Raw genomic sequence first — 111,112 nt, 5'->3', positions numbered from 1 at the left:
TCACGCAGGATGACGCGGTCCATGTGCGCGCGCGCCTCCTCGTAGCCCTCGGTGAGTTCGACCGCGTAGGCCTCGGCCCGGAACCCGGCCAGGTATTCCGGCTGATACGGCTCGAGGGCAGAAAGGTCCCAGGGCTCCAGCGCATCGGTATAGCGTTTGGGCAAAGAGCGCGATGCCAGCACCAGCACATCGTCGAAGAAGCGCGCGACCTGTCCCGACGCCGGACGCCAGCGCACCTTGGCGACACGGATGGTTTCTGTCTTGCCGTTGCGCACGACGCGTCGGTTTTCGTGATAGACGGTCCCTTGCTCGCCCCGATAGGAGGACCGGGTATCCGCGTCGAACGTCCAATAGGGCACATAGATGCCAGTCATCTTGCGGCCCTTGCGCGTATAGTCCTGCAACCCGTTGGGCGCGAACCAGAGCCGCCCCAACCAATCGGTCATCGCCTTGCGCGCGTCCTTCTCGTCAAGAGCGAAGGGCAGCAAACCCTTGGGCTTGATATGGCGATTGGCCCCGGTGTCGGCCACAACCGGCGTTGCACAGAATGGGCATTCTGCGGCGTGCACACCTGGGTCGAATTCCACCTGGGCTGCGCAGTTCGGACATTTGGAGACGCGGGTCTCTTCCATGTCCTGTGACGGCAATTGGTCCGCGATCGCGACCTGAAAGTCGATTTCGCGGATGGCCCCACCGGCCCATGGCCCGGTGCCGGCAATATCATGGGTCGCGCCGCAGTGATCGCAAAGCATCTGGCTGCTCTCCGGATCGAACCGCAGATCGGCGCCGCATTGATCGCAAGGAAAACGGTGATGTGCTTCGGTCATGCCATATTGTCTCAGTGCCTAAATCGACGGCGGCCGAGGTCGTTCAAGGGGCGTACGTCAGACAACAAGGATTTATCATGACTAACGCAGACCTCTACTCGAAATTGACCGATGCCATCGGAGCCCATGGTGCATGGAAGCTCCGCCTTCGGATGGCCGCCATGAAGGGCGAACATTCGGATGTGATTGAAAAGGCCGGCGATTGTCATGTCTGCGATTTCGGGCGTTGGCTTGACGGCCTTCCGGCCGCTGTCCGCGATCTTCCGCAGGCGCGCGAGACCATCGAACTGCATGCCTCGTTCCACAAATGCGCCGGCCGCATCGCCGACATGGTGGCGCAAGGCCAGCAAAACGCGGCGCTGGAGATGCTCGACACCGAATTCAATTCGGCTTCGAACGCGCTGAAGAGTGCCGTTGCCAACTGGAAGCTGTCTGCAGCCTGACAGGTCCCGCACCGCAACTCTCATGGTTCGGATCGAGGAGCACGCACCGTGCTCCGGTCCGAACCAAAGACACCCTGCCCGCGCGGTCGGGTGGTGTGCTCCCCTCTCCGCATCGGATTACGCGCCCGGCGGGGGTGGCGGCAGAACGGTGAAGAGCTGGGCCAGTTCCATCACGTCTTCTGCCCTTTTCCAGCCGTCCTGCCCGGCCGTCCAGACATAGCTCTCGCGCGTCAGCGCCCCTTCACGGGCCATTCGGCCCATGGCCGCCTTCGAAAAGGGGCCCTTGGTTTCACCATTTTCGGCCACGTGCCAGACATGCTCCACCGGTGGCGGCGGCGGCATCTGCCGAGCCGGGGGAACAGCCGCGCTTTGCACTTGCGGAGCAGCACCCCACGGGCCGGCCTGTGCGGCGGCCTGTCCGATCTGCATGCCCAAACCGGCACCCAGTCCCGCCTGAATGGCAGCGGCCCCTGCCCCATCCTTGCCCAGCGCTTCGGCCGCCTGAAACTGCATGTACTGATTCAAGTTCCCGATCACGCCCATGGAAGAGCGCTTGTCCAGCACGTCTTCCACCGCCGGCGGGAGCGAGATGTTCTCGATATAAAGCTCGGGCAGTTCCAGCCCGTAATCCGCGAGGGTCGGCGCGATTTCCTTGGCCAGCAACGTGCCCAGTTCGCGGGTGTTCGCGGCCATGTCGAGCACCGGAATCCCGGCCCGTGCAATGGTGCGCGAAAATTCCTGAACGATGACATTGCGGATCTGGTAGCTGATCTCATCCATCGTGAACTCACCATCGGTGCCCACGATCTCGACAAGAAACCGCGCGGGATCGGTGACGCGCACGGAATAGGTGCCGAAGGCGCGCAGGCGCACCGGTCCGAATTCCGGATCACGGCAGATGATCGGGTTCTTGGTGCCCCATTTGAGGTCCTGAAACCGGGTGGTGTTGACGAAATAGACCTCGGACTTAAAGGGCGACCGGAAGCCGTGATCCCAGTGCTGCAAGGTCGTCAGGATCGGCATGTTGTTGGTCTCGAGCATGTAGAGCCCGGGCGTGAACACGTCCGCGAGCTGTCCCTCATGCACGAAGACGGCTGCCTGCCCTTCCCGCACGGTCAGCTTGGCGCCGTACTTGATCTCGTGGCCTTCGCGCTCGAACCGCCAGACCATCGTATCGCGGGTGTCATCGGTCCAGTGGATGACGTCGATGAATTGGCCACTCAGGAAATCGAAAATTGGCATCGGGGTCTCCGTTCAGTCAGCTTGGGCCGCCTTCGACCAGCTCTTGTGCAAGGCTCCACACGATCGGGCGGGCCTCTTCGGCAGACATGCCGGGTCGCAGGCGGGGGTCATAGAGAATTTTCAAAAGCAGTTCGTCATGAGAGGTGAGCAGCGCGAATTCCTCGTCATCGTTGAAGATCGAGGGGCGCGCGTTCTGATCGTCATTGGCAAGGCCAAGGCCCTGCGCCAGTTCCTCGTGGATGCAGGCCCGGCGGGTCAGTTGCGGATGCTCCGTACGGACCAAAGCCACCGCCTGGCGATAGGCGCTGCTTGCGGCGTTGTCGGCAAAAGCGACGACAAGGCAATGGATCGAGCGCGGCAGGTTGAGGAAAATGGCGCGACTCGACGCTTCCATCCCCGGCGCGATGCGATCCAGCGTGTCGCGCAGCTGATCCTTGTCATCTTCGCCCATGATGAGAACGTGGAAATTCGGTTGCGAGGAAACAAGAGAGATCGGATGTCCGGACACGCGCGCAAGCCGGCGCGTGTAACGCGACAGTTCTTCGCGATCCCTGGCCTGATCGGCGGCGGGAAGGCTTTCGCCGAAGGTCACACCGACCCGGACCGGGATGGTCCATTTCTTGATTTCGCTGAGCGCGCCATTCGACGGCTGCAAACCCGCACCACGGGTATATTCCTCGGCCAGCGCGATCCGTTCGAAATTGCGCGCCAGCATCTGGTCGGTGAACGGCGTATCCACGCCACCGCCATCGACCCGCAGAAGCCCCTGCGCCAGCAGGTCTTCCTGAACGCGGGCATAGTACCGACGCAAGTCCATCGCCTCTGGCGATGGCGTTCTTGCATCGGGCAGAGCCACCTGAACCGGGCGCTCGGGACGCGCCTGCGGCTTGGTGTCGGTCCGCACAGGGGCCGTGCTGAACGGATCGCAGGCGGACAGGGCCGCGAGGGCGGCGCAGGACCACAGAAGATGAGACCAACGCCGCCGCACCGGGTTACTGGTCCGGCATGGACGCGGCGGTTGTATCGCCGATCCCGTCCTTGCGTGCCTTGGCCGATGCAAGCGTGTCTCGCAATTCGGCTTCCATCTTCTTGAGCTCGGCCTCGGCGGCTGCGCGCTTGGCCTTGCCCTCGTCTGCGATCTGCAGGCTTTCCTGGATGGTGCCGATCAGATCGGCATTCGCCTGTTTCACGGCTTCGATGTCGAAGACACCGCGTTCCATTTCCTCGCGGATCATCTTGTTGCTCTCACGCAGGTTCTTTGCGTTGGCGGTCAAGAGCTCGTTGGTCAGGTCGTTGGCATCCCGCACCGCCGCCGCCGCTTCGGCCGAGCGCTGGATCGTCACGGCCTGCGCCAGTTGTGTTTCCCAAAGCGGAACGGTGTTGACGAGGGTCGAATTGATCTTCGTGACAAGGGACTTGTCGTTTTCCTGAACAAGGCGGATCGACGGGAGCGACTGCATCGTGACCTGGCGCGTCAGCTTGAGGTCATGCACCCGACGCTCCAGATCGTCACGCGCCGCGCGCAGGTCGCGCAGCTCTTGCGCCTTCATCACCTGGTCGTTTTCGGGCGCGGCCTGCACCTCGGCTTCTTTGGCCGGGATGTCGCGGCTGTCGAGCTCCTGCAGCTTTTCCTCGCCCGCAGCGATATAAAGCGCCAGTTCGTCGTAGAACTGCAGGGTCTTGTCGTAGAGCAGGTCAAGCGACTTGATGTCCTTGAGCAGCGTGTGTTCATGCTTGAGCAGGTCGTCGGTGATCTTGTCGATCTGCCCCTGCACCTTTTCGAAACGCGCGGTGAATTTGGCAAAGGGCGCGGCCCGGCCCAGCAGCTTTTCCCACCAGCTGCGCTCGCGGCGGACATCCAGTTCGGACACCGAAAATCCGCGAATCGTGCTGACGATGCCGCGCAGGCTGTCGCCCGCCGGGCCCACGTCCTTGTTGCGCACATCGGCCAGCATCGCCTGCGAGATTTCCTGCAATTCGGCCTGTGCGTTCGAACCGAAGGACACGATGGACTGGGTGTCGCTCATGTCGATTTCGGCCATGCGAGAGCGGATTTCCTCGCTGATGACCGGATCGGCCTCGGCCAGTGGCACGATCGCTTCGGGCGCCTTGGGCTCCGGCAGGATCACGGCGTTCACTTCTTCCACCAGGGCCAGCGTGTCCTGGGCTTTGGCACGGATTGTTTCAGACATCAGGTTTCCCTCTGCAATACTCGTTCAAGTCTATGTCACGTCCCGATCAATTCGGACGCCTTCCCGCTTCAGACGATCGCGCAGGACGTCAATCTCGACCGTAAGATCAGATCGGTCGTCCATCAGCATCTTCCGGGTGCGGGCCGAAAAATTCAGTTCCAGATCATCCAGTAACGCTTCGAAATCGGTACGTGCCTGCGTGTCGCCGGTCCGGGCATAGACATCGGCGAACTTGATCGTCGCATCGCGGGCCCCCATCAGGTAGACGCTCAGGTACTTGCGCGCAGCAGTCAGGTCGCGCGGGTCTTCCTCGACCGTGCGGAACAGGTCCTTTGCCGTCAGTTCGAACTTTTCGACACGGGCGATCATCTGACGGTCGCCGGACCGTTTGATGGCGTCCCGCATTGCAGCCAGATGCGCCTCGGCCTCGTCGATGGCACGGGCCACGCGATCTTGCTGGAAAGTGTCCACCCCCTCCATGCCCTTGTCGCGCATCGGATCGATGCCGAACGCGCCCAGATGCAGGACCGTCGCCGCCGTGCCATAGATGATGGGCGCGATCAGACCCGGCTCATTCGCAAAGGCGGCGATCCCCGTACCAATGCCGGCCAGCACGGCGGCCCCGATCTTGCGCGGAAACGCGGGACGGCGCGACACCTTGCGGGCGTTATAGGCCGCCTCTGCCGTCAAGCCACCGCGCAGCAGCCACGCGCCAAGCAACAGGGCCCCGGCGCCAATAAGCCCGAGCCCCAACCCCAAGGCCCCGTCATTGATCGACGTGAACGCCAGAATGATCGGAGGAATGAAAAGGATGTTCGACCGCGCGCCCACCGGATCAACCGTGGCGCGCTGGAAGGAACCCGATGCGCGGTCTTTTGCCGTCGATGACCCTTTTGCGTCGGGGCTGTACTTGCCGCCATAGCGTTGGGCCATGGCTACAGTCCCCCGAGCCAGCCGCTGGCGACCCCGAACAAGACGACAAGCAGCAAGGCGTAGCTGACTTTTTTCAGGCCGGCACCCGTCATGAGATCCCCTTTCCCAAGTCCTGAACGCAACTTAGGGGATGTGCCTATGGCTTGCTAGGGGGAAGTCGGCGCAGTTCCGCTCATGCCGCGTGGTAGCGGTTCATCCGGTTGAACAGAAGATCGGTCTGGAGCTCGAAATTGTCACGCCCCTCGCCGATCCCACGCTGCCGGGCGCGGGTTTCGAACGTATCCACAAGCGTCTGGATCTTGATGAGAAACTTGCGCCGCTGGAACGGCGTCAGCTTGCCATCCGGGGCTTCGCTCAGGGCGTTCACCTCGACCTGCATCTTGTCGATCAGCTTGGTCACGGAGGGCGCAATGCGTTGCAGCGTCGGTGTTGCCACGTCGATGGTGCCCAGAAGACCCATGATCGTGTTCACCGCAACCCGTGTGCGTTCGTAAAGGTCATCCTCGTGAAGACGCGCCAGAGCAAGCAGCAGTTCTTCGCAGCGGTCATCGAACTCCTGATAGAGATGTGTGTTGATGATCCTCAGGCGCGTGATCGGATTGTCCATCCCCTTGTCCCGCATCGGATCGAGACCGAAAGAGATGAGACAGAGGATGAAGGTCGAGAGCGCAATCACCAATGGCACTGCAGGGACCGCGATCTTCGTGGTGGCCAGAAGGCCCACGACCATGGCAACGATGCTGCTGCCGATCAGCTTGAAGGGAATCTTGGGGCGCGGCGCGACTTCGGCCAGATCGTAGGCGATATGCGCCTTTTGCCCGACTGAGAGACACAGCAGTCCCACACCGAACAGCGCGATGATCAGGATGGCCGAGGCAAACCCCGCCACCGTACCGTCCAGCAACCAGAGAATCAGCGGACATGTGGCCAGCACCATGAAGCCAACCGGCACGTCCTCGGCCGGAGCCACCTGGCCCAGCGCCGCGTTGCGCTGATGGTCGATCAAGCTCTGGATCCGGGACCGCATCACAACAGCCCCAAGGCAAAAATGGTCAGCCAGAGGATCGCAAACGCCACCCATGAGGCCATTGCACCGGTTGTGCGCAGGCGCTGCACCGCACCGCGGAGCGCCTTGGACGTGTCATCGGCGACCGTCCCCAAGTTCGACAGAACCAGCAGAACGGAAACCACAAGCACGGCAGAGGTGATGAACGTGATCAACATGACCCGTATTTCGCGAGGAAAACGGGCGGAAAATGGGCGTTAAAAGGGAAAGATCAGGGAGTCTTGCCCGACGGTTTCGGGCGCGGCTTGCGCTTGACCGCATTTCCCTTGGTTTTCAGAGGCTTGCCTGATTCTTCAGCATTGGGCAGATCAAGACCCAGCTGATCGCGGACCACCTTGCGGCGCAGCTCGTCGACGGCCCCCGATTTGAGCTGTCCCAACTGGAAGGGACCGTAGGAAATCCGGATCAGGCGGTTCACCGTCAGACCGATATCCGCCATCGCGCGCCGGATCTCGCGGTTCTTGCCCTCGCGCAGGCCAACGGTCAACCAGGCATTGGCGCCCTGCTGCCGGTCCAGCGACACGATCATCGGCTGAAAACGCTCTCCGTCGATGACCATGCCTTTGCGCAACGGCTCGAGCATGGCATCGCTTGGCTGCCCCTTGACGCGGACACGGTACTTGCGCAGCCAGCCGGTCGACGGCAGTTCGAGTTTGCGCTTGATTCCGCCGTCATTGGTCAGAAGAAGCAGACCTTCGGAGTTGAGGTCCAGACGTCCGACGCTCATGACCCTCGGCATGTCCTCGGGCAGGTTGTCGAAGATCGTCGGTCGGCCCTGCTCGTCCTTGGTTGTGGTCACAAGGCCCACAGGCTTGTGATAGAGCCACATACGCGGCTCGTCCGGTGTCCCGATCACCTTGCCGTTGACCACCACCTTGTCCGACGCGGTCACGTTCAGCGCTGGGCTGGTGATGACCTTGCCATTCACGGACACGCGGCCCTGCAGGATCAGTTGCTCGGCTTCGCGGCGGCTGGCGATCCCGGCGCGGGCAATGACTTTGGCGATGCGATCACCGGGGGGCGGGTTCTGGGTCATGCCTTGCGGCTTAGTCCAATTCAGGCCCTTGGGAAAGCCGATTGCGCGGTCTATGTGGGAGGGATGATGTTCCGATCCAACATGTCGCTGGCGCTGGACCAGGCGCGCGAGGCTGCCGACCGGGGGGAAGTGCCCGTGGGCGCCGTCGTCGTTGCCGGTGACGGCACGGTGATTTCCGCGGCGGGAAATCGCACACGCGAATTGAACGACCCTACCGCCCATGCCGAGATGCTGGCGATCCGCGATGCCTGCGCCCTTCTGGGGGTGGAGCGGCTTACCGATCACGATCTCTACGTGACGCTGGAGCCTTGCCCGATGTGCGCGGGTGCTATCGCGAATGCCCGGATCAGGCGGCTCTATTATGGGGCGCAGGACACCAAATCCGGCGGCGTGGCGCATGGGGCGCGGGTATTTTCGCATCCGCAGTGCCACCATGTGCCCGACATATATGATGGAGTGAGCGCATCCGAAGCCGAAACACTCCTTGTCGATTTCTTTGCCGCCAAACGCGGAGCGGGCTCATGACTCGTGTGATCCTGTTCAACAAGCCCTTCGATGTGCTGTCGCAGTTCACCGACAAAGGCACCGAAGGCACGGCGCGGCGCACCCTGTCGGAGTTCATCACAGTGCCCGGCGTCTATCCCGCAGGACGGCTGGACCGCGACAGCGAAGGGCTTATGGTGCTGACCGACAATGGGAAATTGCAGGCCAAAATCAGCAATCCCAAGTTCCGGTCACCCAAGACCTACCTCGCGCAGGTCGAAGGCACACCGACCGAGGGCCAGCTTGAGCAGTTGCGCGCAGGCGTTGTTCTCAAGGATGGCCCAACCCGACCGGCACAGGTTGAGCTGATCGCGCCGCCAGACCTGTGGGAACGAGACCCGCCCGTCCGCTACCGCAAGACCGTGCCGGATGCGTGGCTGAGGCTGACCATCACCGAAGGCCGCAACCGGCAGGTGCGCCGGATGACGGCGCATGTCGGACTGCCCTGCCTGCGGCTGGTGCGGTGGTCCGTTGGCGAATGGTCACTGGACGGCATCGCGCCGGGGACATGGCGCGACGCCTGATCCTCAGACCCACTTCGCCAGCGGCGGGAGGCTCATCAGAACGGCGTTTGCGTCGTGCCCGGTTTCAAGCCCGAATTTCGTGCCCCTATCGTAGACGAGATTGTATTCGGCATAGAGCCCGCGATGCACAAGCTGGGCATCCTTGTCCGCGTCAGACCAATCCTGCACGCGGCGCTTTTCCACAAGCGGCACAAAGGCGGGCAGGAAGGCGCGGCCGATGTCCTGCGTCAGGGAGAAGTCTTGTTCCCAATCGCCGGTGTTGTGGTCGTCCATGAAGATCCCGCCAACGCCGCGCGCCCGGCCGCGATGCGGCACGTAGAAATACTCGTCCGCCCATTCCTTGAGGCGCGGATAATGCGCCTTTCCGTGCGGATCGAGATGCTGTTTCTGCGTGTCGTGGAAATGCTGCGTGTCCTCGGCATATTCGATGCAGGGGTTGAGGTCGGAACCGCCGCCGAACCACCAGGCATGGGGCGTCCAGAACATCCGCGTATTCATATGTACGGCAGGGCAATGGGGGTTCTGCATATGGGCAACGAGGCTGATGCCCGAGGCCCAGAAGCGCGGATCGTCCTTCATCCCGGGAATGCCCTTGCGCGCCGCCATCGCGTGCTGCGCCCGTTCGCCCAGAGTGCCATAGACGGTGGAGACATTGACTCCGATCTTCTCGAACACCCGACCGCCGCGCATCACGCTCATCAAACCGCCGCCGGCATCAGAACCGTCATCCGATGTACGCTTTGTCTCGGTCACGTCAAAGCGCCCCGGAGCCGCATCGCTCAGCGGTCCGGTGTCGTGGCTGTCTTCAAGCCCTTCGAACGCTGCCACGATCTGGTCGCGCAACTCCCGGAACCAGGCAGCTGCGCGCGCTTTTTCGGTGTCAAAATTTTCCGTCATATCACTGTCCCATATTTCTGACAGGACAGTACAGCGCCATACGAGAAGCACAAGCCACTCGACCTTTGTGTCGGTGCGGCGAAATCGGTCAGTGCGCCGGGGCGCCCACCGGGTCGATCAGGGTGCGTCCGCCATCCACGGTCATGATTTGACCGGTGATGAAGCCCGCGCTCTCAGACGCTAGAAACTGTACCGCCTGAGTGAGCTCTGCCGGGCTTGCGATACGGGCAAGCGGCGTGTGGCCTTCGATCTCCTTGCGGTAGTCGTCATGTTCCTTGAGCGCCTGCGAAAGGCTTGCCGACATGACTGACCCAAGAGCGACCGAATTGACCCGAATGCGGTGTTCGGCCAGCGAGACGGCCAGCGAGCGCGTGAGTTGATCCAACGCCGCCATCGACACCGAGAAGCCCAGCAATTCGGGCTGCGTGCGTCGGGACGCAATCGAGGACAGGTTCACGATGGCGCCTGCCTGTCCGTCTTGCTTGTCGGCGGCCTGTTTGATCATCCGCTTGGCCACCATCTGCGACAGGCGGAATGTGTTGGTGACGTTCTGCATCATCAACGCTTCCAGTGTACCATCGTCCAGATCGAGCGGATCGGAGGGCAACACCTGCCGGCTGCCATTCACGAGGATGTCGACGCGATCGAAGGCGTCGATCGTGGCGGACAGCAGGTTCGCCAGCGTCAGCCGTTCTCGCAGATCGCCTGCGAAATAGCGAATGTTGCCGTCTTCCTCGACGATGGCACCGCATTCATGCGACAGTCGGGCCTCGTCCATATCGGCGAACATGACATTCGCCCCCTGATCGACGAAATGGCGGGCAATGGCCAGTCCGACCCCGTTGGCGGCACCGGTGACGATGGCTGTCTTGCCTTCGATGGAGAATGACATTCCGGGTCTCCCTCAGCGTCGTTTCACGCGGGTCTTTTTGTCAGAGGTGATCGGCGCGTCTGCCTGAAGTACCTTGAAGCGGGTGTCGCCGTCCAGTTCCTGCACCTGCTGAAACGCGCTGGCCAGCGTGGTTTCGTAAGGCAAGTGCCGGTTCGCGACCATCACCAGCGAGCCCTTTGGCCTGAGCAGACGCGCGGCAGACCGGATGAAGTCCTGCCCCAGCGACGCGTCAGGTGTCCGGCTTGTGTGGAAGGGCGGGTTCATCACAACCCAGTCGAGGCTGGCCGGGGTGCCCCAGGTCGTTGCATCCGCCCAATGAAGGCTGACGCGGTCTTCGCCGAGGTTCAGCCGCGCGCAGGTCAGCGCGCGCCTGTCCGCCTCGACCAGATCGACATGGGTGACGCCGGACAGGTCCCGCAGATGACGGGTGAGATACCCCCAGCCGCCGCCCAGATCCGCGCCGCGCCCCTTGAGCGTTTTCGGCAGAACGGCCACAAGCGCCTCGGACCCTGCATCCGGACCATCGGCCGAGAACACACCCGGCTGCGTGATCCAGCCATCCAACACAGGAGCCGGAACGGGCAAGGCACAGTCCCGAAAGGCATCTGCTGCAGAGAACCAGAAAATCTTGCCATGCGCCTTGGACATCTGGCCTTCGATGGCGACGCGGCTCTTCGCGAATTTCAGGATCGCGTCGATCCCGTCGGTCTTGGCGCCATCGACGATCACGAGGCCCCCTTCCGCCAGCCGCTCGGCCTGCGCGATGAGACCACGCGCCAGTTCTCTGCTGCGGGGCAGGGTCACATGAACGACATCCGCAGCCCCTGTCGCCTCGGTCGTGACGGTCAGGCCAAGAGACTCGAAATGATCGAATGCGGGTTTGAAGGTCTGCTGGACGGTGATGTCCCGGACCGGAAGCATACCCGGGTCGGCATCGGGATTCGGTTCGAGACACACCAGACGCAGATCGTCCGGCAAGGTCAGGGCGCCGGTCTCGACCGCGTGGGCTAATCTGGCAAATGTCATGGGCGATCCGGGGGCGAACCCCGGCTATTCCTTTTCCATGGTGCATTGCAGCGGATGCTGATGGCGGCGGGCGAAATCCATCACCTGCCCTACCTTGGTTTCCGCGATCTCGTGGCTGAACACACCCACAACCGCGACACCTTTCTTGTGCACGGTCAACATGATTTCAAAGGCTTGGGCATGGGTCATGCCAAAGAAACGCTCGAGCACATGCACGACGAATTCCATCGGCGTGTAATCGTCGTTGAGCAGCATGACCTTGTAGAGCGGCGGGCGTTTCGTCTTGGCACGCGTCTGGACGACGACACCGGTCTCGTTGTCCTCGTTCGACGGCGGTCCGGCCATGGGGCGGGACGACTGGTTGCTGGACGAAAGTTGTCTCATGCGTGGGTCTGGACCTCGGGTTCCATATCCTTGATGGCTCTATATAACCTGTCCTGACTGCGAGAAAAGAGGCGCATGTGCCGCGATGACACGAAAGCTGCAAACAATTGGTTTCGATGCGGACGACACGCTGTGGCACAACGAGCGCTTTTTCCGGCTGACACAGGACCGGTTCGAAGCACTTCTGGCCGATCACACCGACGCGGCGCACCTGCATGAACGGCTGATCGCGGCAGAGCGGCGGAACATCGGGCACTACGGGTTCGGCGTGAAAGGCTTTGTGCTGTCGATGATCGAGACCGCCGTCGAGGTGACGGACGGGGCGGTTCCCGGGCATGTCATCCGCGACATTCTTGAAGCCGGGCAGGACATGCTGGCGCACCCGGTGGAATTGCTGCCGCATGTTCAGTCCACCGTCGAGACCTTGGCACAGACCCATCGCCTTGTCCTGATCACCAAGGGCGACCTTCTCCACCAGGAGCGCAAGCTGGCTCAATCCGGTCTGGGCGAACTGTTCGATGATGTCGCCATCGTGTCGGACAAGTCGGCAGACACCTATCGCGATGTGTTTGGTCGGCAGGCCGGAGGTGTCGAGGCGGCGATGATGGTGGGCAATTCGATGAAGTCCGATGTGGTTCCGGCGGTTGCTGCCGGAAGCTGGGGCGTGTTCGTGCCGCATGACCTCGAATGGGACCTGGAGAAGGCCGATCCGCCGGACAACCCCCGGTTTCACCGGATCGACGATCTGAGTGATTTGCCCCCGCTTGTGGCGGAAATCGGCTGACACCGTTTGCCACAATCTTGCCACAATGGCTGACCTAGTCGTCCAATCCGAAATGCCCCCAACATCTTGGGGCCTCGCCTGACCAATCAGGGAAAAAAGATATAAAAATAAGGCCTTTATCGGCCAATTCGCATGTGGTACTGTCGTAGACAATAATGATGCCGACCGGAAAAATCCGGCGGTTTGAGGCAGATAAGGCGGATATCGTGACAGGACGGCGGAGAAAGCCGGGCCGTATTGGCCTGTATGTGATCACAGCAATCTGGTTGGCGGTTCTCGTGCCCATCAGCGCTATGGCAGCACCCTACGCCGCTATGGTGATGGACGCGCGAAATGGCGAAGTGATCCATTCCGAAAACGCCGACACTCCGCTGCATCCCGCCTCTCTTACCAAGATGATGACGCTTTATGTCGTGTTCGAGGCGGTGCAGAACGGCGAGATCAGCATGGACACCCCCGTCCGCATCTCCTCCAAAGCCGCGTCGGAACCGCCCTCGAAGCTGGGGCTGCGATCCGGATCGACGATCCAGCTGCGCTACCTCGTGCGCGCCGCTGCCGTGAAATCCGCAAATGACGCCGCAACGGCGTTGGGCGAGGCAATCGCCGGGTCCGAAGCTGCCTTTGCACGGCGGATGAACCGCACGGCCAAGGCGCTCGGCATGACCCGAACGAATTTCAAGAACGCGCATGGTCTGACGGAATCCGGGCACATGTCCACCGCGCGGGACATGACAATCCTCGGGCGTCACCTGCTTTACGATTATCCGCAATACTACAACCTCTTCTCGCGCCGCAGCACCGATGCCGGGATCAAGGCCGTTGCGAACACCAACCGGCGCTTCCTTGACGCCTACAAGGGCGCCGACGGGATCAAGACGGGCTACACCCGCGCAGCCGGTTTCAACCTTGTCGCCTCTGCCGAACGTGGAAGCGAGCGGATCATCGTCACCGTGTTCGGCGGCAATTCCACGGCGTCGCGCAACGCGCAGGTGGCCAAGCTCATGGACCTCGGCTTCAGCAAGGCACCCAGCCGGATGGCGCTGCGCACACCGCGCAAGCCGCCTTATCTCGGCCCCATCACCGGGGCCACGGAAGAGGTTGTCATAGCGCGCAGCCAGACGCCGTCGACCAACACGCGCGCCAAGTCCATTCGCGTCGTGGCCGCATCGGTCAAGACCAGCCTGCGCCCGGTTGCGCGGCCGGTGGCAGAGCCGGTACTACCGGATGCGCTGGTGGCTGAGCTGAAGCAGGACATCCAATCGGTCCTTGAGGAAGTGCAGACCGCAGAAGTGCGCGAGGTGACAGCGACCTCGGCCCAAGTGGCCATGGCGGCACCGGTGTCCGCAGCCACGGTAGAGGCGGCCATCTCCGATCAGGAAGCTGCGCCCGCCGCATCCGTCAAACCCGTCGTCCGCCCACGCACGCTGGTTCTTGCGTCGGCCACTGCACAACAAGCGGCACAGGCCCAACCGGTCGAGCCGCGTGAAGCCGAGGTGGTCACCCGCATCTCTACATCGGGGGGGCGTCATTGGGGCATCAATGTCGGTCGCTACCCAAGCCGCTATGCTGCCGAAAAAGCCCTGCTGACAACGGCTTTGGCGGAAATGGCGACGCTGGATGGATCGCTGCGCAAGGTGGTGAACGGCGCGCGCGGCTTTGATGCGAATTTCATGGGCCTGACCCGCGAAGCCGCCGACCTCGCCTGCCGCAGGCTGCAGGCGCGTCAGGTCACATGCTTCATGATCGGGCCAAGCTGAGCCCGGTCTTCAGGGCTTGGGGTGATCGTCGTAATCGTCCGACAGGATACGCTGCGCCGCGCCATCCGGGTCTTCGTATTGCTTTGACCGGACCGTGAACACAAATGCCACGAGTCCGATCCCGCCAAGGATCAGCGAGACCGGGATCAGGTAGGCAAGCACATTCATCGTCAGCTCCGGTTCATTTGAGGCGCAACGCGTTCAGCGACACCGTAATCGAAGACGTGGACATCGCCAATGCGGCGATCAGCGGTGAGCACAGGCCCGCCACAGCAAGCGGAACCGCGATGATGTTGTACCATGTCGCGATGCTGAAGTTCTGACGGATGCGTTTGATCGCAACACGCGACGTGGACAGCGCATCCGCAATCGGATCGAGCGATTTGCCCAGCAGCACCACGTCCGACGCAACCCGCGCTGCATCGAGCGCAGAGGCCGGCGAGATCGACGCATGAGCGCCAGCCAGCGCGGCGGTGTCGTTCAGGCCGTCTCCGACCATCAACACGTGCTTGCCGCTTTGCGTCAGCTGGTCAATGCGCGCCGCCTTATCCTGCGGCAGAGCCTCCGCGATCCATTTGTCGATACCGATCCGCGCAGCGAATGCCTCGACCGCCGGGGTCGTGTCACCGGACATCAGGATCACCTCGTAGCCTTTCTCCTTGAGCTGGCTGACAAGGGCCTCTGCCCCATCGCGAATCTGGTCGGCAAAGCGGAACGGATCAGCCACCGTCTCTCCGACGCGCAGCCAGGCACAGGTTTCCGGACTGTCGCCACCACCCACCCAGGCCGAGCGGCCCAGACGCACGGTCTGGCCCATCCATGTGCCTTCGGTGCCGTGGCCGGGAATTTCAGTCAGGCCCGTCACCTTGGCCGGTGCGATGCCCGCCGCCTGAATGGCTTTGGCCAGAGATTGCGACAACGGGTGCGATGACCCTTCCGCCAGTGCCAGCGCGATGCCCAGGTCGCGGCGCGAGTGATCGCCTAGATTGACCACTTCGGGTGTGCCGGCGGTCAAGGTGCCGGTCTTGTCGAAGACCACGGTGTCGACTTGCGCCATACGCTCCAGCGCAGTTGCGTCCTTGATCAGCAACCCCTTGCGGAACAGACGGCCCGATGCCGCCGTGGTCACGGCTGGCACGGCAAGGCCCAGCGCACAAGGGCACGTGATGATGAGCACCGCCGCCGCGATGTTAAGCGCGGTGCGCAGATCGAAGGTGTAAATGTACCAGCCCGCAAAGGCGAGCGCCGACAGGATATGCACCCCCGGCGCGTAAAGCTTGGCGGCCTTGTCGGCGAGCGACGTATAGCGCGAGCGACCGGATTCCGCGATGGCGACCAGATCGGCCATGCGATGCAGCGAAGTATCGCGTCCCACGGCGCTGGCCCGGATCGTCAGGGGGCCGGTCAGGTTGACCTCGCCCGCGCTGACGGTCGAACCTACCCCGGCATAGATGGGACGGGTTTCGCCGGTCAAAAGCGAGCGATCCAGTTCCGACTGACCCTCGACGATCTCTCCGTCCACAGGCATGCGCCCGCCGGGGCGCACGCGGATCAGGTCGCCGACCAGAAGCTCGGCCATCGGGACTTGCTCTTCGCCAGCCTCCGTCACGCGCCAGACGCGCGGCACTTCCAGAGCGGCCAGTTCCTCGGCCGCAGATCGCGCGGCGGCGCGGGTGCGGTGATCCAGATACCGACCTGCCAAAAGGAAAAAGGTCAGCGTGATCGCGGCGTCGAAATAGGCGTGTTCGCCCGACAGCGAGGTTTCCCAAAGCGAGGTGGCCACCGCCAGCGCAATCGCCAGCGAAATCGGCACATCCATGTTGAGCCGCCCTGCCCTAAGCGCGGTCCATGCGTGTTTGAAAAACGGCTGCGCGGAAAACGCGATGGTCGGCAGCGCGATGGCTGCGGAAATCCAGTGGAACATGTCCCGTGTTGGGCCATCGGCGCCAGACCAGACTGCCACGGACAAGAGCATGATGTTCATCGCTGCAAAGCCGGACACGGCCAGACGCATCAGAAGATCGCGCCCCGCCTTGTCCGTGTCCGTCGCGCGCAAGGCCGTGCTGTCCAGCTCATGCGCCTCGTAACCGGCACGCTCCAACACCCCGATCAGATCGTCCGCCGTGACGTCGGAGGCCGCCTCGATCTGCGCCCGTTTGAGGGTTAGGTTTACGCGCGCGCCCGTGACACCTTCGGTCGCGCCAAGAATCCGCTCCACCCCGGAAATGCAGGCGGCGCAATGGATCGACGGCAGGGACAGGACGATGTTCACGTCCTTGGGAAGGGCCGCGTCTGCCAGCGCCTCGGCCGCAGGGGCGGCGGAACAGGCAGGACAGGCCGAAGCGGGAGGGCGCATCGCGAGGGTCATGGCTCAGCTTTCGACGTGCAGGACAACGCGCTGTTCGAAGGGAACGCCGTCCAGCGATGTGGCTTTCATGCGGATGTTCCAGTTGCCCGGTGCCAGCGTTTCGCGCGCGACATAGGCATGTCCGTCAAACGCGAATTCCGGTGTGCGGTCATCCTGAACATGGGTCGCACGACCCAGAATGGCGTCCAGAGTGCCCGCCTGCACCGGCTTGCCGTCGCTGTCCGTGATGCTGAGGATCAGCAGCCCGCCCTTCGCTTCGGCATAGACGCTCCACCCCAAGGCTTCTTGTTCCGTGCGCCGGATGTCGAATTCCTGCGACGCGACATAGGAGTTCTTCACCTCGAGTCCCGGAAAGGTCTTAATGGCCGAAAAGGCAAGGACAAGGTTGACCGAGATGATGACGGCAAAACAACCGCCAAAGATCGCCAGCGCATGCCAGCCGGTGAGTTTGCGTTCCTTGACCATCAGTTGCTTCTCCCATTGAAGATCGTGTCGGTATAGGCGCGGTCGCCATTGGTCAGGTCTTCGACCCAGAACCGGATGTCGCTGCGTTCCGCTTCGGCCGGGTCAGACCCCGGAGCCGCCACGACATAGACGCGCTGCAGGTAGGTTTCATTGGCGGGCACATCGACGGTCTCGTAGGGCGTGCCCTCAAGCTGAACGCGCAGCGACGGATGGCCGGTGACAGACACCCGGAACGGACGGTCCTCGCCATGTTTGTTGAGCAGACGCACGTCATAGGTGTTGCGGATCGAGCCATCGGACAGCGTGACGAAGGTCGGGTTCCGGACAGGGGCCACGGTCATGTCGATCTCGGGCCGGATAAACAGCGCGAAGACCAGTCCTATGCCCACCAGCGCCCAGAGCGTGGTGTACATCATCGTACGGATACGGAAAATGTGGTACCAGGCCGAGCGCGGCTTTTCTCCGGCCCGTTCGCGTGGTTCGTCCGACAGCGCCAGATAGTCGATGAGACCCCGCGGTTTGCCGATCTTTTCCATGATGTCATCACAGGCGTCGATGCACAGCCCGCAGGTGATGCATTCCATCTGCTGACCGTTGCGGATGTCGATCCCCATGGGGCAGACGTTCACGCAGGCCATGCAGTCGATGCAGTCGCCCAGTTGTTCCGCGCCATCCCCCTTGCGATGCTTGCCGCGCGGCTCTCCCCGCCATTCGCGGTAGCCGATGGTGAGCGTGTCCTCGTCCATCATCGCGGCCTGAATGCGCGGCCATGGGCAGGCATAGATGCAGATTTGCTCGCGCGCGAAGCCACCAAAGAAGAACGTGGTCGCGGTCAGGATCAGCATCGTGGTGTAGGCGACAGGATGCGCCTGCCCCGTTACCAGATCGCGCAGCAGCGTCGGTGCGTCGGCAAAATAGAACACCCATGCGCCACCCGTGGCGAGGCCGATGAAGAACCACGAGACCCATTTGGTCAGGCGCAACCGCGCTTTGCGGAAGTCCATTTTTTCCTGACGGTGCAGGCGCAGACGCGCGTTCCGGTCGCCTTCGATCCAGCGTTCCACAAGGATGAAGAGGTCCGTCCAGACGGTCTGTGGGCAGGCATAGCCGCACCAGACCCGGCCCAGAGCGGATGTGAACAGGAACAGGCCCAAGCCTGCCATGATCAGCAACCCCGCGACGAAGTAGAACTCATGCGGCCAAATCTCGATCCAGAAGAAGAAGAACCGCCGATTGGCGAGGTCGATCAGAACCGCCTGATCGGGCAGTTGCGGCCCACGGTCCCAGCGAATCCACGGCGTGACATAATAAATGCCCAGCGTGACAATCATGATGATCCATTTGAAGCTGCGGAAGTTCCCCTTCACACGCTTCGGAAAGATCGGTTCACGCGCAGCGTAAAGGTTCGGCGGCGTTTGGTTTTCTGCTTGAGACACGAGAGAATTGGCTCCCAAAGACGGATTGGCTTGATCGTCTTTTCTCAGGGTGCGCTGCGCCAGACTTTGACTTGCATCAAATACTGTATCTTTAATTCAGGTTTTTGCCGCCTGCCTGCGGATCCAGCGCAGAAACGCCCTGAGCGGGGCACGCTGAACGCCCGGTCGGGTCACGATGTTGTACCCCGCATCCAGCCGGTCTTCGAAAACGGCGATCAGGCGTCCGGCGGCAAGGTCTTCGGCCACCGCGATTCGCGTGGACACAGCGACACCCTGCCCGTTCCGAGCACCATCGAGCATCAGGTTGCCCGGCACATGGGTACGCGACAGCACCTTGGCATGGGCCAGCCCGTGCTGCGTGAGCCAGGCCGAGGATTCCGTCGTGCCCAACTCCTCGAGCCAGGGATAGTCGATCAGGTCGCGCGGTTCCGTGGGCGGTCGTCCTCTGAACAGCGATGGCGCGCCGATGACCACCAGTGGTGAGTCGAGCAGTCGTTCGCAGTCCAACCCGGCCCAGCCGCCCGTTCCATAGCGGATGGCCACGTCAATGCCACCGGGGGACGGGTCCGTCAGAACCGGGCTGGGGGTGACGATCATGTCGATGCCGGGGTGTTCCATCTGGAAACTGCCAAGACGCGGCATCAGCCACGCGCTGGCAAAGGTCGGCGTGCAGCCCACATTCAAGGCGCGCTGCGAATCCGCCTGTGCCAGCGCCTCGACACCGGACGCGATGCGCCCGAACCCGTCTTCGAGGGCCCGTGCCAGATCGCGCCCGTCGTCCGTCAGCTCCAGCGCCCGGCTTGTCCTGTCGAAAAGAGGTGTCCCGAGATGGGTCTCAAGACTGCGCAATTGTTGGGAAATCGCGGCATGACTGACATTCAGCGCGGCCCCGGCATCGGTCACCGATCCGGTTTGTACAAACGCGCAAAAGGCACGCAGGGCCGAGAGCGAGGGCAGCCGGGACCAATCAATCATGTAATCTCACCTTACACATTGAATTTATCCCTGAGTCGCATCTGACACGCAGAAACGCAAGTATGAGCACAGGACCACAGCGATCAGAGGAGACCGACATGTTCGCTACATTTGCAAAAACGTTCTTCCGGGCAAGCGGCGTATCCGGGACCACGTCGCAGGATGCCGCGACACGCACGTGGTATCGCGACGAGCTGAGCGACCAGCCCGCACCCAAGCGTTGGGAGGATTGGAGATGATCGACCCCGTGATCTATCTGCCGCCCCGGATTTGGCAGGACCCGCCAAACAAAGACCGCGCCCGGCAGTGGCCGTGGCGCGGTGGCAGGTGGCAATAAACCATCCGTAGAAAAAGCGCCGGTGCCTCGAAACGCGCGAACAGAAAGAGGAACCGGCGCTGTCCCCTCGGGCCCGAAGGCCCGGGGGTATTGGTGTTATTCGACCGAGGCTTCGCCCCCGCCCAATCCGTGCACATAGGTGGCCACAGCGCGGATTTCGGCTTCGCTCAGACGGTCCGACCACGGCGGCATCACGCCAAAGCGCGAATAGGTCACTGTCTCGGTCAAGGTCGCGTAGTCGCCACCGTAGAGCCAGATCGCATCCGTCAGGTTCGGCGCACCCTGGAAGCGGTCACCAGTGCCGTCGTCCATGTGGCAGGCCGCGCAGTTGTCGAGGAACACGGTCTCACCGGCAGCCACCATTGAGGCGTCCTGCGGCTCACCTGAGAGCGACATCACGTAGTTGACAACCTGGCTGATCTCTTCCTCGGCCAGCATGTCACCAAAGGCCGGCATCTGCGACCAGCGCGCATCCGGGTCTTCCTCGTTGCGGATCCCGTGGGTGATCGTGGTGTGGATGGCCTCGATGTCACCGCCCCAGAGCCAGTCGTCGTCCAGCAGGTTCGGATAGCCCTTGGCACCGGCCGCGCCCGATCCGTGACACTGGGCACACCATGTGCGGAACACCGCGGCACCCGCGTTCTGCGCGTACTGGTTGAGATCTGCGTCCTGCGCGATCTCGGTCAGTTCGACAGAGGCCAGCTGGGCGTTGATGCCGGAGTTGGCGTCTTCGAACCGCGCGATCTCTTCAGCCACCTGCGCCCGCGTCGAGAACCCGAGGATGCCCGGTGTGGCTTCCTTGATGCCCGGCCATGCGGGGTAAGCGATCGTGTAGAGCACACCCCAGACGATGGTTGCGTAGAAGGTCCACAGCCACCAGCGCGGCAGGGGCTTGTTGTATTCCTTGATCCCGTCCCACTCGTGACCGGTGGTTTCGTAATCAAGATCGTCGTCTTGCTTCTTGCTCATGTCCTCGCCTCCTTGGATGCGGCGGGTTTGTCTTCATTGCGAAACGGGATGTTGGCTGTGTCGCGATGCGTCTTGTTGCTGCCGGGGCGGATGGCCCAAAGGATCACCCCGACAAAGAACAGGAACAGGACCAGCAGCATCCAGCTGTCTGCGAATTCCCGGAGAAGTGAATAGGTTTCCATGTCACTCCTCCTCAGCGGCTTGCGTCCGGGGTGAAGGTCGAGAAGTCGACCATCGTCCCCAGCACCTGCAGATAGGCAATCAACGCATCTGCCTCCGAAACGCCTGGCTGGCCGTCAAAGTTGCGGACATTGACGTTCTCGCCGTAGCGCTCAAGCAATCCGTCGAAATCGCTGTCCGGGTCGGCCTGCGCCCGGAAGTCTTCGCGCGCGGCTTCGATCATGTCGCTGGTGTAAGGCACACCGACGAAGGCGTTGGTCGACATGATGTCGCCGATATGTTCGCCCTCCAGCAGCGTCGCTTCGAGGAAGCCGTATTTCGGCATCACCGATTCCGGAACAACGGACTGCGGGTCACGAAGGTGATCCACATGCCAGTCGTCCGAGTAGCGGCCTCCGACGCGGGCAAGGTCCGGCCCTGTCCGCTTGGAGCCCCACTGGAACGGGTGGTCGTACATCGACTCTGCCGCAAGGCTGTAGTGGCCATAGCGTTCGACCTCGTCGCGCATCGGACGGATCATCTGGCTGTGGCAGACATAGCAGCCCTCGCGCAGATAAACGTTCCGCCCCGCCAATTCGAGAGGTGTGTAGGGACGCATGCCCTCGACCTCTTCGATGGTATTTTCGAGATAGAAGAGCGGCACGATCTGCACCAGACCGCCGATGGTCACGACGAGGAAGCTGCAGACCAGCAAGAGCGTCGCGTTGGTTTCAAGTACCTTATGCTTGTCAAGAATACCCATTGTCCAAGCCTCCTTATTCGGCCGCGACAGCTGCGGGCGAGACCGCGGCATCTTTGGCCGGGCTGCGCTTCACAGTCATCCACAGGTTGTAGCACATGATCAGCGCCCCGGTGACGTACATCACCCCACCCAGCGCACGTACGACGTACATCGGGAATTTCGCGCTCACGGTGTCGGCAAAGCTGTTCACGAGGAACCCGTTTGCGTCGACTTCACGCCACATCAGGCCTTCCATGATCCCGGTAACCCACATCGAGGCCGCGTAGAGAATGATGCCGATGGTGGCGAGCCAGAAGTGCCAGCTGACCATGCTCAGGCTGTAGAGCCGCTGACGGTTCCAGAGCTTGGGCACGAGGAAGTACAGAGCACCGAAGGTGATCATACCGTTCCAGCCAAGCGCACCCGAGTGCACGTGACCAATGGTCCAGTCGGTGTAGTGCGACAGCGAGTTGACCGCGCGGATCGACATCATCGGACCTTCGAAGGTCGACATGCCGTAGAAGCCAAGCGAGATCACCATCATCCGGATGACCGGGTCGGTGCGCAGCTTGTCCCATGCGCCGCTCAGTGTCATCAGGCCGTTGATCATGCCGCCCCATGAGGGCATCCACAGAACGATCGAGAACACCATGCCGAGGGTCGAGGCCCAGTCCGGCAGAGCGGTGTAGTGCAGGTGGTGCGGACCGGCCCAGATATACAGGAAGATCAGCGCCCAGAAGTGGATGATCGACAGTTTGTAGCTGAAGACCGGACGTTCCGCCTGCTTCGGCACGAAGTAGTACATCATGCCCAGGAAGCCTGCGGTCAGGAAGAAGCCCACGGCGTTGTGGCCATACCACCACTGAACCATGGCGTCCTGAACGCCCGCGAAGACCTGAACCGACTTGGAGCCGAAGATCGAGACCGGAATGCTGAGGTTGTTGAACACATGCAGCATCGCGACCGTGACGATGAAGGACAGAAAGAACCAGTTGGCCACATAGATGTGGGGCTCTTTGCGCTTGATGATCGTGCCGAGGAAGACCGCCAGATACGCAAGCCAGACGATGGTCAGCCACAGGTCGACATACCATTCGGGCTCGGCATATTCCTTGGACTGGGTCGCGCCCAGCAGGTAGCCGGTTGCCGCCAGCACGATGAAGAAGTTGTACCCCCAGAACACGAACCAGCCGAGATTGCCGCCCCAAAGGCGTGCCGCGCTTGTGCGCTGCACCACGTAGAACGATGTCGCGATCAGCGCGTTACCGCCGAATGCAAAGATCACCGCCGAGGTGTGCAACGGACGCAGACGCCCGAAATTCATGTACCCTTGGGCCCAATCGAAATTCAGAGCCGGGAAGGCCAGCTGGAACGCGATGAAGGTTCCGACCAGGAACCCGACGACGCCCCAGAAGGCCGTTGCGATCACGCCGTAGCGGATCACCCCGTCCATATAACTTGTTTCCAGAACGGACGCCGGCACCGGTTCATCGGTGTTGCGCAGCGTCCAGAGAAAGAGCCCTGCAGATACCGCCATGACGAGAATGGCGTGAACCTGATAGGCCAAATCGCGCGCATAGCTTGCTGCGATCATCGCGAAAAGCGTGATCAAGCCAAGCACGATCAGCTTGATATAGTTCAACATTTTTTGTCCCTTCGTCTTACCTGCACGATTCGGCTGCCGCACAGGCGGTTTTCAGACTGGGCCCTTAATGCGAGACTTGGCGAAACCTATCCTTGATCTGCATCAATAGAATTGCGGGACTTGTTTGATGGGTGTCAAAGCGCCACCACGTGACTTCGTCCGATGGTGGCGATAGAGGGAAATTCACCTAAGGGAGCCCGACATGTCTTATAAAACGATCCTGGCCGCCGTTACCGATCCGGCCCATCTGACCGAGACACTTGCGCAGGCCATCTCCATGGCCGGTGCGCTGGATGCCCATCTCGACGTGCTGTGCATCGGCGTCGATCGCACGCAAACCGGGTACTACTACGCAGGCATGAACGCCGCCGTGCTTCAGGAAACGCTGCATCAGGCGCGCGAGGACGCATCCGAACTGGCCACCGCCGCCAAGGCGCAGATGGACACGTCCGGCCTTCGCTGGGGCGTGACGGAAGCGGTCTGCCAATTGGCCGACGTGGCGCGATTCGTCGCGTCGCACGCGCGGTTCGCCGATCTTGCGATCGTGCCCCGCCCCTATGGCGAGGACCGCGGAATCGAACTTGAACCGGTGGTCGAAGGGGCCTTGTTCGAGGGACAATCCCCCGTGATCGTCCTGCCCGATACCGGACCGGAGTTGAAGCAGCCGCAGAAGGTGGCCATCGGCTGGAACGAAAGCGCCGAAGCGCTTCGCGCCGTGCGCAGTGCCCTGCCCTTCCTGAGTGCGGCGCAATCCGTCCATATCGTCGTCATCGACCCGCCGAAACATGGGCCGACCCGGTCCGATCCCGGCGGACAGCTGTCGCAGTTTCTCGCCCGTCATGGGGTAAAGGTCGAAATCGACGTTCTGTCCAAGACGATGCCGCGCGTGTCCGACGTGATGCGACGTCACGTCACCGACATCAGCGCCGACATGGTGGTCATGGGCGCCTACGGCCATTCCCGCTTCCGCGAAGCGATCCTGGGTGGCGCGACACGCAACATGCTGGAAACCTGCGAAGTGCCGGTGTTCATGGCGCACTAAGCGCCGGATCACCCGGTCAGCAGGCGCAGCCCTTGCGTGACATCTGACCGGACGGCCAGACGAAGGCCGGGTTCGTCCCCGGCCTTCAATGCTGCCACGATCAGACGGTGGTATTGCGGCGCCTCGGTGCGGCGCAACCGTCCGTAAAGCGCGCGCATTGTCGGCCCAAGCTGCAGCCAGACCTGTTCGGCCATGGCCAGCATCGCCGGAGCCTGCGCCCGCAGATAGAGCGTCCGGTGGAAATCGAGATTGGTGCGGATATATCCCGATGCATCCCGGTTCGAGATCGCATCCGAAATCGTGCCGTTGATCACCTGCAGGCGGTCGATCAGCGCAAGGTGCGCACGCGGCAGCGCGCGGCTCGCCAGTTCGACTTCGAGCAGTGCGCGCAGGGCGGCCAATTCCTCGATCCGGTCGTTCGACAGTTCGGGCGTGGACACCCGCCCCGAGGCCGACATCGACAGCGCACCTTCGGCAACCAGCCTCTGGAACGCCTCACGCGCGGGGGTCATGGAGACGTCAAAGTCCCGCGCCACGCCGCGCAGCGTCAATTGTTCGCCCGGCGACATCTGCCCGAACATGATGCGGTTCCGCAAACCGCGGTAGACGCGGTCATGCGCGGACAGGGTGGGTTCGGTGGGACGGTTCAGGACGCTCATGCCGGAATGTGATCACAGCGGCGGAACGGGTCAAGCACCAAACCGATAGCGATGCAGGCCCGGGCCGTCTTGCCGCAGCCAGTCGCGCGCCTCCTGATGCGGACCGTAAAGGTCGTGGACAACCTGCCAGAACGAAGCGGAGTGATTCATTTCCTGCAGATGCGCCACTTCATGCGCCGCCACGTAATCGAGCACGTGCCGGGGCGCGAGGATCAGCCGCCACGAGAACATCAGCGCCCCTGCCGACGAACACGAGCCCCAGCGGGACCGCGTGTCGCGCAGCGTCAGACGGGTATAACGGCGGCCAAGTTGGCCCGAATACCGGTCACAGGCGCGGGTCAGTTCCGCGCGGGCCTGTTCCTTGAGCCAGGCCAGCAAGTGGACGCGCCCGCGCTCGACAGGCTGCGACAGAAGAATTCGATTGCCGTCGACCCTCAGCCGCGCTCCGCTTCCCTCTTCGATGGAAAACAACTGCTCGGCAACGCTCAGGGACTGTCCCGGCCCGACCTGTTCGGGAACCGATTGCTTGGACAGGTGCCCGATCACCCAGTCCTGCTTTTCAGCCGCAAACGCCAACGCCTCGCGTTCAGACACGCCGCGCGGCACCGTCAGCGTCACCGCACCATCGACCCGGGAGATCCGCAGCGTCATGCGGCGAGCCTGTGCGTTCTTGCGCAGTTTCAACGGAATCCCGGGGTTGCCGGGAAAGGTTCTGACGCCCATATGCCGCTCGATGTGATCCGTGCCGCAAAGCCTTTGACACCGCTCCGGTGTTATGGCAGTTGGCGCAGATTGTCGATATGACCACGCAATAAAGGGGATCTCCCATGCCCAAGGAAGAATGGGGCGTCAAACGCGTTTGCCCGACGACGGGAAAGCGTTTTTATGACCTGAACCAGACTCCGATCATCAGCCCGTATACCGGCGAGGTGGTCGAGATTGACACCGGCAAGACCCGCATGATCGCGGCGGATGCCGAAGACCGTCAGAACAAGATGAAGATGGATGTCGACGATGATGTCGATGTTCTGGAAGATGATGATGTCGATGTCGAACTCGAAGACGATGATGTTCTCGAGGATGATGATGACGACAACGTCTCGCTGGACGACATCGCGGATGTCGCAGGCAACGACGACGATTAATTTCTGCCAAAGGGGCGGAATCACGCTTGATCCCGCCCCCGGCATTGCGTAATGGAACGCGCACAAACGGGGCCTTAGCTCAGCTGGGAGAGCGCTTGCATGGCATGCAAGAGGTCAGGGGTTCGATCCCCCTAGGCTCCACCAAATTCCCTGCATCCTGAAACAAACCGCTCGGCTAGACTGTTGTCTGTAGCGCTCTGTCGGCAAAGCTGGTGCAGTCGGATTCAGACGATTGGTCCCGGTCTGCAGGCCATATGACCGTGTATCCAATCACACAGCGCCGATGATTTGCTCCGACGGAGTCGAATCAGCCATTTGCCAAAACGAATCACTGTGTCAGACTCACTGCAAAAAACACAACATGTGGCAGGCGGGCATGTTTCAGGCACAGCAGCAATGGAACTATCGGTATGGTCCTTTCCAGAACCGGTTCCGGTATCAGTACGTCATTTCACGCGCGGACGAGGCGCTTGACGGTTTCACCGCGCGCCGGTTGGGCCGTCTCAACCTGTATTGCGGTCAGGATCTGCCACTGCGCGACCTGCGCGATGCGGCGGGCAAGACGGTGGGCTATGTTCTGGGTATCGCCGTCGGCACCAAGGCCGAGCACGGCACCGACGCGCTGAAACTGCCTTTCAAGAGCAGCTCGACACGTTTCTGGAACCAGTTCGAATCCCTGCTCGACGACGCGGCGGGCCGATATGCCTTTGTTGTTCAGGCCCGAGGTCAGTCACGGCTCTACACAGATCCCGTCGGCATGATCGGCGCGGTCTACAATCCCGAGGACGGCTACGTCGCCTCTTCGACTTTGCTGGCGCTCAAAAGGACGCTTCGGCCGCATCCGAAATACGACTTCGATGTGATCCGCAACCGGGCTGGCAAGCTGACGCTGTTTCACACGGCTGATGAGGGCGTGCACCGGCTCAATCCGAACATGTATCTTGATCTCGACACGCTTGAGCCCACGCGGTTCTGGCCGCGCGATGTGCGCTTCACGCCGGAGCCAAGTGACCCAACCGCCGTCTATGACGAGATCATCCGGACCGCGCGGGCCAATATCGGCGCCATCGTGCAGGATTACCCCTGTTCGCTACCGGTGTCCGGCGGGATGGACAGCCGACTGATACTCGGTTTTGCCGGTGACCATCTGGGCAAGATCGGTCAGGTCTACACCCACATCAACAACTACGCGACCCGGCGCGATGCTGCCATCGCCGCCGAGCTGTGCCGCGTTTGCGATGTCGAACACGAGGTCCATGACCGGCGCGATTTCGGGATTGCGCGGCGCGACGTGCGCCTGAACCAGCATGCGTTCGAGCTCACCTACGGGGCCCCCGCGGCTGCGCCAAAGGAGTATCAGAACGGCGTGTTTCAAGGCGTGACCGAAGGCAACGTCATCCTGCGGGGGCATCAGACCGATCTGCTGCGTGCGGTTTACGTATTCCGGCCCAAGAATGAATGGCGCGATCCGGATTGGCAGATCGAGCGTCTTCTGGTCGTTCCGCGCGCCGACTTCACCAAGGAGGTGGCCGACCGCTTCCGTGATGATTTCCTGGCTTGGCAGGCAACCCTGCCGGAGGCCGCCATGGAAAAGGCCGCTGATTTCATGTTCCTCGAGGTGTATTCCAATTCGTCGATCGGGACGCTGTTTCCCGCGATCTGGCGCAATTTCTACATCTCGCCCTACAACAGCCGCCGTCTGATCACGCTGTCCCTGCTGTTTTCGGAAACCAGCCGCCGCGCCTCGCAGCCGGTGTTCGAACTGATCGAGATGATGAACAGCGACTTGTCTCAGGTGCCCTTCGATTTCGAAGCGCCCGCATCTCTCGAGAACATCGAAGACTGGCGCAAGGGTGCATCCTCGACCCGAAACCGTCGAGACCAGACCGTCGAACGGCTGCTGAGATACGCCTGACCGGTCTCTTTCGTTTGGTGGCAGTCAAACCTCGCGCGACACGTCTCCCAGAACGGTGATCTCTGGCGCGCGCTCGGTCAGTGACCGGCAGACCAGAGCGGACAGGAGGCGGAATTCCTGTTCCCGCGACGTGCCTTTGCGCCAGACCATCCCGATGGTGCGCGACGGTGCCGTGCCGCGAAACGGGCGTGCGACGACGATATCCTGATGCGCCACTTCGGATTTGACGTAGAGCGCAGGCATCAAAGACAGGCCCATGCCGGTTGCCACCATCTGGCGCAGGGTATCGAGGCTGGTGCCCTCGTAATCATGCGACAGGGCCACCCCGTAATCGTCCGAAATCTTGCGCACCAATTCATAAAGCCGGTGCCCGGGTTCGAGTGACAGCACGGTCTCACCCCGAAGCATCACCGGGTCGATCTCGGGTTCTCGGGCAAGCCGATGGTCCGCCGGCATCACAACCTGGATGGGTTCGCGGAACAGCGATTGCGAGTCGAGTTCGCTCCGGTTCACCGGCAGCGGAAAGAACAACAGATCTAGCGTGCCGTCCTCAAGACTGCGGAGCAGGACATCGGGCAGCCCTTCGCGCACATAGAGCCCGAGCTTCGGGTAGTCTCGGTGCAGGTCCGGGATCACAAGCGGCAGAAAATACGACCCCACTGTCTGCACCACGCCGATGCGGATGACAGAACTCAGCAGCGTCTGACGCGATTTCGCGATGGTGTGGATCTCGGCCACCTCGCGCAGGATACGCCGTCCGCGTTCTGCAATCTCCCGGCCCGTGGGCGTCATCACGACCTTGGACCGGCTGCGCTCCACAAGACTCGCGCCAAGCCTCAGTTCAAGTTCCTTGATCTGTGCGCTGAGCGTCGGCTGGGTCACGTTGCACAGCTCTGCCGCGCGCCGGAAATGCAGCTGGTCCGCCACCGCCACAAGATATCGAAGTTGCTGCAAGCTGGGCATGAAATCGCCTTTGATAGTCAACTTCTATCAAAACTACGATTATTTTCGATTTGGTCAATGAAACTTCCACCCTATCTCGAAGTTTGGGCAAGGGGACGGGACGCGTGCAGGGTTTCAGGAACATTCTTTTCGTGTGCGACGAGCAAAGCGCCTATGAACTGGCGCTGGAGCGCGTGATCTGGCTTGCATCGGCCAATGCGGCCCGCGTCACGATGGTCACAACAATCGACAGCGGCGGCGCGCAGGATATCTCGCGCCTGTTTTCCGTCATTCCCGGCCTTGGAAGCCAGCAGATCGGCGAGACTGTCGTCGCGGTTCACCGTGCCAAGCTGGAAGACCGCGCCCAGGCGCTGCGGGACAAGGGGATCGAGGTCGAGACCAAGATCCTGATCGGCACACCCTTCATCGAGGTCATCCGCCAGGTGCTCCGCGACAGGCATGACATCGTGATCAAGGGCGCCCATCGCGCTGCCGGCCGCCGGTTCTTTCCCGGCGCGGACATGCATCTGCTGCGCAAATGCCCCTGTCCGATCTGGGTGCTCAACTCGGCTGCCGAGCCACAGTCGCAGCGCATCCTCGTCGCCGTCGATCCGATGTCCGACGAACCCGCCCGCGATATCCTGAACAGGACGATCATGGACCTTGCAACGGCGCTTGCCCGCAATGACGGCGCGAAGCTCGACGTCATCCATGTCTGGCGCCTGCAGGAGGAAAGCACGCTGCGCCATGGGCTTGCGAACATCCCAGAGGGCGACATCGACCGTTTGGTGGCGCAGGCTCAGAACGACAGCAAGGCGCGACTGCAAAGCCTTGTCGCGGCCTATTCCGAATTCGACGACATCATGCGCGTCCTGCACATCAAGGGTGTCGCCGGGGACGTGATCCCCGAACACGTCGCGGCCGAAGGCATCGACACCATCGTCATGGGCACGCTGACCCGAACGGGCGTGTCCGGTCTTTTTATCGGCGAAACAGCCGAAACCATTCTCAACCATGTGAGTTGCTCGGTTCTCACCGCGAAAGCCCCCGGCTTCGTGACCCCGATCGGCGCAGGACCCACAGGAGGTATCCATTGATGGCTGGCGGATTTCCCACAGACACGCGCGGCAACGGGCTGACCGGGACTGTCCCGGTGCTGTTTGCCGCTGCGCTTTTTGCCTGGTTCGCGTCGATGGTTCCGACCATTGCCGCGGCCGAGGTGATCCGCCTGACGATCCCGTGGATTCCGTCGCTGGGCATCGAATTGGCATTTCTCGTGGACGGGCTCAGCCTTACCTTCTCGTTGCTCATCTCGGGCATCGGGACACTGGTCCTGCTCTACTCCAACACCTACCTCGCCGGGCATCCGCAATATTCCCGGTTCGCACTGTTCCTGACTGCCTTCATGGTGTCGATGCTGGGCCTTGTGCTGGCGGACGACCTGATCCTGCTCTTCGTCTTCTGGGAGTTGACGACGCTCACCTCCTACATGCTGATCGGCTTTTCGCACGAGGCCGAGAAAAGCCGCCGCAATGCGTTGCAGGCGCTGTTCGTCACCGGCGCGGGCGGGCTGGCTTTCCTTGCAGGACTGATCCTGCTCGCCGCCGCCTCGGGCACCACGAGCATCTCCGGCATCATCGCGCAGGGCAGCGCGCTCAAAGAGCACGCGATGTACCTGCCGATACTGATCCTGCTGCTGGCGGGCACGTTCACCAAATCGGCGCAGGTGCCGTTCCATTTCTGGCTGCCCAACGCAATGGCCGCGCCCACCCCGGTCAGTGCCTTTCTGCACTCGGCCACCATGGTCAAGGCGGGCGTTTACGTCATGGCGCGGATGCACCCGGCGATGTCCGGCACGGACGTCTGGCTCTGGACGCTGACCATCTTCGGAGCGCTGACGGCCGTGTTCGCCAGCCTTCTGGCGCTGCGCCAGACCGACCTCAAGCAGGCGCTGGCCTATACGACACTCATGGCGCTTGGCACGCTGACGCTCTTTCTGGGGCAGGAGTCGGGCTACGCGATGACCGCCTTTGCAACCTTCCTGATCGTGCACTCGCTCTATAAAGCGTCACTCTTCCTTGTCGTGGGCTGCATCGACCTCTCCACCGGCACGCGCGAGACCGATCAACTGGGCGGGCTGGGGCGGATCATGCCGATCACAGCCGTAGCCGCAGCCTTGGCTGCTCTGTCGATGGCAGGTTTCCCGCCCTTCCTTGGCTTCATCGGCAAGGAACTGAAATACGCAGGCGCCATCGCTGTGGCGTCCGAGCCTCTGTTCGTGGCCGGTGCCGCGCTCTTGTCGAACGCGCTTATGCTCGCCGTGGCCGGTGTCGTCGCGTTCCGCCCGTTCTGGCAAGGGACCGTCCCATCCGGCCAATCGCCACGTGAAGCGCCCTGGCAGATGTGGGCCGGGCCGATCATCCTTGCCAGCCTTGGCGCGGTCTTCGGCATCTACCCCGACCTGCTGCAAGTGGCCCTGATCAACCCGACCGTGATTTCGCTGACGGGCGAGGTCGGCGAGGCGAAAGAACTCAAGCTCTGGGCAGGGATCAACATCCCCCTGTTCCTCAGCATCGCGACCTTTGTGCTTGGCCTGCTGTTCTACTGGCGTCACGTCCAGTTGCGCGCACTGCTGGAGCGGGGTTTCCAATCCATCCCGAACCTCGACAAGGGCTGGGACAGCTTCCTTGATGGCCTCAAGGGATTTGCAAAGTGGCAAACCCAGCTTGTGCAAAACGGCAAACTCTCCAGCTATCTCTTCGGCACGTTCGTGACCATCGCGGCAGGCATCCTGCTGACACTGCTTTACACCGGTATGCCGATGATCGCAGTCGATCTGTCCGATGTGGAGTGGAAGCACACCTCGATTGCCCTGCTGACCATTGCGGGCGCATTGCTGGCACTGGTCACCAATTCGCGCATTGCCGGGATTGCGGCCCTTGGCGTGGTCGGCATCGGCATCGCGCTGATCTTCATCGTGTTCAGCGCCCCTGACGTGGCGATCACCCAGCTTTTGGTCGAAACGCTGATCGTCGTGCTGGTGGCGGTCGTCATGCTGCGCCTGCCCTCACTGCCCAAGGCCGAGTTCCGCCCGGGCCATGCGGTGCTCTCCATCGCCGTTGGCGTTGCCGTATCGCTCACCCTGATCGCCGTGGTCTCCAGCCCGCTTGATCTGCGCCTGACCGAGTATTTCGAGGTGACAAGCTGGCCCGAAGCCTACGGACGCAACATCGTCAACGTCATCCTCGTGGACTTCCGCGCACTCGACACATTCGGAGAGATCGCGGTCGTCGTGATCGCCGCCCTGTCGGCCTACGCGCTGCTGCGCACAACACGCAAAGGAGACCAGAAATGAATTCCGTCATCCTGCGCGTCGGCACGCGCTACCTTGCCGGTCTGCTGCTCGTGTTCTCGTTCTACATGATGCTGCGCGGCCATAACGAACCCGGTGGCGGCTTCATCGGCGGTTTGACCGGGGCCACCGGCTTTGTCCTTTACGCCATCGCCTGCGGCACCCAAGACGCCCGCGCGGCGCTGCGCGTCATGCCGCAGACCATCGCGATCTGGGGTCTGGGCATCGCCCTTGCCGCCGGTTTGTTCGCAGCACTCTTTGGCGATGCGCTCTTCACCGGGCAATGGTTGTTCATCGGTGCGACCGAGGACGACAAGGGTCTGCCCCTGTCGTCGGTGCTGGTCTTCGACATCGGCGTGTACCTCGTGGTCTTCGGGTCGATCCTCACCCTTGTCTTCGCCATGGAGGAGGAAATCTGATGGAGTTCCTTTTTGCCATCACCATCGGCGTTCTGGTCGCGGCGGCGGTCTACCTGATGCTGTCGAACCATCTTCTGCGGTTCATCTTCGGCCTCGTGCTGATCTCGAACGCCGCGAACCTGACGATCTTTGTCGCTGGCCGCCTCACTGACGGCGCGCCGCCGCTGATCCCCGAAGGTGCGGATGCACCTACGATTGCGGCCAACGCCCTGCCGCAGGCGCTCGTACTGACCGCCATCGTGATCGGCTTTGGCCTTTTCGCCTTTGCCATTGTGCTGGTTTTCCGCGCGTGGACCACCCTGAATTCCCTGACGCCGGACGACATGCGTTTGGCCGAACCCGAAGAGGCACCTAAGTGAGCTGGCTTCTTGCACTTCCCGTCGTCATTCCCTTCCTGACGGCTGTCCTTGCGTTCCTCACGCGGCAAAGCCCCCTGGGGCGCTGGATTTCCGTAGCCGGATCCTTCGTGCTGCTGGTTGCGTCGATTGTCCTGATGGCAACCGTTCTGCGCGAAGGCGTGATCGCTGGGCAGATGGGCAACTGGCCCGCGCCGTTCGGCATCACGCTGGTGGCCGATCTTCTGTCTGCCGTCATGGTTCTGATCACCGCCATCGTTGCGGTCGCCGTGTCCATCTACGCCATCGCAGATGTCGACGAAGGGATGGAGCGTCTGGGCTATCATGCGCTTTTCAACATGCTGATTGCGGGCGTCGTCGGCGCGTTCATCACTGGTGACCTTTTCAACCTCTACGTCTGGTTCGAGGTCATGCTGATTGCGTCCTTCGGCCTTCTGGTGCTGGGCGGACGCCCCGAGCAGATCGACGGCGGCGTGAAATACGTCGCGCTGAACCTTGTCTCGACCATCATGTTCCTGACGGGTATCGGCCTGCTGTACGGCATGACCGGCACGCTCAACATGGCCGATCTGGCGACAGCGGTGGACGGAGCCGATCAGCGCCTGCTGACCATCGTTGCGGTCCTCTTCATGATCGCGTTCGGCGTGAAGGCAGCGGTCTTCCCTCTCTTCTTCTGGCTGCCCGCCTCATACCATACGCCTGCCTTCTCGGTCTCGGCGGTGTTCGCAGGGTTGCTGACCAAAGTCGGCGTCTACGCCCTCCTGCGAACCTTCACGCTGATCTTCGACCATGACACGGCGTTCACCCACACGATCCTGCTTTGGGTGGCGGGCTTTACCATGGTCGTCGGTGTTTTGGGCGCGGCAGCACAATCCGACATGCGCAAGATCCTGTCGTTCCACATCGTCAGCCAGATCGGCTACATGATCCTTGGTCTTGCCTTGCTGACCCCGCTCGCCATCGTCGGTGCGGTGTTCTACCTCGTGCACCATATCGTGGTGAAGGCGAACCTGTTCCTGATCGCGGGTGTCGCCCAGCGCATCACTGGCGGGACCGAGCTGTCGCGGATCGGCGGTCTCTACAAATCCGCGCCACTCCTCGCCGTGCTCTTCGTCGTCCCGGCCTTCTCGCTTGCGGGCTTCCCGCCGCTCTCGGGCTTCTGGGCCAAGTTCCTGCTGGTCAAAGCGGCGCTCGACGTTCAGGGCTGGATCATCGCGGGCATCGCGCTTGCCGTGGGTCTGCTCACCATCTATTCGATGACCAAGATCTGGGCGCAGGCGTTCTGGGAACCGCATCCCGACGGGGTTGAGCCGAAACTGTCATTGCTCAGCAACCGCGACCGCGCTGCAATGCTGATCCCGATTGCCGGGCTTGCGGTTCTGACCGTTGTCATCGGCACGATGCCCGAACCCTTCGTGCAATTCGCCGAAGCCTCGGCCGCGCAGCTTCTTGACCCGACAGCCTACATCACCGCGGTGCTGGGAGAGCAGCCATGAACACGTTTGGACTGAACATCATCCTCGCCATCGCGTGGGTCGCGTTTACGGGGTCCGTCTCACTGGTTGGCCTGATCACCGGCTTCGTGATCGGCTATGGCGCGCTGTGGCTGATCCAGCCGCTGATCGGAACCAGCACCTATTTCCGGCGCGTCACGGCATGGATCAAGCTGGTGATCATGTTCCACTACGAACTGATCGTTTCGAGCATCGCTGTCGCCATCGACGTGCTGACCCCACGCCACCGGTCGCGTCCGGCGATCATAGAGGTGCCGCTCGACGTGAAAACCGACACCGGGATTTTACTGGTCACCAACCTGATCTCGCTGACCCCCGGCACGCTGAGCCTTGACGTCAGCGAAGATCGCAAGACGCTGCTGGTGCATGCGATGTTTGCCGATGATCCCGACGCCCTGCGCAAAAGCCTGAAAGATGGGATGGAGCGTTGGGTGATTGATGCCGTGGAGGGCGCGTGATGGATGGATTTCTCGAAATCAGCCTTGAAATCGGGTTCATGTGCGTCGTGTTTTCCGTCGTGCTGGCCTTCGTCCGCCTGATCAAAGGCCCAAGCCTGCAGGACCGTGTTGTGGCGCTGGATTTCATGACCGTGGCCATCGTCGCCTTCTGCGGCCTTGCCGCCATCCGCTATGGCACGCCCGCCTTCCTTGATGTGGCACTGGTTTTGGCGCTGGTCGGCTTCCTTGCGACGGTCGCCCTTGCCCGCTTTGCCGAACGCAACACCGAACGCAGCAGAGAAAGGTCTCAGAATGATTGAGATTGTCACCGGCTCCCTGATCATCCTCGGCGGGTTCTTTGCCGTGATCGGTGCGCTTGGCCTTGTGCGCCTTCCGGATGTGCTCTTGCGGATGCACGCGTCGACCAAGATCGGCACACTGGCCTGCGGGCTGATCCTGCTGTCCTGTGCGGTGATCTTCGGCACGTCGGACATCATCATCCGGGTGATCGCCATCGTGCTGTTCATCCTGCTCACCGCCCCGATCGGCGCTCACATGATGGGCCGCTCGGTTGTGTCGACCGGTGTGCCGCTTTGGAAAAACGAAGGCATTGAGGAAGGCAAACTCGATACCGCGCTGCACGAGGAACACAGCACGCCGAAGTCCTGAGCCCAGAAATGCAAAAGGCCGCTCGAACGAGCGGCCTTTGAGGTAAGTCCAGAGGTCGGATCAGCCGTTCACGCTGTCCTTGAGGGCCTTCGCGATGGTCATCTTGACCACTTTGTCGGCTTCTTTCTTGAACTGCTCGCCTGTGGCCGGGTTGCGCACCATGCGCTCGGGACGCTCGCGGCAATAGATTTTGCCAACGCCGGGAAGGGTCACGGCACCGCCGCCTGCAACTTCCTTGGTGATGATGCTTGTCACCGCGTCCAGTGCCGCGCCTGCGGTTTTCTTGTCGCTGCCCATTTCTTCGGCCAGAGCGGCCACAAGCTGGGTCTTGGTCATTGGTTTCGCCATTTCGTGGTCTCCTTAACTGCCCGATCTTGGGCCTCGTGTGCAAAAACTAACCGTATATTGCGGGGAAACACAACGGTTGGTAGGGCTTTCCCTTGCGTTTTTCGCCTTTTTCAGCCGATTTCCACCGCTTTGTCACACCGAAATCCAAAGGAATCCGCCATTCGGTGTCGCAAAGACAGAATCGCTTACAAAAACGCGGTTTCCTCGAAGCTCCGCAGCTTCCGGCTGTGGATGCGTTCCAGCGGCATCTCGCGCAGATGTTCCATCGCGTGAATGCCGATCATCAGGTGCCGCGCCACCTGCGTCTTATAGAAATCCGACGCCATCCCGGGCAGCTTCAATTCGCCATGCAGGGGCTTGTCGCTGACACACAGAAGCGTGCCATAGGGCACCCGGAACCGGAATCCGTTGGCCGCAATGGTGGCACTTTCCATATCGAGCGCAATCGCGCGGCTCTGGCTCAGGCGCTGCACCGGGCCACGCTGGTCGCGCAGTTCCCAGTTGCGGTTGTCCACGCTCGCCACGGTCCCTGTCCGCATGATGCGCTTGAGGTCGTACCCCTCGAGTTGCGTTTCCGTCGCCACGGCCCGTTCCAGCGCGATCTGGATTTCGGCCAGCGCCGGGATCGGCACCCAGACCGGCAGATCGTCATCCAGCACCCGGTCCTCGCGCAGATAGGCATGGGCCAGAACGAAATCACCCAGGCTCTGCGAATTGCGCAGACCCGCGCAATGCCCGACCATCAGCCAAGCATGCGGCCGCAACACCGCGATATGATCCGTTGCCGTCTTGGCGTTCGACGGGCCTACCCCGATATTCACCAGCGTGATCCCAGCCCCGCCTTTGCGCTTGAGATGGTAGGTCGGCATCTGGGGCATCTTGTCGACCGCAGGCAACGGCGCATCCGCCTCGAAAATCTCGGCATTTCCGGTGCTGACGAAACTTGTATAGCCGCTGCTTGGGTCGGCCAGTTGCGCCCGCGCATAGGCTTCGAACTCGGCCACGTAAAACTGGTAGTTGGTGAACAGAACGTGGTTCTGGAAATGATGCGGGTCGGTTGCCGTGTAATGCGACAGCCGCGCCAGCGAATAGTCCACACGCTGCGCGGTGAAGGGCGCCAGCGGTTCCGTGCCGTCGGGCGCAGGCTTGGCCACCCCGTTGACGATATCATCGTTCGTCGTCGCCAGATCCGGCACATCGAAGACATCGCGCAGGATGAAATCGGCGGCACCTTCCTGAGGAACCGTGATCGTCGCATCATTTGCCACCGCGAAATGCACTGGCATCGGCGTATCCGACACCCCGATCTCGACCGGCACACCGTGGTTTTCCAGCAAGAGCGAAATCTGCTGCTCGAGATAATGCCGGAACAGGTCAGGCCGGGTGATCGTGGCAGCATGGGTGCCCGGATGCGCCACGTGGCCGAAACTCAACCGGCTGTCCACCTTGGCAAAGCTGGTCGTCGTGATCCGCACCTCGGGGTAGAACGCGCGATACCGCACACCCGGATGACCCTGCTCCATCGCTTTCTGGAAGCTGTCGCACAGGAACCGAGTGGCCATGTCATAAAGCTCGCACAGCCGATCAACGGCAGCCCCGGCCTCCTCGAAACGTTCCGGCGCCGGACTGTCCGGAGTGACGATATCGAGATTGATCGAGCGGTGCTGCATTCAGTGCCTTTCCGGGGGTTTCGCCATGTTTCGGCGCAGGTTGACAGCTTGCATGGGCAGGATCAAGCTGCAGAAAGGGTCAGAAGAGCTGACATTTGCCGAAAGGGGTCCCGATGGACTATGAAACCGTATCCGCAGCCGCGTTCGGGGCATCTCTGCGGGGCCTCGGTCTCAACCTCCTTGTGCGCGATGTCGAGGCGCAGGCAGCACGGCTCTCCGGGCTTTTCGGGATGCAGGCGCACCGCGTCAGCCGGGATTTCGCAATTCTTGCCTATGGCACTCAACTCTTTCAACTGCATGCCGACGCGACCTATGCCGCGCATCCCCTCTCCGGGCTTCTGCCCGAGACCCCGCCACGGGGGGCAGGCGTGCAGATCAACCTGTTCGACACCGACCCCGATGATGCCGCGGCCCGGGCCGAGACGCTGGGTTTCACCATCCTGCAGCCGCCGACCGACAAGCCGCATGGCCTGCGCGAATGCTACCTGCTCTGTGACGACGGCTATGCCTGGGTTCCGTCCCGCCCGCTCTGATCGGGAACCCGCGCATCTATCGTGCGTTGGCCCGGCATGCCGATCATCCCGCACCTTGAATACTATCCGGACAGCCGTCCCGGCATCCGCCGCGAACGGCGCGGAACGGGCTTTTCCTACATCGCGCCTGATGGCACGCGGATCGACAATTCGGACGAACGCAAGCGCCTCTCCGGCCTGGGTGTCCCACCCGCATGGGAGGATGTCTGGATGTGTCCACTGGACAAGGGCCATCTTCAGGCCACAGGGCGTGATGCGAAAACCCGCAAGCAGTACCGCTATCACCCGGACTGGAGCAGCTTTCGCGCCCAACAGAAATTCGCACATCTGCGGAATTTCGGACAGAAACTGCCCAGCCTGCGCCGCCGCATCCTGCGCGACCTGCGCAGGTCAGAAGCCGGCGATCACGACTATGCCATTGCCGCCGTCATCGCCCTGATCGACCGCGCCAGCCTGCGCGTCGGCACCGCGGATTATACCCGCGACAACAAAACCTTCGGCGCGACGACCCTGCGCAAACGCCATCTGCGCCTTGATCCGGAAGGTCTTGAGCTGACCTACCAGGGCAAAGGGGGCAAGCGAATCCGGAAATCCCTGAAAGACCGAACCCTGAACCGGGTTCTGTCACGGCTGGATGATCTGCCGGGCCCCGAACTCATGGCATGGACTGACGACACAGGCGCGGCACGGTCCGTCACTTCGGGCGATGTCAACGCATTCCTGACCGGGTTTCTCGAGAACGACGCCTTGACCGCCAAGACGTTCCGCACCTGGAGTGGATCAGTCGCCGGGCTGGAAACCGCTCTGTCGGATGACGTGGCAACGATCAAAGCCATGACCGAGGCGGCGTCACACCGCCTGAACAACACGCCCGCGATCTGCCGGTCCTCCTACATTCATCCCGCTGTCATCGACCTGCATGATGACACCTCCGGGCGACGGGACCGCCTTCGCGCGAACATCCCGGACGTCCGCGGCCTGAGACGCGTCGAAGCGCACTTGCTTGCCCTGCTGAATGAGGACGGCGCTTGACTTTACCCTGCGAAAGGCTTGCTCTGGCCCAAAGACAGGAGGCTCCGATGTCCGTCACACAATTCGCCCCCAATATCGACCACTGGCAGGAACGTGTTGATCTTGCGGCTGCATTTCGGTGGACGGCACGGCTCAACATGCACGAAGGTGTGGCCAACCATTTCAGCCTGTCGATCAACGACGACGGCACGCGGTTCCTGATGAACCCGAACCAGATGCACTTTTCCCGCATCAAGGCGAGCGACCTGTTGGTCGTCGACGCAAACGATCCTGACACTCTCAAGGGGCCGAATGCCCCCGACCCAACCGCGTGGGGCCTGCATGGCGGGTTGCATCGCCATTGTCCGCATGCCCGGTGCGCGATGCATGTCCATTCGATCCACGCCACCGTTCTGGCTTGCCTCGAAGACCCGCGTCTTCCGCCGATCGACCAGAACTGCGCCACCTTCTTCAACCGCTATGTCATCGACAGTCATTACGGCGGGCTGGCTTTCGAGGAAGAAGGCGAGCGCTGTGCGCAGCTCTTCACCGACCCGAAGCAGAAGGTGATGATCATGGGCAACCACGGCGTGATGGTGATCGGGGACAGCGTCGCGGACACGTTCAACCGGCTGTATTATTTCGAACGGGCTGCGGAAACCTATATCCGCGCCCTGCAGACCGGGCGGCCGCTCAAGGTGCTGTCCGACGAAATCGCAGAGAAAACCGCACAAGAACTGGAAGGATACCCCGAGCAGGACGCGCGCCATTTGTCGGAGTTGAAAAAAATTCTGGATGCCGAGGGATCCGATTACGCCTCTTGAGCGTTAAATTTGTTGTGTGTGGGTGTATGCCCCACTTGGTTTTCGATGATGTAGTCCCAATTTCGACTTATGGAACAAACGTTACTCTCTCTTGGTCATGGCTACAGCGCGGCCTTTCTGGCCCAACGCCTCTCGCCGAAAGGCTGGAGAATTGCAGGCACGACGCGAGATCCCGACAAGTTCCATGAGTTCCATGCGCAAGGCATCACGCCCCTTCTCTGGGACCGCGAGGCTATTCTGCCGTGGCTGGAAAATGCCAGCCACGTGCTTGTCTCTGCAGGCCCCACCGAAGACGGCGACCCGGCACTGGCGCTTCTGAAACCGGATATTCTTGCCCAGGCGACGCGGCTTGACTGGGTGGGCTACCTCTCCACAACGGGTGTCTATGGCGATGCGCAAGGCGACTGGGTTGATGAGAGCGCACCATTGACGCCGGCCACCGAACGCGGTCGCCGCCGTGTCCGGGCCGAAGCGGCGTGGTCGTCCATCCCCGACCTGCCTTTGCACATCTTCCGCCTTGCGGGCATCTACGGCCCGGGACGCGGGCCCTTCGCCAAGGTGCGCGATGGCACCGCCCGCCGCATCATCAAGCCGGGTCAGGTGTTCAGCCGCATCCATGTCGAGGACATCGCACAGGTGCTCGAAGCGTCGATGATGCATCCCAAGCCGGGAACGGCCTACAATCTTTGCGATGACGACCCAGCCCCGCCGCAGGACGTGATCCTGCACGCTGCAACGCTGCTGGGCGTCGATGCACCACCTGAAATGCCCTTCGACGATGCCGAACTGTCGCCGATGGCCCGCAGTTTCTATGCCGAAAGCAAACGGGTCCGGAACGACCGGATCAAATCCGATCTGGGTGTGACACTGAAATATCCGGATTATCGGGCCGGGCTTGCGGCGATCCTTGCACAAGAGCAGGTCAAACAGTGACACCAGATCAGGCCGCTCCGCGGTCGCTGACCGATGTTCTGGATACGCTCGATCCCGACAACCCGGCGACCGGTGCCGAAATGCACCACCATGATGCCCATGCCGGTCTGTCGATTCAGGACATGCTCGACCGTGTCGGGGCACGGTCCTTCGGTGCCGCACTTCTGGTGCCATCCCTGATCCTTGTGTCGCCCCTGTCGATCATCCCGCTGATGCCCACCATCGGCGGGCTGGTGATCCTGACGATCTCGATCCAGGCGTTCTTCGGACGCAGCCACCTGTGGCTGCCGCGGATTCTGGCATCCCGTCGGTTAAGTGGCCCGCAATTGAAGAAGGCTGTGGATTACCTTCGCAAACCGGCTGGCTGGCTTGACCGAAACAGCCGTCAACGGTTTCGGTTTCTGTCGCGCCCGCCGATGGACCGGATTGCCCTTCTGGCGGTCATGGTCGTCGCCGCAACCTGGCCCTTTCTCGAAATTCTGCCGATGTTCACCTCGGTCAGCGCCGGAGGTGTCGCGCTGGTAGCCTTTGCGCTCATGGTGCGTGACGGCTATGTGCTGATCGGCGGGTACATCGTTCTGGGGCTGTCGCTGTCGGTGGTGGCCGCCTTGATCGTCGGGATCTTCTAGGCCCGTTTGCCAATCGAAGCGACACCCAAAACATCAAGCACCTTCGCCTCGATCTGCTCCGCGTTCAACGCGGCAACATCATACATCGCCTGTGGGCTTGCCTGATCGATGAAGATATCGGGCAGAACCATCGACCGGAACTTGAGCCCATGGTCGAACACCTGTTCCTCGGCCAGAAGCTGGGCCACATGGCTGCCAAACCCGCCAATCGCGCCTTCCTCGATGGTGATCAGCGCCTCATGATCGGCGGCGAGCTGCAGGATCAGGTCACGATCAAGCGGCTTGGCAAATCGCGCATCCGCCACCGTGGGGTTGATGCCCTTGGCACCAAGGGCTTCGCAGGCCTTCGTCACCTCGCCCAGCCGCGTGCCAAAGGACAGGATCGCCACACGGCTGCCCTCATGGATCATGCGTCCTTTACCGATTGGTAAAATCTCGCCCCGCTCCGGCATCTCGACACCCTGCCCTTCGCCGCGCGGATAGCGGAACGCGATCGGGCCTGTGTCATGAGCCACCGCCGTGGCCACCATGTGCTTGAGCTCCGCCTCGTCGGCAGCCGCCATGACGACAAAGCCTGGCAGGTTGCTCAGATAGGCGATGTCATAGCTGCCGGCATGCGTTGCACCATCGGCCCCCACAAGTCCGGCGCGGTCAATGGCAAAGCGCACGGGAAGTCGCTGGATCGCCACGTCATGCACAACCTGATCATAACCGCGTTGCAGGAAAGTCGAGTAGATTGCGCAGAAGGGCTTCATCCCGCCTGCTGCCAGCCCGGCGCAAAAGGTCACGCCATGCTGTTCGGCAATGCCCACATCAAAGGTCCGCGACGGGTACCGCTCCGCAAAAAGGTCAAGCCCGGTGCCATCCGGCATCGCCGCCGTCACCGCACAGACACGCGGGTCATCCGCGGCAGCCTGGCACAAGGCGTCGGCAAAAACCTTGGTATAGCTGGGCGCGTTTGACGGCGACTTCTTCTGCTCGCCGGTCATCACGTCGAACTTCGCGCGGGCATGGCCACGGTCCGCCGACTGCTCGGCGGGGGCATAGCCCTTGCCCTTCTGGGTCACGACATGGATCAGGATCGGTCCGTCCGCGCGCTCCCGGACGGTGCGCAGCACGGGGAGGAGCTGGTCCATGTCATGCCCGTCGATCGGCCCGACATAGGAAAAGCCCAACGCCTCGAACAGGGTGCCACCCACCGCCATCCCCTTGAGCAAGTCCTTTGCCCGCTTTGCCCCTTCGCGAAACGGCTCGGGCAGGAAGCTCACCGCACCCTTGGCCGCCTGACGCAGGTCCTGAAACGGTGCGCCCGCATAAAGCTGCGAGAGGTAGGAGGACAGTGCACCCACCGGCGGGGCAATGCTCATCTCGTTGTCGTTCAGGATGACGATCAGGCGCTTTTTCAGATGGCCCGCGTGGTTCATCGCCTCATAGGCCATCCCGGCGGTCATCGCGCCATCCCCGATCACGGCAATCGCGTCGCCATGTCCGGTGTCACAATTGCCACCGAGATCGCGCGCAACGGCAAAGCCCAAAGCGGCAGAGATCGAGGTCGAACTGTGTGCCGCGCCAAACGGGTCATACGGAGATTCAGACCGTTTGGTAAAACCCGACAGCCCGTTCTCCTGCCGCAGCGTGCCCATGCGATCGCGCCGTCCGGTCAGGATCTTGTGCGGGTAACACTGGTGCGACACGTCCCAGATGATCTTGTCGCGCGGTGCATCGAAAATCGCATGCAGGGCAACGGTCAACTCGACGACACCCAGCCCGGCCCCCAGATGCCCACCGGTCTTTGACACGGCAGAAATGGTCTCGCGGCGCAACTCGTCCGCAAGCTTCTCAAGCTGCGCATCGGAAAACCGTTTTAGATCTGCCGGGGACGTGACCGTATCAAGAAGCGGGGTCTCTGTGGAAAAGGACATGGGCCGCGCCTCCGGATGGTCTCAGGTGTTGCGCGAGATAACGAACTGCGCCGCCTCATTCAAGGTTTGCGCCTGTGCGCCATAGGGCGACAAGGCATCACAGGCGGCTTCGACCAATTGAGAAGCACGCTGCTTTGCACCGTCGAGCCCCAGCAGAGAGACAAACGTGGCCTTGCCCCGGTCCGCATCCTTGCCCACCGCCTTGCCAACGGTAGTCTCGTCGCCCTCGACGTCTAGAATGTCGTCGGCGATCTGGAACGCGAGACCAAGGGCAGTGGCATAATCGGTCAAAGGCTTGAGGTCGGCTTGCGCCAGCCGTGCCCCCGCTTGCGCCGACCAGACGATCAGCGCCCCGGTCTTGCCCGCCTGCAACGCGGTGATCTGGTCGAGCGTCAGCGGCGTCTCGGCGGTTTCCGCCTGAATGTCCAACGCCTGCCCCAGCACCATGCCCTTGTGACCCGAGGCGCGCGCAAGGCTCAGCGCCAGATCGGCCCTAACGCCAGCATCGCCATGGCAAGCCGGGTCCAGCACCAGTTCGAACCCGAGGGTCTGCAACGCATCGCCCACCAGAACTGCCGTCCCGTCATCCCATTTGCGATGCACGGTCGGCAGACCCCGTCGCAGGTCGTCATCGTCCATGCAGGGCAGATCGTCATGCACGAGGCTGTAGGCGTGGATCGCCTCGATCGCGGCGGCAGGCCAGATGGCCTGCGCCTCATCCACGCCATGCAGACGCGCGCTTTCCATCACCAGAAACCCGCGCAGACGTTTGCCCCCGGCCACGGCATAGCGCATCCCTTCGATCACAGGCAGGTCAGGCTCGCCTGCCAGAACCGTCTCCAGATGCGCGCCGATCCGGGCAGCATCGCGGCGCAGCGCGTCGGAAAACATCAGACCGGCTTACTCGGGATCGAAGGGCGTGGTGCCCGTCGGCTTGCCATCGGCGTCCAGCGTGATCGCCGCGACCTTTTCCTGCGCCTCGTTCAGCTTGGCCTCGCAGCGCTTCTTCAAAGCCGCCCCGCGTTCGTAAAGCGCAATGGATTCCTCCAGCGCGACATCTCCGCGCTCCAACTGGCCCACCACCTTTTCAAGCTCGGCCATCGCCGCCTCAAAGCTCATCTGATCCACAGGTGTGTCGCTCATGACGCGGCCTCCATCAGTTCTTCCACATGCGCACGCGCACTTTCCGCGAGCGCAGACAAATCATAGCCCCCTTCCAGAGTCGAGACGATCCGCCCGTCACACAGGTCAGCCGCCAGCGCGCAAAGCTGTTTGGTCAGCCAGCGGAAATCCCCGGTCGACCACTGCAATTCCGCGAGTGGATCGTCCTGATGCGCATCAAAACCTGCGGAGATGATGATCAGCTCCGGTTTGAAGTCCCTCAGACGCGGGAAGACCTGCGCCTCATAGGCGGCCCGCATCTCGGCCCCGCCGGATCGAGGCGGCAAGGGTATGTTCAGCACATTGTCATGCGCGCCCCGTTCCGACGGATCCCCTGTACCGGGCCAAAGCGGCATCTGCTGGCTGGTGATGGTCAGCGCCCGCGCCTCGTTCCACAGCAGATCCTGCGTGCCATTGCCGTGGTGTACGTCGAAATCCACCACCGCGACACGGGACAAGCCATGCGCCTCGAGCGCGTGCTTGGCCCCGATGGCCGCGTTGCCGAACAGGCAGAACCCCATCGGCGTTGCCGTTTCCGCATGATGCCCCGGCGGACGGATGGCACAGAACGCGTTGCCCACCTCGTCGTCCAGCACCAGATCGACCGCCTTGACCACAGCGCCTGCCGCCCGAAAGGCCGCGTTCACGCTGCCGGGCGACATCCATGTATCAGCGTCAAGCTGGTGAAACCCTTCGGCAGGTTGCGCTGCGACGATAGCATCCACATGCGATTGAGGGTGCACATAGGCCAGATGCGCGGGCTCCACCAAAGGCGCGCTCTCGCGCCGCAGGTCCAGCCCCTGCAAGGCGTGCAGCACATGCTCCAACCGCGCCACGCGTTCGGGATGCCCGTCTGGTGTCACATGCTCCAGACACTCCGCATGTGTGATCAAAGCTGTCGCCATGGGCGCACCCCCCGTTTTCTCTCTTCAGATACGCAAAGACCAAACCCGTCAGTCGGGTGCAAGCATATACCCGGCGCCGCGCACTGTTTGCAGATAACGCGGCTGTTTCGGATTGTCCTCAAGCTTGCGGCGCAGACGGGTGATCTGCACGTCCACCGCGCGTTCCTGGCTTTGTCCCCGGTCGCGACCCAGTTCTTCGACCAGTTGCGTGCGGCTGAGGGCGATGCCCGGCTTGGCGGCAAAGATCTTCATCAACTGGATCTCGGTCGAGGTCAGCCGAACAAGGTTTTCCCCACGCCACATCTCGGCGCGTTCCGTGTCATACCGGATCGGGCCGAGGTTGAGGTATTTCGGCGCACTGTCCAACGCGACCTGTTCCGGCATCCGGCGCAGAATGGCGTTGATCCGCAGCAGAAGTTCCTTCGGTTCGAAGGGCTTGGCAAGGTAATCATCGGCCCCGGCCTCAAGCCCCGCGATGCGGTCTTCGGTTTCCGCCCGCGCAGTCAGGAGAAGGATCGGCGTGGTCGACCGCTCCCGGATGCCGCGAGTCAGGCTGATCCCGTCTTCGCCCGGCATCATCACGTCCAGCACGATCAGATCGAAATCCAGCCCCGACAGGATGCGCCGCGCATGGGCGGCATCGCGGGCCGCGCTGACAAGAAACCCGTTGCGGATCAGGAATTTCTGCAGCAGCCCGCGAATACGTTCGTCATCATCGACAATCAGCAGATGGGCGTCAGGATCGGCCATCTCAGCGTCCTTCCCTCAGGGCGAGATAGGCGCGCTTCATGTCGTCATCCATCATCGCCTCCAGCACCGTCTTGAACCCGGCCACCGCCTCGGGTCCTGCCTTGCGATAGGCATCCCGCATCCGGGCGCGCTGCGCGTCGGACAATTGCTGCTCCAGCGCCTCTCCGGCCTCTGTCAGGGTCAAATGCCGCTCTCTTTTGTCGCTGCGTCCCACATGGCTTGTGACAAGACCATCTTCGATCAGGGTCCGCAACACACGGTTCAGCGATTGCTTCGTCACCCCAAGGATGGCGAGCAGGTTGTTCACCGTCGTGCCGGGCGCGCAATGAATGAAATGGATGGCGCGGTGATGGGCGCGACCATAGGACAACCCTTCCAGAATGCGGTCCGGATCTGCCGTAAAGCCGCGATAGGCAAAGAACATGGCCTCGATGCCCTGACGCAGTTGTTCATCCGTGAGATACAGCAACGACTGTCCGCTCGATGCGTTCTGCGTGTGTCCTTCCGCCATGGTCCGCCGTCCGATCCGTGTTTTCGAGTGCCTTCGAAAATACGTCAGTCTTGTTGACATTCCAAGGCTCAAATGGTAGCGAATCTCAGTTTTGGCGCAATTATATGTCCGATGCGGACCTAATTTGCGCAATTTATGAAAATCCGGGCGAGGAGAATTGAAATGGCCGGAACCTATGACGACCGCGACGGAAAGATCTGGATGGATGGCCAGCTGATCGACTGGCGCGCGGCGAATGTCCACATCCTGACCCATGCGATGCATTACGCAAGCTCGGTATTCGAGGGCGAGCGCGCCTATAACGGCAAGATCTTCAAATCCCGCGAACATTCGGAGCGGCTCAAGCGCTCGGCCGAGATGATCGACTTCGAAATCCCCTACACGGTAGACGAAATCGAAGCGGCCAAGAAGGCGGTTCTCGAAGCCAACGGTCAGTCCGACGCCTATGTACGCGCGGTCGCCTGGCGCGGCGCAGGCCCTGACATGGGTGTCGCCTCGGCCCGCAACCCAGTCCGCATGGCCATCGCCAGCTGGGAATGGGGGGCCTATTATGGCGACGCCAAGATGAAGGGCGCCAAGCTCGACATCTCCAAATGGAAGCGCCCGTCGCCCGAAACGATCCCCAGCCATGCCAAGGCGGCAGGTCTCTACATGATCTGCACCATGTCCAAGCACGCCGCCGAAGCCAAAGGCTGCTCGGATGCGATGATGTTCGACTATCGCGGCTATGTGGCCGAGGCGACCGGGGCCAACATCTTCTTCGTCAAGGACGGCGAAGTGCACACGCCGACGCCTGACTGTTTCCTCAACGGCCTGACCCGACAGACGGTGATCGGCATGCTCAGGGACCGTCAGATCAAGGTGCACGAACGCCACATCATGCCGGAAGAGCTGGAAGGGTTCGAACAGTGCTGGCTCACCGGCACAGCAGCGGAAGTGACCCCCGTCGGCCAGATTGGCGATTACAACTTCGAGGTCGGCGCGCTGACCCGCGACATCGCGGAAGGGTACGAAAAGCTCGTGCGCAGCTAAAGACACCCCGAACCTAAGCGAAAGGCCCTGCACGTCCATGCAGGGCCTTTTTTGTTGGTGCAAAGGCTCTTCGAAGAGCCTTCAGCCGCATTTTCGAAAATGCGGAGTAAGCGCCTTCGAAGGCGCTTTCCCCTTACCCTGGCGACATCCCCCGGAGCCGTTCCGACCGGCGGCGCAGGATTTCGACCGAAGTCAGCAGGCAGATCGAGATTCCTACAAGGATCGTCGCAGCCGCAAGAATCGTCGGCGAAATCTGCTCGCGCAGGCCGGTGAACATCTGCCACGGCAGCGTCTGCAGCTCGGCCGAGCCGATGAACAGCACCACGACCACTTCGTCGAACGACGTGATGAAAGCGAACAGACCGCCCGAGATCACCCCCGGGAGGATCAGCGGCATCTGCACCTTGAAGAAGGTGGTCACCGGGTTGGCCCCCATATTGGCCGCCGCCCGTGTCAGGGACCGGTCAAAGCCTACAAGCGTGGCCGTCACGGTGATGATGACAAACGGAATGCCCAGCACCGCGTGCGCCAGAACGATGCCCCAATAGGTGCCGACCAGACCGATCTTGGAATAGAAGAAATACATACCCGTCGCCGAGATGATCAGCGGCACGATCATCGGAGAGATCAGGATCGCCATGATCGCCCGTTTGCCCGGTACGTGGCTCTGGCTCAGGCCGATGGCCGCCAGCGTGCCCAGCGACACGGATATCAGTGTCGCCACAGGCGCCACCAACAGCGAGTTCTTGACCGCGCTGGTCCATTCCGGGTTGGTCAGGAAGTCCCGATAGTGCTTGAGGCTGTAGCCCGCCGGATCGAAGGCCAGCATTTCCGGCGTGAAGGTAAAGAAGTCCTCGGCGTTGAACGAGAGCGGCATGACCACGATGATCGGTGTGATCAGGAAAACAAAGATCGCACCGCACAGCACACGGAACGCGTAATGCCACAGCACCTGACCCGGCGTCAGGTAGGGCACCAGATGGGCCCGGTAGCGCCCCATGCCGATCCAGTAGATGAACCAGCCGAAGAACCAACCGAACAGGCCCCCCATGATCAGACCGGGAATGGCGTTGAAGAGGAACCCGCCAATGGCCGCAATCGTGATCAGCCCCCAGCGCACCGGCTTTTCCATCGCCTCGCCCAGAACCTGCATTGCGGCAAAGGCCAGCGCCGCCATCAGTGCCGCGCCGACGATGATGCCCAGCAGGCCCGACCCTTGGGCAGTGCCGATGAACAGCCCGGCGAACCCGCCAGCTGCGGCCAGAACACCCGCCGTGAAGCCGATGGGCTTTTTCTCGATTGGTGTGAGAATGGCTTCCGACATGGCTCAGCCCCCCAGTTTCACGTTGTCGATGCCGACGATCCGGTCGTAGGCCCAGTAGAGAAGAAGAACCACGACCAGCAGGATCGTCCCCAATGCGGCGGCAAGGCCCCAGTTGAGCGAGCTCGAGATGTGGTACGCGATCCGGTTCGAGATGAAGATCCCAGAGGTGCCGCCCACGATTTCCGGCGTGATGTAATAGCCGATGGACAGGATGAACACGAGGATGGAGCCCGCACCGATCCCCGGCACCGACTGCGGGAAATAGACCCGCCAGAAGGTTGTCCAGTTCGTCGCGCCCAGGGATTTGGCGGCGCGCACATAGGACGGCGGGATGGTCGACATCACCGAATACATCGGCAGGATCATGAAGGGCAGAAGGATATGCGTCATCGCCACGATTGTACCGAACTGGTTGTTGATCATCGTCAGACGCGCGTCATCCGCCACGAGGCCAAGCCAGACCAGCGTGTCGTTGATCACCCCCTGCTGTTGCAGCATCACCTTCCACGCCGAGGTCCGCACAAGAAGCGAGGTCCAGAATGGCAGCAGGACGAGGATCATCAGCAGGTTCGCCTTGCTCGACGGCAGGTTCGACAGCAGATAGGCGATCGGATAACCAAGCATGATGCAGCTGAGCGTGATGACAAGGCTCATGAACATGGTGCGCTGGAACAGCAGGCCGTAGATCCGCTCGTCCTCTTCGCGCAGCGCAGGGCCTTCCGGCGTTTTCTGCATGTCGACAGAATTCAGGAAGTAGCCCGATGTATAAGCCGGGCTATAGGTCTTGATGGTCTGCCAGATTTCCGGCTCGACCCAGTCTTCGTCGATATCGGCAAAGCCATCGCGGAACGAGATCGTTTCGAAATCGGGGCTCGCGACAAGCGCAGCCGCCGCCTGAAGCATGTCGGCGCGCGGACCGGAATACCCGCTGACATCGCCTGCAGAGAGGTCCTGGTACAGAGCTGTGTGCACGACACTCCACGGCTCTTCCTCGAGCGGGCTGTCGCCTTCCTCGTTCTGCATGAAGCGGGCGAAGATACGATACGACTCGGCCGTGCGCGGCAGGATCTCGGCGATGTCCGACCGCAGTTCGAATGCCGGCATGGTGCCGTTGCCATCCCAAGCCTCCTGCGCTGCAATCCAGTCCGGATCACCCATCAGTTCGGCCCAGGGACGCGCTTCGTCCCAATCCCCGTTCAGATCCTCGAACTGGTCCTGATAGACCTCTCCGATATCCTCGATGCCCCGGCCGGATTTACGGAAGAGCGACGACGCCCCGGTCTGTTCATAGTTCAGGCGCGAGCCCAGCCGTGTGTGTTCCTTCCGTTCCGCCGCATAGAACACATCGTAATAGGCGGCCTCGAACACCTCGTCCCGCGGCAAGCCACCCTGGGCCGCATCGTAGTCTGCCAGTGCGGCAACCGTGCGCGGCAGCGTATCGCGGACGATCTGGTTCTCGACCGACCGGAACAGCATGTCGCCAATGGGCGCGATGAAACTGACAAGAACGAAGATCAGAAGCGGCGCGATCAGCGCCAGTGCCCGAATCTTCTGCGCCCGAAGCGCCCGGTTCAAAGACCGTTTGAGGGGAGTGCCATCGGCAGCAAGAACGGGGCCGGTCTCGGCCTTGTCAGCCGCGCGCAGCGCATTGTCGGGCGTCGGGCCCGTGATCTTGTCCGGTTCTGTAGCGGCGTCCGTCATGGCTCAGGTGCCCTCGACTAGAATGATTGTGCTTGTCGCGGTGCGACGGCGAATCTCGGCGACTTCCTGATAGGCAGGGTCGTGATACGCGCGCTTCGCGGTTTCGAAATCGTCGAACTCGATGACGACATGGCGATTCTGTGTCTCGCCCTCCATCGTCTCGGACTGTCCGCCCCGCACAATGAACTTGGCACCGTAGCTCTCAAGGATCGGCGTATCGCGCTCGATATATTCCTTGTAGGCCTCGGGGTCGTTCACCGTGATATGACCGATGATATAGCCTTTGGGCATGGGACTGTCCTCGTCGGTGCGGGATGGGCCAAACGGCCCATCCCTATGCCATAAAAGGCTTATTGTGCCAGCCACGCCTGGAACTTCGCGTCGATGTCGTCGCGATAGTCGGCCCAGAACTCGTAGTTGTAGAGGAACGTGTTGGCCGAGTTGTTCGGATCGGTCGGCATGTGCGGCGCCATCTCGATGCCAAGCTCGGCATGCGTCGACACCAGCGGCGCCGAGGATGCACGGGCCGGACCGTACGAGATGTACTTCGCCTGATCCGCCAGACGCTGGGTGTCGGTTGCGAAACGGACGAAGTCCTTCACGCGGGCCAGACGGTCTTCCGGCAGGCCAGCCGGGATGATCCAACCATCAAGGTCGAACACCTGCGCGTCCCACATCATCGCGATCGGCTGGTTCTGCTCGACGATGGCCGAGAACAGACGACCGTTATAGGTCGAGCCCATGAACACTTCGCCATCCGCCAGAAGCTGCGGCGTGTCGGCACCGGCATTCCACCAGACCACCTGATCCTTGATCGTATCGAGCTTGGCCAGAGCCTGGTCCTGACCTTCGTCGGTTTCCAGAACGTCATAGACGTCTTCCTTCGCCACGCCGTCACAGAGCAGCGCCCATTCCATGTTGTTGATCGGACGCTTCTCCAGAGCGCGCTTGCCCGGATAGGTTTCCAGATCGAAGACCGAGCAGATGTCGGACGGCGGCTCAACGCCTTCCGGAACCATGTCGGTGCGGTAGCCGAAGGTGGTCGAGTACACGATCTGCGGGATGTAGCAGTCGGACACGATCAGATCGCCGAAGTCATCGCTTGCGCTGGTGCCATCGGGCGCCGGCTCGAGCAGTTCGTCATGGTCGATTTCCATCGCCAGACCTTCGTCGCAGAGGCGGATCGCATCAGCGGCCACCACGTCAACGAGGTCCCATGTGATGTTGCCGGCTTCGTTCATCGCGCGCAGCTTGGCCACCGCTTCGGCCGAGCTTTCGTCCCAGGACGCGCTCACGTCGGGGTGCATCTCGAGATAGGGCGCGACATACGCGTTTTGCTGGGACGCCTGGTAGGCACCGCCCCAGCTCACAAGTGTCATGCTGTCCGCCATTCCATGGCCGGCAGCGTAGGCACCTGCGGCAGCAACGGTGAGTGCGCTGGTCGCCAAAAGTGTTTTAGACAGTTTCATTCATATTCTCCCGTTTCGACCCGCTTATGACATGTGGCGATACCGGTCGGGCCGAACCGACACCGCCTGTAATGACACGGGACCGCATCGCGGACCCGCGGCAATTCTTACTTGCTGGGCGCATCCAGGGCGCGGCAATCGTCGGGCAGCCACCCGATCTCGATCTCCGTGCCCGGCTCGAGCCGCACCTGGTCCGGCGCGTTCCGGGTCTTGATCACGAACTCGTCATTGCCCGCCACCTTGAGCCGCGTGCGGAAGATGTCGCCCATGTAGATGAATTCGAGCACTTCCGCCTTGAGCGTGTGCGCGCCTTCCTGAAGGCGGTCCTTGTTGATCTCAACGCGCTCGGGGCGGATCGACACGCGGGTGCGCTCTCCGACCTTACTCACGTTGACCGGCTTCGCGTCGATCAGCCCGCCATCGTCAAGCTGGACCACGCAACGGTCGCCCTTGATCTCGCGCAGTGTGCCTTCGAGCGTGTTGTTCTCACCGATGAACTGCGCGACGAAGCTGTTCTGCGGCTTCTCGTACAATTCGTCCGGCGGCGCCAATTGCTGAATGCGGCCATCGTCGAACACTGCAACCCGGTCCGACATGGTGAGCGCCTCGGTCTGGTCGTGGGTCACGTAGACCACGGTAATGCCCAGACGGTGCGCCAGATGCGTGATCTCGAACTGCATCTTCTCGCGCAGCTGCTTGTCCAGCGCGCCCAGCGGTTCGTCCATCAGAACCAGCTCGGGTTCGAAGACCAGCGCCCGCGCCAGCGCGATCCGCTGCTGCTGACCACCTGACAGTTGCGCCGGACGACGGCCGCCAAAGGCCCCCATCTCGACCATGTCGAGTGCCCGCTTCACTTTCGCTTCGCGGTCCGACTTGCCGATCTTGCGCACCTCGAGCGGGAAGCTCAGGTTCTCCGCAATCGTCATGTGCGGGAACAGCGCGTAGTTCTGGAACACCATGCCGATCCCACGCTTGTGCGGCGGGATGTTGTTGATCGGCCTGCCATCCAGCCGGATGTCGCCATGGGTCGCGGTCTCGAACCCGGCAAGCATCATGAGGCAGGTGGTCTTGCCCGATCCCGACGGTCCGAGCATCGTCAGAAACTCGCCCTTCGGCATGGTGAGGTTAAGGTCTTTTACGACTAGCTGTACGCCGTCGTAGCTCTTTTGCACTCGTTCAAATTCGACGAACGCGTCACTGTTTGACGTGTCGGGCAAAAACGAACTCCCTGTGTTGTCCGCGGATTGTTTCCGCTTGTCTCGATGAAATAAATCGCGTTGCGCCCCGCATTGCAACACGGTCGCCCAAGTTTCGCGGCTTTGAACGCGCTTGCGGGACGATTGGGCAGTTTATGAGCAGAAAGTCAGGAAAAACGCCTGCGCGAGAAGAAAAGTCAGTCCATTCGCTCGATAAGATCTGAGTCACTTCTGCTCCGCGATGCTCAAAACACACTGGTCTGGCGCTGACCAAGCCAGAGTCGGCAAAATCGCGATTGGCGATTCGCGACGCTTTATGATCTGAATATGTCTTCCGATCGGAATCTTGCGTCGGAAATGGCACCCGCGATGTCGCCATGAGTCAGGTCGCCGGTTTGACCCGGCCCGGACACGTCCTCCAAGCCTTCGGAGACAATACCCGCTTTTTGCTATGGATTGGCCACAATCCAGTCAAACTCGGCTTCTAAACCAATTGGCAACCAACCCGTGCACACTCTGTGCGAAGGGAAAATGGGGGCTCGATGCTTGAATTCGACAATGTGAGCAAATCGTTCTGGACGGGATCGCACCGGAAGGTGATCCTCGACCGGGCGTCGTTCCGTGTCGAGCTGGGGCAGTCGCTGGGCATTCTGGCCCCCAACGGGACCGGCAAGACGACGCTGGTCAAGATGATGGCCGGGCTGGAAAAGCCCGATGAGGGCGAGATCCGCAAGACGTGTCGGGTGTCGTTCCCGCTGGGCTTCATGGGCGGTGTGGTCACCAAGCACACGGCCATGGAGAACTCGCGCTTCATCGCCCGGCTCTACGGGATCGACCCCGATTACGTGGAGGCCTACTGCCGCTGGCTCTGCGATCTTGGCGAATATTTCGACCAGCCGCTCGGTACCTATTCCTCGGGCATGCGGGCGCGCTTTACCTTCGCGCTGCTGCTGGCGCTCGATTTCGACATCTATCTCGTGGACGAGGGGATGCCGACCTACACGGATGTGGAGTTCAACCGCAAGGCGGGCGACATCCTCGCCGAGCGGCTGCGCACCACCACCATGATCATGGTGTCCCACCAACCCGAAACGCTGGCGCGATTTGTCAGCAAGGCGGCCGTCCTGCGCGACGGTCAGTTGCACATGTTCGACAGCCTGGAAGAAGCGAAACAGCTCTATGACTATGAAACCCACAGCTAAACGCTTTCGCATCCGTCGCAGCGAACCGGCATCGGGGCCCGGCCAGATGGCCGCAGCAGGACATCCTGCATCCGTGACCAGTGCCTCGGCCACCGAAGCGCCACAGCCGCGCATTCCGCGCCACCCGGATGGTGGTGTCGAGCAGGCCCTTGTCGCCATCCGCGAAGAAGGGCTCAGTGCTCGGCAATTGCGCATGGCGAGACGCATCGCGCAAAAGCATGGGCTGGACCCGGCTACGGATCACGAAGCCGTCTATTTGCTGCGCCTGAAAGGCATTGATCCGTTTCAGCGCGAAAACGCGCTCGACCTGATGGTGCCAGCCGGTGCAACGACCCGGGATGCCGCGGCCAAACCCAAGACACCTGCGCATGACCGACCCTTGGCCGAACAGCCCCAGCTGCCGCAAAAGACGCGTGTCGACACCGCCAACCTGCCCGCCACCGACAATCGCAGTCCCGCAGAACGGCGTCAGCAGGAGATCATGGCGATCCAGAAGGACATGGCGCGCCGGCGGCGGCGCCGGATGCGCATGCTCTTTGCCCGTCTCGCCGCCTATGTGCTCCTGCCCACCCTCGTTGCCGGCTGGTATTTCTTCACCCTCGCCACGCCGATGTATGCCTCGAAATCGGAATTCCTCATCCTCAAGGCGGAATCCGGCGGCAGCGGCATGGGCGGGCTCTTCTCGGGCACGCAATTCGCCACCAATCAGGATGCCATCGCGGTGCAGAGCTATCTCACCTCCAAGGACGCCATGCTGCGCCTGAACGAGGACGAGGGCTTCCACGCCCATTTCGCGCAGCCCGCGATCGACCCGCTGCACCGGCTGGAAGCGGATGCCTCCGCCGAGGAGATGTACAAGCTCTACAAGAAATACGTCCAGATCGGCTATGACCCGACCGAGGGCGTGATCCGCATGGAGGTGGCCGCCGCCGACCCGCAGGTCGCCGCCGATTTCTCCACCGCGCTGATCGGCTATGCCGAGGAGCGGGTCGACAACCTGTCGGCGCGCAAGCGCGAGAACGCGGTCAAGGATGCCGAGCTGGGCCTTGCCGAGGCCGAACAGGCCCGCCGCGCCGCACAGGAAAAGCTGGTGCGCCTGCAGCAGGACAGCGCCGTGCTCGATCCGCGCGCCCGGATCGGGGCGCTGCAGGCCCGGATCGAAACCGTCGAGACGGAGATTCAGGAAAAGACCCTGCAGCTGCAGGCGCTGATGGACAATGCCCGCCCCAACCGCAGCCGCGTCGAAGGGGTCGAGGCCGATATCCGCCGGCTCGAGGCGCTCAAGGCCGAGATCAGCGCCGAGATGACCGCCGAAAGCGCCGGTGCCGGATCGCTGGCGGAAACCGCGGTGCAGATCCAGCTGGCCGAGGCCGATCTCGCCACGCGCGACATGATGCTGGCCGCCGCCCTCGAACGGCTCGACCAGGCGCGGCGCGACGCCGACAGCCAGGCGCGGTACCTGACCACCTCGGTCTATCCCCTGCCCGCCCAGGACCCGAGCTACCCCCGCGCCTTCGAGAACACGCTGCTGACCTTCCTCGTCTTCTCGGGCATCTACCTGCTGATCTCGCTCACCGCGTCGATCCTGCGCGAACAGGTCGCCAACTGAACCCCAGTGCGGAGCGCAGGCGCTCCGCCTGACCACCGCCATGCAGTCAGCACCGCAAGTGCAAACTGCCACAGGTGACAACCCGGATCGCGCGCCCTATAAGGCGCGCGATTTGACTTTGGCAGAGCAGAGGCCCCGCATGACAACCCTCGTTTTCGGACATAAGTCCCCCGACACTGACAGCACCGGCAGCCCGATCATCTGGGCGTGGTACCTCAACCAGATCAAGGGCGAGGCCGCCAAGCCCGTTCTGCTGGGCGAGCCCAACACCGAAGCCGCCTTCGTTCTCGACCACTGGAAGCTCGACAAGCCCGAGATCATCTCGACCGTCGAGGCCGACCAGCCCGTCGTCATCGTCGACACCAACAACCCGGCCGAGCTGCCCGACGCGATCAACAGCGCCGACATCCGCGCGATCATCGACCACCACAAGCTGGTCGGTGGTCTGGAAACCAAAGGCCCGATCGACATCCGCATCGAACCCGTCGCCTGCACCGCCACCATCATGTGGAAAATGATCGGTGACGATCTTGCCCAGGCCCCGCGCGGCATCAAGGGCGCGATGCTGTCCTGCATCCTCAGCGACACGCTGGAATTCCGCTCGCCGACGACCACGCAGGAAGACAAGGCAATCGCCCACGCGCTGGCCGATGACCTTGGCGTGTCGATCCCCGACTTCGCCGCCGAGATGTTCGCTGCGAAATCCGATGTGTCGGCTTTCTCGGACGCCGAACTCCTGCGCATGGACAGCAAGGAATACCCGGTCGAGGGCACCAAGTTCCGCGTCTCGGTTCTGGAAACCACCTCGCCGAAAATCGTGCTCGACCGCAAGGACAGCCTGATGGCGTCGATGGTCGATGTCGCCAAGGAAGACGGCGTCGATCAGGTGATCCTCTTCGTCGTCGACATCCTGAACGAGGAATCGACCCTTCTGGTGCCGAACGATCTGGTGAAAACCCTGGCCGAAAAGAGCTTCGGCGCAACCGTGTCGGGTGACACCGTGGTCCTGCCCGGCGTCGTCAGCCGGAAAAAGCAGATCATCCCGAATCTGAAACTCTGACTCCACTCTGAGTGACGGTCACATCACTCACAATGGGGCTTCTTCTAACAGGCGGCGTCTTCGCATTCGTCAACGGCGTCGCCTTTTGGATGTTCTACCTTGATAAAGAACGCTCCATCCGGGGCGAGTGGCGTATTTCCGAAGCCAACCTGCTCACACTCGCCTTTCTTGGCGGCTGGTTCGGCGCAAAAGCGGCGCAGCGCCGGTTCCGGCACAAGACGCGCAAGCAACCGTTCCGGACATTTCTCAACCTGATCCCGTTTCTATGGATGATCCTCGGTTTCGCGTTCGCCCACCAAGCCGACCTCTTGAACCTGACAGCTGTCTTCGCATCTCAGTGATGAAGTTTGCCCGCCTCGGCTGGCAATCATTCCCGGTTCGGGCGATATGTGGCGCAACCCGCGTCAATCAGGTGCCTTCATGACCCAGATCATCTCGTCCCTCGCCGACATCGCCAACCGCTACGACGTGCTGCTCGTCGACCTCTGGGGTTGCGTACACAATGGCGTCACCGCCCATGAAGAGGCTGTCTCGGCCCTGCGCGGCTTCAAGCAGGGCGGCGGCACGGTGGTTCTGCTGACCAATGCGCCCCGGTCACGGCACGAGGTGGCCAAGCAACTTGTGCGTCTGAACGTGCCCGAGGACTGCTATGACAGCATCGCCACCAGCGGCGACAGCGCCCGCGCCGCGATGTTCCGTGGCGCGGTGGGGGAAAAGGTCTGGTTCATGGGGCAGCCCTTTGACGAGACCTTCTTTGACCCGATGGAACTGATAGAGGACCCGGTGCGCATCCAGCGCGTCGAGCTGGAAGACGCCGAAGGCATTGTCTGCTGCGGACCGTTCGACCCCCATGCCGACCCGGCGGTCAACCGTCCGCAGTTTCTCTATGCCAAACAGAAAGGTCTGAAACTGCTCTGCGCCAACCCGGACATCGTGGTGGATCGCGGCGACACGCGCGAATGGTGCGCGGGCGCGCTGGCCGCGCTTTATACCGAGATGGGGGGCGAGAGCCTTTACTTCGGCAAACCCCATCCGCCGATCTATGACCTTGCCCGCCGCCGCATCGCCGCCCTTGGGCTCGACGTGGATCCGACCCGTATTCTGGCCATCGGGGATGGCGTCCACACCGACATCGACGGCGCAATGGGCGAGGACATCGATTCCCTTTTCATTTCCGGAGGTCTTGCCGCAGCCGAGACAAAAACGTCGCACCAACCGGATCCGGATGCGCTAAGCGCCTATCTTGCAAAGGAAAACGCGTCTCCGACCTATACCATTGGGCAACTCCGCTGACGCAGATTTTGCTTGCTTTTCTGCGGTTGCAAAGTAATAAAGTTGCCAAATCGGGCATCTGACTTAGCTATTTATTACTTTGTCGCCTGCGAGTGGAGTGCGAAATGTTGGACAACCTGCCACGCGGAACGATCTGCATCGAAGACATCGAAATGGGGATGTCGCGCCACCTGCGCAAACAGGTGACCGATCAGGACATCGAGATGTTCGCGCAGATCTCGACCGACCGGAACCCGGTGCATCTGGACGACGATTACGCGCAGGACACCATCTTCGAAGGCCGCATCGCGCATGGGATGCTGACCGCAGGCCTGATCTCGGCCGTCATCGGCGAACAGCTTCCCGGCCATGGTACGGTCTACATGGGCCAGACGCTGAAATTTCTCGCCCCCGTGCGCCCCGGCGACGTGGTCTATGCCGAGGTCAAGGTGGTCGACATCGACATCGCCAAGCGGCGCGTGACGCTGGATTGCCATTGCTCGGTCGATGGCAAAAAGGTGCTGATCGGCGAAGCCAAGGTGCTCGCCCCCTCCCGCAAATTCGACTGACGCTGCCACGGGCGCTGATGCGTCGACGCATCCGCGATTTTCCGTCACCGGAAAATCCCCGCCAGCCCGCAGCGGGGATTGCAACCCCCCAGCGCCACCGCTAGTCCTCTGCGCATGAAGATCGTGCGGGATTATCAATTCATTGCCGAGGCCGACAAGGGCGCAACCGTCGCCATCGGCAATTTCGACGGCGTGCATTCCGGCCATCAGGCCGTGATCCAGCTTGCCCGCGACGCGATGCCCGCAGCGCCTTTGGGCGTCCTCACGTTCGAGCCGCATCCGCGCGAATACTTCGCCCCCGATGCCCCGCCTTTCCGGCTGATGAACGCCACCGCGCGCGCGACGCGCCTGCGCAAACTGGGGGTCGAGATTCTCTATGAACTCAACTTCAACAGCCAGTTGGCCGCCCTGACGCCCGAAGGTTTCGCTGCGAACGTGATTTCCGAGGGACTCGGACTGCGTCATGTCGTGGTCGGGGCCGATTTCTGTTTCGGCAAGGGCCGCAAGGGCACTGTCGAGGACCTGCGCCGCTTCGGTGCCCGGATGGGATTCGGCGTCACGGTGGCAGAGCTTGTCACCGCCGAGGCCGGTGCCGTGTCCTCTACCGCGATCCGCACGGCCCTGTCCGACGGCAACCCGCGTCTGGCCGCCGACATGCTGGGCCATTGGCACCGCATCGAAGGCGAGGTGATCGGCGGCGAACAGCGCGGGCGCGAGTTGGGCTATCCCACCGCCAATATGTCCATCGACGGTCTGCATCCGCCGAAATTCGGTGTCTATGCCGTCCTGGTCGATGTGCTCGACGGGCCACATGCCGGGTCCTATCACGGCGCGTCCTCGATCGGGGTGCGGCCGATGTTCGGCGAGAACCGCGCCAATCTCGAGACCTTCCTGTTTGATTTCACCGGCGATCTGTACGGCGCGACCGTTTCCGTCGCACTCATCGACTACCTGCGACCCGAATTGAAGTTCGACAGCCTTGAGGCGCTGATCTCGCAGATGGATGCCGACTGCGCCCAGGCGCGCGCGATCCTGACCGCGCTATGACCAGGGATCCGATTGATCGCACAGGCCTTGCGCCCCGGTTCTGGGAACGCAAGGCGCTGACCGACCTCACCCCGCAGGAATGGGAGGCGCTGTGCGACGGGTGCGGCAAGTGCTGCCTCAACAAGCTCGAGGACGAGGACACCGGCCATGTGGAACTGACCTGTGTGGCCTGTCGCCTGTTCGACGACACCACCTGCCGCTGCGCGCAATACGAGATCCGGCACCAGTTCGTGCCGGAGTGCATCATTCTGAAGCCATCGAATATCGACGACCACGCCTACTGGATGCCCAAAACCTGCGCCTATCGGCTGCTCTGGGAGGGCAAGCCGCTTTACGATTGGCATCCGCTGATCTCGGGCACGCCCGAGACGGTGCATGAAGCCGGGGTTTCGATGCGAAACCGCACCGTGGCCGAATTCGAAGTCGACGAAGACGATTGGGAAGACCACATCATCGAGGAGCCGATCTGATGTTTTTTGCCTCCGACAATAGCGGACCCGTGCCGCAGGCCGTTCTGGACGTTCTGTCCGAGGTCAATCAGGGCCACATGATGGGGTACGGCGCCGATCCGATGATGGATGAGGTGCGCCAGCGCATCCGCGATCTCTTCGAAGCGCCCGAAGCTGCGGTGTATCTTGCGGCCACCGGCACCGCGGCCAATGCGCTGGCGCTGGCGACGTTGGTCGAGCCGTTCGACACGGTGTTCTGTTCACCCGACGCGCATATCGAAGAGGACGAATGCAACGCGCCCGAGTTCTACACGGGTGGGGCAAAGCTGACGCTGGTGCCCGGGTCGGACCGGATGACGCCCGATGCGCTCACCCAAGCCATTGAAAGTCAGGGCAATCGCGGTGTGCACGGCCCGCGCCGGGGCGCGGTGTCGATCACGCAGGTGACCGAGATGGGCAATGTCTACAGCCTGTCAGAGTTGCAGGCGCTCTGCGACGTGGCCAAGTCCTATGGCCTGCCGGTGCATCTTGATGGCGCGCGCTTTGCCAATGCGGCGGTGGCGCTGGGGTGTACCCCGGCCGAGATGTCCTGGAAGCTGGGTGTGGATGTTGCCGTATTTGGTGGCACCAAGAATGGGCTGATGGGGGTTGAGGCGGTGGTGTTTTTCGACTCGTCCAAGGCCTTGGAGTTCGAGCTGCGCCGCAAGCGGGGCGGGCATCTTTTCTCCAAACACCGGTACCTATCGGCGCAGATGGCCGCCTATCTGCGGAATGACCTTTGGAAGGACCTCGCGACACAGGCCAATGCCAAGACGGCGCATCTGCTGGACGGGCTGCGCAAGCGCAACGAGGTCGAGATCGTGAATGATGTCACGGCGAACATGATCTTCTTCCGCGCGCCGCGTGCCCTGCACCAGACCTTGCAGTCGGGCGGGGCGCGGTATCATCTGTCTGGGGGTGCTTTGGGCGAAGGGCCTGCGGACGGGGTGCTGACCGGGCGGCTGGTGTGCGACTGGTCCTTGCCCGAGCCGGAGATCGACCGCTTTGTTTCGCTGCTGAACGCGGCATGAGAAAAGGGCTCCCACCGGGGAGCCCTTACTCGTTATTCGTGGCAAACGAAGAGAGAGAAGAGAGATCGTTCAGTTGTACTGGAACTGCAGCTCGTAGCTGCCGTCTTCGAACGCGCCGAACAGGTCCGGCACATCCGGGTGTTCGACCGGTTCGCCCGAGTAGTCGGCGATCAGGTTCTGTTCCGAGACATAGGCGACGTAGAAGCTTTGTTCATTCTCTGCGAGCAGATGATAGAAGGGCTGCTTTTTCGCGGGTCGGATGTCTTCGGGGATGGCCTGATACCATTCCTCGGTGTTGTTGAATTCCGGGTCCACGTCGAACACCACGCCCCGGAAGGGGTGTCTGCGGTGGCGTACGACCTGGCCGATGTTGTATTTTGCGCGTTGTCTGATCATGAGTCCCGTCCGTTGCCACATACCTGCCCGATTTTCGCCAAATTGTCCAATTGTCGCTCCGATTTTTCCGGAAACAGTCTGTGACACATTTCGACACAAGAGTTTTTTCAGTGATGGCAAGGGTTTGCCGCCCCGAGCAATTGTGATTTCCCCCGCGCCCCCTTTGCGCTAGACTGGTCGCAATGCGAAAGGCGGAGCAACCGTCTTCGAACAAAATGCGAGAGGCCCATGAGCAGATTCTTTCGCGCCCTGGTGATTGTTCTTCTGGCGGCCTCCTGCGGAGGCGGCGGCGGAACCTCGGCGCCCCGTAACCTCGACGATGCCTGTTCGATCCTGCAACAGCGCCCCGGCTACCTGCGCGCCTTCCGCGCGGCAGAGCGGCGATGGGGCGTGCCGGTGCATGTGCAGATGGCGTCGATGTATCAGGAAAGCAAATTCAAGTCGGATGCCCGCACGCCGTTCCGATATACGCTGGGCGTGATCCCGATGGGCCGGCAAAGCTCGGCCTTCGGGTACAGTCAGGCGCTGAACGGGACATGGGAAGAGTACCAGCAGGATCAGCGGAAGTTCCGTGCACGGCGCAACAACATCAACGACGCTGCGGATTTCATGGGCTGGTACATGGCGGAGTCGAACCGCCGGCTTGGCATTTCGCTGGCCGATGCCCGCAACCAGTATCTTGCCTACCATGAAGGGCGCACTGGGTTCTCGCGCGGAACGTATAACAGCAAGGCATGGCTCTTGCGGGTGGCCGACGAGGTTGCGGCCCGGTCGGTTGTCTACCAGGGGCAGCTCGCCCGTTGCCGTTAGAGTCAGGTCTCATAGCCCATTCGATCCAAGAAAAGTATCGACAGAGGCATCTGGATGGCCAAATGGTCTGAGTCCCTTCAGGCCATCCATGTTTTCTTGCGCAGGCCGAATGCTGAACCTGCGCTTCACATGCTGAGATGAATCAGCGGGGACTGAAGTTTCCTCAGCCCACCAGTTTGCCGGTGAACTCCACCAGGCGACGCGCCTGGTAGGCGACCGATTTCTTGCCCGCGTCGGTGAATTCGCCGCTGACCTTGGAAAATCCGTAGGGGTTTCCGTCCTCTTCGAACTTGATCGGATCGGCGTAGCCCGGCGGCACGATGATGCAGCCCCAATGCATCGCAGTGACATAGAGAGTCCAGAGCGTGGTCTCGTGGCCGCCATGCAGGGTCTGCGCACTGGTCGTGGCGGTGATCGTCTTGTTGGCCAGTTTGCCCTGCTGCCAGAGGCCGCCCAGCGTGTCGATGAAGGCCCGCACCTGGCTGGGCATGTTGCCATAACGGGTGGGCGCGGAAATGAAATAGCCATCCGCCCATTCCATGTCGTCATGGCTGACTTCGGGGATGTCCTTCATTTTCTCGAGCTGTGCCACCCAGGCCCCCTGGCCCTGGACCACCTCTTTCGGGGCGGTTTCGGCAAAGCGGCGCAGACGCACCTCTGCCCCGGCGGCTTCGGCTGCCTTTTGCGCCTCAAGCGCGATGGCATGGTTGGTTCCGTAGGTCGAATAGAAGATGATCGTGATCTTAGGCGTGCTCATGATGCCCCTTTCCAGCTGTGCGGCAGGGCGCGCGGCCCCGGTCTCTATGTGCAACGGAATTAAGGTGCAAAGAGTTGCGCACAACGCCGATCACCGCACAGATCCTGTGCGAATTGCGATGGCCATAACGGTGTAGGTCGGGCTCAGCTCGCCGGATAGGCCGCGTTCAAAACCTGCGCCGCCCGGTCCAGAAGGGCCTCGTCCGACAGCCCGGACAGGTCGCGCGCCGGACCAGCCCCGTTGAATGCCAGAAGGATCGGCGCATCAAGCACCGGGGCAAGGTTGAGCCACTGGTTGAACTGGCCGGGCGGAAGCCCGGTTTCGGGGGTCAGGATCCAGGTCGCGTCCGCATCCCAGAACGCGTCCTCGAACTGCAGGTAAAGCTTGTCCAGCAGGCCAAAGCCAAGCCGGTTTATCGCGGCCTGCTTGTCTGTTGGCAGCGGCGGGGAAAAGGCGATCCGGTCGGCCTTGAGAACGCCCAGCGGCACGGTCACGATGACGCTATCGAAGCGCCCCAGAGCACCCTCCGCCGTGGCAAGGGTCACACCGTCCTGTGCCAGCGCAACGCGCCGCACCTCGGTTCCGAGGCGGATATCGAGGTCCGTTTCAGGCTGGCCGAGGATGTGTGCGTAGCCATCGGGAAAGAGAAGGTCCTCCCCGTCGTAATCGGGATCGGTCTCATAGGCGGCCCAGTTGATGTCGGCACCTGCGGCGCCGTACTCCTGCTGGATCGACATGACGTCCTCAGCCCAGTCGGGCAGATCACGGTTGCGCAACCGACGGCCTCCGGTACCGCGGATCACATAGTCATCGCCGGTGGCGATAGTGCGCATACGCCGGTTCTTGGAAAGGGCGAGGATCGGGTTGCCCTCGTCCCCATGCAGCCAGCTCGCCCCGAGGTCGAGCGGTAGACCAAGGCTGGTGTCGGTCCAGATGCGCCCGCCGACGCGGTCGCGCGCTTCGAAGACGGTAACGTTGCGCCCAAGGTCCTGCAGGTGACGGGCCGCGGTCAGCCCGCTGATCCCCGCGCCGAGAATGGCGACCGTTCCGGCGGTCGAGTCTCCGACCGTCTCGGCCACCGCAACACCGGTCTCGTAGGCGGCGTGGACCGTGCTGTTGTAGTCGGGATGTGTGGCTTCTCCGGCAAAGAAGAGGCGGCCATCGACAGGGCGGGCAATCGCGCGTGTATCGGCGCGGGAGGCCGTGCGCGCGATGTAGGAATAGGATCCGAAGGCAAAGGGATCGCGGCTCCAGTTCGTGCGCAGATAGCCGTCCGGGCGGCGCGGAAAGGTCGCCGCAGCCGTGTAGGGCGCAACCAGGGCGGCCGAGGCCGAACTCAGGAACACTCTTCGATACATGGCCCAGCATTGGTGCGGCGACAGGTTTGCGTCAATGCAAACCTGCGATGCGTCACCGCATCGTGGCGCAGGCCGACATGGGGACAGCACCGGCACAGCGTTGGCCCATTCCTGCCATTTTGCGCTGCTACAGGCTGTTGCCAGCACGCAGTTCAGAGGGTTGTGGACGTCATGTTCGACGAAGGCACCAAGATCGCCGTTTTCGCTATTGTCCTCGCGGCTTGGGTGTTTGGACAGAGCGCGGACCGGCTGGCACCACCGCCCGATCTGGGCACCGCCATTGATGCGTCGGAGCTGCCACCGCTGCCTCTGACCGTGGCGCAGGACGGCGCCCCGGCGCAGGCCCGATTGCCCAAGATGCGCGTGGGTCTCGGGCACGGGTTCGAGGCTCAACTGATGGCAAGCTACGTGATCGAAGGACGTGTGGTCACGCGCCGGACCTACAGGAATGATCCGACCAGCGCGATTTCGCCTCTGGACCTTGGCATCGTCTGGGGGGATCTGGCGGCGTCCGGCGGGACCGAGGCCCTCACCTTCCGGACAGGACATCGCCTGATCTGGTTCTCCAACGCGCCGGATGCCAAGCTGCCGGACGACTGGATGCAGCAGGTCACGAACAATCACCTCATCCCGGCGGACCAATCCATCAACGATGCCCTGATGGCGATCGGACTCGGCACGCGGGTCAGGGTGCGGGGCTACCTTGTCACAGTCACCGGGGACGGTATCAAACCCTGGCGGTCGTCGACGCGGCGGGATGACGGCTCGATCGTGGGTGGGTGCGAGATCATCCTCGTGACGGATGTGCAGGTGCTGTCAGACGACGGCGCCGCCACCTAGGCCGGGGGCGGCCTACCTGCAAAGCCCCGCGTCAGCGGTTGGCGGTCCGCTCGCGCTCCACGTTGAACAGGCTGTTGGCCAGTTGCTTGCGCTCCAGCGCACCCAGAACGACGGTGGTCTGACCACCTCCGTCATCAGTGATGATCCACTGACGCAGTTCGACCGGGTTGTCGGTGAACTTGAGCTGGATGCTGCCATATTCCGGGTTTTCGGGATCCTGCGCCGTAACCGTCGTTGCCGTGCCGTCATAGCCATGCGCCACGACCATATTGGCGCGGCTCAGGTCGACATTGCGGGCAAGGATCAGACCCAGCGGCGTCCGGTCAAGTGGATAGGTCTCGGGATCGCCGCCCAGCTTGCGGTCGAACACGAACACTGCGCCGTTGTTGGCCATAACGAGCGCCTGTTCCGGCGGGTTGTATTCGAACCGCATCTTGCCGGGACGACGCATATAGAGCGTCCCCGTTGAAATGGTCCCGTCCCCGTTGATCTGGGTAAAGCTTGCCTCTGCGCTGGTGAGCTGGTTGAGGTAGTTGGACAGCGTGTTGAGGGACAATTGCTGGGCCGCAGCGGGAAGGGCCGTCAGCATGAAGGCGGTCAACAAGGCGATGAAACGCATGGGGCAAGGTCCTGTCTGCTCGAGTCGTCTTTCACCCTATATGGCAAGCAAGCCGGTGTTATGCGATAGCAGCGGGGATTATTGCCGATACGGGATGCCGGGCAGACGCCCGGCACAGACCAAGCCTTACTGTTCCGGAACAAGAATTTCGCGTTTGCCGACATGGTTGGCCGCAGTGACGACGCCCTCTTCTTCCATCTGTTCGACCAGCCGCGCGGCCTTGTTGTACCCGATGGCCAGCTTGCGTTGGATGTAGGAGGTCGAACACTTCCGGTCGCGCACCACGATGGCGACGGCCTGATCGTAGAGCGCGTCTTCGCTGTCGGTATTGCCGCCGGTGTTGAGGCCAAGAACGGCGTCGATATTGTCGGCCTTTTCGTCATCCGGACCCTGCACAACGCCGCTGACATATTCCGGCGGGCCGTACGCCTTGAGGTGGGTGACGATTTCCTCGACCTCTTCGTCGGACACGAACGGGCCATGGCAGCGGATGATCTTGGAGCCACCGGCCATGTAGAGCATGTCGCCCTGCCCCAGCAGTTGTTCGGCCCCCATTTCGCCAAGGATGGTGCGGCTGTCGATCTTCGAGGTGACCTGGAACGAGATCCGGGTTGGGAAGTTTGCCTTGATCGTGCCGGTGATGACGTCGACAGACGGGCGCTGTGTCGCCATGATCAGGTGGATGCCCGAGGCGCGTGCCATCTGGGCGAGGCGCTGAATGCAGGCTTCGATTTCCTTGCCCGCGACCATCATCAGGTCGGCCATCTCGTCGACGATGACGACGATATAGGGCATTTTGACGGGCTGGATTTCCTCGGTCTCGAAGATCGGCTCGCCGGTTTCGTCGTCAAAGCCGGTTTGGACGGTGCGTTCGAACATTTCGCCACGGCTCAGGGCGTCGGCGACACGGCCGTTGTAGCCGTCGATGTTGCGCACGCCCATCTTGGACATCTTGCGATAGCGGTCTTCCATCTCGCCCACGACCCATTTCAGGGCGACAACCGCCTTTTTCGGATCGGTCACAACGGGCGACAGGAGGTGCGGGATGCCGTCATAGACGGAAAGTTCCAGCATCTTGGGGTCGATCATCACAAGCCGCAGATCGGCGGGCGTCAGCTTGTACAGCAGCGACAGGATCATGGTATTGATCGCCACGGATTTCCCCGACCCGGTGGTCCCCGCGATCAGCAGGTGGGGCATCTTGGCAAGGTTGGCGACAACCGGATCGCCGCCGATATCCTTGCCCAAGGCGAGCGGCAGTTTCTGGGTACCGTCGCCATAGTCGCGGGTCGAGAGGATCTCGCGGAAGCTGACCATCTCGCGCTTCTCATTGGGCAGTTCGATACCGATCACGCTGCGGCCCGGCACGGTGGAGACACGGGCGGAGAGTGCAGACATGGAGCGCGCGATGTCGTCTGCCAGACCGATCACGCGGGACGCCTTGAGGCCCGGCGCGGGTTCAAGCTCGTACATGGTGACAACGGGACCGGGGCGGACGCTGACGATCTCGCCCTTCACGCCGTAATCATCGAGCACCGCCTCGAGCATGCGGGCGTTTTCCTCAAGCGCTTCGTCGCTCAGGTGGTGACGTTCGATATTGGCCGGGTCCATGAGAAGGCCCAGCGGCGGCAGGTCGTAATCGACCTGCTTGTCCTCGAATTGCAGTTGCGGCTGCGCTTCCTGCTGCGCGCGCTTGGACGGCTGGAGCGGTTTGCGCTGCGGTTGCTGGACCACCTTGCGCGCCTCAGGCTGCGGCACCACGGGCGGAGCGGGCGGCACAGGCGCGTAGGCCTGCGTGTCTTCGCCGTAATCGTCCCAGTCGGTCATGTCGTCGAAGATGTTCTCGGGATCGTCCTCGTAGGCTGGTGCCTGAGGCACCGGCTGGTAGGCAGCCGGTTTGGGAGCGGTCACCGGCGGTTCGGCCCGCAAAGTCGCTGCGGCGCGGGCCGTCACAGGCGGCTCTGGCGGCAGCTGCGGCGCAGGCTTGAAGATCAGCGGGTCGGGCCGGCGGCCGCGTCCCTTGGTCAGGGGTGCGGTGGCCGCCGCCGTTGCCGCGGGCATCTGACGCACGCGCGATTTGATGGCGTCGGCAATCTTCGCACGCACGCGATCATCCCCTGGCAGGGTCTCTGGCAGGTCTCCGGTGGGCCATGTCTCGACCAGTTCCGGCTCGGGATCGGCGCGGCGGATCAGCGACGGCATCTTGGACAGGAAGCCTGTCTTCTGCGGTGCGGGTGCAGGATAGGGATCGTCGATCAGGTCGTCTTCTGGATAGGTCGCAGGTGCTGCCTTGGCCGCGATACGTGTAACACGCGGTTCGGGCCGCACGGCCTCTTGTGCGGCGGCCCATTCTGCGGCTTCAGCCTTTTCCTGCGCACGGATCGCGCGGCGTTCGGCGTTTTTCGCCTGCATCTGGCGCGCGGCGACCAGCGCACCGGACGCGCCTTTGCCCAGAAGGTTGAGCATCGTGGCATAGACCATGATCACACCGACCAGCAGGAACCGGGCAAGGCGCGACAATTCAAGACGGGTGAAGCCAAGGACAAAAGCGCCCATCACAAGAACGACACCGCCCAGCAGGAGCATCATGAGCTTGAGCGCGAATGTGGTGCCCAGTGGCAAGATCGTCAGGATCGACCCCATCATCATGTCGCCGAACAGACCACCCAAGCCAAAGCTGTGGGTCCATGTGCTGTTTTCCGGCACGCCAGCGGCATAGACGGCGGCCAAGGCCACCCAGATCGGCGCAAAAATGAGACAGGACAGCGCGCGTTCTTCGCCCCGGTGCAGGGCAAAGCGCGCGCCCCAGACCAGCAGGACCAGCGCGAGACCCCAGCTTGCCCAGCCGACGATCATGAACAAGGGCGCTGCGACCGAGGCCCCTGCCCGACCGAGCCAGTTCTGAACGGGGGCATCGGTGGCGGACAGCCAGCTTGGGTCCTGTGGCGAGTACGAATAGATCATCGCGGCGGCCATCGCCCCCAGCGCCATCAGGACGAAGCCACCGAGCTCCTTGCCGCGCTTTTCCAGCGCAGCCTGCATGTTGCTGTCAAAGAGGGGGTCCCGCCCCCGCGCCTGATATGCCATCGTTCGCCTCTTTATTGGTCTTCACCGCCGTAAAGGCAGTCCCTGATCTGCGTCAGGCCGCGTTCGGTTTCGTCTTTTGGGGCCACCATGGCGACCCGGATATAGCCTTTGCCGGGGTTCCCGGCCTCTGTGTCCTGCGACAGGTAAGCCCCGGGCAGCACGCGGACGCCGGTGGCTTTCCAGAGCTTGAGGGCCGCGGCCTCGCCATCCTCGACCGGCAGCCATAGGAAGAACCCCGCCTGTGGGGACCTGTAGCCCGGCACATTGCCGAAAATACGGTCGGCCAGATCGTACTTTTCGGCATAGAGCGCGCGGTTTTCCGTTACATGGGCCTCGTCGTTCCAGACCGCCTCGGCCACCGCTTGCAGCGGCAGGGGCAGCGGTGCGCCGGAATAGTTGCGCAATTGCTGGATGCGTTTGATCGATTCAGGCCCACCGGCGACAAACCCGGATCGCAGACCGGGCAGGTTGGAGCGTTTGGAGAGCGAGTGGAAGATCACCACACGTTCGGGGTTGGCCCCCATCTCCTGCGCGACCTGCAACGCGCCCACAGGGGGCGTGTCGCGGTAGATCTCGGAGTAGCATTCATCAGCGAGGATCTGGAAATCGTGCCTTTCCGCAAGGTTGATCAACCGTTCCCAGTAATCGCGGTCGGCCACGGTGCCCTGCGGGTTGGCCGGGGAACAGATATAGGCCAGCGCAGTGCGCTTCAGCACGTCTTCCGGCAGGCCTTCGAAATCGGGCAGATGGCCGGTTGCGTCGGTCGCGTTCACGAAGACCGGTTCAGCGGCCACGGAAATCGCAGAAATCAGATAGACCTGATAAAACGGGTTCGGCATCAGAACAGCCGGCTTCGCGCCATTCCTGGTCTCGGGACACAACGCCATCCCGACGTTATAGAGCCCTTCGCGGGTGCCATTCAGCGCCATGATCTGCGTGTCGGCATCAAGGGCAACACCGTAGCGGCGCTGCACCCAGTCGCGGATCGCGCCGCGCAGTTCGGGGGTGCCTTCGTTCGGCGGGTATTTGTTAAACCCGGCGATGTTCTGAGCCAGGATGTCGGAAATCCATGCGGGGAACGCGTGTTTCGGCTCTCCGATCGTCATGTGCACGACGGGACCACCCGGTTCGTGCACGTCCAACAGGGCGCGCAGACGCGGGAACGCATAAGCCGGAAGGTTCGAGAACCGGTCGGGAAACATGCCAATACTGCCTCAGATTGAGGGTCGTTCGCGCCCTCTTTGCAGCCAAATTACATAGCAAGGGCGGGTGCGTCCAGAAAAAGAGCGCAGGGATCAGTCGGTTGTGGCTTTCAGGCCAAGGTTCAGGCCAGCGCCGCCTCGGCCGCGAGTCCCAGCCTCAGAAGCCGCCGCTCCGCGCCCGGATCCGCCATGAGCGTCACGCCACAGCAGGGAGTCCCCGTCGGCAAGGTCAGCGCGCAAAGCCCCATCATGTTGCCGATCCGCGTGTTGCGCAGGGTAAGCAGGTTCTCGGTCACGTAATACGCGCTGTCGGTCAGCAGCCGTTCAACGCTGGGCGGGGTGATTGGGCTGGTCGGGCAGAGCACCGCATCGAAGTCGGCGGTCGCTTCGAGATAGATCGCGCGGCAGCGGTCCAGCGTGTGCCAGGCCGCAACATAATCCGCTGCGGAAAAATCCTTGCCTGACCGGAACCGGGCGAGGATTTCCGCGAACATCAGGTCGGGATTGGCCTCGATCACGTCTTTCCATGTGCCATAGGCTTCGGGGCCGTAGATGATCGGTGCGAGGGCGATGCCTGTCTCGACTTCGGGAATGGCCAGATCGACGATCTCGGCGCCAGCTGAACGGAAGCGCGCAACGGCGGCATCGAACCCCGCGCGCGGGTCATCCCGGAGGTCGTCAAGCGCAGTGGTCGTCAGAACTGCGAACCGTTTGCCCTTGAGCGATGTCGGTGCCATGTCGATGGGCGCCTCGCCCTTCATCATGGCGAAAAGGAGCGCTGCATCCTCAACGGTTTTACAAAGCGGCCCGACGGTATCGAATTTGGCAGCCAGCGGAACCGCACCCTTGATGCTGAGGACGCCCGACGTGGTCTTGAGGCCGACGAGGTCATTCCACGCGGCAGGCACCCGCACCGATCCACCGGTGTCCGACCCGATGGCGGCCGGAGCAAGACCGAATGCGACCGAGGTCGCCGCCCCGGAGGACGACCCACCGGGTGCGTTTTCGGGATTGTGGATATTCGGCGGCGTGGCGGTCTTGGGGTTCAGGCCAAGACCGGAAAAGGCCAGTTCGCTCATATGCGTCTTGCCAAGACAGACCAGACCCTGATGGGTGGCCGCCTGCAGAACCTCGGCATCCGCATCGGGCGTGCGGCCCTTGAGCAGTTGCGAGCCCGACTCCGTCGGAACGCCTGCCGTATCAAAGAGGTCTTTCCAACTGATCGGCACACCATCCAGCGGAGACCGGCGCAGCTTGAGCCGGGCGCGCTCCCGCGCGGCTGTGGCCTCGGCCATGGCGCGCTCGGGGGTCAGGCGGGCATAGATGCGCGTGCCGTATTCATGGCGTTCGACGGCATCGAGAAAGAGCTGAGCCAGATCGACCGGATCAATCTCTCCTTTGCCGATCCCACGCCCCAGATCGGCTGCCGTCATTCCCTGCCATGCGCTCATGTCTTGTGCTCCTGCCCACGTGTTCGGCGCGAACGGTAGCGGCAGAGAAGCGCATGGACAATCCCGGCCGCGCCTCCATATTGCGCCGCATGAACACACGCTCCGATCTTCTGATCGTCGGCGGCGGGCTGAACGGTCCGACGCTGGCTCTTGCCGCTGCCAAGGCGGGCCTGTCGAGCACCGTCATCGACGCCCGTCCCGAAGGCACGCGGCGCAGCGACAATTTCGACGGGCGGTCCTATGCGCTGGCTTTGGCGTCGGTGCGGATGCTGAACGCCTTGGGCCTGTGGGACGGGTTGAAGGCGAACGCGCAACCAATGACCGAAATCAAGGTCAGCGACGGGCGCGCAGGAGATGCCGAAGTGTTTCTGGGCCTGCATTTCAACAGCGCCGAGATCGAGGAAGGCCCGATGGGCCACATGCTCGAAGACCGGTATCTGCGACGCGCGTTGCTTGAGGCGATCGCGGCAGAGCCACTGGTGACGCATCTGGCAGGAGAAACCGTGGTCGATCAGACCATAAGCGCAACGGCGGCCTCGGTGACGTTGGCCTCGGGTGGGGTGCTGGACGGGCAGATGATCGTCGGGGCGGATGGCCGCCAGACCGGCACCGGGCAGCGCGCGGGCATTCGGCGCACCGCCTGGGACTACAATCAGACCGCATTGGTCTGCGCGATTGCGCATGAAAAACCACATGGTGGCGTTGCGCATCAGCTTTTCATGCCCGCCGGCCCACTGGCGATCCTGCCGCTGACGGGCAATCGGTCGTCGATTGTCTGGAGCGAAAAGCGCGGGCTGGCGGAAGAGATCAACGCGCTGCCGGAAGACGATTACCTGACCGTTCTGCGCCCGCGTTTCGGGGATTTTCTGGGCGAGATTTCTCTGGCTGGCGAGCGATTCACCTATCCGCTTGGTCTGACACTGGCCAACCGGTTCATCGGGGACCGTCTGGCGCTGGTGGGCGATGCCGCGCACGGGATGCACCCGATTGCCGGGCAAGGACTGAACGCGGGGCTGCGCGATGTGGCGGCCTTGGCGCATGTCATCGGCCATGCGGTCCGGCGCGGTGAGGATTTCGCCAGCCCCTTCGTTCTGGACCGCTATGAACAGTGGCGGCGGTTTGATACAGCGACGTTGCTGACGGCGACGGATGCGTTCAACCGGTTGTTCTCGAACGACAATCCGATCCTGCGGGCCGGGCGCGATCTGGGCATGGCAGCGATCAACGCGATCCCCGGCGCACGGCGCACCTTCATCCGCGAAGCTGCCGGGTTGAACGGCGACCTGCCCGATCTGATGGCGGGGTGATCCGGCCTCTTCCTGCGTGACAGCGCCCGCGCCCCATGCCAGAGATTGAGCAAACGGGGAGGACGGCATGGACCAGAACTGCGCAATCGTGACCGGGGCCGCGCGCGGCATCGGTTTGGCCACGGCGAGGCTGTTTCTTGAACAGGGCTGGCGCGTGGCGCTTCTGGACCGCGATGCAGAGGAACTGGCAAAGCAGGAGGGCGTTCCGGACACGCTGTTGCTGCCGCTAGATGTGTCAAAGCCCGAAGACGCGGAGGCGATGGCCACCCGGACGCTCGACTGGGCGGGGCGGGTTGATGCGCTGGTCAACAATGCGGGTGTGGCAGAGTTCGGCCCCGTCGAAGAGACAGATTTCGAAGGCTGGCGACGGGTGATGGCGACCAATCTGGACGGGGTGTTCCTGTGCACGCAGGCGGCAACGCGCGCGCTCAAGGCCAGCCGGGGCAGTATCGTCAATATCGGGTCGATCAGCGGGCTGCGCGCCTCGACCCTGCGGGTGGCTTATGGCACGTCGAAGGCCGCGGTGATCCATCTCACAAAGCAGCACGCGGCGGAACTGGGTGAATACGGCATCCGCGTCAACTGCGTCTGCCCCGGCCCGGTGCGGACCAAGCTGGCGATGGCGGTGCACACGCAAGAGATCATCGACGCCTATCACGATGCGATCCCGCTGAACCGCTACGGGTCGGAGCGGGAGATCGCCGAGGTGATCACCTTCCTATGCTCGGACAGGGCATCCTACGTCACCGGCCAAGTGATCGCGGCGGATGGCGGGTTCGAGTCGACCGGCGTGGGTTTGCCGGCGCTCCGACGGTAAGGGGGCGATGCGTCGACGCATCGCCGCGTTTGCGTTGACGCAAACGCGGCCCTTGTCAAAGGGTTACTGAATCCGCATGCCGTTCGCGAGGATATGCCCCTGATCGTTGATGGTGAGTGATGACTTTAGGCTGTCCGGCCCGTCCCCCGGCACCGCGAACATCCCCATCATCATCCGCGCGCCCATCGCGTCCTCGTTGGTCAGCAGCCCCATGGCGATCAGCTTGTCGATCAGCGCATTCGCCCCGTCGAGGGTGAGGTTCACCTCGCCATTCGGGCGGGGAAAACCTTCGAAAGTCTGCAGATCGTCATTGTCAAAGGTAAAGGCTCCGGTTCCGCCCAGCTTTGCCCCTGCCAGTTCGACCGTGAGGTCATTGAGAGTCACGCTGTTCAACTCTCCGGGCACCTGACCGGTGGCTTCAAGCCGGGCCATCGCCTCGGGATCGAAGAGGTTGACGAAGGGCGTGACCTGCCCGGTCAGATCAAGCGCAATGGTCGCCGGATCGCGGGGCAGCGCTGCACCGGGATCAAAGACATTCCACAAGACGTCGGACATCTCGAAGCCACGGATGGCCAGACCGAAGGCCATGTCCTGCGGCTCTTCGGCTTCCGCGATCGGTGCGGTGAAGCGGAAGGCGCTCTCGGACAGGCTGATATCGACCGGCAGGGGCAGTTCGGGACCGGACAGCGTGATCGCCTGATCCGTGGCAATCACATCATAGCGCAATGCCGATCCGTCCATCGCAAAGTCGAACTCCACCGACCCGGTCCGAGTGGTCCCGGAGGTCGTGCCTGCGGGTTCGGTGGCCGCGAACTGCATCTCGCCTGCCGCATAGCCCAGCGTGCCAGTGACCAAGAACCCACCTGCCGCCAGAGCCTGCGGGTCCTCTGGATCGAACCCTTCGGGCAGCATGGTCTCGCTCGTGGCAAAGAGGTTTGTCATGGAGCCCGAGATCAGCGCCGCATCATCGGATGCGGGATCGTTGAAGGCGAAATCATAGCTGGCCGACGCGGCCTGAACGGTCTGGGTGATCCCGGTGCCCTCGGCCGTGGCGGTGACGGTGGACCCGGCGACCGTATCGAACACAAGGTCAAAGCGCGCTTCGTCCCGACCGACCGGTTCGCCGTTGATATCAAGCTCGGCCAGGGTCAGAGACAACTGATCGGCGCTGTAGTTATAGGTCATGTTCCCTGGCGCCCCCGACACGACAAGCTCCAGCCCGGTATTGCCGTAGTCGATCACCATGCTCACCGCATCCTCGCCCTCAGGTGCGGCGTCGATGCTGATCGGCATGGACGCGGGAAAGGCCATCGACACGGACCCGTCGGCGTTCTCGACCAGTTCGATCGACTCGATCGCGATCTCGACGGTGGCGTCATCTTCGGGCGCTTCAAAACGCATGAGGACATCGGTCACGTCGAGCCCCGCGCCGGTCGGCGTTTCCGTCGCGCTGACGGTATAGCCAAAGCCCTGCAGGGCGGCTTCCAGCCCATCCCAGACCTGGGGCGCTGTCAGGTCGGCAAAAGCCGGTCCGCTGGCCAGAACAAGGGCCAGTGCGGAGCATGATGAAAGGCGTTGAATGCGACGCATGATGATATCCTGATCTCTCAAATTCCCGAAGCCAGCTTCAACCTCCTGCCGGACAGGGTCAAGTGGGTGGACCCGGCCCTCCGTCCGCAGTAGCACTGCTGTGAACGATATGGGGAGGCCACAGAATGACCGATTTGACAGGGCGCACCGTAATGATCACAGGGGCCAGCCGGGGCATCGGGGCCGAAGCTGCGCGGGTTTTCGCCGATGCGGGCGCAAATGTCGCGCTGGTGGCACGGTCGGCTGACAGCATCGCAGACCTCGCGGGCGAGATCGGACAGACCGCCGTGGCCATCCCCTGCGACATCAGCCGCTATTGGGAAGTGGCGCAGGCGGTCGAAAACTGCGTCACGGCCTTTGGCGGGCTCGACATCCTGATCAACAATGCCGGTGTGATCGAACCCATCGCCCGCATGGAAGAGGCTGATCCCGAAGGCTGGGGGCAGGCGATCGACATCAATCTCAAGGGCGTCTTTCACGGCATGCGCGCGGCGCTCCCGGTGATGGAGGTCGCCGGCGGCGGGACCATTCTCACGGTGAGCTCCGGCGCGGCGCACAATCCGGTCGAGGCATGGTCGCATTACTGCGCCTCAAAGGCCGGGGCGGCCATGCTGACGCGCAGCCTCCACAAGGAAATGGGCGACAAGGGCATCCGCGCGATGGGCCTGTCGCCGGGCACCGTGGCCACTCAGATGCAGCGCGAGATCAAGGCCAGCGGGATCAACCCGGTGAGCCAGCTTGACTGGTCCGATCACATCCCGGCCGATTGGCCGGCCAAGGCGCTCCTGTGGATGTGCACTCCCGAGGCCGATGCCTATCTGGGCGAGGAAATCTCGCTTCGGGACGAAGGTATTCGCAAGGCGGTGGGACTGATATGATCGAGGTTCAGAATGACGGCACGCTCTGCGTGCTGACGATCAACCGCCCCGACAAAGCCAATTCGCTGACCGGAGAGATGCTGGAGGCGCTGTGCGTCGGTGTCGAAGAGGCGCGGAGCGCGCGTGCGGTCATTCTGACCGGTGTCGGCAAGGTGTTTTCCGCCGGAGCCGATCTCGAGGCAGCCAAGGCCGGTCTGGCGCTGAGCCCGCTTTGGGAGCGGCTGTCCGGCGCCATCGCCCGGCATCCAGGCCTGACGATCGCCGCACTCAACGGCACGGTTGCCGGGGGCGCGATGGGGATGGTGCTGGCCTGCGACCTGCGCATCGCGGTACCGGGCACCAAGGTATTCTACCCGGTGATGAAGCTGGGCTTCCTGCCGCAGCCATCGGATCCGGCGCGCCTGTCGGCCCTCGTCGGGCCGTCACGTGCCAAGATGATCCTGATGGCAGGGCAGAAGATCGCGACCGATGAGGCGCTGACCTGGGGTCTGATCGACGAGATCGTCGAGGGCGATGCGCTGATCGACCGGGCAAAGGCCCTGACCGAAGATGTCTGCGGCGCCACTGCCGAGCATGCCCGCGCCATCAAGGGATTGATCGCCCAGCGCCTGCCCTAATCACCTTGACCCTGCGGGTCAGCTTCTTAGGTTGGCCGCACCGCAGAACGGAAGGAGCGCCCCATGGCCCAGCATCTGCACATCGTCTTTGGCGGCGAATTGGTGACGCCGTCGGAGAACGTGTTCAAGGATCCGCAGAACATCCATATCGTCGGCATCTTCCCCGATCGCAAAACCGCGTACGACGCGTGGAAGACCGAAGCGCAGCGCACGGTGGACAATGCGCATATGCGTTATTTCCTGGGGGATCTGCAGAAACTGATCGACGCCAGCACCCAGTCCCCCGAGGCGCAGGACTGATCCATTTGGCGCGAAGGCCCTTCAGTCTGACCGCCTATCTGGCGCTGGCGCGGGGGTCTGACCGCCTGACCACCGAAGCGGCGCAATGGCCGCAACGCCCCAAGGGGCCGGTTCTGTGGCTGCACAGCGACACGCGTACGCGGCTTGAGACGCTCTTGACGCTGATCAAGCGTCTGCGCCAGCAGCGCGGGGATTTTGCCCTGTTGCTGACCTGCGATTCCACCCCGGTCGATGGGATGACACTGGACGGCCAGACCGTCAGCGCACCACCCGCCGAGACCCTCAGCGACGTGCATCGCTTTCTTGATCACTGGCGGCCGGATATCCTGATCTGGACCGGAAATGGCCTGCGCCCCGCGCTCATTCACGAAACGGCCCAGTCCGGAGCGCATCTGTTGCTGGCGGATGCGGCGGATGCGCCATGGCGGCAACCTGTCAAACGGTTCCTGCCCGACGCATCGGCCGGGGCACTGAGTTTGTTTCACACGATTCTCGCTCAGGACAAGAAAGCGGCTTTGCGGATGCGGCGGCTTGGCGTGCCCGATGACCGGATCGAAGTGACCTCGCCGCTTGAACCGGAGGTGTTTCCTCTCGCAAGCCCCGATGGCTTGCACGAGGAACTGACCGTCACACTGGCGGGCCGCCCGGTCTGGCTGGGCGCGCATATCCAGCGCGACGAAGCAGATGCGGTGCTGCGTGCACATCGTCGGGCGGCCCGCCTCGCGCATCGTCTGTTGCTGGTCGTCGTTCCCGCCGAGGCCGAGGACGAGCCGTTCATCGCCGAGCAATGCCACGAGATCGACCTGCGTCTTGCCCGGTGGGAGAACGGGGACATGCCCGACGAGAACACCCAGGTTCTTCTGGCGGGCGACGACAGCGAATTGGGGCTGTGGTATCGTCTGGCGCCCTTGTGCTTTCTCGGAGGATCGCTCGCCGGAAAGACGGGGGGCCAATCCCCGATGATGGCCGCAGCGCTGGGTTCGGCCATTCTTTATGGTCCCAATGTCGGCCGCCATCTGGAGTCGTATTCGCGCCTCGTCGCGGCAGGCGCGGCACGGATCGTGAAAGACATGGATTCGCTCAGCGCCGCAGTGACACATCTCATCGCGCCAGACCGTGCTGCCGCGATGGCCCATGCGGGATGGAACGTAGTGTCAGCAGGGGCGGAAACAGCCGACCTCGTGCTCGGGCAGATCAATGAATGGCTTGATTCGCTTGAGGGGGGCCGATGAGACCGCCGGCGTTCTGGGATGCACCACGCGACGCACCGGGGCTCCGGGCGCGACTTCTGGCACCGTTGGGGGCGGTCTATGCCGCGCTCACGGCCCGACGGCTCGGAACCGGCCTGCCCTATCGGGTCGGAGTGCCTGTGATCTGCGTCGGCAACGTGAACGCCGGGGGCACCGGGAAGACGCCCACGGTGATTGCGCTGATGCAGATGCTGACGGACATGGGCAAATCCGTGCACGTGGTGTCGCGCGGCTATGGGGGCTCTCTGGAGGGACCGGTGCAGGTTGATCCGCGCGTCCACAGCGCCGAAGACGTCGGGGATGAACCGCTGCTGCTGGCCGCTTTCGGTCCTGTCTGGGTGTCGAAGGACAGGGCCGCCGGGGCCAAGGCCGCGAAGCAGGCCGGGGCCGAGGTCATCATGATGGATGACGGGTTGCAGAACCCGAGCCTTGCCAAGGACCTGTCTCTGATCGTGGTCGATGCCGCGCGGGGGTTCGGCAATGGGCGCTGCATCCCGGCCGGGCCGCTGCGCGAACCGGTCGCCGCCGCCATGGCCCGCGCCGACATCGTCCTGTCGATCGGCCCGGACGAGGCGCAGGCGCACTTCACGCGGATGTGGGGCGATGACATCACCCTGCCGCACCTGACCGGACATCTGATGCCCTTGCAGACCGGAATGGATTGGGACGGGCTGCGCTGTCTGGCCTTTGCAGGCATCGGCCATCCCGAGAAATTCTTTCTGACGCTGCGCGATCTTGGCGCAGATTTGGTGGAAACCCGCGCGCTCGAAGATCACCAGCCACTGACAACCGCGCTTCTGGCACGTCTGGAAAAAGACGCGCAGGCGGCCCGCGCGCAATTGGTGACAACCGAAAAAGACGCGGTGCGTTTGCCGCAGAGCTACCGGATGAAGGTGCTGACCGTTCCGGTGCGCCTGACCATTCCGCGAGACGCGGCGCTGAAACAGGCCCTTGCCCAGCTCTTCGACTGACCCTTATTCCGCCGCCAGCGGCATGTCCTCGGCCTGTCCGGTCGCCGCGATTTCCGCAATCACGCTGCGCAGAAGTTTGCGGAAGTTGTGGAAATTCGCATTCGGCCGGATGCTGCGTTCGTCCATGTAAAGGGATCGGTCGATCTCGATCTGCACGGCATGCTGGTTCCGCGACGGACGGCCATAGGCCTGCGTGATATAGGCCCCGGCAAAGGGCGTATTGCGCGCGACGATCAGACCGGCATCGGTGAACGCCGCCTCGATCTGGTCCACGACGGTCTGGCTGGCCGACGCACCGAATCTGTCGCCCAGAACAATCTGCGGGCGCCGCGCGGTGGATTTGGCCACGCCATCCAGCGCCTCATGCGGCATGGAATGACAATCGATGAGAATCGCCTCGCCAAAGCGGGCATGCGCCTGCTGGATCAGCTTGCGCAGCTGGTCGTGATAGGGATGCCAGAACTGCGCGATGCGGCGTTCCGCCTCGGCCAGAGGCAGCTTTCCCTGATAGATCGGGCGGCCATTGGCCACGACGCGCGGGACGACTCCAAGGCCCGATGCAACGCGCGGGTTGTGGGTCTGTCGGCGCACACCTTCGATCAGTGCAGGATCCAGTTCTTCGGCGGATCGGTTGAGATCGATATAGGCGCGTGGCGCGCCTGCCTTGATGAATGGTGCACCGAATTGCGGCGCACAGTCGAACAGGCGGTCGACAAAGGCATCTTCCGACGAGCGGATCGTCACTTCGTCCAAAGCGGTGTATCTGAGGAAATTCCAGCTGTAGTCACGCCCGGAATGTGGCGAAGCAAACACCACTCGCGAGGTGTGCGCTTCCGGCTGAACGAGGTGGTACGCGACTTTGGGCATATGTTCTCCCTATGCCTCTCAACATAGACCGATTTTTTCTCTGACCAAAGCCCTTGATCCCGGTTCCGACTCCTTTTATAGACCGCTCCACCGGCGCGGCTTCACGCGCCCCTTTTATTTGGGGTACGTGAATCGGGTCGGTTCAAAGGGCGATTAGCTCAGTGGTAGAGCACTTCGTTGACATCGAAGGGGTCACAAGTTCGAACCTTGTATCGCCCACCATTGAATTCGCCGTCTCGGACTTCGGTTCGGGGCACCCGCAACCACCAAGGCGCTCGCGCGCCGCGATAAGAGGAGAGACCCGATGAAGGTCAAGAACTCGCTTCGTTCGCTGAAGAACCGCCATCGCGACTGCCGCGTTGTGCGCCGTAAAGGCCGCGTCTACGTGATCAACAAGACGCAGCGCCGGTACAAGGCCCGTCAGGGCTGAGCGGACACGCAGATTGCGCGAAAAAGCCGTCCTTCGGGACGGCTTTTTTGTTTTCGATCAAGGCGACCGAAGCGGCAAGCCCGCCCCTGCCCGATCTCAGGTCTTTCGGTCCGCGTCGTCCTCCGTCTCGTTGTCCTCTGTTTCGTCGTCGGTGTCGCGGGTGTTGGCCGCGCCCGGATCGAAATCGTCCGGGTCATAGGACTCTTCGTGGTCGGCAATTCCGGTGACATGGGTCGTGCCGGTTTCCTCGTCATAGACCAGCCCATAGCTGGCCCGGCCCTCGGTCTTGTACCTGCGGTATTCGTGGATCGCGGCGTAAATGAAGGCCACCGCAAAGGGCAGCAGGATCAGGGCGGCAATCGTATGGGTTCCCATTTGAATGCTCCTTTCACTCCGGACTCAACGCATGACGGCCTGCTTGGGGTCCGTTTGTCTTGCGTGAACCCAAGGAGTCGCGCACCGCGCCGGGCTCTGCAAGCGACTTTCCTGTCGAAGCGGGTTAGCGCTTTAGACCGAAAGGCCATATATACGTGACTGACATATGGGGCACCGGAAAGGAACGGTAGAATGACACCATCGGACGAGGACAAGGTCTCGGGCCGCCTGCATGGCGAACAGCACGAACCGGCCAAGACCGACGGTCTGCTGGAACGGCTGATCTACATGATTCTGATCGCGATCATGATTTCAGTGGCCCAGACCGTTCTGGGCGTGATGACCGTGGTGCAATTCGTGATCATGCTGGCGAACAACAAGCAGCCCAACGAACGGCTGGCCGAATTCGGCACGGACCTTGGCATCTGGATCGCCAAGGCCGCACGCTACCAGACCGCCGCCAGCAACGTGAAGCCCTGGCCCTGGACCGATCTCGACTGAGGCTCAGCGCAGGATCGTGTCGGCCATGAGCCGCACCACCGTGGCCTGATCAAGATATCCCGACACCCGCAGATTGCGGGCGTCCTGATACCGGCGGATCGCGCGCCGGGCCTCTTCGTCGAACGTCCCGTCGACAGCCCCGGGCTTCAGACCCAGGTCCGCAAGGCGCGCTTCGGCCAGACGGCGGGCGGCGGGGTTCAGGCCCAACGCGGCCTCGTCGGCTTGTGCCCGTTCCTGCAGTTCGATCTGTTCCGAATTGTTGAGGAAATAATCGATCCGCGCCCGCGCTTCCTCGACAAAGGCACCGTTCGGACGTTCGGCCAGATAGGCGCGATACCCAGCCTCGGTGTCGATCTCGCGCGCCTGCTGCCAGCGGCGGCGGTCCTGATCCTCGGCCTGCGCACGGCGCTGTTCTTCGATGGCATCCAGACGGGATTGCGCTTCTTCGGCGTAGATACCGTCCGGAAACCGCTTGAGATAGGCGCGAAACCCTGCTTCGTCACCACGTGCGCCGGTTTCAGACCAGAAGGTCCGGTCCTGCCGCTCCAGTTGCGCCTGACGCTGCCGCGCTTCCTCCTCAAGTTCGGCGGCGCGCCGTTCGGCCTGTGCATCCAGCCGCGCGATCTGGTCTGAATCCAGATAGCCCGAAGCGGTGAGCCCGTTCTCGGTCTGCCAGGTCGTCACAGCCCCGCGCGTGCCGCGCCCGAAAATGCCGTCGATACCGCGTGTATTGTAGCCCAGCAGAGACAGGTCGCGCTGGATCTCGCGCCGTGCATCGCGGGACAGGGCAAGGTCTTCTTCGGCCTGTTTCTCGCGGTAGAACGGTTCGGACCGGATGGTTGCAAGGCGCTGGCGCGCTTCTCCGGCATTCTTGCCGTTTGGAAAGGCGGCCAGATAGGTGTCGTATCCGGCTTCGGTATCAGCCGCGACGGCCCTGTCCCACGCCGCAGCTTCGGCCGCAGCGCGGGCGTCGGAGCCGGTGTCCGGTGTCACCTGCGGCAGATCGACATCGCTGCCCGCAAACAGAGGCAGTTCGCTGGGCACAAAGCCCATCAGGCTCAGCCCTTCGCGGCGGGCCAGCGGCAAGACATCCTCGCCCGTAGCGTCGGACAGAGAGTCGACGAACTGCGCGGCATCCCCGGCAGGGCCGATGGCGACAGTCACACCCTGCGGGATATCCGCCTCGGACAGAGCAAGAGACAGGCCGTCGGGCAGCACCCAGTCGGTTTCGACCTCGCCGATCACGATCAGCGCACGGCCAGGATACTGCGCCGCGACGGCGTAAGCGGCATCAAGAGGAAACCCATCGGTCAGAACGTCGGCCAGCGTCATGTCCTCGGACAGTTCAGCCGGCAGAAGATAGCTTCCGGCAATCGTCGACACGATCCGCCCCGAAAGCACGATGCCGATGTCATCGGTCGTCGCATCCAGCCCCTGCGCAAAGGACTGGAACGCGGCGCGCATCGCGGCGGCATCGGCGCCGCTGGACAGGCTGACCTCAGCCCCACGCGCCTCGAACGCAGACTGTATGCCGCTCAGGTCGCCGCCACCGGTCAGGCGTTGCAGCATGCCCGGATCGCTGTTGCCGATGATCAGGATGTCGCTGCTCTCGGCCCAGAGCGGCGCCGCGAGCGCCAATGTCGCAGAAAGGGAAAACGCGAGTCGTTTCATGGGTTGGTCCTCCGTCCTATCGAAGACTAACGCACGAAACACGAAAGTTATCCAATAACGGGCGCAGAGAGCGGGGCATATGCCCCGATACGCCCCATCAGTCGTAGCTGCGCGCGTCCTCGATCACGAGCCCATCCCGCGGCAAGGCCCCCGGCGGAACCAGTTCGACGCGGCCCTTGAGCTTGAGCGTTTCGACGATGCTCGATTCGAACCGCGCGGCGTCATTGGCGGCGGTTTCGATCCGCACGGTCATCACGTCCATCTCGCCATCGCGGCTGGCCACAACACGGGCACGGTCGATCTCGGCATGTTTCGCGACAAGGGCTGCCACCTGTTCGGGCCGCACGAACATGCCCTTGATCTTGGTGGTCTGGTCGGCACGGCCCATCCAGCCCTTGATGCGGGCGTTTGTCCTGCCACAAGGGCTTTGCCCCGGCATCATCGCGCTCAGGTCGCCCGTGGCAAAGCGCACCAGCGGGTAATCGGGGTTCAGCGACGTGACCACGACTTCGCCCACTTCACCCTCCGGCACAGGATCGCCGGTGCCCGGTGTGACGATCTCCACAATCACACCTTCGTCAAGGATCATACCCTCCATCGCGGCGGATTCGTAGGCGATGTTGCCAAGGTCCGCGGTGGCATAGCATTGCAGACAGGAAATGCCCCGGTCCTGATAATACTGCCGCAGAGACGGGAACAGCGCACCGCCACCGACCGCCGCTTTGACGATCCCAAGCTGCAGCCCCATCTGGTCTGCTTTCTCGAGGATCACCTTGAGGTAATCAGGTGTTCCGGCATAGGCGGTGACACCGACATCATGAGCGGCCTGGGCCTGCAATTCCGTCTGCCCCGTGCCTGCGGGCAGCACCACTGCGCCGACAGCGCGCGCGCCGTTTTCAAAAATCATGCCCGCCGGGGTCAGGTGGTAGCCAAAGCAGTTCTGTACGATATCCGTGGTGCCGAACCCGGCCGCATGCAGGAACCGGCCCATCCGCCACCAGTCGCGGGTCACACCGCCGGGTTCATAAATCGGCCCCGGCGACTGGAAGATATGCGCAAGGTTCGACACCGGCAGACCGCCGAAGGGCGGCTTGTCCTTCTGCCGCCGGCTCAGATCGGATTTGCGCAGCACCGGCAGTTTGGCAAGGTCCGACAGGTCGCCAAGCGGATCGAACCCATGCGCCGGCAACAGCGCGTTCAGCGCCGTGAGGTGCTCTGCGGCACGCTGGTCCGCGCTCCGGGTTTCCAAATCGTCATAATGGGTGCTCATGGCGGCAACACCTTGTCTGGTCAGTTCGTGGTTCACGGTCGCGCGTCTCAGGCCAGCCAACGCTTGCGGCGGCGGTAGCTGCGCACGTCGCGGAAGGATTTGCGGCCGTCGTCGGACACCCCGAGATAGAATTCCTTGACGTCCGCATTCTCGCGCAGTTCGGATGCGGGGCCGTCCATCACGACGCGCCCGTTTTCGAGGATGTAGCCGTAATGCGCATAGCGCAGGGCCACGTTGGTGTTCTGTTCGGCCAGAAGGAAGGACACACCTTCATTCTCGTTCACCGATTTCACGATTTCGAAGATCTGTTCCACCAACTGCGGCGCGAGACCCATTGACGGCTCGTCCAGAAGGATCGTCTGCGGGCGCGACATCAGCGCACGGCCAATCGCGGTCATCTGTTGTTCACCGCCCGACGTGTAGCCAGCCTGCGATTTGCGGCGCTCTTTCAGGCGGGGGAAATAGTCGTAGACCATCTGAAGGTCGGCTTCGATGGCACCTTTGCCATCCTTGCGGGTATAGGCCCCGGTCAGCAGGTTTTCCTCGACGGTCAGGTGGCCAAAGCAATGGCGACCCTCCATCACCTGGATCACGCCGCGTTTGACCAATGCGGCAGGGTCGAGATCCTGCACCCGTTCGCCTTGGTAGATGATCGAGCCCTTGGTGACCTCCCCGCGCTCGGAATGCAGCAGGTTCGAGATCGCCTTGAGCGTCGTCGTTTTGCCAGCGCCATTGCCGCCCAGAAGCGCGGTGATGCCGCCTTTCTTCACGGTCAGGCTCACACCTTTCAGAACGAGGATCACATGATTGTAGATCACCTCGATGTTGTTGACCTCGAGCAGGGTCTCGTCTGTGCGTGTGGCGTCCAGCATGATTTTACCAAGTGATAAAATTTCAGGGAAACCACCGGCGACGCGTGTCGCCGCCGGTGGCAAAGCGTGGCCTTAGTTGGTGGCCGAGCACTCTTCGTTCATCGCCCAAGGCGCGTTCGAGGTGGCGTATTCCGCCGCCGAAGACTGGATCAGATCGGCATAGCCATCGACATTCGGCTTGAGCAGGTCAGACGCCTTGACGAACTTGGCCCCGTCCCATTCCAACATCCAGCCACCCGAATGACCGGTGTGGTTGCCGCAGGAAGTCGAGAACGGCGGCACCATGCCTTCCATGCCGAGCTCAGCGATGCGCTCTTCGGTCAGGTTGATGTTCTCAAGACCCCAGCGCAGCTGCGTCGCGTCGATCTCGGCTGTGCCGAAGTTTTCCTGAGCGTTCTTGATGCCTTCGGCAAGGATTGCCGACATCACCAGACCGCGACCGTAGAACACGCCCTGCATCTCTTCTTCGTTGGTCTGGCTCAGACCGGCGTCGATCACACGCTCCTTGATCTCTTTCATCACCGGTGCGTCGAGGTTCGGGAACGACCAGGAAATCGACTTGTAGCCCTTGCCTTCTTCACCAACCAGCTTGAGGTCCGCATCGTGACCGGCCCACCAGACGCCGATGAAGTTTTCCATCGGGAACTTGGTCTTCACGGCTTCGGTGATGGCCCCGGCGTTCATCGCACCCCAGCCCCACATCACGACATAATCGGGACGCTCGCGGCGAATCTGCAGCCATTGTGCGGACTGGTTCTGCATTTCCTTGAGACCGACCGGGATCGGCAGCAGCTCGAAGCCCTTGTTGGCGGCGTGCATTTCCAGAACCGGCAGCGGTTCCTTGCCGAACGGGTGATCCAGATGCAGGAACGCGACCTTCTTGCCATCCAGCGATCCCTGACCTTCCAGGTACTGGATTATCATGTCAGCGCCGTCCCAGTATCCGGCAGGCATGTTGAACGCCCACTGGAACACCTTGCCATCGGCCATCGGCGAGAAGCCGTAACCCGGAGCAAGGATCGGAATCTCGTCCACGTTGGTCTTGGGCAGAACCTGCAGCGTGATGCCGGTGGACCAGGGCTGGGTCACGATGGCCGTGCCCTTGGTCTTTTCATAGCATTCCACGCCTTTTTCCGTGGAATAGCCGGTTTCGCATTCTTCGAAGTTGATCTTGGCACCGCCGATGCCGCCGTCGCGTTCGTTGAGAAGGGTCATGTAGTCCGCCTGACCGTTCATCAGCGGAATACCCGTCGCGGCAAAGGGGCCGGTCCGGTAGGCGAGGTTCGGCGTGTAGAGTTCCTGCGCGATGGCCGCCGTGCCGAGCACGGTGCCCAGCGCAGCCGCAGTGGCCAGTTTGGTAAAGTGTTTCATGGTTGTCCTCCCATTGGAACTGTCATGGTGCTTTCAGGTTCTTGGTCTTGGGCCCGCCCGCCTCAGTGCGGGAAGGGCCAGATAATCAGTTTTTCACGGATCAACCGCCAAAGCTGGTTCAGTCCGTGCGGCTCGATGATCAGGAAGAAGATGATCAGCCCGCCGATGATCATCACGTTGATATGCTCGATCAGGGCGCTGTCGATGCGGAACCCTTGGGTCTGCGCATAGCCATAGATCAGGGTCAGCACGACAAAGCCTGCCACCGCGCCAACGGTCCAGCCGCTGCGCGCCACCCAGCCAAGAAAGGCCACCGCCGCCGCCAGCGCCACCAGCACCGCCGCGCCAAGACCTGACATCTGGAACACCTGCGTCCCGGCCACGACGTTGAGCACAACCGGCAGGCCCACGATCAGGATCGCGCCAAGGTAGTTGCCCATGATCGACCCAAGGCCGCCGATGATGGCGATGAAGAGCACCTGGAACGACAAAGGAATGTCGAACACGTTGGGCTCTGCCGCACCTTTCCACATGAAGACATACAGCGCGCCCGCGACGCCCACGACATAGGACGATACGGCAAAGGCGGTCAGTTTGGATTTCATCAGGTTGATCCCGATAAGCTCCGCCGCGATGTCCATGTCGCGCGTGGCTTTCCACGTGCGGCCCAGATTGCCGCGTGTGAGGTTGATGCAAAGCAGCGTCAGCAGCGTGACCACAAACAGCACGATGTAGTATTCGGTGACCGAGGCCGCCTGCGGACCGGACACAAACACACCAAACATTTCAAGGTTCGGCACCTGGATCGCGCCCGAGGCGTTGTAGTTGTAAAGCCACGACCATTTCTCGAACAGCCAGACAAGAAAGAACTGCGCGGCAAGCGTCGCAATGGCGAGGTAAAAGCCCTTGATCCGCAGGCTGGGAATGCCGAAGGCCACCCCGATTCCCGCGCTGAACACGCCCGACAGCAGGATCGCGACAATCGGGTTCATCCACGGGAACAACGTGACCATCTTGTAGCAAGCATAGGCCCCCACCCCCATGAAAGCCCCTGTACCAAGGCTGAGCTGACCGGCAAACCCGGTCAGGATGTTCAGACCCATCGCAGCCAGCGCATAGATCAGGATCGGGATCAGCAGCGTCTGGAAGGTGAATTCCGACGCGGTCAGCGGGAACACGATCCACGCAAGCGCGAGGATGATCCCCAGCAGAAACGCATCCTGCTTGACCGGAAACAGGGCCTGATCGGCGATGTAGCTCGTCTTGAACTGGCCAGCCGTGCGGTAGAGCATCAGGCGGTCTCCTCTTCAGTGATCGTCACGCGGTTGCGCGGTTTGGCATAGCCGGTCGCCTCGGAATGGCGGATGAGCCAGAAATACGCCCAAAGCCCCAACGCGCCGCCAAGAGCCGCCAAGAGGATGGCGACAACCGTCTGGCTGCCCGCCTCTGACCCGCTCGACAGGGCAAGGTATCCGAAGGCCCAGAAGCCGGACCAGGCGATGACGTTCAGAACTGCGATCAGTTTGGCCATGTGTTGTTACCTTCGATCTTTCCGTAGGGCCGGGCCTTGGCCCGGCATCCCCTGCGAACAGCGCGCCCCGCGCTGCGCTAGACCCGTTCGATGATCCGTTCTCCGAACAGACCCTGCGGACGGAAGAGCAGCACGATAAGGGCCAGCACGAAGGCGAACCATGTTTCGGTGTTGCCGCCCAGCAGCGGCTGGCCCCAGTAAATCTCGAACAGTTTCTCCAGAATGCCGATCATCAGACCGCCCACAATGGCCCCGGTGATGGATTCCAGCCCGCCCAGCATCAGAACCGGCAGCGCCTTGTAGGCGATCACCTCGAGCGCAAAGCTGACACCGGCGCGCGCGCCCCAGGCGATGCCTGTCACCAGCGCGATGATGCCCGCGATGAACCAGACCAGCACCCAGATCGTCTGCAGGCTGATCCCCACCGACAGCGCCGCCTGGTGATCGTCGCCCAAAGCGCGGATCGCGCGGCCCATCTGGGTGTAGTTGAGGAAAGCCAGGAGCGCGAGCACCAGCAGCGTCGCCACGACCACCACGGTGATGTCGAGATGCTGCAGGATCAGCAGGCCGCCGAATGGTTCGAGCACCGTGTCACCCGTCGGGATGCCCAGTTCCTCGGTGATCATGACCTTGTTTTCACCGCCGAAAATCGTCTCGCCAAACCCGATGAGGAAAAGCGTGATCCCGATGGTCGCCATGAAGAGGATGATGTCGGGCTGGCCCACCAGAGGCCGCAGCACCACCCGTTCGATGGCCACCGCCAGCACGAACATGACACCCAGTGTCAGACCGACGCTGATCCATGCGGGGATGCCCATGGCAAAAAGCCCCACCAGCGTCAGCGCGGCAAACACCACCATGATGCCTTGGGCGAAGTTGAAGATGCGGCTCGACCGAAAGATCAGAACGAAGCCCAGCGCGATCAGCGCATAGAGAATGCCCGATACCAGCCCTTCCCAAAGCACCTGCATCAGGAAGTCCGGTGCGGAAATCATATCCGCGAAGGGCGCGATGAAAATATCGTTCAGCATGTCTGCTCCCTCAATGCGGCACGCCAAGATAGGCGTCGATCACATCCTGATTGTTGCGCACCTCGTCCGGGGTGCCGTCGCCGATCTTCTTGCCGTAATCCATGACGACCACGCGGTCGGAGAGATCCATCACCACCCCCATGTCATGTTCGATCAGGCAGATCGTGGTGCCGAATTCGTCGTTCACGTCGAGGATGAAGCGGCTCATGTCCTCCTTTTCCTCGACGTTCATGCCCGCCATTGGTTCGTCCAGCAGCAACAGCGACGGCTCGGCCGCCAGCGCGCGGGCCAGTTCGACGCGTTTCTTGAGACCGTAGGGCAGACGGCCCACCGGCGTCTTGCGGATGTTCTGGATCTCGAGGAAGTCGATCACCCGCTCGACCTTTTCGCGGTTCTCCATTTCCTCGTCGCGGGCCTTGCCCCACCAAAGCGCCTGGCTTGCGATCCCGGCATTCATGTGGGTCAGACGCCCGGTCATGACGTTGTCGAGCACCGTCATCCCCTCAAACAGCGCGATGTTCTGGAACGTCCGCGCCACACCTTGGCGCGCCACCTCGAACGGCTTCATCGGCGGGCGCTTGGCGCCCTTATACCAGACCTCACCCTCGGACGGCGTGTAGAAGCCCGAGATCACGTTGAGCATCGACGACTTGCCCGCGCCATTGGGGCCGATGATGGCGCGCACCTCGCCTTCGCGGATGTCGAAGCTGATGTCCTGAATGGCCACCACTCCGCCGAACCGCAGGGTGATGTTGCGCATTTCCATGAGCGTGCCGCCGATTTGACGCCCGTCGGCGGTGACATATCCTTCGGTGTCTTTCATTGCGCCCTTCCCCCGGCATCCGCCGCGTGGCTCCACGATTTTTTAAGGTTGTTCGAGAATCTTCGTACGAAGATTCTCGGGCCCGCCCATAAAATTCTGGGGGCGCGGGCGTCGGGCTGCGGTGCAAACCAGGCCATCATTCCGCCGCCATCCGCTGCGGCGTGGCCGCGACGACCTTGGCATCGCGGATCTCCAGTGTGGCCTTGATCTTGCCCTTGCGCCCGTCCTCATAGGTGACTTCCGTCTCGGTATAGACCGAGGTCGATCCGTCATAGAGCGCGTTCACCAGATCCTCGAACTTTTCGCCGATGATCTTGCGGCGCACCTTGCGCGTGCGGGTCAGTTCGCCGTCATCCGCATCCAGCTCCTTGTGCAGCACAAGGAAACGGTGCACTTGGCAGCCCGACAACATCTCGTCCTGTGCGATGCTCGCGTTGACCTCTTCGATATGCGCCTGGATCGTGTCGAGCACCTGCTTGTGCCCGGCCAGTTCCTGATAGGACGCATAGGCGATGTTGTTGCGCTCAGCCCAGTTGCCGACCGCCGTGAGGTCGATATTGATGAAGGCACAGCAGCGGTCCCGCCCGGCACCGAACACCACAGCCTCCAAGATGTTCGGATAGAACTTGAGTTTGTTCTCGACATATTTCGGCGCGAACATCGCACCATCTGCCATCGCGCCCACGTCCTTGGCGCGGTCGATGATGCGCAGATGCCCGGTGGCCTCTTCGATGAACCCGGCATCGCCTGTGGCGACCCAGCCTTCCGGGTCCTTCGTATCGGCTGTCGATTCCGCGTTCTTGTAATACTCCACAAACACGCCGGGCGAACGGTAGAACACCTCGCCCGTGTCCGAGATGCGGATCTCCACACCCGGCGACGGCACACCCACCGTGTCCGACCGCACTTCGCCATCCGGCTGCTGGGTGATGAAGACCGACGCTTCGGTCTGGCCGTAAAGCTGCTTCAGGTTGATGCCCAAAGAGCGATAGAAATCAAAGATTTCCGGGCCGATCGCCTCGCCTGCCGTATAGCCCACGCGCACGTTCGAAAAGCCCAGCGCGTTCTTCAACGGCCCGTAGACCATCACCTCGCCCAGCTTGTATTTCAGCCGGTCCATGGCACTGACGTCATGGCCGTCTAGGATCGCCGGTCCGACCTTGCGGGCATGGTCCATGAAATAGTCGAACGTCTTTTTCTTGAACGCGCCGCTGTCTTCCATTCGGATCATGATCTGCGTGAGCTGTGTCTCGAACACGCGCGGCGGGGCAAAGTAATAGGACGGCGCGATCTCGCGCAGGTCCGTCATCATGGTCTCCGGGCTTTCCGGGCAGTTCACGCAGAAGCCCGTCCAATAGGCCTGCCCGATGGAGAAGATGAAATCGCCGACCCAGGCCATCGGCAGATAGGCCAGCACCTCGTCATCGGCCCGCAGATGGTCGAAGTCCGACGACGCCTTGGCGGTCTCGATGATGTTGCGGTTCGACAGAACCACGCCCTTGGGCTTGCCTGTGGTGCCCGAGGTGTAGAGCATCACACAGGTGCTGTCGTAATCCAGCTTGGCGGTCCGTGCCTGCAGTTCCTTGATATATTCATCATGGGCGGCGCGGCCCTGATCCTGCACATGGCTGAACTGGTGAAGTCGGGTATGGTCGTATTTCCGCAAACCCCGCGGGTCGAGATAGATCATGTGTTCGAACTGGTGCAGGCGGTCCTGCACTTCGATCACCTTGTCCACCTGCTCCTGATCGCTGACGATGGCAAAGCGCGCACCGCAATGATCCAGCACGTATTCCATCTCTTCCGCCACCGAATCCTGATAGAGCGGCACAGGGATCGCCCCCACGGACTGCGCGGCGACCATCGACCAATAGAGGTAGGGTCGGTTGCGCCCGATGATGGCAATGAAATCGCCTTCGTTCACACCCAGGTTCAGCAGACCCAAGGCCAGCGCCTCGACCTCCTTGGCGGTTTCCGCCCAGGTCCAGCTTTGCCAAATGCCATATTCCTTTTCGCGGTAGGCGGGCGATGCGCCAAACTGCGAAGCATTGCGCGCCAACAGCGCCGGAACCGAGCGCAGACCTTCTGCGCCCATGGTCAGATGTGCCAAAACTTTTCCTCCCGTTGCCCGGGTGCATTCCCCGAACCGTTCGCTTTGCGCGACTCTGTCTCAAGATTGGACAGAAGGCAGGTTGAGGGTCAACTTTTTCCTGAAGTTTTCTCAATCCTTACGAATTGTAACAGGCGGTCAGACAGTCTTTGCGCCGCGCCGATCCGGTGCTAGCCAGTCATACGCACATCAAGTTCGGGCTCATGCTTCATGCAGACAGACGCGCTCATTCAGGCCGGGTTGAACCTGATCGGTCAGGCGCTGTCGATCTATGACAGCGACCTCAAACTGGCTGCCTGCAACGCGCGCTTTGCCGAGATGTTCGATCTCCCGCAGGCCCTCACCCGCCCCGGTGCGGATTTCGAAACGACGATCCGCCACCTGGTCGAATGCGGCGAGTACGGAGAGATCGACGATGTCGAAACCTTCATCCGCACCCGCGTCGAACAGGCCAGCGCCTTTCAGCCGCATTACATGGAGCGCACCCGCGCCAATGGCCGCACGATCAGTGTCGAAGGCGCACCGCTGCCGCAGGGCGGCTGGGTCACGGTCTATACCGACATCACCGAAGTCAAATCCCAGGAACAGCTTCTGCGCACCCGGTCCGAGCTCTTGTCCGAAGAGGTGCTGGCCCGATCCGAGGAACTGGCGGCGACCAACCGCAAACTCGCGGCAACCGTGTCAGCGCTGGAAGAAGCGCAGCGCGAACTGACCGAGATGGAAGCGCGCACACGCCTGACCACCGAAATGATGCCCGCCCATATCGCCCATGTGGACAGCGCCGGACGCTACACCTTTTCCAACCGGCGCCTGTCCAATGTCATGCCGGGGCGGCCATCCAAGATCGTCGGGCTGCATATTTCCGAAGCATTGGGCAAGGACGCCTATGCCCGCGTCCTGCCGCATCTGCAGATGGCGCTGGCGGGCGATCCCTCGACCTTTGAATTCACCGACATCCACAGCTCCCGTCGCATCCGCGTAGCCTTCACCCCCGACGAATCCGAAAACGGCGTCTACATCCTGTCGATGGACGTGACCGAGGAAACACAGGCCCGCGCCGCGCTCCAGCAGACCCGCCGCCGCGAAATGGCTGCGCAGCTGACCTCGGGGCTTGCGCATGATTTCTCGAACCTGCTGACGATCATCCTCGGCATGCAGTCGAAACTGGCCCGCATGGACCTGCCCTCCGAAGCAGAGCCGCTGATCACCGCCACGCTTCAGGCAGCACGCCGGGGCGGTGATCTGCTCAACCGCATCGCCGACATCACCGCGCACCGGGCCTGGCGGCCCGAACCGCTCGACGTGAGCAATTTTCTGACAGACCTGAACACGCTGGCCGCCCCGTCGCTGCGGGATGCCATTGCGCTCGAAATCGCGACCGACATTTCCCGGCGTGTCCTGCTTGATCCGGGACAGTTGCAGGACAGCCTGCTCAACCTGATTCTGAATGCCCGTGATGCCTGCGGGGCCGACGGCACGATTCGCCTGACCGTAAGCGAGGTGCGGGATACCTGGATCGACTTCACCGTCGAGGACACGGGACCGGGCTTTTCCGAAGACGCGCTCAAACATGCGCTCGATCCTTTCTTTACCACGAAGGGCGAAGGTGGGTCGGGGCTTGGACTGTCGATGGTCTATGACATGGCCAAACTGGCGGGCGGCCAGCTGCAGGTCGGCAATTCCGCAACAGGGGCCCGCGTGACCCTGCGCCTGCCTCTGCGCCATGCCGCGAAACATCTGGGCAACGAGCTTGTCCTGCTGGTCGAGGACAGCCCCGATCTGCGCACGACGATCCGCGACATGCTGACCAGCTTTGGTCACAGCGTGATCGAAGCCACCTCGGTCGACGAAGCGCTGGCCCTGGCACAAGGTGTGCCCGACATCGCTTTCGTGCTGTCGGACATATCGCTCGAAGGGGCGGCGCTCGGTACCGAACTGGTAAGCGCGCTGGCCCGCAAACCCGTCTACCTGATGACCTCGCTGCCTGCCTCGGACCCGCGCCATCTCGACGCCGCGTCCAAAACGGCGGTCCTGCCCAAACCCTTCACCAAATCCGACCTGGCCGCGTTTCTGGGTCTCGAGGCCCTCCCGACATGACCAAACCCCTGATCACTATCCTCGACGACGAACCTGCGATCCGCACCATGCTGTCCGAAGCGCTTGAAGACGCAGGCTATGACACGCAAAGCTTTGGACGGGCCGCCGAATTCGAACTGGCGCTGCGCAGGACAACCCCCGATGTCTGCCTCGTCGATCTGGGCCTGCCCGACCGTGACGGGCTGAGCCTTGTGCACCGTCTGGCTCTGGAACAGGGCGCGACAGTGATCATCATCTCGGGCCGCGCGCAGGTGCAGGACAAGATCACCGGGTTGGAACTGGGCGCTGATGACTACATCATCAAACCCTTTGATCCGGCCGAGGTGGTCGCCCGCGTGCGTGCCCGTCTGCGCACCCGCGCGACCCCGGCGCCGACGGGCCAGACCGCCCGCTTCAACGGCTGGACCGCGCATTTCGACCGCTACACCCTCGAGGATGACAGCGGCACGGAAACGCCGTTTTCCCATGCCGAGGGCGAGGTTCTGCGGCTGTTTCTCGAAAGCCCGAACCGCCTCATCACCCGCGAATACATGCAGGACACCCTGGGAGGCGCTGCGGGCGACAGTTTCGACCGGGCCATGGATGTCCGCATCTCACGTCTGCGCACCAAGCTGCGCGAGGACCCCAAGAATCCCCGCCTGATCAAGACCATCTATGGGGCGGGCTATATCTTCCTGGGCGATGTGACATGGAGCTGACACCGCGTCGGCTCGGTCCCGACGACCCTGCGCTGGCCGAGGTCTTGTCGCTCATCCGCACCGCTTTTGCCTTCATGGAGGGGCGCATCGATCCGCCCTCCTCGATGCATCGCCTGTCGCCCGAGTCCGTGGCCGAGCAGGCAGGAACGGGCGAGGTCTGGACCATCGGCAGCCCTGTGCAGGCCTGCATGTTTCTCTCACCGAAATCCGACGCGCTCTATCTTGGCAAGCTGGCCGTCGCCTCCGATGCACGCGGGCGCGGCTTGGCACGCATGCTGATCCGGACTGCCGAAATCCGCGCAAGAACGCTCGGCCTGTCCTGCATCGAACTGCAAACCCGGATCGAACTGACCGACAACCACGCGACCTTTGCTGCGATGGGGTTTCACGAAACCGGGCGCACGGCACATCCGGGATATGACCGCCCAACCTCGATCACGTTCCGGAAATCCGTCGGCGGCTAAATCCCCAGAACGCCACGCAGGAGTGGCAAGACGGCCGCCGCCGCAATGCCGACCAGCGCTGCCACGCCAAAGCGAATCCAGAACCGGTCGAACCGGGGCACAACGGCCCCCAACCCGCCGCAGACCAACGCGTAAAACGCCATCGCCGTGAAATCCATGTCAAATCCCTGGCTGCTGTTTCAGCAGACTAACACGGATGTCCGCCCCTGTCGCACGGCGCGTTCCCCATCGCGATAGCGCCCGGAACGGCCCGCAGGGCCGAAAGACCAGCGCGCCGTTCGGGTTGGCATCTGGCTTGCAAGTCAGACACGAACCAAGCCGCACCCCCCAAAACGAAAAGCGATGTGATCAATGGCCGTGCAAACCGAAACCAAACCCGATCAACCGGCCGCGAAGAGCACCGCCAGTGATCTGGAAAGTCCCTTCCAGATCGACGAGCTGTTCTTTTCACGTACAGATGATCGCGGGGTGATCCAGTCATTCAATGATGTCTTTGTCCGTATCGCGGAATATTCCGAAAAAGACTTGCGCGGCGCGCCGCACAAGATCATCCGCCATCCCGATATGCCAAAAGGCTTGTTCTGGCTGATCTGGGACACGCTCAAGGCGGGCAAGCCCATCAGCGGCTACGTCAAGAACCGGGCGAAATCCGGCAAATACTATTGGGTCTACGCCATCATCGCGCCGGTGCAGGGCGGATACCTGTCAGTGCGCCTCAAGCCGACAAGCCCGACGCTGGCCGTCGTGTCGGATCTCTACCGAACCCTGCTGCAGCAGGAACGTGACGACAGCCTGTCACCCGAGGAAAGCGCCTCGGTGCTGCTTGATGCGATCCGGGCCAAGGGCTTTGCCGATTACACCGATTTTCAGGCACACGCGCTTGTCACCGAGTTTCGCGCCCGCGAAAAACAGATGCCGCGCCCGCCCTTGGCCGCGCTCACAAGTGCCATCAACGTGTCCGACGCGCAGCACGTCATCGCGGACAGGATCGCATCGGTCACACAGGAATTGCATCAGGCGACGATCTATACGCTCAACATGAAGCTTCAGGCCACCAAACTGGGCCGTGATCGCGCCGCCATCGACGCGATCGCCAACAATTACGATCTGATCCTGCAGGACATCATGTCCGGCATGGACCGGTTGAATTCAATCATGTCGGACGCGGTGGACTCAAATTTCAAACAGTCGAAAGACAGCCAGTTCCTGCTTTGCGCCTCGGGTATCATGACCGAGGTCGTACAGGCGTTTTCAACGGGTCGGGGCTCCTCGTCAGAAACTGAACGCGCGCGGGAAACCGAGCTGCTCCGCGATCTGCTCGGGTCTTATGTCAAGAAATCCAATGACGCCGTGGAAATCGTGGTGGACGAATGTCGGCAAGTTCTGAATCGGATGGATACGCTGCGGCAGGTGCTGCTTGGGCTTTCGGCGGTTCGGATCTCGCTCCGCGTGGAAACACAGCGCCTTGGGGAACGGGCCCGTGGGCTCGACAGTCTGATCGCCAATATCGACGAAAGCCATCGGATTATCCACGACCACTTCGAACAGATCTTCGAGACGGCAAGCCATATGCAATCGGCCATCGATCCCAACTGACGCGAAAGGTCAGCCCAACTGGCCGACCGCCCCCGCCAGAACCTTCAGTCCCGTCACCAGATCGGCTTCGGCCGTGTCTTCCCCGAAGGCATGGCTGATCCCGCCGATAGACGGCACAAAGAGCATGGCCACAGGCATCAGGCGCGACACGTTTGTGGCATCGTGCAACGCGCCGGACGGCATCGTGCGCCAACGCCCCGGCACTTCGGCCTCGGCCGCGTGGTCGAGGGCACCCCTGAGCCGCTTGTCCATGTCGACCGGGTCCAGCCCCAGCATCGGGCCATAGCTCAGTTCGAAACCGCGCGTTTGGGCCACCTCTTCGGCGGTCTCGCGGATGATCGTCTCCATCCGACCAAGGCGATCCGCATCCCCATCGCGCCACTGCATCGAGAACGTGACCTTCCCGGGAACAATGGACGAGGCGTTGGGATGCAAGGCCACATGCCCGATCGTCCAGACCGTATGCGGAGTGACCACATTGGCAAATCGCTCGTCCAGCATGCTGTTGAATCGAGATAGCGCCTGAAACGCGTCGCGGCGTCCCTGCATCGGAGTCGTGCCCGCGTGATTCTGTTCGCCCACCATCGTGATCTTCATGTCGCGAATCCCGACGATGGCATCGACCACACCAATGGCCTCGCCCTCACGGTCCAGAACCGGCCCTTGTTCGATATGCATTTCCAGAAACCCGGAAAAGCGCGCGGGATCGACGAAATCCTCCGACCGTCCCGGCATGCGTGCCCGGGCTTCGGCGAATGTCACGCCATCGCGGTCGGTCAGACCGTCTGCCTTGTCCAAACTCAACGTCCCCGACCAGACGGCCGATCCCGTTGTCACGCCGAACCGGCCTTCTTCATCCTCGAACGACACGACCGAGACCGGCGGCCCACCCGCTTCAGCCGAGGCCCGCGCCACTTCAAGCGCCGCAATCACGCCAAGCGCGCCATCCAGCCAACCGCTCTCGGGCTGGCTGTCGGAGTGCGACCCCATCAGGAGCGATGTTCCTTCGGCCAGACCGAAAACCGACCCAACAGGATCGACATGCACGTCCAGACCAGCCTCGCGCATGCGACCTGCCAGCCATTCGCGCGCCGCGATATCCGCGTCGGAATAGGCCGGCCGCACCACACCCTTGCCGACCCCCGCCGCTCCGAAACTGCGCAGGGTGTTCAGATCGCTGAGGAAACGCTCCGGGTTGACAGAAAGCATGTGGCTATCCCTTCTTTTCTGACCAAAGACGCACATCCGACCGGTGCGCAGGCGTCAGCCGGGTCAGACGCGTATCTCACCAAACGCAGATCGGCCACGAGGTGCAACCCCGCAGCCGTGGAAAAGATCCGCGCCGTCCCACGGCCCGCGCCAGTCCCGTCCGCGAGTCATTCATCAAACGGTTGCAGCGCCTCGAGCTGGTCGACGGTCATCTTGCTGACGTAATGCGCGCCGTTCCACGTCAGCGCCCCAAGCGGTACGCTCACATCGGAATCCCCAAGATCAAGGAAACCGCCGATCTCGAGAAGAAACCCCGCCGGCACGCCATCCCCATCGATCAGGATCTCTTCGACCTCACCGATCTTTTCGTCGCTGGCGGTATAGACGTCCATGTCCTCCACGGATTGCAGATAGGTCGCGTCGCGCGTCTGGACCGGGCCGGCATCGCCGTCCTCGGCATCCTGCGCCAGCGCGGGACCAGCAAGAAGGATTGTGGCAAGTGTCATCAGTCGTGTCATGGCCTGTCTCCCGAATGGTTCATCGGGAAAACGGCCAGACACGCTGTGCAGTTCCAGTCTACTCCGCCGCCACCGCGCCTGTATCCGCCGCTTCGACCCGCACCGCCGAGAACTTGAACTCGGGGATCTTGCCGTAGGGGTCCAGCGCCGGGTTGGTCAGGATGTTCGCCGCCGCTTCGACATAGGCGAAGGGCAGGAACACCATGTCCGGGGCAACCGCCCGGTCCGCCCGCGCCATCACCGTGACCGATCCGCGCTTGGTGGTCAGGCGCACATGGCCGCCCGGCTCAACTCCCAGCTTGCGCAGCGTGCTGGGATGCAGCGAACAGTTCGCTTCGGGCTCTACAGCGTCCAGCACCGCAGACCGCCGGGTCATCGACCCGGTATGCCAGTGTTCGAGCTGCCGTCCCGTGGTCAGGATCATCGGGTAATCCTTGTCCGGCACATCGTCCGGCGCGATCACCGACGCAGGCGTGAACCGCGCGCGGCCCTGCGGACGGGGGAAACCATCGCCGAACACGATCGGCTGGCCGGGGTCTTCGGGCGACAGAGACGGGTACGTCACCGCGTTTTCCCGCGCCAGACGGTCCCAGGTGATGTTGTCCAGCGACCGCATGTTCAGCTTCATCTCGGCAAACACATCTGCCGGGCTTTCGTACGGCCAGTCCATGCCACAGCGCCGCGCCAGGTCTGTCGTGATCGCCCAATCCTCTCGGGCCTCACCCGGGGGCGTCACGGCCGGACGGCCCATCTGCACCTGACGGTTGGTGTTGGTCACAGTGCCCGACTTTTCGGCAAAGGCCCCGGCGGGCAGGATCACGTCGGCATAGTTGGCGGTCTCGGTCAGGAAGATGTCCTGCACCACCAGATGGTCGAGCTTGGCCAACGCATCGCGCGCATGTTCAACATCCGGATCCGACATGGCCGGGTTTTCACCAAGGATATACATCGCCTTGATGTGCCCGTCATGGACCGCATCCATGATCTCGGTCACGGTCAGGCCCTTCTGGTTCGAAAAGTCCTCAGACCCCCAGACCTCGGTAAAGGCAGACCGCACCCCGTCATCCATCACCGACTGATAATCCGGCAAGAACATCGGGATCAGTCCCGCATCGGACGCGCCCTGCACGTTGTTCTGACCCCGCAGCGGGTGCAGCCCGGCACCGGGGCGGCCCACATGGCCGGTCATCAGCGCCAGAGAGATCAGGCAGCGCGAATTGTCGGTGCCATGGATATGCTGGCTGACGCCCATCCCCCAGAAGATCATCCCCGCCTTGCCACCGGCAAAGTCACGGGCAACAGCGCGCAACGTTTCGGCGTCGATGCCGCAGATCTCGGCCATCTTTTCCGGTGCGAAATCCGCGAGATGCGCCTTCTCGGCCTCCCAGTTCTCGGTATAGGCCTCGATATACTGGCGGTCGTAGAGCTCCTCCTCGACGATCACATGCATGATCGCGTTGAGCATCGACACATCGGCACCCGGCCGGAATTGCAACATATGCGTGGCAAACCGCTTGAGTGCCTGACCGCGCGGATCCATCACGATCAGCTTGCCGCCGCGCTTGGTGAACTGCTTGAAATAGGTCGCCGCCACCGGATGGTTCTCGATCGGGTTGGCACCGATCACGATGGCCACATCGGCGTTTTCAATCTCGTTGAACGTCGCCGTCACAGCGCCCGATCCCACGTTCTCCAACAGCGCCGCCACCGAAGAGGCATGGCAGAGGCGTGTGCAGTGATCGACGTTGTTGTGGCCAAAACCCTGGCGGATGAACTTCTGGAAAAGATACGCCTCTTCGTTCGTACACTTGGCGGACCCAAATCCCGCAACCTCGCGCCCCCGGCCCTTCAGCCCCTTGGCAGCAAAGTCCAGCGCCTCATCCCATGTCGCCTCGCGGAAGACTTCCTGCCAGTTGTTCGGATCGACATTCAGCCCCTTCGCGGGCGCATCGGCACGCCGGATCAGCGGCTTGGTCAGTCGGTGGTCGTGGTGGATATAATCAAAGCCGAAGCGCCCCTTGACGCACAAACGCCCCTCGTTCGCAGGCCCATTGATCCCCTCGACATAGACCACCTTGTTGTCCTTGACCTTGAGCGAGATCTGACAGCCGACACCGCAGAACGGGCAGACGCTTTCGACTTCCTTGTCGTAATCCTTGCTGTCACCGACCTGTGCGTCATCAAGCACGGTCGCGGGCATCAGCGCGCCCGTCGGGCAGGCCTGCACACATTCGCCGCATGCGACACAGGTCGACGCCCCCATCGGATCGTCGAAGTCGAACACCGGATAGGCATCATGCCCGCGCCCGGCCATGCCGATCACGTCGTTCACCTGCACTTCACGGCAGGCCCGCACGCAGAGACCGCACTGGATGCAGGCATCGAGGTTTACACGCATCGCGACATGGCTGTCGTCGAGCAGCGGAATGCGTTCGGCCTCAAGCGTCGGAAGACGGCTTTCCGTCACGCCGTTCAATTCGGCCATATCCCAGAGATGCGAAGACTTGTCATGCGCCGCGTCGCGTTCCGGCTGGTCCGCCAACAGCATCTCGACCACCATCTTGCGCGCCGACGTGGCACGGTGGGAGTCGGTCGTGACCACCATCCCTTCGACGGGTTCGCGGATGCAGGACGCCACCAGAGTGCGCTCGCCCTCGACCTCGACCATACAGGCACGGCAGTTGCCATCGGGCCGATAGCCGGGTGCCGGTTTGTGACACAGATGCGGGATCACGAGGCCCCGGCCATTGGCCACCTCCCAGATGGTCTCACCCTTGCGGGCCTCGACCTCTTTGCCATCCAGAGTAAAGCGGATCGTGTCAGTCATCGCGGTCTCCCTTGTCGCGGACACTCTAACCGCAAATCGGGCCTGTCGTGGATCAACAATCCCGACACCTTGGCGCGGATTTGCGGCTGACCGGTTTCCGATGCGAACAATTCTCTCGGAAGGGGCGCAGGAAGCCCTTTCGAAAGGGCGTGCCCAAGCGCGTTCGACCGCGCGTCCAAACGCGGTTTCGAAACCGCGTCACCAAGGGCTTTCGAAAGCCCTTGGGCTCAGAGCGCCGCTGCCCGCTCGAAGGCAGGCCGCGTCCGCAAGCGTCGCAGGTAGTCAACCAACACGTCCGGCGCATCCGGGAACTTCGCATTCCGCGCCCAGCCCAGACAATGCGCCAAAAGGAAATCCGGCACAGTGGGCGCGTCCCCGGCAAGGCAATCACCGTTCAGATCCCCCGCGATGCGCACGATATTCCGGCCGAACTCTGCCTTCAGGCTGTCCTTGATCTCGGGCACGCGCTCGTCCTCGGGCACAACGAAACTGTGTCGTGCCGCCGTCCAGAGGAGCGAATCCACCTCATCCAGCAGCCGGAATGTCCAGGCATCCTGCCGCGCCCGATCCACGGTCCCCGCCGGATGGGTGAACGCGCCATGCTTGTCTGCGAGGTAGGTCAGGATGGCCATCGAATCTCCAATGACATGGTCGCCGTCCACCAACACCGGCACCTTGCCCAAAGTACTGACCGCCAGAATCTCGTCCGAGCGCGGCGCAGCAGGCACGTGCTCGTAGGGAACACCCAACTCCTCCAGCAGCCACAAAGGCCGGAACGCCCGCGTCGCGCGATTGCCCACCAGTTTGTACATCTTCGTTCTCCCATAACCGGGTCTCCGCCCGGCAAATCCTACCTGCGTCCCAGCATCGCGAGCCGGATGAACGCCCGTTCCACAATCGCCAATGCAGGCCCGTGCTGCCCCGCCGACCGCAACGACAGGTCGGTCTCCAAGAGCATCTGCAGCGCCTGTTCCAGTCGATGCATGCCCCAGCCCGACGCCTGCCGCGACATCCGATCCCTTCGCGGGCCAAAAACCGGCGGCCGCAGCCGCCCCATCCCCTGCCCGACACCGCCCGGATCCGACGCCGCCGTGTGCAACGCGCGAAAATGCCGGGTCGCCATGATCAGCAGCGTCACCGCCGCCGTCCCCTGCGCCTCGAGCCGGGCCATCACCGGACCGATTTCCCCGGTGCGCCCTTCGGCCACGATGTTGAGCACATCGTCCAGATCCGCCTCGGTCGACCCCGGCGCGCAGAGAGTCACCTCGTCCGGTGCAAGCGGTGCCGAATCGCCCAACTTGTAGAGTGCGATCTTTTCGAGCGTCTGCCGGAAATCGCCCGGGTCCAGCTCCTTCGACAGGGCCGTGAGCATCTCCATCGCCGCACCATCGGGGCGTGCCAGACCCGCACGTGTCAGTTCCGCTTCAATCTCGGCACGCGACGGCGGGTCGTTGTACAAAGCCGCCGCAAAAGCATTCGGATGCCCCTCGAACAGCTTGCGCAGCGCCGATTTGGCCGGCAACTGCCCCGCCGTCACAACAATCTGCGCATCCCCCGGCTGCCAGTCCTCGACCGCTGCCGCGATGGGCTTGATCACCGTGTCATTGGCGTCCTCGACAAAGGCCACGCGCGGCCCCGGAAAGAACCCGACCGCCTTGATCGCATCGCCCAGAAGTGCGGGTTCCTTGCGCAACTCCGCTGCGGGAATCCGCGTGAGGCGCATTTCGCCCTCGCCCTCCGGCCCGATCAGCGCCGCGATCAGTTCCTGCCGCTTGAGCGCCACCCGCATCGCGTCTTCGCCATAGATCAGGATGCCCAGCTTCGCCGGATCGGGACGGGCGAAATACCCCGACGCCTCGCGCGGGGGCAGCTTCATGCGGGCAGGCCGCTGGCCGAGATGACCAGACGGTCGACAATCTGATCTGCGAGAATCACCATCAGACGTGCCGCCGCATCGCGTTCTGCGGCGAGAGTCGCGACAGTCGATCCTGTGGCGGAAAACCCAGTAAAGTCAATCACGCGCCCCTCGCGCAGCACGGCACCGCTGCCCTGATCGGTCAGGGAGTAATCCGCACGTCCGGTCAACTGAAACCGATTTGTCGTCCCCTCGACCGAGGTCGCCAGCCCCTGCCGCTGGATCGTCGGCGTGACGGTCAGCACGTAGCGCCCCCCGTCATTACGTCCGAACCTGTCTTCCAACCGCTGCGCAATCAGAAAGCCGTCCCTCCGGTCCGGTGCCACAACTCGCAGGTTGTCCTGCAACACCGACGCGCCGCCCACAGGCCCATAGGCCGGCGTGAACCCGCAAGCCGCGCCCGCGACAAGCGCGGACAACGCGAAAAACGTCTGGCGTCTATGCAACCACATTCACGATCCGACCCGGCACCACGATCACCTTCTTGGGGCTTGCGCCATCCAGCGCACGTTTCACACCATCGGTCGCCAGCGCCAGCTTTTCAACCTCGGCCTTGTCCATGTCCTTGGGCACGGTGATCTCGTCCCGACGTTTGCCGTTCACCTGAATGGGCAAGGTTACCGTGTCTTCGACCAGCATCGCCTCATCCGCCTTGGGCCAGGGCGCATTGGCAACCAGACCCTCGCCGCCCAGAAGCGCCCAGATTTCCTCGGACAAATGCGGCGTCATCGGCGACATGAGCTGCGCCAGCGTCTTTGCCGCCTGACGTTTTGCATCAGACCCGGCCTTGGATTTCGACAGCGCGTTGGTAAAGGCGTAAAGCCGCGCAATCGAGGCGTTGAACCCAAAGCTTTCCACACCCACGGTCACGTCATGGATTGCCTTGTGCATCTCGCGCAGGAGCGCATCATCTTCGGCATTGGCCGCCTCGTTCGCCTCGGCAACCTCGGACGCGATGCGGTAGACCCGACCCAGATGGCGCGCCGCCGCCTCAGCGCCAGAAGCCGTCCATTCCACGTCCCGTTCGGGCGGCGAGTCGGACAGCACGAACCAGCGCGCCGTATCGGCCCCGTATTGCTGGATGATCGCAACCGGATCGACCACGTTGTTCTTCGACTTGGACATCTTGGCCGAAGGGATGATCTCGACCTCGGTCCCGTCTTTCAGGAAGCACTTGCCGTCGCGCAACTCCACATCTTCCGGGTAGTGATAGACGGGGCGTCCATCCGGCCCGGTGGTCTTGTAGATCGCGTGCGTCACCATGCCTTGCGTGAAAAGCGCGTTGAACGGCTCCTTGCAGCGTTCCGGCAGATGCCCGGTGATGTGCATCGCGCGGGCGAAGAAGCGCGAATAAAGCAGGTGCAGGATCGCGTGTTCGATGCCGCCGATATACTGGTCAACGTTCATCCAGTATTCCGCATCCGCCATATCCGTCGGCGTGTCCGCGCGCGGCGCGGTGAAGCGGGCAAAGTACCACGACGAATCGACAAACGTGTCCATCGTGTCGGTCTCGCGCTTGGCGGGCTGACCACAGGTCGGGCACGGGCAATTGCGCCACAATGGGTGACGATCCAGCGGGTTGCCCGGGATCGAGAAATCAATCGGTTTGCCGTCCTCATCATAGGGCAGCGCGATCGGCAGGTTTTCTTTCTTCTCGGGCACCACGCCGCAGGCATCGCAATGCACCACCGGGATCGGACAGCCCCAATAGCGCTGGCGGCTGAGGCCCCAGTCGCGCAGGCGGAACTTGGTCACACCATGGCCGACCCCGTTCGCTTCGCAGAACCCGATAGCCGCTTCGATGGCGTCATTCCCCGTCTGCGCCTCTTCCCCGGCAAAGCCGCGAATATACCGCACGGTCTCGGGTTTCGGCGGCACATAAGCCGGGCCACCGTCTTCGGGCAGGATGAACGCATCCTCACCCATGGCAGGAACAAATGTGCTCTGCACCGGCAGGTCGTATTTCCGCGCGAAATCAAGGTCGCGCTGGTCATGCGCCGGGCAGCCGAAGATCGCACCGGTGCCGTAATCCATCAGGATGAAGTTGGCGACATAGACCGGCAATTCCCACGCCGTATCAAAGGGATGGCGCACACGAAGCCCGGTGTCGAACCCGCGCTTCTCGGCCTTCTCCAACGCCTCTTCCGTCGTCCCGCCCTTGCGGCAGTCTGCATTGAACGCGGCCAGATCGGCATTGTCCTTTTCCAAATGCTTGGCCAGCGGATGGTCGGGAGAAATGCCGACAAAGGACGCGCCCATCAGCGTGTCGGGGCGGGTCGTATAGATCTCGATCCGGTCGAACCCATCCGGCGCGTCAATCGTCGAGAACGCAAACTGCAACCCGCGCGACTTGCCGATCCAGTTCGCCTGCATCAGCTTCACCTTGGCGGGCCAATCGTCCAGCGTGTCCAACGCGTCGAGCAGTTCTTCGGACATGTCGCTGATCTTGAAGAACCACTGCGTGAGCTCCCGCCGTTCCACCTCGGCACCGGATCGCCAGCCCTTGCCGTCAATCACCTGCTCGTTTGCAAGCACGGTCATGTCGACCGGGTCCCAGTTCACTACCGCGTTCTTGCGGTAGACAAGCCCCGCCTCAAGCATGTCGAGGAACAGCGCCTGCTGCTGGCCGTAATATTCCGGATCACAGGTCGCGAACATGCGCGACCAGTCGAGGCCAAAGCCCAAAGGCTTCATCTGGCTGACCATCGTGTCGATATTGGAATAGGTCCAATCCTTGGGATGCCCGCCTGACGCCATCGCAGCGTTCTCGGCCGGCATGCCGAACGCGTCAAACCCCATCGGATGCAACACGTTATGCCCGGTGGACAGCTTGTAACGCGCGATCACGTCACCCATCGTGTAGTTGCGCACATGGCCGATATGGATGCGGCCCGACGGATAGGGGAACATCTCGAGCACGTAATATTTCGGCTTGTCGTCCGACCGCACGGCGCGGAACGTTTCACTCTCTTCCCAGACGGCCTGCCATTTGGGTTCGATGACAGAGGGGTCGTAACGCGACATGGAATAGGTCCTTCGGGTGTGCATCAGCTTTTGGCAGGGTGATAGGCCGATGCCACAGGATCGTCCAGTCCCGCCCCCACCTGCGCCATTGTGATGCCGGAATTTTGCGGTCATACCCTTTGGAAAGAAGGGCAAGATGACCGGGCCGATGAAAATACTCCTGATCCACCAGAATTTCCCAGCCCAGTTCAAACATCTCGGCCCGGCTCTGGCCGAGCGTGGCGATCAGGTGGTCGTGCTGACCCCGAAGGTCAAGGAAGTCACCAAGTGGAAGGGCATCACCGTCCTGCCCTATGCGGTCAAGGGATCGACAACGCCCGGGGTACACCCGTGGCTGGCGGATTTCGAAACCAAGATCCTGCGCGGGACAAGCTGTTATGATGCGGCCATGGCCCTGAAACAGCGGCGTTTCGAACCCGATGTCATCCTCGCGCATCATGGCTGGGGTGAAAGCCTGTTTCTCAAGGACGTCTGGCCGGGGGCACGGCTTGGCCTCTATTGCGAACTCTACCATCGCTCCGGCAAGGCCGAGACCGGGTTCGACCCCGAATTTCCAAGCAGCGCGCCAGATCGCGACCCGATGCGCCTGCGGCTCAAGAACATCAACAACCGCCTGCACGAAGAGGTTATGGATGCCGGGATCAGCCCCACCCATTTCCAGGCCGGCACCTTCCCGGATCAGTACCAGTCACGCATCACGGTGTGCCATGACGGGGTCGACACCGACGCGGTCGTTGCGAATCCCGCGGCCAAACTCACGCTGCCGAACGGCAAGGTCCTGACCGCGCAGGACGAGGTGGTCACCTTCATCAACCGCAATCTCGAACCCTATCGCGGCTATCACCGGTTCATGCGCGCTCTGCCAGAGCTGCTGCGCCGCCGACCGACGGCCGAGATCGTGCTGCTGGGCGGCGACGAGACCAGCTATGGCGCGAAACCCCCGGCCGGCAAAACGTGGAAACAGATCTTCATCGACGAGGTGCGCGGCCAGATCCCGGACGAGGACTGGGCGCGGGTGCATTTCATGGGCCGCGTGCCCTATGACACGTTTCTGTCGATGATCCAGGTCAGCACGGTCCATGTGTACCTGACCTACCCCTTCGTGCTGTCCTGGTCGCTGATCGAAGCGATGAGCGCCAAATGCGCCATCGTCGCCTCCGACACGGCACCCGTGCGCGAGGCGATCATCGGAGGCCAGACCGGCGTCCTTGTGGATTTCTTCGATCAGGACAAGCTGATCCGCGAAACCTGCGCCCTGCTCGACTCTCCGGAACGCCGCGATTTTCTGGGCTCCAACGCCCGGAGATTCGCGCGCGAACGCTATGACCTCAAGCGCATCTGCCTGCCCCGTCAGTTGAAATGGGTCGATGATCTGGCCGCAGCCTACCCCGTGCGCCAGCCGATGGACTAGAGCAGCCGGCTCTCGGTCAGACCAGAGTCCGAAACATTACAGGCGGCTGTCTTGCTGGCGCAATTGGCGGGCCCGCGTGAGAATCGCATCCTCCACCGCCCGAACGGTTGCGCCATCCACCGGGCCCGACCGGGTCATCAGCGCAATGTTCAGCGACCGCGCATCCAGCGCCGGGTCATTCACGAGGATGGTGGCGCGATAGGCCCGACCACCTCCCGGAGGCGTGCCATAGCCGGTCGTGATCACACCGGTGAAGGGATCAACCGACTCGACCGGCAGGAAATCCAGTGTCTCCAGCGCCGCATTCCAGATGTACTTGTTGACTGCACCCAATTCACCGGCATCACCACGGTTGCGGAAGATGTCGAAGATCGAGGATTGCGGGCGGTTCGGGTTCCGCTCCAACAGGATTTCATCCACGATGTCCTCTGCGGCGGGCGTCTCGACAGGCTGACGGTCCGACGATCCCCCGAAAAACCCGCAGCCCGAGACCGAAACAGCCATAAGAGCGACGCCGAAACCGGTCCTGAAACGTGTAAGGTCCATGGGAGACTGCCCTCATATGCCTGTTTGCCTTATGCTTTGCATACAAGCCGATCCCCAATACGACAAGCCGAACTTGAGACATGTGCCGTAAGGCCGTGATCTTTCAATGGGAAAGCTCCGTCAAAAGTCTTGTGGCAAATGAGCATCACAGATGGCGAACTTGGCAGGCCATGGACCGCTTGGCTTGCAAACCAGTCCCACCAAAGAGCATAGAGTTCCCAGCTAATCCGGACCATCCGGTTTGGTACGTGCCTTACGAACACATGAGGGAAAAAATGAAAACTCTTCTTCTTGCTTCCACCGCGCTGGTTGCAACAGCTGGTTTCGCAGCGGCTGACGTGTCGGTCTCCGGCCTGGCTGAAATGGGTATCTTCAAGAACGAAAACGCATCCGGCGATGCTTCGACTGGCGATCTCGAAAAAGTCCGCGTCTTCACCGACATCGACGTGACCTTCTCGATGTCCGGCGAAACTGATGGCGGCCTGTCCTTTGGCGCGTCGATCGACCTCGACGAAGCGATCAGCCCGGACCAGACAGACGCAGCACGTCTGCCGAACGCAACGATGTTCATGGCTTACGGCCCGATGCGCCTGACAGTCGGCGACACCGACTCCGCGTTTGACGCACGTCTGACCGAAACCGCAATCGGCGGCGCGATCAACGACGACCACACCGTGCACCCGGGCTACAACGGCAACTCCGGCCTGGACGAAATCTACGGTGGTCAGGAAATCCGCCTCGACTACAGCTTCGACTCGTTCACCGGCTCGATCTCGGTCTCGCCGGACCGCAACGCAACCGACTTCGACACCGCGTTCGCTCTCGGTGCGTCCTACAACATGGACCTCGCAGGCCTGACACTGGGTCTCGGCTTTGGTTACCAGAAAGTTGACGAAGCAGCAGCTCTGTACGACACACGCATCGGCCTGAGCGCAGCAACCACGTTCGGCAACGGTCTCCAGGCCATCGTGAACTACACGCACATGACCGACGACAGCGACAACGGTGCTGACAACGGCAGCCACTATGCAATCGGCCTCGGCTACACCATGAACGCACTGACACTCGGTGTGAACTACGGTGAGTTCGACGTGGATGACGCGTTCGGCGCAGACTCCAGCGGCTACGGCATCACCGCAAACTACGATCTGGGCGGTGGTCTCCAGGCGCAGTTCGGCTACGGCGGTGGCGACATCGACGGCGGCAGCTACGAAGACACCTTCTCGCTCGGCGTTGCAATGAGCTTCTAATAGCTCATAACCAGATTTGGTTAAGGAAAGAGCGGGCCCTGCCCGCTCTTTTCTTTTGTGCCCTGTCCAACTAGCTAGAGGCAAAAGGCAAAGGCACCGATGCAGAGCACTCCCGTCCACGTGATCAAGACGACCTATGACACGGCGCTGGCCCTGGCCCGTCAGG

Annotated in this window: 114 protein-coding genes, 2 tRNA genes and 1 pseudogene (1 of these 117 cut by a window edge); 51 read left to right on the top strand and 66 right to left on the bottom strand. The window is 62.3% G+C overall.

Translation table 11 applies throughout. The features are described 5' to 3' along the window. Window positions 1-827, bottom strand: the 5' portion of a protein-coding gene (locus MRY75_RS01170; protein WP_292305310.1) for a TFIIB-type zinc finger domain-containing protein. 265 nt of this gene lie to the left of the window's left edge; 827 of the gene's 1,092 nt are visible here — the first part of the coding sequence; its start codon is at window positions 825-827; the stop codon falls past the left edge of the window. Between the two features lie 77 nt (window positions 828-904). Between MRY75_RS01170 and MRY75_RS01165 the strand changes: the two genes are divergently transcribed. Then, window positions 905-1,270 carry a CZB domain-containing protein gene (locus MRY75_RS01165; RefSeq protein ID WP_292305309.1) on the top strand — a complete coding sequence of 122 codons (366 nt, stop codon included), beginning with the start codon at window positions 905-907 and terminating at the stop codon, window positions 1,268-1,270. Between the two features lie 117 nt (window positions 1,271-1,387). On the opposite strand, the gene MRY75_RS01160 is transcribed toward MRY75_RS01165, so the two are convergent. From MRY75_RS01160 to MRY75_RS01130, 7 genes are all read right to left on the bottom strand, one after another. Next, complete coding sequence (locus MRY75_RS01160; RefSeq protein WP_292305308.1) at window positions 1,388-2,512, bottom strand: SPFH domain-containing protein; 1,125 nt, start codon at window positions 2,510-2,512, stop codon at window positions 1,388-1,390. Window positions 2,513-2,528: 16 nt separating this feature from the next. Then, complete coding sequence (locus MRY75_RS01155) at window positions 2,529-3,500, bottom strand: DUF2927 domain-containing protein (protein WP_292305307.1); 972 nt, start codon at window positions 3,498-3,500, stop codon at window positions 2,529-2,531. 4 nt (window positions 3,501-3,504) lie between these two features. After that, window positions 3,505-4,704 carry a toxic anion resistance protein gene (locus MRY75_RS01150; protein ID WP_292305306.1) on the bottom strand — a complete coding sequence of 400 codons (1,200 nt, stop codon included), beginning with the start codon at window positions 4,702-4,704 and terminating at the stop codon, window positions 3,505-3,507. Between the two features lie 30 nt (window positions 4,705-4,734). Next, window positions 4,735-5,637 carry a 5-bromo-4-chloroindolyl phosphate hydrolysis family protein gene (locus MRY75_RS01145; RefSeq protein WP_292305305.1) on the bottom strand — a complete coding sequence of 301 codons (903 nt, stop codon included), beginning with the start codon at window positions 5,635-5,637 and terminating at the stop codon, window positions 4,735-4,737. A 172-nt stretch (window positions 5,638-5,809) separates the two neighbouring features. Continuing rightward, the gene (locus MRY75_RS01140; protein WP_292305304.1) at window positions 5,810-6,664 is read right to left on the bottom strand and encodes a hypothetical protein; all 855 of its coding nucleotides are present in this window, start codon (window positions 6,662-6,664) and stop codon (window positions 5,810-5,812) included. Next, window positions 6,664-6,861: a hypothetical protein gene (locus MRY75_RS01135; protein WP_292305303.1), complete on the bottom strand. Its 198-nt coding sequence runs from the start codon at window positions 6,859-6,861 to the stop codon at window positions 6,664-6,666. Before MRY75_RS01135 ends, MRY75_RS01140 begins: the two co-directional genes overlap by 1 nt. A 53-nt stretch (window positions 6,862-6,914) precedes the next feature. Further along, window positions 6,915-7,739, bottom strand: a complete 825-nt coding sequence (locus MRY75_RS01130; RefSeq protein WP_292305302.1) for a pseudouridine synthase — start codon at window positions 7,737-7,739, stop codon at window positions 6,915-6,917. 63 nt (window positions 7,740-7,802) lie between these two features. Here MRY75_RS01130 and MRY75_RS01125 point away from each other — a divergent pair, with 63 nt between their 5' ends. Next, entirely contained in the window at window positions 7,803-8,264 is a 462-nt protein-coding gene (locus MRY75_RS01125) for a nucleoside deaminase (protein ID WP_292305301.1), read from the top strand. Beyond that, the gene (locus MRY75_RS01120; RefSeq protein WP_292305300.1) at window positions 8,261-8,806 is read left to right on the top strand and encodes a pseudouridine synthase; all 546 of its coding nucleotides are present in this window, start codon (window positions 8,261-8,263) and stop codon (window positions 8,804-8,806) included. The genes MRY75_RS01125 and MRY75_RS01120 overlap by 4 nt, the downstream gene beginning before the upstream one ends. A gap of 3 nt (window positions 8,807-8,809) precedes the next feature. Here MRY75_RS01120 and hemF read toward each other — a convergent pair whose 3' ends face one another. The 4 genes from hemF to clpS form a co-directional block, all read right to left on the bottom strand. Continuing rightward, window positions 8,810-9,703 carry an oxygen-dependent coproporphyrinogen oxidase gene (hemF, locus tag MRY75_RS01115; RefSeq protein WP_292305299.1) on the bottom strand — a complete coding sequence of 298 codons (894 nt, stop codon included), beginning with the start codon at window positions 9,701-9,703 and terminating at the stop codon, window positions 8,810-8,812. An 88-nt stretch (window positions 9,704-9,791) separates the two neighbouring features. After that, window positions 9,792-10,595: an SDR family oxidoreductase gene (locus MRY75_RS01110; RefSeq protein WP_292305298.1), complete on the bottom strand. Its 804-nt coding sequence runs from the start codon at window positions 10,593-10,595 to the stop codon at window positions 9,792-9,794. Window positions 10,596-10,607: 12 nt separating this feature from the next. Further along, the gene (locus MRY75_RS01105; RefSeq protein ID WP_292305297.1) at window positions 10,608-11,621 is read right to left on the bottom strand and encodes a methyltransferase; all 1,014 of its coding nucleotides are present in this window, start codon (window positions 11,619-11,621) and stop codon (window positions 10,608-10,610) included. A gap of 24 nt (window positions 11,622-11,645) precedes the next feature. Next, the gene (clpS, locus tag MRY75_RS01100; protein WP_292305346.1) at window positions 11,646-11,966 is read right to left on the bottom strand and encodes an ATP-dependent Clp protease adapter ClpS; all 321 of its coding nucleotides are present in this window, start codon (window positions 11,964-11,966) and stop codon (window positions 11,646-11,648) included. 124 nt (window positions 11,967-12,090) lie between these two features. Here clpS and MRY75_RS01095 point away from each other — a divergent pair, with 124 nt between their 5' ends. Next, a complete protein-coding gene (locus tag MRY75_RS01095; RefSeq protein ID WP_292305296.1) occupies window positions 12,091-12,789 on the top strand; it encodes an HAD family hydrolase in 699 nt (232 codons plus the stop codon). Between the two features lie 158 nt (window positions 12,790-12,947). After that, window positions 12,948-14,546, top strand: a complete 1,599-nt coding sequence (locus MRY75_RS01090; RefSeq protein ID WP_366934895.1) for a serine hydrolase — start codon at window positions 12,948-12,950, stop codon at window positions 14,544-14,546. A 9-nt stretch (window positions 14,547-14,555) separates the two neighbouring features. On the opposite strand, the gene ccoS is transcribed toward MRY75_RS01090, so the two are convergent. The 5 genes from ccoS to MRY75_RS01065 all read right to left on the bottom strand — a co-directional run bounded on the left by ccoS (window position 14,556) and on the right by MRY75_RS01065 (window position 19,790). Then, on the bottom strand, window positions 14,556-14,714 hold the full coding sequence (gene ccoS / locus MRY75_RS01085) for a cbb3-type cytochrome oxidase assembly protein CcoS (RefSeq protein ID WP_292305294.1): 159 nt from the start codon (window positions 14,712-14,714) through the stop codon (window positions 14,556-14,558). A gap of 13 nt (window positions 14,715-14,727) precedes the next feature. Continuing rightward, a complete protein-coding gene (locus MRY75_RS01080; protein WP_292305293.1) occupies window positions 14,728-16,914 on the bottom strand; it encodes a heavy metal translocating P-type ATPase in 2,187 nt (728 codons plus the stop codon). A 3-nt stretch (window positions 16,915-16,917) separates the two neighbouring features. Continuing rightward, complete coding sequence (locus MRY75_RS01075; protein WP_292305292.1) at window positions 16,918-17,379, bottom strand: FixH family protein; 462 nt, start codon at window positions 17,377-17,379, stop codon at window positions 16,918-16,920. After that, window positions 17,379-18,815, bottom strand: coding sequence for a cytochrome c oxidase accessory protein CcoG (gene ccoG, locus MRY75_RS01070; RefSeq protein ID WP_292305291.1), 1,437 nt, complete (start codon window positions 18,813-18,815; stop codon window positions 17,379-17,381). Before ccoG ends, MRY75_RS01075 begins: the two co-directional genes overlap by 1 nt. A 96-nt stretch (window positions 18,816-18,911) precedes the next feature. Then, window positions 18,912-19,790: a LysR family transcriptional regulator gene (locus MRY75_RS01065; RefSeq protein ID WP_366934894.1), complete on the bottom strand. Its 879-nt coding sequence runs from the start codon at window positions 19,788-19,790 to the stop codon at window positions 18,912-18,914. 98 nt (window positions 19,791-19,888) lie between these two features. On the opposite strand from MRY75_RS01065, the gene MRY75_RS01060 reads away from it, so the two are divergent. Further along, window positions 19,889-20,029: a hypothetical protein gene (locus MRY75_RS01060; RefSeq protein ID WP_292305290.1), complete on the top strand. Its 141-nt coding sequence runs from the start codon at window positions 19,889-19,891 to the stop codon at window positions 20,027-20,029. Between the two features lie 194 nt (window positions 20,030-20,223). On the opposite strand, the gene ccoP is transcribed toward MRY75_RS01060, so the two are convergent. Genes ccoP through ccoN form a run of 4 tightly spaced genes read right to left on the bottom strand, consistent with a single transcriptional unit; the run spans window position 20,224 to window position 23,642 of the window. After that, entirely contained in the window at window positions 20,224-21,096 is an 873-nt protein-coding gene (gene ccoP, locus MRY75_RS01055; protein WP_292305289.1) for a cytochrome-c oxidase, cbb3-type subunit III, read from the bottom strand. Further along, window positions 21,093-21,278 (bottom strand): cbb3-type cytochrome c oxidase subunit 3, encoded by a 186-nt coding sequence (locus tag MRY75_RS01050; protein WP_292305288.1) that lies wholly within the window; start codon window positions 21,276-21,278, stop codon window positions 21,093-21,095. The genes ccoP and MRY75_RS01050 overlap by 4 nt, the downstream gene beginning before the upstream one ends. Window positions 21,279-21,289: 11 nt before the next feature. After that, window positions 21,290-22,018: a cytochrome-c oxidase, cbb3-type subunit II gene (gene ccoO, locus MRY75_RS01045; protein ID WP_292305287.1), complete on the bottom strand. Its 729-nt coding sequence runs from the start codon at window positions 22,016-22,018 to the stop codon at window positions 21,290-21,292. Between the two features lie 13 nt (window positions 22,019-22,031). Continuing rightward, entirely contained in the window at window positions 22,032-23,642 is a 1,611-nt protein-coding gene (ccoN, locus tag MRY75_RS01040) for a cytochrome-c oxidase, cbb3-type subunit I (protein WP_292305286.1), read from the bottom strand. 202 nt (window positions 23,643-23,844) lie between these two features. Between ccoN and MRY75_RS01035 the strand changes: the two genes are divergently transcribed. Next, window positions 23,845-24,684 carry a universal stress protein gene (locus MRY75_RS01035; protein ID WP_292305285.1) on the top strand — a complete coding sequence of 280 codons (840 nt, stop codon included), beginning with the start codon at window positions 23,845-23,847 and terminating at the stop codon, window positions 24,682-24,684. An 8-nt stretch (window positions 24,685-24,692) separates the two neighbouring features. Here the strand turns inward: MRY75_RS01035 and MRY75_RS01030 are convergent, their stop codons facing one another. After that, the gene (locus MRY75_RS01030; protein ID WP_292305284.1) at window positions 24,693-25,343 is read right to left on the bottom strand and encodes a GntR family transcriptional regulator; all 651 of its coding nucleotides are present in this window, start codon (window positions 25,341-25,343) and stop codon (window positions 24,693-24,695) included. A 30-nt stretch (window positions 25,344-25,373) separates the two neighbouring features. Further along, window positions 25,374-26,066 carry a SprT family zinc-dependent metalloprotease gene (locus MRY75_RS01025; protein ID WP_292305283.1) on the bottom strand — a complete coding sequence of 231 codons (693 nt, stop codon included), beginning with the start codon at window positions 26,064-26,066 and terminating at the stop codon, window positions 25,374-25,376. A gap of 104 nt (window positions 26,067-26,170) precedes the next feature. On the opposite strand from MRY75_RS01025, the gene MRY75_RS01020 reads away from it, so the two are divergent. The 3 genes from MRY75_RS01020 (at window position 26,171) to MRY75_RS01010 (ending at window position 28,403) form a co-directional block, all read left to right on the top strand. Then, window positions 26,171-26,488 carry a TIGR02300 family protein gene (locus MRY75_RS01020; protein WP_292305282.1) on the top strand — a complete coding sequence of 106 codons (318 nt, stop codon included), beginning with the start codon at window positions 26,171-26,173 and terminating at the stop codon, window positions 26,486-26,488. Window positions 26,489-26,556: 68 nt separating this feature from the next. Next, window positions 26,557-26,632: transfer RNA gene (locus MRY75_RS01015), tRNA-Ala, on the top strand. 232 nt (window positions 26,633-26,864) lie between these two features. Further along, window positions 26,865-28,403, top strand: coding sequence for an asparagine synthase-related protein (locus MRY75_RS01010; RefSeq protein WP_292305281.1), 1,539 nt, complete (start codon window positions 26,865-26,867; stop codon window positions 28,401-28,403). Between the two features lie 24 nt (window positions 28,404-28,427). On the opposite strand, the gene MRY75_RS01005 is transcribed toward MRY75_RS01010, so the two are convergent. Continuing rightward, window positions 28,428-29,366, bottom strand: a complete 939-nt coding sequence (locus tag MRY75_RS01005; RefSeq protein ID WP_292305280.1) for a hydrogen peroxide-inducible genes activator — start codon at window positions 29,364-29,366, stop codon at window positions 28,428-28,430. A gap of 104 nt (window positions 29,367-29,470) precedes the next feature. Between MRY75_RS01005 and MRY75_RS01000 the strand changes: the two genes are divergently transcribed. The 8 genes from MRY75_RS01000 to mnhG are packed head-to-tail and all read left to right on the top strand — an operon-like array spanning window position 29,471 to window position 36,092. After that, a complete protein-coding gene (locus MRY75_RS01000; RefSeq protein WP_292305279.1) occupies window positions 29,471-30,442 on the top strand; it encodes a universal stress protein in 972 nt (323 codons plus the stop codon). Beyond that, on the top strand, window positions 30,442-32,700 hold the full coding sequence (locus tag MRY75_RS00995; RefSeq protein ID WP_292305278.1) for a putative monovalent cation/H+ antiporter subunit A: 2,259 nt from the start codon (window positions 30,442-30,444) through the stop codon (window positions 32,698-32,700). The genes MRY75_RS01000 and MRY75_RS00995 overlap by 1 nt, the downstream gene beginning before the upstream one ends. Beyond that, window positions 32,697-33,116 carry an MnhB domain-containing protein gene (locus tag MRY75_RS00990; RefSeq protein WP_085635477.1) on the top strand — a complete coding sequence of 140 codons (420 nt, stop codon included), beginning with the start codon at window positions 32,697-32,699 and terminating at the stop codon, window positions 33,114-33,116. The genes MRY75_RS00995 and MRY75_RS00990 overlap by 4 nt, the downstream gene beginning before the upstream one ends. After that, window positions 33,116-33,475: a Na+/H+ antiporter subunit C gene (locus tag MRY75_RS00985; RefSeq protein ID WP_292305277.1), complete on the top strand. Its 360-nt coding sequence runs from the start codon at window positions 33,116-33,118 to the stop codon at window positions 33,473-33,475. The genes MRY75_RS00990 and MRY75_RS00985 overlap by 1 nt, the downstream gene beginning before the upstream one ends. Further along, entirely contained in the window at window positions 33,472-34,968 is a 1,497-nt protein-coding gene (locus tag MRY75_RS00980) for a Na+/H+ antiporter subunit D (RefSeq protein WP_292305276.1), read from the top strand. Before MRY75_RS00985 ends, MRY75_RS00980 begins: the two co-directional genes overlap by 4 nt. Next, window positions 34,965-35,444 (top strand): Na+/H+ antiporter subunit E, encoded by a 480-nt coding sequence (locus MRY75_RS00975; RefSeq protein WP_292305275.1) that lies wholly within the window; start codon window positions 34,965-34,967, stop codon window positions 35,442-35,444. The genes MRY75_RS00980 and MRY75_RS00975 overlap by 4 nt, the downstream gene beginning before the upstream one ends. Continuing rightward, entirely contained in the window at window positions 35,444-35,743 is a 300-nt protein-coding gene (locus MRY75_RS00970; protein ID WP_292305274.1) for a cation:proton antiporter, read from the top strand. Before MRY75_RS00975 ends, MRY75_RS00970 begins: the two co-directional genes overlap by 1 nt. Beyond that, window positions 35,736-36,092, top strand: coding sequence for a monovalent cation/H(+) antiporter subunit G (gene mnhG, locus MRY75_RS00965; RefSeq protein ID WP_292305273.1), 357 nt, complete (start codon window positions 35,736-35,738; stop codon window positions 36,090-36,092). Before MRY75_RS00970 ends, mnhG begins: the two co-directional genes overlap by 8 nt. 60 nt (window positions 36,093-36,152) lie before the next feature. Here the strand turns inward: mnhG and MRY75_RS00960 are convergent, their stop codons facing one another. Then, window positions 36,153-36,440, bottom strand: coding sequence for an HU family DNA-binding protein (locus MRY75_RS00960; protein ID WP_292305272.1), 288 nt, complete (start codon window positions 36,438-36,440; stop codon window positions 36,153-36,155). A gap of 185 nt (window positions 36,441-36,625) precedes the next feature. Further along, complete coding sequence (locus tag MRY75_RS00955; protein WP_292305271.1) at window positions 36,626-38,110, bottom strand: AMP nucleosidase; 1,485 nt, start codon at window positions 38,108-38,110, stop codon at window positions 36,626-36,628. 113 nt (window positions 38,111-38,223) lie between these two features. On the opposite strand from MRY75_RS00955, the gene MRY75_RS00950 reads away from it, so the two are divergent. The 5 genes from MRY75_RS00950 (at window position 38,224) to MRY75_RS00930 (ending at window position 42,040) form a co-directional block, all read left to right on the top strand. Then, window positions 38,224-38,643 carry a VOC family protein gene (locus tag MRY75_RS00950; RefSeq protein WP_292305270.1) on the top strand — a complete coding sequence of 140 codons (420 nt, stop codon included), beginning with the start codon at window positions 38,224-38,226 and terminating at the stop codon, window positions 38,641-38,643. A gap of 36 nt (window positions 38,644-38,679) precedes the next feature. Then, window positions 38,680-39,675: a DNA topoisomerase IB gene (locus MRY75_RS00945; RefSeq protein ID WP_292305269.1), complete on the top strand. Its 996-nt coding sequence runs from the start codon at window positions 38,680-38,682 to the stop codon at window positions 39,673-39,675. A gap of 47 nt (window positions 39,676-39,722) precedes the next feature. Next, entirely contained in the window at window positions 39,723-40,478 is a 756-nt protein-coding gene (locus MRY75_RS00940) for a class II aldolase and adducin N-terminal domain-containing protein (RefSeq protein WP_292305268.1), read from the top strand. Between the two features lie 69 nt (window positions 40,479-40,547). Beyond that, entirely contained in the window at window positions 40,548-41,411 is an 864-nt protein-coding gene (locus tag MRY75_RS00935; RefSeq protein ID WP_292305267.1) for an SDR family oxidoreductase, read from the top strand. Then, entirely contained in the window at window positions 41,408-42,040 is a 633-nt protein-coding gene (locus tag MRY75_RS00930; protein ID WP_292305266.1) for an exopolysaccharide biosynthesis protein, read from the top strand. Before MRY75_RS00935 ends, MRY75_RS00930 begins: the two co-directional genes overlap by 4 nt. Here the strand turns inward: MRY75_RS00930 and dxs are convergent. Genes dxs through MRY75_RS00900 form a run of 6 tightly spaced genes read right to left on the bottom strand, consistent with a single transcriptional unit; the run spans window position 42,037 to window position 47,289 of the window. Continuing rightward, window positions 42,037-43,962: a 1-deoxy-D-xylulose-5-phosphate synthase gene (gene dxs, locus MRY75_RS00925; protein WP_292305265.1), complete on the bottom strand. Its 1,926-nt coding sequence runs from the start codon at window positions 43,960-43,962 to the stop codon at window positions 42,037-42,039. The genes MRY75_RS00930 and dxs overlap by 4 nt on opposite strands. Before the next feature lie 21 nt (window positions 43,963-43,983). Then, window positions 43,984-44,853: a polyprenyl synthetase family protein gene (locus tag MRY75_RS00920; protein WP_292305264.1), complete on the bottom strand. Its 870-nt coding sequence runs from the start codon at window positions 44,851-44,853 to the stop codon at window positions 43,984-43,986. A 9-nt stretch (window positions 44,854-44,862) separates the two neighbouring features. Beyond that, window positions 44,863-45,105 (bottom strand): exodeoxyribonuclease VII small subunit, encoded by a 243-nt coding sequence (locus tag MRY75_RS00915; protein ID WP_292305263.1) that lies wholly within the window; start codon window positions 45,103-45,105, stop codon window positions 44,863-44,865. Beyond that, window positions 45,102-46,028 (bottom strand): histone deacetylase family protein, encoded by a 927-nt coding sequence (locus MRY75_RS00910; protein ID WP_292305262.1) that lies wholly within the window; start codon window positions 46,026-46,028, stop codon window positions 45,102-45,104. Before MRY75_RS00910 ends, MRY75_RS00915 begins: the two co-directional genes overlap by 4 nt. Window positions 46,029-46,076: 48 nt before the next feature. Next, window positions 46,077-46,778: a response regulator gene (locus MRY75_RS00905; RefSeq protein ID WP_292305261.1), complete on the bottom strand. Its 702-nt coding sequence runs from the start codon at window positions 46,776-46,778 to the stop codon at window positions 46,077-46,079. 1 nt (window position 46,779) lies between these two features. Then, window positions 46,780-47,289 (bottom strand): MarR family transcriptional regulator, encoded by a 510-nt coding sequence (locus MRY75_RS00900; RefSeq protein ID WP_292305260.1) that lies wholly within the window; start codon window positions 47,287-47,289, stop codon window positions 46,780-46,782. A 162-nt stretch (window positions 47,290-47,451) separates the two neighbouring features. Between MRY75_RS00900 and MRY75_RS00895 the strand changes: the two genes are divergently transcribed. Beyond that, window positions 47,452-48,321 carry a branched-chain amino acid aminotransferase gene (locus MRY75_RS00895; protein WP_292305259.1) on the top strand — a complete coding sequence of 290 codons (870 nt, stop codon included), beginning with the start codon at window positions 47,452-47,454 and terminating at the stop codon, window positions 48,319-48,321. Window positions 48,322-48,454: 133 nt separating this feature from the next. On the opposite strand, the gene MRY75_RS00890 is transcribed toward MRY75_RS00895, so the two are convergent. The 5 genes from MRY75_RS00890 to MRY75_RS00870 all read right to left on the bottom strand — a co-directional run bounded on the left by MRY75_RS00890 (window position 48,455) and on the right by MRY75_RS00870 (window position 54,032). Beyond that, window positions 48,455-49,645, bottom strand: a complete 1,191-nt coding sequence (locus MRY75_RS00890) for an ABC transporter permease (RefSeq protein ID WP_292305258.1) — start codon at window positions 49,643-49,645, stop codon at window positions 48,455-48,457. Window positions 49,646-49,648: 3 nt separating this feature from the next. After that, entirely contained in the window at window positions 49,649-51,346 is a 1,698-nt protein-coding gene (locus MRY75_RS00885; RefSeq protein ID WP_292305257.1) for an ABC transporter permease, read from the bottom strand. 3 nt (window positions 51,347-51,349) lie between these two features. After that, window positions 51,350-51,637: a DUF1330 domain-containing protein gene (locus tag MRY75_RS00880; protein ID WP_292305256.1), complete on the bottom strand. Its 288-nt coding sequence runs from the start codon at window positions 51,635-51,637 to the stop codon at window positions 51,350-51,352. A 59-nt stretch (window positions 51,638-51,696) separates the two neighbouring features. After that, entirely contained in the window at window positions 51,697-52,815 is a 1,119-nt protein-coding gene (locus MRY75_RS00875; protein ID WP_292305255.1) for an extracellular solute-binding protein, read from the bottom strand. 107 nt (window positions 52,816-52,922) lie between these two features. Next, the gene (locus tag MRY75_RS00870) at window positions 52,923-54,032 is read right to left on the bottom strand and encodes an ABC transporter ATP-binding protein (protein WP_292305254.1); all 1,110 of its coding nucleotides are present in this window, start codon (window positions 54,030-54,032) and stop codon (window positions 52,923-52,925) included. A gap of 521 nt (window positions 54,033-54,553) precedes the next feature. Here MRY75_RS00870 and MRY75_RS00865 point away from each other — a divergent pair. The 9 genes from MRY75_RS00865 to MRY75_RS00825 all read left to right on the top strand — a co-directional run bounded on the left by MRY75_RS00865 (window position 54,554) and on the right by MRY75_RS00825 (window position 62,289). Next, window positions 54,554-55,213, top strand: coding sequence for an ATP-binding cassette domain-containing protein (locus tag MRY75_RS00865; RefSeq protein ID WP_292305253.1), 660 nt, complete (start codon window positions 54,554-54,556; stop codon window positions 55,211-55,213). After that, window positions 55,191-56,822: a capsule biosynthesis protein gene (locus MRY75_RS00860; RefSeq protein WP_292305252.1), complete on the top strand. Its 1,632-nt coding sequence runs from the start codon at window positions 55,191-55,193 to the stop codon at window positions 56,820-56,822. Before MRY75_RS00865 ends, MRY75_RS00860 begins: the two co-directional genes overlap by 23 nt. A 139-nt stretch (window positions 56,823-56,961) precedes the next feature. Beyond that, entirely contained in the window at window positions 56,962-57,882 is a 921-nt protein-coding gene (locus MRY75_RS00855; RefSeq protein WP_292305251.1) for a manganese-dependent inorganic pyrophosphatase, read from the top strand. 32 nt (window positions 57,883-57,914) lie between these two features. Beyond that, on the top strand, window positions 57,915-58,223 hold the full coding sequence (locus MRY75_RS00850) for a DUF1294 domain-containing protein (RefSeq protein ID WP_292305250.1): 309 nt from the start codon (window positions 57,915-57,917) through the stop codon (window positions 58,221-58,223). A gap of 79 nt (window positions 58,224-58,302) precedes the next feature. Then, window positions 58,303-59,175, top strand: a complete 873-nt coding sequence (locus MRY75_RS00845) for a TIGR01459 family HAD-type hydrolase (RefSeq protein WP_292305249.1) — start codon at window positions 58,303-58,305, stop codon at window positions 59,173-59,175. A 104-nt stretch (window positions 59,176-59,279) separates the two neighbouring features. Then, window positions 59,280-59,723: a MaoC family dehydratase gene (locus MRY75_RS00840; RefSeq protein ID WP_292264551.1), complete on the top strand. Its 444-nt coding sequence runs from the start codon at window positions 59,280-59,282 to the stop codon at window positions 59,721-59,723. Window positions 59,724-59,837: 114 nt separating this feature from the next. Next, complete coding sequence (locus tag MRY75_RS00835) at window positions 59,838-60,770, top strand: bifunctional riboflavin kinase/FAD synthetase (protein ID WP_292305248.1); 933 nt, start codon at window positions 59,838-59,840, stop codon at window positions 60,768-60,770. Next, window positions 60,767-61,240, top strand: coding sequence for a YcgN family cysteine cluster protein (locus MRY75_RS00830; RefSeq protein ID WP_292305247.1), 474 nt, complete (start codon window positions 60,767-60,769; stop codon window positions 61,238-61,240). The genes MRY75_RS00835 and MRY75_RS00830 overlap by 4 nt, the downstream gene beginning before the upstream one ends. Next, on the top strand, window positions 61,240-62,289 hold the full coding sequence (locus tag MRY75_RS00825) for an aminotransferase class V-fold PLP-dependent enzyme (RefSeq protein WP_292305246.1): 1,050 nt from the start codon (window positions 61,240-61,242) through the stop codon (window positions 62,287-62,289). Before MRY75_RS00830 ends, MRY75_RS00825 begins: the two co-directional genes overlap by 1 nt. A 69-nt stretch (window positions 62,290-62,358) precedes the next feature. Here MRY75_RS00825 and hspQ read toward each other — a convergent pair whose 3' ends face one another. Further along, window positions 62,359-62,685 (bottom strand): heat shock protein HspQ, encoded by a 327-nt coding sequence (gene hspQ / locus MRY75_RS00820; RefSeq protein WP_292305245.1) that lies wholly within the window; start codon window positions 62,683-62,685, stop codon window positions 62,359-62,361. Between the two features lie 228 nt (window positions 62,686-62,913). Between hspQ and MRY75_RS00815 the strand changes: the two genes are divergently transcribed. Continuing rightward, complete coding sequence (locus MRY75_RS00815) at window positions 62,914-63,495, top strand: lytic transglycosylase (protein WP_292305244.1); 582 nt, start codon at window positions 62,914-62,916, stop codon at window positions 63,493-63,495. 163 nt (window positions 63,496-63,658) lie between these two features. Here the strand turns inward: MRY75_RS00815 and MRY75_RS00810 are convergent, their stop codons facing one another. Beyond that, complete coding sequence (locus MRY75_RS00810; RefSeq protein ID WP_292305243.1) at window positions 63,659-64,252, bottom strand: NAD(P)H-dependent oxidoreductase; 594 nt, start codon at window positions 64,250-64,252, stop codon at window positions 63,659-63,661. A gap of 143 nt (window positions 64,253-64,395) precedes the next feature. Next, complete coding sequence (locus MRY75_RS00805) at window positions 64,396-65,610, bottom strand: FAD-dependent oxidoreductase (RefSeq protein ID WP_292305242.1); 1,215 nt, start codon at window positions 65,608-65,610, stop codon at window positions 64,396-64,398. A 171-nt stretch (window positions 65,611-65,781) separates the two neighbouring features. Here MRY75_RS00805 and MRY75_RS00800 point away from each other — a divergent pair, with 171 nt between their 5' ends. Further along, window positions 65,782-66,450, top strand: coding sequence for a hypothetical protein (locus MRY75_RS00800; protein WP_292305241.1), 669 nt, complete (start codon window positions 65,782-65,784; stop codon window positions 66,448-66,450). 31 nt (window positions 66,451-66,481) lie between these two features. Here MRY75_RS00800 and MRY75_RS00795 read toward each other — a convergent pair whose 3' ends face one another. From MRY75_RS00795 to MRY75_RS00780, 4 genes are all read right to left on the bottom strand, one after another. Further along, complete coding sequence (locus tag MRY75_RS00795) at window positions 66,482-67,069, bottom strand: outer membrane lipoprotein carrier protein LolA (protein WP_292305240.1); 588 nt, start codon at window positions 67,067-67,069, stop codon at window positions 66,482-66,484. Window positions 67,070-67,195: 126 nt separating this feature from the next. Beyond that, the gene (locus MRY75_RS00790) at window positions 67,196-70,156 is read right to left on the bottom strand and encodes a DNA translocase FtsK (RefSeq protein ID WP_292305239.1); all 2,961 of its coding nucleotides are present in this window, start codon (window positions 70,154-70,156) and stop codon (window positions 67,196-67,198) included. A gap of 11 nt (window positions 70,157-70,167) precedes the next feature. Beyond that, the gene (locus MRY75_RS00785; protein ID WP_292305238.1) at window positions 70,168-71,358 is read right to left on the bottom strand and encodes an aminotransferase class I/II-fold pyridoxal phosphate-dependent enzyme; all 1,191 of its coding nucleotides are present in this window, start codon (window positions 71,356-71,358) and stop codon (window positions 70,168-70,170) included. Window positions 71,359-71,480: 122 nt separating this feature from the next. Continuing rightward, on the bottom strand, window positions 71,481-72,809 hold the full coding sequence (locus tag MRY75_RS00780) for an amidase (protein WP_292305237.1): 1,329 nt from the start codon (window positions 72,807-72,809) through the stop codon (window positions 71,481-71,483). A 53-nt stretch (window positions 72,810-72,862) separates the two neighbouring features. Between MRY75_RS00780 and MRY75_RS00775 the strand changes: the two genes are divergently transcribed. Both MRY75_RS00775 and MRY75_RS00770 read left to right on the top strand, forming a co-directional pair. After that, entirely contained in the window at window positions 72,863-74,116 is a 1,254-nt protein-coding gene (locus MRY75_RS00775) for a UbiH/UbiF/VisC/COQ6 family ubiquinone biosynthesis hydroxylase (RefSeq protein WP_292305236.1), read from the top strand. A 67-nt stretch (window positions 74,117-74,183) separates the two neighbouring features. Beyond that, the gene (locus MRY75_RS00770) at window positions 74,184-74,933 is read left to right on the top strand and encodes an SDR family oxidoreductase (RefSeq protein ID WP_292305235.1); all 750 of its coding nucleotides are present in this window, start codon (window positions 74,184-74,186) and stop codon (window positions 74,931-74,933) included. A 63-nt stretch (window positions 74,934-74,996) separates the two neighbouring features. Here MRY75_RS00770 and MRY75_RS00765 read toward each other — a convergent pair whose 3' ends face one another. Beyond that, a complete protein-coding gene (locus MRY75_RS00765) occupies window positions 74,997-76,523 on the bottom strand; it encodes a DUF2125 domain-containing protein (RefSeq protein WP_292305234.1) in 1,527 nt (508 codons plus the stop codon). 125 nt (window positions 76,524-76,648) lie between these two features. On the opposite strand from MRY75_RS00765, the gene MRY75_RS00760 reads away from it, so the two are divergent. From MRY75_RS00760 to lpxK, 5 genes are all read left to right on the top strand, one after another. Beyond that, window positions 76,649-77,401: an SDR family oxidoreductase gene (locus tag MRY75_RS00760; protein ID WP_292305233.1), complete on the top strand. Its 753-nt coding sequence runs from the start codon at window positions 76,649-76,651 to the stop codon at window positions 77,399-77,401. After that, window positions 77,398-78,018, top strand: a complete 621-nt coding sequence (locus MRY75_RS00755) for an enoyl-CoA hydratase/isomerase family protein (protein ID WP_292305232.1) — start codon at window positions 77,398-77,400, stop codon at window positions 78,016-78,018. The genes MRY75_RS00760 and MRY75_RS00755 overlap by 4 nt, the downstream gene beginning before the upstream one ends. 63 nt (window positions 78,019-78,081) lie before the next feature. After that, window positions 78,082-78,318: a DUF4170 domain-containing protein gene (locus MRY75_RS00750; protein ID WP_292305231.1), complete on the top strand. Its 237-nt coding sequence runs from the start codon at window positions 78,082-78,084 to the stop codon at window positions 78,316-78,318. A gap of 5 nt (window positions 78,319-78,323) precedes the next feature. Then, window positions 78,324-79,550 (top strand): glycosyltransferase N-terminal domain-containing protein, encoded by a 1,227-nt coding sequence (locus MRY75_RS00745; protein ID WP_292305230.1) that lies wholly within the window; start codon window positions 78,324-78,326, stop codon window positions 79,548-79,550. Continuing rightward, entirely contained in the window at window positions 79,547-80,539 is a 993-nt protein-coding gene (gene lpxK, locus MRY75_RS00740) for a tetraacyldisaccharide 4'-kinase (RefSeq protein WP_292305229.1), read from the top strand. Before MRY75_RS00745 ends, lpxK begins: the two co-directional genes overlap by 4 nt. Before the next feature lie 3 nt (window positions 80,540-80,542). On the opposite strand, the gene MRY75_RS00735 is transcribed toward lpxK, so the two are convergent. Continuing rightward, window positions 80,543-81,406 carry an N-formylglutamate amidohydrolase gene (locus tag MRY75_RS00735; RefSeq protein WP_292305228.1) on the bottom strand — a complete coding sequence of 288 codons (864 nt, stop codon included), beginning with the start codon at window positions 81,404-81,406 and terminating at the stop codon, window positions 80,543-80,545. Between the two features lie 147 nt (window positions 81,407-81,553). On the opposite strand from MRY75_RS00735, the gene MRY75_RS00730 reads away from it, so the two are divergent. Both MRY75_RS00730 and ykgO read left to right on the top strand, forming a co-directional pair. Continuing rightward, window positions 81,554-81,628 (top strand) — tRNA-Val (locus tag MRY75_RS00730). 82 nt (window positions 81,629-81,710) lie between these two features. Further along, window positions 81,711-81,836: a type B 50S ribosomal protein L36 gene (ykgO, locus tag MRY75_RS00725; RefSeq protein WP_109464916.1), complete on the top strand. Its 126-nt coding sequence runs from the start codon at window positions 81,711-81,713 to the stop codon at window positions 81,834-81,836. 96 nt (window positions 81,837-81,932) lie between these two features. On the opposite strand, the gene MRY75_RS00720 is transcribed toward ykgO, so the two are convergent. Next, window positions 81,933-82,211 (bottom strand): hypothetical protein, encoded by a 279-nt coding sequence (locus tag MRY75_RS00720; protein WP_292305227.1) that lies wholly within the window; start codon window positions 82,209-82,211, stop codon window positions 81,933-81,935. Window positions 82,212-82,403: 192 nt separating this feature from the next. Between MRY75_RS00720 and MRY75_RS00715 the strand changes: the two genes are divergently transcribed. After that, on the top strand, window positions 82,404-82,712 hold the full coding sequence (locus MRY75_RS00715; RefSeq protein WP_292305226.1) for a DUF4389 domain-containing protein: 309 nt from the start codon (window positions 82,404-82,406) through the stop codon (window positions 82,710-82,712). Between the two features lie 3 nt (window positions 82,713-82,715). Here the strand turns inward: MRY75_RS00715 and MRY75_RS00710 are convergent, their stop codons facing one another. The 10 genes and pseudogenes from MRY75_RS00710 to MRY75_RS00670 form a co-directional block, all read right to left on the bottom strand. After that, complete coding sequence (locus MRY75_RS00710; protein ID WP_292305225.1) at window positions 82,716-84,383, bottom strand: peptidoglycan-binding domain-containing protein; 1,668 nt, start codon at window positions 84,381-84,383, stop codon at window positions 82,716-82,718. Window positions 84,384-84,480: 97 nt separating this feature from the next. Then, window positions 84,481-85,653 (bottom strand): phenylacetate--CoA ligase family protein, encoded by a 1,173-nt coding sequence (locus MRY75_RS00705; RefSeq protein WP_292305224.1) that lies wholly within the window; start codon window positions 85,651-85,653, stop codon window positions 84,481-84,483. A gap of 47 nt (window positions 85,654-85,700) precedes the next feature. After that, the gene (locus MRY75_RS00700; protein ID WP_292305223.1) at window positions 85,701-86,525 is read right to left on the bottom strand and encodes an ABC transporter ATP-binding protein; all 825 of its coding nucleotides are present in this window, start codon (window positions 86,523-86,525) and stop codon (window positions 85,701-85,703) included. A gap of 72 nt (window positions 86,526-86,597) precedes the next feature. Beyond that, window positions 86,598-87,896, bottom strand: coding sequence for an ABC transporter substrate-binding protein (locus MRY75_RS00695; protein ID WP_292305222.1), 1,299 nt, complete (start codon window positions 87,894-87,896; stop codon window positions 86,598-86,600). Window positions 87,897-87,958: 62 nt separating this feature from the next. Next, window positions 87,959-89,188, bottom strand: coding sequence for a branched-chain amino acid ABC transporter permease (locus MRY75_RS00690; protein WP_292305221.1), 1,230 nt, complete (start codon window positions 89,186-89,188; stop codon window positions 87,959-87,961). Further along, the gene (locus tag MRY75_RS00685) at window positions 89,188-89,427 is read right to left on the bottom strand and encodes a hypothetical protein (protein WP_292305220.1); all 240 of its coding nucleotides are present in this window, start codon (window positions 89,425-89,427) and stop codon (window positions 89,188-89,190) included. Before MRY75_RS00685 ends, MRY75_RS00690 begins: the two co-directional genes overlap by 1 nt. Window positions 89,428-89,504: 77 nt before the next feature. Continuing rightward, window positions 89,505-90,458, bottom strand: coding sequence for a branched-chain amino acid ABC transporter permease (locus tag MRY75_RS00680; protein ID WP_292305219.1), 954 nt, complete (start codon window positions 90,456-90,458; stop codon window positions 89,505-89,507). A gap of 10 nt (window positions 90,459-90,468) precedes the next feature. Further along, window positions 90,469-91,281, bottom strand: a complete 813-nt coding sequence (locus MRY75_RS00675) for an ABC transporter ATP-binding protein (protein ID WP_292305218.1) — start codon at window positions 91,279-91,281, stop codon at window positions 90,469-90,471. Window positions 91,282-91,805: 524 nt separating this feature from the next. After that, a complete protein-coding gene (locus tag MRY75_RS21965) occupies window positions 91,806-92,042 on the bottom strand; it encodes a hypothetical protein (protein WP_366934896.1) in 237 nt (78 codons plus the stop codon). 53 nt (window positions 92,043-92,095) lie between these two features. Then, a pseudogene (locus MRY75_RS00670) lies at window positions 92,096-93,376 on the bottom strand (AMP-binding protein); the annotation flags it as partial. 225 nt (window positions 93,377-93,601) lie between these two features. Here MRY75_RS00670 and MRY75_RS00665 point away from each other — a divergent pair. From MRY75_RS00665 to MRY75_RS00655, 3 genes are read left to right on the top strand one after another with little or no spacing between them, the layout of a single operon-like run. After that, the gene (locus MRY75_RS00665) at window positions 93,602-95,488 is read left to right on the top strand and encodes a PAS-domain containing protein (protein ID WP_292305217.1); all 1,887 of its coding nucleotides are present in this window, start codon (window positions 93,602-93,604) and stop codon (window positions 95,486-95,488) included. After that, window positions 95,485-96,186, top strand: coding sequence for a response regulator transcription factor (locus MRY75_RS00660; RefSeq protein ID WP_292305216.1), 702 nt, complete (start codon window positions 95,485-95,487; stop codon window positions 96,184-96,186). The genes MRY75_RS00665 and MRY75_RS00660 overlap by 4 nt, the downstream gene beginning before the upstream one ends. Further along, entirely contained in the window at window positions 96,177-96,650 is a 474-nt protein-coding gene (locus MRY75_RS00655; protein ID WP_292305215.1) for a GNAT family N-acetyltransferase, read from the top strand. The genes MRY75_RS00660 and MRY75_RS00655 overlap by 10 nt, the downstream gene beginning before the upstream one ends. Here MRY75_RS00655 and MRY75_RS00650 read toward each other — a convergent pair. Continuing rightward, window positions 96,647-96,808 (bottom strand): hypothetical protein, encoded by a 162-nt coding sequence (locus MRY75_RS00650; protein WP_292305214.1) that lies wholly within the window; start codon window positions 96,806-96,808, stop codon window positions 96,647-96,649. The two genes, MRY75_RS00655 and MRY75_RS00650, sit on opposite strands and share 4 nt — an antisense overlap. A 193-nt stretch (window positions 96,809-97,001) precedes the next feature. On the opposite strand from MRY75_RS00650, the gene MRY75_RS00645 reads away from it, so the two are divergent. Next, window positions 97,002-98,246, top strand: a complete 1,245-nt coding sequence (locus tag MRY75_RS00645) for a PAS domain-containing protein (protein ID WP_292305213.1) — start codon at window positions 97,002-97,004, stop codon at window positions 98,244-98,246. Window positions 98,247-98,255: 9 nt separating this feature from the next. On the opposite strand, the gene MRY75_RS00640 is transcribed toward MRY75_RS00645, so the two are convergent. The 7 genes from MRY75_RS00640 to leuS all read right to left on the bottom strand — a co-directional run bounded on the left by MRY75_RS00640 (window position 98,256) and on the right by leuS (window position 107,739). Further along, complete coding sequence (locus tag MRY75_RS00640) at window positions 98,256-99,455, bottom strand: Zn-dependent hydrolase (protein WP_292305212.1); 1,200 nt, start codon at window positions 99,453-99,455, stop codon at window positions 98,256-98,258. A gap of 167 nt (window positions 99,456-99,622) precedes the next feature. Further along, window positions 99,623-99,973 (bottom strand): PRC-barrel domain-containing protein, encoded by a 351-nt coding sequence (locus MRY75_RS00635; protein ID WP_292305211.1) that lies wholly within the window; start codon window positions 99,971-99,973, stop codon window positions 99,623-99,625. A gap of 58 nt (window positions 99,974-100,031) precedes the next feature. After that, a complete protein-coding gene (fdhF, locus tag MRY75_RS00630; protein ID WP_292305210.1) occupies window positions 100,032-102,800 on the bottom strand; it encodes a formate dehydrogenase subunit alpha in 2,769 nt (922 codons plus the stop codon). 227 nt (window positions 102,801-103,027) lie between these two features. Next, the gene (locus tag MRY75_RS00625; protein ID WP_292305209.1) at window positions 103,028-103,612 is read right to left on the bottom strand and encodes a glutathione S-transferase family protein; all 585 of its coding nucleotides are present in this window, start codon (window positions 103,610-103,612) and stop codon (window positions 103,028-103,030) included. A gap of 38 nt (window positions 103,613-103,650) precedes the next feature. After that, a complete protein-coding gene (gene holA, locus MRY75_RS00620; protein ID WP_292305208.1) occupies window positions 103,651-104,676 on the bottom strand; it encodes a DNA polymerase III subunit delta in 1,026 nt (341 codons plus the stop codon). After that, entirely contained in the window at window positions 104,673-105,167 is a 495-nt protein-coding gene (lptE, locus tag MRY75_RS00615) for an LPS assembly lipoprotein LptE (RefSeq protein WP_292305207.1), read from the bottom strand. The genes holA and lptE overlap by 4 nt, the downstream gene beginning before the upstream one ends. Then, window positions 105,154-107,739, bottom strand: coding sequence for a leucine--tRNA ligase (gene leuS, locus MRY75_RS00610; RefSeq protein WP_292305206.1), 2,586 nt, complete (start codon window positions 107,737-107,739; stop codon window positions 105,154-105,156). The genes lptE and leuS overlap by 14 nt, the downstream gene beginning before the upstream one ends. Window positions 107,740-107,887: 148 nt before the next feature. Here leuS and MRY75_RS00605 point away from each other — a divergent pair, with 148 nt between their 5' ends. Beyond that, window positions 107,888-109,150, top strand: coding sequence for a glycosyltransferase (locus MRY75_RS00605; RefSeq protein ID WP_292305205.1), 1,263 nt, complete (start codon window positions 107,888-107,890; stop codon window positions 109,148-109,150). A 36-nt stretch (window positions 109,151-109,186) separates the two neighbouring features. On the opposite strand, the gene MRY75_RS00600 is transcribed toward MRY75_RS00605, so the two are convergent. Next, window positions 109,187-109,696: a DUF3576 domain-containing protein gene (locus MRY75_RS00600; RefSeq protein ID WP_292305204.1), complete on the bottom strand. Its 510-nt coding sequence runs from the start codon at window positions 109,694-109,696 to the stop codon at window positions 109,187-109,189. Window positions 109,697-109,971: 275 nt separating this feature from the next. Between MRY75_RS00600 and MRY75_RS00595 the strand changes: the two genes are divergently transcribed. Further along, window positions 109,972-110,946, top strand: a complete 975-nt coding sequence (locus MRY75_RS00595; RefSeq protein ID WP_292305203.1) for a porin — start codon at window positions 109,972-109,974, stop codon at window positions 110,944-110,946. Window positions 110,947-111,112 lie beyond the last annotated feature (166 nt).

The organism is Marivita sp., from assembly GCF_022763305.1.
Classification (GTDB): domain Bacteria; phylum Pseudomonadota; class Alphaproteobacteria; order Rhodobacterales; family Rhodobacteraceae; genus Marivita.
The sequence above is the reverse complement of the archived record's forward strand: the minus strand, read 5'-3'. Positions and strand labels throughout refer to the sequence as shown.

Bases quoted from the DNA above. Each gene is read 5' to 3' on its own strand.
- MRY75_RS01165 (WP_292305309.1), top strand. From the start codon at position 905: ATGACTAACGCAGACCTCTACTCGAAATTGACCGATGCCATCGGAGCC.
- MRY75_RS01160 (WP_292305308.1), bottom strand. From the start codon at position 2,512: ATGCCAATTTTCGATTTCCTGAGTGGCCAATTCATCGACGTCATCCAC.
- MRY75_RS01150 (WP_292305306.1), bottom strand. From the start codon at position 4,704: ATGTCTGAAACAATCCGTGCCAAAGCCCAGGACACGCTGGCCCTGGTG.
- MRY75_RS01145 (WP_292305305.1), bottom strand. From the start codon at position 5,637: ATGGCCCAACGCTATGGCGGCAAGTACAGCCCCGACGCAAAAGGGTCA.
- MRY75_RS01140 (WP_292305304.1), bottom strand. From the start codon at position 6,664: ATGCGGTCCCGGATCCAGAGCTTGATCGACCATCAGCGCAACGCGGCG.
- MRY75_RS01135 (WP_292305303.1), bottom strand. From the start codon at position 6,861: ATGTTGATCACGTTCATCACCTCTGCCGTGCTTGTGGTTTCCGTTCTG.
- MRY75_RS01130 (WP_292305302.1), bottom strand. From the start codon at position 7,739: ATGACCCAGAACCCGCCCCCCGGTGATCGCATCGCCAAAGTCATTGCC.
- MRY75_RS01125 (WP_292305301.1), top strand. From the start codon at position 7,803: ATGATGTTCCGATCCAACATGTCGCTGGCGCTGGACCAGGCGCGCGAG.
- MRY75_RS01120 (WP_292305300.1), top strand. From the start codon at position 8,261: ATGACTCGTGTGATCCTGTTCAACAAGCCCTTCGATGTGCTGTCGCAG.
- hemF (WP_292305299.1), bottom strand. From the start codon at position 9,703: ATGACGGAAAATTTTGACACCGAAAAAGCGCGCGCAGCTGCCTGGTTC.
- MRY75_RS01110 (WP_292305298.1), bottom strand. From the start codon at position 10,595: ATGTCATTCTCCATCGAAGGCAAGACAGCCATCGTCACCGGTGCCGCC.
- MRY75_RS01105 (WP_292305297.1), bottom strand. From the start codon at position 11,621: ATGACATTTGCCAGATTAGCCCACGCGGTCGAGACCGGCGCCCTGACC.
- clpS (WP_292305346.1), bottom strand. From the start codon at position 11,966: ATGGCCGGACCGCCGTCGAACGAGGACAACGAGACCGGTGTCGTCGTC.
- MRY75_RS01095 (WP_292305296.1), top strand. From the start codon at position 12,091: ATGACACGAAAGCTGCAAACAATTGGTTTCGATGCGGACGACACGCTG.
- MRY75_RS01090 (WP_366934895.1), top strand. From the start codon at position 12,948: ATGCCGACCGGAAAAATCCGGCGGTTTGAGGCAGATAAGGCGGATATC.
- ccoS (WP_292305294.1), bottom strand. From the start codon at position 14,714: ATGAATGTGCTTGCCTACCTGATCCCGGTCTCGCTGATCCTTGGCGGG.
- MRY75_RS01080 (WP_292305293.1), bottom strand. From the start codon at position 16,914: ATGACCCTCGCGATGCGCCCTCCCGCTTCGGCCTGTCCTGCCTGTTCC.
- MRY75_RS01075 (WP_292305292.1), bottom strand. From the start codon at position 17,379: ATGGTCAAGGAACGCAAACTCACCGGCTGGCATGCGCTGGCGATCTTT.
- MRY75_RS01065 (WP_366934894.1), bottom strand. From the start codon at position 19,790: ATGATTGATTGGTCCCGGCTGCCCTCGCTCTCGGCCCTGCGTGCCTTT.
- MRY75_RS01060 (WP_292305290.1), top strand. From the start codon at position 19,889: ATGTTCGCTACATTTGCAAAAACGTTCTTCCGGGCAAGCGGCGTATCC.
- ccoP (WP_292305289.1), bottom strand. From the start codon at position 21,096: ATGAGCAAGAAGCAAGACGACGATCTTGATTACGAAACCACCGGTCAC.
- MRY75_RS01050 (WP_292305288.1), bottom strand. From the start codon at position 21,278: ATGGAAACCTATTCACTTCTCCGGGAATTCGCAGACAGCTGGATGCTG.
- ccoO (WP_292305287.1), bottom strand. From the start codon at position 22,018: ATGGGTATTCTTGACAAGCATAAGGTACTTGAAACCAACGCGACGCTC.
- ccoN (WP_292305286.1), bottom strand. From the start codon at position 23,642: ATGTTGAACTATATCAAGCTGATCGTGCTTGGCTTGATCACGCTTTTC.
- MRY75_RS01035 (WP_292305285.1), top strand. From the start codon at position 23,845: ATGTCTTATAAAACGATCCTGGCCGCCGTTACCGATCCGGCCCATCTG.
- MRY75_RS01030 (WP_292305284.1), bottom strand. From the start codon at position 25,343: ATGAGCGTCCTGAACCGTCCCACCGAACCCACCCTGTCCGCGCATGAC.
- MRY75_RS01025 (WP_292305283.1), bottom strand. From the start codon at position 26,066: ATGGGCGTCAGAACCTTTCCCGGCAACCCCGGGATTCCGTTGAAACTG.
- MRY75_RS01020 (WP_292305282.1), top strand. From the start codon at position 26,171: ATGCCCAAGGAAGAATGGGGCGTCAAACGCGTTTGCCCGACGACGGGA.
- MRY75_RS01010 (WP_292305281.1), top strand. From the start codon at position 26,865: ATGTTTCAGGCACAGCAGCAATGGAACTATCGGTATGGTCCTTTCCAG.
- MRY75_RS01005 (WP_292305280.1), bottom strand. From the start codon at position 29,366: ATGCCCAGCTTGCAGCAACTTCGATATCTTGTGGCGGTGGCGGACCAG.
- MRY75_RS00995 (WP_292305278.1), top strand. From the start codon at position 30,442: ATGGCTGGCGGATTTCCCACAGACACGCGCGGCAACGGGCTGACCGGG.
- MRY75_RS00990 (WP_085635477.1), top strand. From the start codon at position 32,697: ATGAATTCCGTCATCCTGCGCGTCGGCACGCGCTACCTTGCCGGTCTG.
- MRY75_RS00985 (WP_292305277.1), top strand. From the start codon at position 33,116: ATGGAGTTCCTTTTTGCCATCACCATCGGCGTTCTGGTCGCGGCGGCG.
- MRY75_RS00975 (WP_292305275.1), top strand. From the start codon at position 34,965: ATGAACACGTTTGGACTGAACATCATCCTCGCCATCGCGTGGGTCGCG.
- MRY75_RS00970 (WP_292305274.1), top strand. From the start codon at position 35,444: ATGGATGGATTTCTCGAAATCAGCCTTGAAATCGGGTTCATGTGCGTC.
- mnhG (WP_292305273.1), top strand. From the start codon at position 35,736: ATGATTGAGATTGTCACCGGCTCCCTGATCATCCTCGGCGGGTTCTTT.
- MRY75_RS00960 (WP_292305272.1), bottom strand. From the start codon at position 36,440: ATGGCGAAACCAATGACCAAGACCCAGCTTGTGGCCGCTCTGGCCGAA.
- MRY75_RS00955 (WP_292305271.1), bottom strand. From the start codon at position 38,110: ATGCAGCACCGCTCGATCAATCTCGATATCGTCACTCCGGACAGTCCG.
- MRY75_RS00950 (WP_292305270.1), top strand. From the start codon at position 38,224: ATGGACTATGAAACCGTATCCGCAGCCGCGTTCGGGGCATCTCTGCGG.
- MRY75_RS00945 (WP_292305269.1), top strand. From the start codon at position 38,680: ATGCCGATCATCCCGCACCTTGAATACTATCCGGACAGCCGTCCCGGC.
- MRY75_RS00940 (WP_292305268.1), top strand. From the start codon at position 39,723: ATGTCCGTCACACAATTCGCCCCCAATATCGACCACTGGCAGGAACGT.
- MRY75_RS00935 (WP_292305267.1), top strand. From the start codon at position 40,548: ATGGAACAAACGTTACTCTCTCTTGGTCATGGCTACAGCGCGGCCTTT.
- dxs (WP_292305265.1), bottom strand. From the start codon at position 43,962: ATGTCCTTTTCCACAGAGACCCCGCTTCTTGATACGGTCACGTCCCCG.
- MRY75_RS00920 (WP_292305264.1), bottom strand. From the start codon at position 44,853: ATGTTTTCCGACGCGCTGCGCCGCGATGCTGCCCGGATCGGCGCGCAT.
- MRY75_RS00915 (WP_292305263.1), bottom strand. From the start codon at position 45,105: ATGAGCGACACACCTGTGGATCAGATGAGCTTTGAGGCGGCGATGGCC.
- MRY75_RS00910 (WP_292305262.1), bottom strand. From the start codon at position 46,028: ATGGCGACAGCTTTGATCACACATGCGGAGTGTCTGGAGCATGTGACA.
- MRY75_RS00905 (WP_292305261.1), bottom strand. From the start codon at position 46,778: ATGGCCGATCCTGACGCCCATCTGCTGATTGTCGATGATGACGAACGT.
- MRY75_RS00900 (WP_292305260.1), bottom strand. From the start codon at position 47,289: ATGGCGGAAGGACACACGCAGAACGCATCGAGCGGACAGTCGTTGCTG.
- MRY75_RS00895 (WP_292305259.1), top strand. From the start codon at position 47,452: ATGGCCGGAACCTATGACGACCGCGACGGAAAGATCTGGATGGATGGC.
- MRY75_RS00890 (WP_292305258.1), bottom strand. From the start codon at position 49,645: ATGTCGGAAGCCATTCTCACACCAATCGAGAAAAAGCCCATCGGCTTC.
- MRY75_RS00885 (WP_292305257.1), bottom strand. From the start codon at position 51,346: ATGACGGACGCCGCTACAGAACCGGACAAGATCACGGGCCCGACGCCC.
- MRY75_RS00880 (WP_292305256.1), bottom strand. From the start codon at position 51,637: ATGCCCAAAGGCTATATCATCGGTCATATCACGGTGAACGACCCCGAG.
- MRY75_RS00875 (WP_292305255.1), bottom strand. From the start codon at position 52,815: ATGAAACTGTCTAAAACACTTTTGGCGACCAGCGCACTCACCGTTGCT.
- MRY75_RS00865 (WP_292305253.1), top strand. From the start codon at position 54,554: ATGCTTGAATTCGACAATGTGAGCAAATCGTTCTGGACGGGATCGCAC.
- MRY75_RS00860 (WP_292305252.1), top strand. From the start codon at position 55,191: ATGACTATGAAACCCACAGCTAAACGCTTTCGCATCCGTCGCAGCGAA.
- MRY75_RS00855 (WP_292305251.1), top strand. From the start codon at position 56,962: ATGACAACCCTCGTTTTCGGACATAAGTCCCCCGACACTGACAGCACC.
- MRY75_RS00850 (WP_292305250.1), top strand. From the start codon at position 57,915: ATGGGGCTTCTTCTAACAGGCGGCGTCTTCGCATTCGTCAACGGCGTC.
- MRY75_RS00845 (WP_292305249.1), top strand. From the start codon at position 58,303: ATGACCCAGATCATCTCGTCCCTCGCCGACATCGCCAACCGCTACGAC.
- MRY75_RS00840 (WP_292264551.1), top strand. From the start codon at position 59,280: ATGTTGGACAACCTGCCACGCGGAACGATCTGCATCGAAGACATCGAA.
- MRY75_RS00835 (WP_292305248.1), top strand. From the start codon at position 59,838: ATGAAGATCGTGCGGGATTATCAATTCATTGCCGAGGCCGACAAGGGC.
- MRY75_RS00830 (WP_292305247.1), top strand. From the start codon at position 60,767: ATGACCAGGGATCCGATTGATCGCACAGGCCTTGCGCCCCGGTTCTGG.
- MRY75_RS00825 (WP_292305246.1), top strand. From the start codon at position 61,240: ATGTTTTTTGCCTCCGACAATAGCGGACCCGTGCCGCAGGCCGTTCTG.
- hspQ (WP_292305245.1), bottom strand. From the start codon at position 62,685: ATGATCAGACAACGCGCAAAATACAACATCGGCCAGGTCGTACGCCAC.
- MRY75_RS00815 (WP_292305244.1), top strand. From the start codon at position 62,914: ATGAGCAGATTCTTTCGCGCCCTGGTGATTGTTCTTCTGGCGGCCTCC.
- MRY75_RS00810 (WP_292305243.1), bottom strand. From the start codon at position 64,252: ATGAGCACGCCTAAGATCACGATCATCTTCTATTCGACCTACGGAACC.
- MRY75_RS00805 (WP_292305242.1), bottom strand. From the start codon at position 65,610: ATGTATCGAAGAGTGTTCCTGAGTTCGGCCTCGGCCGCCCTGGTTGCG.
- MRY75_RS00800 (WP_292305241.1), top strand. From the start codon at position 65,782: ATGTTCGACGAAGGCACCAAGATCGCCGTTTTCGCTATTGTCCTCGCG.
- MRY75_RS00795 (WP_292305240.1), bottom strand. From the start codon at position 67,069: ATGCGTTTCATCGCCTTGTTGACCGCCTTCATGCTGACGGCCCTTCCC.
- MRY75_RS00790 (WP_292305239.1), bottom strand. From the start codon at position 70,156: ATGGCATATCAGGCGCGGGGGCGGGACCCCCTCTTTGACAGCAACATG.
- MRY75_RS00785 (WP_292305238.1), bottom strand. From the start codon at position 71,358: ATGTTTCCCGACCGGTTCTCGAACCTTCCGGCTTATGCGTTCCCGCGT.
- MRY75_RS00780 (WP_292305237.1), bottom strand. From the start codon at position 72,809: ATGAGCGCATGGCAGGGAATGACGGCAGCCGATCTGGGGCGTGGGATC.
- MRY75_RS00775 (WP_292305236.1), top strand. From the start codon at position 72,863: ATGGACAATCCCGGCCGCGCCTCCATATTGCGCCGCATGAACACACGC.
- MRY75_RS00770 (WP_292305235.1), top strand. From the start codon at position 74,184: ATGGACCAGAACTGCGCAATCGTGACCGGGGCCGCGCGCGGCATCGGT.
- MRY75_RS00765 (WP_292305234.1), bottom strand. From the start codon at position 76,523: ATGCGTCGCATTCAACGCCTTTCATCATGCTCCGCACTGGCCCTTGTT.
- MRY75_RS00760 (WP_292305233.1), top strand. From the start codon at position 76,649: ATGACCGATTTGACAGGGCGCACCGTAATGATCACAGGGGCCAGCCGG.
- MRY75_RS00755 (WP_292305232.1), top strand. From the start codon at position 77,398: ATGATCGAGGTTCAGAATGACGGCACGCTCTGCGTGCTGACGATCAAC.
- MRY75_RS00750 (WP_292305231.1), top strand. From the start codon at position 78,082: ATGGCCCAGCATCTGCACATCGTCTTTGGCGGCGAATTGGTGACGCCG.
- lpxK (WP_292305229.1), top strand. From the start codon at position 79,547: ATGAGACCGCCGGCGTTCTGGGATGCACCACGCGACGCACCGGGGCTC.
- MRY75_RS00735 (WP_292305228.1), bottom strand. From the start codon at position 81,406: ATGCCCAAAGTCGCGTACCACCTCGTTCAGCCGGAAGCGCACACCTCG.
- ykgO (WP_109464916.1), top strand. From the start codon at position 81,711: ATGAAGGTCAAGAACTCGCTTCGTTCGCTGAAGAACCGCCATCGCGAC.
- MRY75_RS00720 (WP_292305227.1), bottom strand. From the start codon at position 82,211: ATGGGAACCCATACGATTGCCGCCCTGATCCTGCTGCCCTTTGCGGTG.
- MRY75_RS00715 (WP_292305226.1), top strand. From the start codon at position 82,404: ATGACACCATCGGACGAGGACAAGGTCTCGGGCCGCCTGCATGGCGAA.
- MRY75_RS00710 (WP_292305225.1), bottom strand. From the start codon at position 84,383: ATGAAACGACTCGCGTTTTCCCTTTCTGCGACATTGGCGCTCGCGGCG.
- MRY75_RS00705 (WP_292305224.1), bottom strand. From the start codon at position 85,653: ATGAGCACCCATTATGACGATTTGGAAACCCGGAGCGCGGACCAGCGT.
- MRY75_RS00700 (WP_292305223.1), bottom strand. From the start codon at position 86,525: ATGCTGGACGCCACACGCACAGACGAGACCCTGCTCGAGGTCAACAAC.
- MRY75_RS00695 (WP_292305222.1), bottom strand. From the start codon at position 87,896: ATGAAACACTTTACCAAACTGGCCACTGCGGCTGCGCTGGGCACCGTG.
- MRY75_RS00690 (WP_292305221.1), bottom strand. From the start codon at position 89,188: ATGCTCTACCGCACGGCTGGCCAGTTCAAGACGAGCTACATCGCCGAT.
- MRY75_RS00685 (WP_292305220.1), bottom strand. From the start codon at position 89,427: ATGGCCAAACTGATCGCAGTTCTGAACGTCATCGCCTGGTCCGGCTTC.
- MRY75_RS00680 (WP_292305219.1), bottom strand. From the start codon at position 90,458: ATGCTGAACGATATTTTCATCGCGCCCTTCGCGGATATGATTTCCGCA.
- MRY75_RS00675 (WP_292305218.1), bottom strand. From the start codon at position 91,281: ATGAAAGACACCGAAGGATATGTCACCGCCGACGGGCGTCAAATCGGC.
- MRY75_RS00665 (WP_292305217.1), top strand. From the start codon at position 93,602: ATGCAGACAGACGCGCTCATTCAGGCCGGGTTGAACCTGATCGGTCAG.
- MRY75_RS00660 (WP_292305216.1), top strand. From the start codon at position 95,485: ATGACCAAACCCCTGATCACTATCCTCGACGACGAACCTGCGATCCGC.
- MRY75_RS00655 (WP_292305215.1), top strand. From the start codon at position 96,177: ATGGAGCTGACACCGCGTCGGCTCGGTCCCGACGACCCTGCGCTGGCC.
- MRY75_RS00650 (WP_292305214.1), bottom strand. From the start codon at position 96,808: ATGGATTTCACGGCGATGGCGTTTTACGCGTTGGTCTGCGGCGGGTTG.
- MRY75_RS00645 (WP_292305213.1), top strand. From the start codon at position 97,002: ATGGCCGTGCAAACCGAAACCAAACCCGATCAACCGGCCGCGAAGAGC.
- MRY75_RS00640 (WP_292305212.1), bottom strand. From the start codon at position 99,455: ATGCTTTCTGTCAACCCGGAGCGTTTCCTCAGCGATCTGAACACCCTG.
- MRY75_RS00635 (WP_292305211.1), bottom strand. From the start codon at position 99,973: ATGACACGACTGATGACACTTGCCACAATCCTTCTTGCTGGTCCCGCG.
- fdhF (WP_292305210.1), bottom strand. From the start codon at position 102,800: ATGACTGACACGATCCGCTTTACTCTGGATGGCAAAGAGGTCGAGGCC.
- MRY75_RS00625 (WP_292305209.1), bottom strand. From the start codon at position 103,612: ATGTACAAACTGGTGGGCAATCGCGCGACGCGGGCGTTCCGGCCTTTG.
- holA (WP_292305208.1), bottom strand. From the start codon at position 104,676: ATGAAGCTGCCCCCGCGCGAGGCGTCGGGGTATTTCGCCCGTCCCGAT.
- lptE (WP_292305207.1), bottom strand. From the start codon at position 105,167: ATGTGGTTGCATAGACGCCAGACGTTTTTCGCGTTGTCCGCGCTTGTC.
- leuS (WP_292305206.1), bottom strand. From the start codon at position 107,739: ATGTCGCGTTACGACCCCTCTGTCATCGAACCCAAATGGCAGGCCGTC.
- MRY75_RS00605 (WP_292305205.1), top strand. From the start codon at position 107,888: ATGAAAATACTCCTGATCCACCAGAATTTCCCAGCCCAGTTCAAACAT.
- MRY75_RS00600 (WP_292305204.1), bottom strand. From the start codon at position 109,696: ATGGACCTTACACGTTTCAGGACCGGTTTCGGCGTCGCTCTTATGGCT.
- MRY75_RS00595 (WP_292305203.1), top strand. From the start codon at position 109,972: ATGAAAACTCTTCTTCTTGCTTCCACCGCGCTGGTTGCAACAGCTGGT.